This window comes from Sedimentibacter sp. (genome assembly GCF_032080165.1).
In the GTDB taxonomy this organism is placed as follows: domain Bacteria; phylum Bacillota; class Clostridia; order Tissierellales; family Sedimentibacteraceae; genus Sedimentibacter.
Map to the genome: position 1 here is coordinate 1 of NZ_DAMASY010000010.1, position 115343 is coordinate 115343.

Genomic DNA, 115343 nt, shown 5'->3' on the forward strand with positions numbered 1-115343 from the left:
TTCCCTGAAATTTCTCTGACTTTACCAAGGTTGTACGGAAAATAGATTAGTTTTTTTAGAAATATGTATTAATAAAAATAAAGAAGGTGTTATACAATGGATGTTATGGGAAGCATGCTTGATAATATTGAAGTTCCTAAATTTGCTCGCATTAAACAATTTTTTGATACAACTAAGATTGATGATGTTGAGAAACATATTAACTTGCAATTTAAAAGAGAAGACATAAAAAGAACGATAAAAGCAAATCAAACAATAGGTATAACTGTTGGCAGCCGTGGTCTTGCAAATCTCAAAGATATAGTAAAATTTTTATGCAGTAATATCAAAGATTTAGGTGCTACTCCAATTATACTTCCGAGTATGGGGAGCCATGGAGGTGCAATTGCAGAAGGACAGGCAGATTTTATTAGAGGGTTGGGTATCACAGAAGAATACGTAGGAGCAGAAATAAAATCTAGCATGGAAGTTATTAACCTTGGAACTACTGAAACGGGTTTGGAGGTATATTATGATAAGATTGCCAGTGAACTTGATGGAGTTATAGTTTTAGGAAGAATAAAGGCACATACGGATATAGATGGAGAAATAGAAAGCGGTCTTCATAAAATGATAGCTGTAGGCTTGGGAAACCATTTAGGAGCACAGGTAGTACATGCTATGGGGCTAGGAAAAGCAGCACCCAGAATAATATCTGTCGCAAGACATGCATTGAAACATGGAAATATAATATTTGGAGTAGGTCTTTTAGAAAATGCATATGACGAAACCAGTCATATTGAATTTATACCAACAGCGAAAATTGCTGAATCAGAAGCAAAATTATTAATAAGATCCAAGAAACAACTTCCTAAGTTCCTCTTTAACGATATTGATGTTTTAATTGTTGATGAAATAGGAAAAAACATAAGCGGTAACGGTATGGATCCAAACATAATAGGCAGGGGAATGATTGGTTACAAAAATAAAGAAATAAGAATTAATAAAATTGTTACCTTAGATACAACGAAGGAATCAGGATCAAATGCTTTTGGTGTAGGACTTTCAGACGTAACTACAAAAAGAATTTTCGATAAGTTAGAGACAGATGCAATGTATGCAAATGCTGTAACTGCTATAGCTATAATAGGTGCGAGAATTCCAATTGCTATGAGCAGCGATAAACGTGCAATACAGTTAGCTATCAGAGCAGTTTGTTCTGAAGAACCTAAAAACTTAAGAATTGTGAGAATTAAAGATACATTAAGCATGAGTGAAATGTTTGTTTCCGAAAGTTTGCTGAATGAAGTAAAGAACAATGAAAAAATAGAAATATTAAGTGAACTTGAATCCTTTGAATTTGATGAACAAGGAAACTTATTTTAAGCAAAAAAATTAATTAATTCATGACTAAAGGGGCGAGATAAATGAAAGCTGTGATATATGAAGGACATAATGTTCTGACTTATAAGGATGTAGATGATGTATCGCCAAAATATAATGAAGTAAAAATAAAGGTTAGAGCATGTGGTATTTGTGGAAGTGATATACATGGATATTTAGGGATTACAGGTAGAAGAATTCCGCCTGTAATTATGGGACATGAATTTGCCGGTGAAATACTACAGCTTGGAGAAGGTGTAAATGACCTCAAAATAGGCGATAGAGTAGCAGTTTATCCTTTGGATTTTTGTGGTAAATGTGAAATGTGCAAAAAGAGAGATATGCATTTGTGCCTTAACAAAAGAGCATTTGGTGTTTTAGATGTTGACGGTGCGTTTGCTGAGTATATTTGTGTACCATCTAAAGTATGTTTTAAACTTAACGACAATATTTCATATAAGGTCGGAAGCCTTATGGAGCCATTGGCAGTTTCCTACAGGGCGGTAAAGCATCTTGGAGATTTAAGCGGAAAAGATGTTCTTATAATAGGTGCAGGTACAATCGGTCTATTGGCATTAGCTTGTGCAAAAATGCAAAATCCAAATAGAATTTTTGTTTCTGACTTAAGTGATTATCGGTTAAAAATTGCAAAAAATATGGGTGCAGATATAGTTATTAATTCTGCATTAAACGATTTGCAAGAAACTATTATGACTGTAACTAATAATAAGGGTGTTGAATCAGTAGCGGAAGCTGTTGGAATTACCGAAACCGTAAAACAAGGGATAGATGCAATGGCGTTTGGAGGCACGGCTGTTTGGATTGGAATTAGCTCTAAGCATATAGATTTAGAAATGCAACAAGTCGTAACAAGAGAACTAAAAGTTAAAGGTTCATTTTTATACGGATATGATGAATTTAAAGAAGTAGTTGGATATCTTAACGATGGATTATTGAATGTAGAGCCTATTCTAAGTCAGGAAATTGCATTACGAGACTTACCGGAAACCATGGCAAACCTATCTGTAAATCATGGCAATCTAATAAAAGTTACGGTAGTAAATTAAACTTTCTATCTTAGGTAATTGTGTATTAACAATTTGTCATAAAGATGGATGAATGGTTGCAGTTGTGCAAACAATTTATGTAGATGGCGGGTACTTAATAAATTAATATTATTAAAAAATAATTATAGATACGAAGTGTATCTATAATTAATATAAACAAGGAGGTTGTGTTATGAAATTAATGCACACAAAGTTACCAGAATTCATTCGTAAAATGAAGGCTATAGCCGCAACGATGGGTTCTGTTTATAAAGAATGCGATGTTGTAGGTTTGGAAAATTTAAAGACTGCTAAGATGCAATCTAACAGAACAGGAAGAATTGAACGTGCAGTAGAAGATTTAGCTAAAAAGGAAGATGTTTATAAAATTGAAGTCGCTGTTATTCCACGTATTCCTGAGTCTATGCATAGCGCTGTAATCCGTGGTTTTGATAAAGATGGAAACCCTGTTCATGCTATACTTGAAACAATTAATATTCTACATCCTACAGAAGATATTTTGATTCATGATTGTCCGGATATTATAGATAGAAGACCACCGATAGGAAAACACTAATAAATAGAATGGAGGTATAAAATGAGCAAATTGAAATATAAAATTATTCCTGAAGGAATGCTAAAGGATATTTATATTCCTGTAACGGCAGTTTTTATAGATTATGCAGATGTTAAAGCTTGTAATCTTACAATGTATGAAGCATGTGAAAAAATAGCTGCTACAATTCCCGGACCGGCTGGTTTAAACATGTTTGATATGACAGCTACAACAACAAACAGTAATGGTATCATGTTGGACGGTGCGATGGTTTGTATGGCAGCATCTGATTATGGCAAAATTAATAAAGATTTTGGCTATCTTGAAATGGTGGAAATACCATATTCAGAAGAGCTTATAAAAGAAGAACCTCATTTAAAACAATGGAAAAAATTATTCCCTGACAGAAAATTATTTATGGGACCAAATCCTAACACTAAAGCAATTCCGATTCATAATGCAGTACTGACAGGAAGAGCCGGAAATAACAACTCAGGAACTGAAATGATGCATTATATTAATATGGAAGAATTACTTCTTCCTATTTCAGGTCAGGTTGAAATTATGAAAGATGGGAAAGTGGAAATAGGAGGTACCGGCTGGACTATTTCTGTTGGTATAGGAATGGTTGTAGGAGAAGAGTACGGACGCATAGTTCCTAGAAGACAATGGAAATGTGGTAAAACGGCGCATAACTCCGGTGAATATGCTAAATTTTTAAAAAGTCATATTCCTGTAATTGCAGCTGATAAAAGTGAACTAGCAAAATCAATTATTAATTCATTACAATCAGGCGTTATACCGGGCAGGGACATAGGAGCATCTCCATCAGTGTTATCTATAGCCAGACATATGAAGATTAAACCGGATTATGAGAATATCGAAGAAAATGCTTATGCTGAATTAGCTAGTGTTGGATGTACTAAGGAATGGATTAGGGCAGATGTAGAAGAATTAACACCTGAGGAAATAATTGAAAGGTCACATGAAATTATTCCCGGAATTGATAATCCACACAGATTTAATGTCACAGATATAGTACAAGTTAAATATGTAGAAGTATAAATCTTTATACCATGGCGGGAAGAGGATTTCCCGTCATGGTAGTAATGGAGTGATAGTATGCAGGAAGATATTAAAGTTATAGTTCAAGTTGATAAAACGGTGGTTAAAATTACCGGGTTACAGGTTAAAGGATTAAACATTCAACAACTTGAAGAAATATTGAAAAATAAATTAAAAAGCTTAATAAGAATTATTGGTGTGTCAGGGACTTCAATAGATATGGACATTTACGGAATTGAAGAAGAAGACATATTAAGAGAAGAAACCGGCTTAATTAGAGCTATAGCTTTAGCAGATGGTATAACCATATCGGATATAACTTCTTTATCCACTGTAAAAAAAATTCAAAGTGTTGATATAGACTCTATACCAGAATATACGGAGAATGGATGCAAAGGAGAAAGGTGGAATAGCATTTGATTAACAAGGCTGTAATTATCCCAACCGGAGATGAACTTAGGTCAGGTATAGTTTTAGATACTGATAGTCCTATGATAATGCAAGTTTTATTAAGCATTAACAATAAATGCTTAGTAATAAGAAATGAACCAATACCTGACGTTGAAAATATGATAATTGATTGTGTTAAGGACTACATAAATAAGAATGTAGATTTGATTATATTAATAGGCGGTTCAGGCGGAGGGCACAGATATAGTTCAACCCTGTGTAAAGATTATACTCATACCTCGTTGAATTCCATATTAGACAAAAAATATTCAACTGAACTTTATGGGAAAAATGGTCACATGTGGAGTAAGTTAATTTGCGGAGAAGTAAATAAAACTATGATTATTAATGTTCCGGGACCATATCAGGAAGCCCGTGCTGCTATTGAAGCTTTTAAAAAATCTTATGAAGAAAACCGCAGTGACTTGAAGCAAATTAACATAAATATGGCAAATGCAGTAAAGGCTCAATACTTTATATAATTATTATGGGAGTAAAATGAAAAATACAATTGCATATGAATCTTTTTTATTAAAAACACTTACTAAAGATAATTTTAGTATTATTGTGGGGGGATTCTGTCCAAAAGGTAAAAAGCTTGAAACAAGTAACATATATGAAAAGATAAGTGAGTTTATGTTAGGACAGTCGAAGGATGAATATATTATTGATTACACATTGGCTGAAGCAATAAAAAAAATATCTCCGGAATGGGTATCGGTAGTTGGTGCTTCTATATTAATCGACAATATAAAAAATAAAACAGGCGGTATTATAGGAAGTCCATATGAACAAAATGAATCAGCTCAAGAAGAGATTGAGGAGATAATAACGGACATATATTTAACATCATTCTCTGGGGGACCGGGAGCTGCTTTTAAAGGCTCTTATTATGATGGATTAAAACTAAAAAACATATTAATAGAATATAAAAAAGGAAAATATGATATTGATATAGTAATAAATAAACTTAGTGAAATTACAGATTTATATATCCTCGTAGAAGATGGAAGTGGTTATATGAGCCGCGGCGGTATATATGTGTCTGATAACAATGGTAAACACTATAAAACTTTCAATTAAACAATAAGAAATACAAAATTATAAAAAATGAAAGGAGCTAATTAATGAGTAAGAGAAAAACTCAAACAATGGATGGTAACATGGCAGCGGCTTATGCATCCTATGCCTTTACAGATATGGCAGCGATATTTCCTATAACACCTTCCTCGTCAATGGCAGAGCATGTTGATGAATGGGCAGCTGCCGGCGTTAAAAATATATTTGGTAACGAAGTAGTGGTAAAGGAAATGCAATCAGAAGGAGGTGCTGCCGGAGCCTTGCATGGATCCTTACAGGGTGGAGCATTATCAACAACTTATACAGCTTCACAGGGATTGTTATTAATGATACCAAATATGTATAAAATAGCAGGTGAATTATTACCGGCAGTATTCCATGTAAGTGCGCGTTCATTGGCTTCAAATGCACTTAGCATTTTCGGAGACCACCAGGATGTTATGTCAACACGTCAGACGGGTTTTATTATGCTGGCTTCAAGCTGCGTACAGCAATGTATGGACTTGGGTTCTATAGCTCATTTGACAGCAATAAAAACAAGAATTCCCGTTCTTCATTTTTTTGATGGCTTCAGAACATCCCATGAAATGCAAAAAATAGAAATATTAGAATATGATGAATTAGCTAAATTAGTAGATATGGATGCTGTAAAAAGGTTTAGAAATAATTCTTTGAATTCTAATCGACCAGTTCTTCGTGGTACAACACAAAATCCTGATGTCTTCTTTCAAACAAGAGAGGCTATAAATAAATTCTATGAACCTATTCCGGAAGTGATGCAATATTACATGGATGAAATCAATAAACTAACCGGAAGGGATTATAAATTATTTAATTATTACGGTTCTTCAAAGGCAGAAAGTATAATAATTGCTATGGGCTCAGGCTGTGATACTATTAGAGAAACAATTGAATATTTTAATAAGAACGGTTCAGATTACGGATTGTTGGAAGTTCATTTATTCAGACCGTTTTCAATAAAACATATGTTAGAAGCAATACCGGATACGGTAAAGCGTATAGCCGTTTTAGATCGTACAAAAGAACCTGGTGCTTTGGGAGAACCTCTTTTCTTAGATGTTAAGAATGCGTTTTATGGAAAAGAAAATACTCCTTTAATTATCGGCGGTCGTTATGGTCTTGGATCAAAAGAGTTTACACCTGCAAATGTTATGGAAGTTTTCACAAACCTTGAGAATGAGAATCCTGTTGATGGATTTACTGTTGGAATAGTAGATGATGTAACAAATAAATCCCTTGTTCCTTACGACAAAAAATTCAATCCATCTCCTGTAGGTACAATTGCATGTAAATTCTGGGGATTAGGTTCAGACGGGACGGTAAGTGCTAATAAATCAGCTATAAAAATTATAGGTGATAACACTGATAAATATGTACAGGCATATTTTGCATATGATTCTAAAAAATCAGGCGGGGTTACAATTTCCCATTTAAGGTTTGGCGATGATCAAATTCAATCTCCTTATGGAATCAATTCTGCTGATTTTATTGCTTGTCATAATCCTGCCTATGTAAATCAATATGATTTGTTAGATGATTTAAAAGAGGGGGGAGCATTCTTATTAAACTGCGTTTGGGATAAAAAAGAGTTAGAAAAAGAATTGCCTTCTAAAATTAAAAGGAAACTTGCAGATAAAAAAGCTGATTTTTATGTAATAAACGCAGTTGAAATTGCAAGAAAATTAGGACTTGGCAATAGAATTAACATGATTATGCAAGCCGCATTTTTCAAATTATCAAATGTAATGTCCTTAGAAGATTCAATTAAGCTATTAAAAGAGGCGGTAATTGAAAGCTACGGAAGAAAAGGACAAGATGTTATCAATATGAACAATAGTGCAATTGATGCCGGAGTTAATGCAATTGTAAAGGTGGAAGTACCTGATAGTTGGAAAACATCAAAGGATGAAGGAAAAGTGACGGATCATGAATTGCCGGAATTTGTAAAAGAAGTCATGATTCCTATGAATAGACAAAAGGGAGATTCATTACCGGTAAGTGCTTTTAATGGAATAGAAGACGGGACTTATCCAACTGACATAACTCAGTATGAAAAGCGTGGAATAGCTGTGGATGTACCTTATTGGAGTGCAGAAAAATGTATTCAATGTAATCAATGTTCATTTGTTTGTCCGCATTCAGTGTTAAGACCAATGCTGTTATCTGATGAGCAAGTTGAAGCATCACCTGTAGCAATGGAAACAAAGGCTGCTATAGGATATAAAGATAAACAGTTTTATATGGCAATGTCTGCTTTAGATTGTACTGGCTGCGGAAACTGTGCAGATGTTTGTCCTGCTAAGGAAAAAGCACTTGAAATGAGGAATTTGTCAAATAAAAAAGATGAATTAGTAAACATGTGGAATTATGCAAAAGATTTAGACCTTATAGAGGTTACAGATAAACAAAAATCTACAGTTAAGGGAAGCCAATTTGCAATGCCGTATTTTGAATTCTCCGGTGCATGTGCCGGTTGCGGTGAAACGCCATATGCTAAACTGGTAACTCAATTATTTGGGGACAGAATGGTTATTTCAAATGCAGCAGGCTGTACCACAGTCTGGGGAGGTTCAGCTCCATCTATTCCGTTTAAAAAGGATAAAAGAGGATATGGACCAGCTTGGGGATTCTCACTTTTTGAAGATAATGCTGAATATGGTTATGGAATGCATGTAGGTACTTTGACCATAAGAGATTCTGTTCTGAAGAAAGTAAAAATTCTCCTTGAGAATGTAACCGATGAAGAATTAAAAGAAGTAATGAAAGAATGGATAGAGGGTTATGCCATATCGGCGGGAACGCGTGAAAGAGCAGAAAAACTTGCTAATGCTCTCGAAAATCATAAAGAAATACCGGAATATGCAGAAATATATGAAAGGCAAGATGTTTTTGTTAAACAATCTAACTGGATATTTGGCGGTGATGGTTGGGCATATGATATAGGTTACGGTGGATTAGACCATGTACTTGCATCAGGTGAAGACATTAATGTTTTAGTATTTGATACTGAGGTTTATTCAAATACCGGAGGTCAGTCATCAAAATCAACACCAACTGCTGCTATTGCTAAATTTGCAGCCTCTGGTAAAAAGACAAAGAAAAAAGATTTGGGTATGATGGTAATGAGTTATGGCTATGTTTATGTTGCACAAGTAGCAATGGGTGCAAATCAAAACCAAACACTTAAGGCCATTTTAGAAGCAGAGGCATATCCCGGACCTTCTTTAATTATTGCTTATGCACCTTGTGTTAATCATGGAATTAAAAATGGAATGGGTAAAACACAAAATCAGGCAAAGCGTGCAGTTGAGGCCGGATATTGGTCATTATACAGATATAACCCAGTATTGAAAGAACAAGGTAAAAATCCGTTTACTTTGGATAGCGGTGAACCTTCGGCAAGTTTTGAGGAATTTTTATTAAGCGAGGTAAGATATTCTTCTTTATTAAAGCAGTATCCTGAAAAAGCTAAAGAGTTGTTCGCGAAAGCCGAAATTGATGCTAATGAGAGATTAAATAATTATAAGCGTTTAGCAGGCAAATAATTTAAATATTGAAATATTTAAATAGTTAATATATAATTATGTAAAAATTGGCAATGGGGGCAGATTGACATGAAAGCGAGCAATGAAACAACAAGCATAAGCACAAGCGCAAGGGTATATGAAAAGATAAAAGATATGATTTTACATTTAGAAATTCGACCGGGTGAAAAAATACCTGAAGAGAAAATCACTGAAATTGTTAAATGTAGCAGAACTCCTGTTAGAGAGGCTATCAGAAAACTTAGTGAAGAAGGATTAGTTTCAATTTATCCAAATCGATATTCTGAAGTAAAACACTATGAAGAGAATGACATTAAAAAAATTGGAGAACTGAGATTATCTCAAGATATCCTTTCATGCCAATTAGCTATAAGAAACGGTTCTAATTCTGACTTTTCTCAATTAAGGGAAATCGCAGAAAAGTGTAGGGTTAGTGCTGAAAAAGGAGATATTTATGAACGAATTTCTTTGGATTCACAATTTCATCTTAAGATTGCTCAAATAGGCAGAAATGATTTGTTGATTGAAAGCCAAGAGAAGTTATATATGAAAATTCACATTGTTCAAATATCAAAGTATACAAATATTGAAGACAGTATTAATCAAATCGGTACACATAATGAAATAGTCGATGCATTATTTGATCGCGACTATAAAAGGATAAAAATTTTATTGTGTCAACATTTAGAAGACTTTTTTAATATTGATCAAGAAATAATAAATATGTATTTAAATTAAATAAACAAAGGGCAAAGTTGAGGCATTTAGATTATATATATTATTTTTCTCTATTCTCAGGGGAAATTCTTGAGCAATCAGAATACAGGAGGTTATATAATGGCTTTAATGACAGGTGAACAATATATAGAAAGTATAAAAAAGATGAACATGCAAATTTACATGTTCGGTGAAAAAATAGAGAGTGCAGTTGACAATCCTATATTAAGACCTTCTCTTAATTCAGTTAAGGCAACCTATGATTTGGCGCAGATGCCGGAATATGAAGATTTAATGACAGCAACATCATCTTTGACAGGTGAAAAAATAAATCGATTTACACATTTACATCAAAGTTCTGATGATTTAATAAAGAAAGTAAAAATGCAAAGACTGTTAGGACAGAAAACTGCTTCGTGCTTTCAGAGATGCGTAGGAATGGATGCGTTTAATGCTGTTTACAGCACGTCTTATGAAACGGATAAGAAATACGGAACTAAATATTTTGAGAACTTTGTAAAGTATATGAAGTATATTCAACAAAGTGATTTAACTGTTGATGGAGCAATGACTGATCCAAAGGGGGACAGGTCATTGCCACCAAGCAAGCAATCGGATCCGGATATGTATTTGCGTGTAGTTGAAAGAAGAGAAGACGGAGTTGTTGTAAGGGGAGCAAAAGCTCATCAGACAGGTGCGTGCAATTCACATGAAGTTTTAGTAATGCCAACTATCGCATTAAGTCCGGATGATAAGGATTATGCAATTTCTTTTTCTGTTCCAATGGATGCAGAAGGAATCTTTATGATCATCGGAAGGCAATCCTGTGATACAAGAAAATCAGAAGGTTCGGATTTAGATATAGGTAATTGTGAATATGGCGGCATGGAAGCGCTTATTGTTTTTGAAGATGTTTTTGTACCGAATGACAGATTATTTTTAAACGGTGAAACTGAATTTGCTGGTATGATGGTAGAAAGATTTGCAGGATATCATAGACAAAGCTACGGAGGCTGCAAGGTAGGAGTTGGCGATGTTTTAATCGGCGCGGCTGCTTTGATTGCAGATTACAACGGAGCTCAGAAAGCATCTCATGTAAAGGATAAGCTAATTGAAATGACTCATTTAAATGAAACATTGTACAGCTGCGGCATAGCTTGTTCTGCAGAAGGAAACAAGACCGAATCAGGAAACTATATTATTGATTTGTTACTTGCTAATGTGTGTAAGCAAAACATAACGAGATTCCCTTATGAAATAGCAAGATTGGCAGAAGATATCGCAGGTGGTTTAATGGTTACGGCGCCTTCGGAAAAAGATTTGAGAGATCCCAAGTTAGGACCTTATATAGAAAAATATCTAAAAGGCGTTGAAGGTATTTCTGTAGAAGACAGATTAAAGGTTTTAAGATTAATCGAAAACATAACACTTGGAACAGCGGCTGTTGGATACAGAACTGAATCAATGCACGGAGCAGGTTCGCCTCAAGCTCAGAGAATTATGATTTCAAGACAGGGAAATATAAATGAAAAGAAAGAACTGGCTAAAAAAATAGCTAAAATATAAAATAGAAGATTAAAATACAGGGGATTAGCCCCTGTATTAATTTCTTTTTTCAAAATAGCTTTTAGCAACCTGCGGGAACAGTGCGTAAGACAAAACATCCTGCTCTGATTTTGCTAAGTCACCTATTTCAGCTTTTAATTTATCATATTCGTCAGATAATAAATCAGCGGGTCTGACAGTTATAACTTCTTCTTTTCCGATTATTTTTTCTTTTATTTCATCTGCAATAGGCGCTGCCGGCTTACCATAAAGTCCTTTTACATAATTTTTAATTTCAGTTGGAATGATGTTATATCTTGCTCCCGAAATTACGTTGAAAACTGCTTGAGCACCAACCATTTGGCTCATTGGAGTTACTAACGGAGGATATCCTAAGTCCTCTCTGACCTTCGGTACTTCAGCTAAGACAGCATCATATTTATCGCTTGCATTTAATGATTTCATTTGATAAAGCAAATTTGACAGCATTCCGCCTGGTATTTGATACTGTAAAGTATTTGGTTCGGTCATAAGAACCTTGATGTTGTATGTACCGTTATCCTGATATTTTTTTATAACCTCTCTGAAATATTCAGCAATATTGTTTAAGCTATCCACATTCAGCTGCGGGTCATATTCTGTTCCCTGTAATGTAAATGCTAAGGACTCTGTAGCAGGCTGCGATGTACCGGAAGACAGCGGAGAAATTGCAGTATCCACAATGTCAATACCTGCTTCTATTGCTTTTAACATTGCCATTTGCGCTACACCGCTTGTGCAGTGGGTGTGGAATTCTAAAGGAAGGTCGGTAACTCCCTTAATCGCCTTAACTAAATTATAAGCTTCGTAAGGCAACAGTATACCTGACATATCCTTGATACAGATAGAATCAGCACCTTCATTTTCAAAATTTTTTATTAAATCTAAATAGTATTCTGTCGTATGAACCGGGCTTATGGTGTAAGAAATTGCACATTGACAGTGTGCACCTTCTTTTTTTATAACTTCAATTGATTTTTTCAAGTTTCTGATATCGTTTAATGCATCGAATACTCTTACTATATCAATTCCTTCGAACATCGCATTCTTTAAAAATCTTTCAACTATATCATCGGGATAATTCTTATATCCAAGGATGTTCTGACCTCTTGAAAGCATTTGAAGCTTAGTGTTTTTAACAGTTGCTCTTATTTTTCTTAATCTTTCCCACGGATCTTCATTTAAATATCTGAGACAGGTATCGAATGTAGCACCTCCCCAGACCTCCATAGAATGAAATCCTGCTTTATCCATCTCTGATAAAATAGGCAATATTTCGTCTGTAGCTAATCTTGTAGCAATTAATGATTGGTGTCCATCTCTCAAGGACGTTTCGGTAATTTTAATCATAGTACCTCCTCCTTATAATTTATAAAATTATTATTATCTATAAAAAACCTTATATTCTTTTATTTAATTGTAGTTTTACATATTTAACCATATTATGTTAAGCTTTTTCTTGATATTAATAACGTATGTATGATATAATAATTACGGAAAATAATGCACATTATCTTGGTAATTAAACAGTTTGACTCTGAAAGCATTTTAAAATATACTTTTAATTATCAGTATAATATCATGAATATTAATATAAGTACATAATTTAAATAATAAAATTAAAGAAAATACTTATTAATAAAAAATAATTTGGAAATTATAACTAATTAAATAAGGCGGTAATTATGGATCACACAGATTTCAAAATAATTAGCATATTGCAACATGATGGAAGAATATCTATGAAGGAATTAGGCAAAGAAGTATCTTTGAGTCCGCCTGCAGTTGCTGAAAGAGTTAAGAGATTAGAGGATGACGGAGTTATCGAAAGATATAAAGCAGTAATAAATAATGAAAAGGTTGGGAAACCGATATGTGTATTGATTAATGCTTCTATAAAGCCTGAAAAGCAGGAAGGTTTTTTAGAGTTTGCTAAAAAATCGGAGGAAATAGTTGAATGTTACCATGTTACAGGTCCTCACAGCATGATTATGAAAGCTTATTTAAGAGAAATGAATCACTTGGAAGAGCTTGTGGGAAAGGTTCAATTTTTTGGAAATACTGAAACATTCATCATAATGTCCAGCCCTATAGAAGGTAAAGAAATTTAGAATTATTGTGAATACAAGTAAAAGCATAAAAACATTAAGGCTGCTGCTTTATTGTTTTTTTTCATAAATTTTGTCATGAGAATAATAATATATTTGATGTACTCAATTTTTCATAGATTATTTTTTAATTTATGGTATAATGTTGAAGCGATAAATTAAGCTAAGATAAAGTAAGATTTAAACTTAAGAGGTGTAATTAATGCTAAGAATACAGCAAGTCAAGCTTCCGATAGATCATAATCAGGAAGATTTATACATAAAAGCGGCAGAAAGCTTAAAGGTTAAAAAAGAAGAAATAAAATCCTTATCAATATTTCGAAAATCCATAGATGCAAGAAAAAAGGATGAAATTTTATTTATATATGCTTTAGATGTTGAGCTTTATAACGATATTAAAATTTCTAAGAGAAATAATAATGTTACAGTAGTTGAACCATTTATATATGAAGTCGAAGCAACAGGTGAAAAGCTGCTTAATAACAGACCTGTTGTTGTCGGAAGTGGTCCTGCGGGACTTTTTTGCGCTTTACTGCTTGCAGAAGAGGGCTACAATCCGATTATTCTTGAAAGAGGTAAAAAGGTTAAAGAAAGAGTTAAAGATATTGATAAGTTTTGGAAAGACGGTACATTAAACGAAAGATCGAATATACAGTTCGGTGAAGGCGGTGCCGGTACTTTTTCAGACGGAAAGCTTAATACATTAATCAAAGACAGGTCTAAAAGAGGAAAAAAAGTTTTAGAAGAGTTTGTTAATGCAGGTGCTCCTGATGAAATAACATATTTAAATAAGCCTCACATAGGTACAGATTTGCTAAGAAACGTCTTGGTAAACATCAGAAAGAAAATAATAAGCTTGGGCGGAACCTTTAGATTTGAAGAACAGTTGACAGATATTAAAATTAAAGACGACAGAGTATACCGTATTGTAACGGAAAGTGATATAATTGATACGGATGTATTGGTTCTTGCAATAGGACACAGTGCAAGAGATACCTTTGAAATGCTGAATGATAAGGTTGAATTGAAAGCAAAACCGTTTGCCATAGGGGTCAGAATTGAACACCCGCAGAAAATGATAAGTGAATCCCAGTACGGAAATTTGGCAAATCACCCAAATTTAGGTCCTGCTGATTACAAATTTGTTCATAAAAGTAAAAATGGAAGAAGTGTATATACATTTTGTATGTGCCCGGGCGGGGTAGTTACTGCTTCAAGCTCTGAGAATAACCATGTTGTAACAAACGGTATGAGCTTTCATGACAGGGATTTAGAAAACGGAAATGCGGCAATTGTAGTTCAAATTAATCCGGAGGATTTTGGCGGAGAAGGAAATCCGTTAGCAGGAATCGAATTTCAAAGAGAATATGAAAGAAAAGCTTTTGAGTTGGGGGGAAACAATTATCATGCTCCCGTGCAGCTCTTTAAAGATTTTAAGGAAAAACGAGTTTCTGCATCATTCGGTGAAATTTATCCAACCTACAGACCGGGAGCAGCATTCGCCAATCTTTGGGATTGTCTTCCAAACTATGTGTGTGAAAGCTTGGTTGAAGGGATAACCGCATTCGGCAAATGGCTCGAAAACTTTGACAGAGACGATGCAGTTCTGACAGGTGTTGAAACAAGAACATCGTCACCTCTGCGTATAAACAGAGATGATGATTTGCAAAGCAATATAAAAGGCATATATCCCTGCGGAGAGGGTTCAGGCTATGCGGGAGGAATAATGTCTGCGGCAATAGATGGCTTAAAAGTAGCAGAACAAATTATAAAGCTTTACAAACCAATGAACAAAAAGGAATGATACCATGAAAATAGCCGTTATAGGCGGAGGTGCTTCAGGTCTTATTGCAGCAATTGCTGCAGCAAGAAACGGTGCCGAAGTTACAATTTACGAAAAATTGAATAGAGTCGGTAAAAAGATCTTAGCAACGGGTAACGGCAGATGCAATTACACTAATTTAAACATGAGCATTGACAGGTATCACGGGAAAAATGTTAAATTAGCGAAAGCACCAATGGAATTCTTTGATTTAAACGAGACACTCAGATTTTTTGAAAGCTTAGGCGTGCATCCTTATGAAGGTGAATCGGGGAAAATATATCCTAACTCCTTGCAGGCATCAAGCATATTGGATGTTTTAAGGTATGAAGCAGAGAGATTGAAGGTTTCAGAGATTACGGATTGCGAAATAAAAGAATTAAGAAAAAGTAAAGACAAATTCAGTATTATTGGTAATGAAGCCTATTTATCCGACAAGGTAATATTGGCAACAGGAGGTAAAGCAGCTCCGCAGCTTGGAAGTGACGGAAAAGGATATGAAATAGCTAAGTCTCTGGGGCACAAAATAATTGAGCCGTTTCCTGCGTTAGTTCAGCTTAAATTAAAGAGTAAATACCTTAAGAGAATATCAGGAATAAGGTTTGACGGAATCGTAAAAGGAGTAACGGATAATAAATTAATCAGAGAAGATGAAGGAGAAATACTGTTTACCGATTATGGGATTTCAGGACCTCCGGTCCTGCAAATAAGCAGAAGAGTAATTGAAGAACTGAATAAAGGCAATATTGCTTATATATTGGTTGATATGTTTCCCGATACAACAAAGCTTCAGCTTTATGAACTGTTACAAGCAAGATTTATAGATATAGGTTATAAAAGTCTGGAGGAAAGCTTGATCGGATTTATAAATAAAAAATTGATACCCGTAGTATTAATGGAAGCCGGATTTGAGGATTTGAATAAAAATTGCGGAAAATTAAACAAAAAAGAAATTTATAAAATTATAGATATTTTAAAAGAGTGGAAATTTGAGGTCACGGGTCACAATACCTGGCAGCAGGCACAATCAACTGCAGGTGGTATAGATATGTCAGAGGTAAATTCAGGTACTCTTGAATCAAACAAAGTAAAGGGCTTGTATATATGCGGAGAAGTTCTTGATGTGGATGGAGACTGCGGAGGGTTTAATCTGCAATGGGCATGGAGTTCAGGTTATACAGCCGGATATTACAGTTCAATATGAGTATTGAAGAAAGGAATAGATATGAAAAGATTTTTAGAGAAAGTTTTTGGGTCATACAGTGAAAAGGAAGTTAAAAGATTAGAGCCGACAGTTGATAAAATACTATCATTAGAAAGCGAAATTGCTAAATTAAGCGATAACCAGCTTAAGGCAAAGACTGCCGAATTTAAGGAAAGATTAAATAACGGTGAAACAAAGGATGATATATTGCCCGAAGCATTTGCCGTGGTAAGAGAAGCGGCATGGAGAGTTTTAGGACAAAAGCATTACCGGGTACAATTAATAGGCGGTATGGTTCTTCATCAGGGAAGAATTGCTGAAATGAGAACAGGTGAAGGTAAGACATTGGTTTCCACATTGCCTGTATATTTAAATGCCCTTGAGGGTAATGGTGTACATGTAGTTACTGTAAACGACTATTTGGCAAAGCGTGACTGCGAATGGATGGGTAAGGTTCATAATTTCTTAGGTTTATCGGTAGGTTGTATTGTTCACGGTATAACCAAGGAAGAAAGGATAAGAGCATACCGATGTGATATCACTTATGGAACAAATAATGAGTTTGGTTTTGATTATCTAAGAGACAATATGGTAATCAGAAAAGAAGAAATGGTTCAAAGAGATTTGAATTATTGTATCATAGACGAAGTTGACTCAATTTTGATAGATGAGGCAAGAACTCCTTTGATAATTTCAGGAGAAGGAGAAAAATCCACAGATTTGTATGAGTTGGCAAACAGCTTTGTCTTGCCGTTGAAAGGTAAAATACAATCTCCCGAAGAAAAGAAATCAAAAATGGATTATATAATGGGAGATGTGGAAGAGGATGACACGGTTGATTTTATAGTAGATGAAAAAGGTAAAAATGTTACATTAACTGCTCGTGGTATTACTAATGCAGAAAGATTTTTTAACATTGAAAATTTAGCTGACCAGGAAAATATGGAAATTTCACACCATATTAATCAAGCATTAAAAGCCCACAATACGATGAAGAAGGATATTGACTACATTGTTAACGATGGTGAGGTTTTAATTGTTGATGAATTTACCGGACGTATCATGTACGGAAGAAGATATTCTAACGGTTTGCATCAGGCAATTGAGGCAAAGGAAAGAATTGAAGTCAGAAAAGAATCTAAAACATTAGCTACAATTACATTCCAAAACTATTTCAGAATGTATAAAAAGCTTTGTGGTATGACCGGTACTGCAAAGACGGAAGAAGAAGAATTCAGAGAAATATATGGTGTCGATGTTATTGAAATACCAACAAATAAGGAAGTTGTAAGAAATGACCATGAAGATGTTGTTTACAAGGGTGAGATAGGGAAATACTCTGCAGTTATAAATGAAATTGTAGAAAAGCATAAAACAGGTCAACCGATTCTTGTAGGTACAATCTCTATAGAAAAGTCGGAATTGCTAAGTAAGCTTTTGAAAAAAGCGGGAGTTAAGCACGAGGTATTAAATGCCAAGCACCATGCTAAGGAAGCGGAAATAGTGGCACAGGCAGGTCGTTTCGGTGCCGTTACAATTGCAACAAATATGGCAGGTAGAGGTACAGATATTGTGCTTGGCGGTAATCCTGAGTTTCTTACTAAGCACAAAATGAAATCGAAAGGCTTTACCGATGAACTGATTGCACAAGCAGACGGATTTAATGACACTGATGATGAAGAAGTATTAAATGCAAGAAAAGTATATAAGGAATATTTAGAACAATCAAAAAATGAGCTGAAGGATGAGCAGGATAAGGTCAGAGAAGCAGGCGGACTTCATATTATAGGTACTGAACGTCACGAATCAAGACGTATTGACAATCAGCTCAGAGGTCGTGCCGGAAGACAGGGAGACCCGGGCTCAACACGTTTCTATATATCTCTTGAAGATGATTTGATGAGATTATTTGCCGGTGACAAAGTAAAAAACATAATTGAAACATTGAAGATGCCCGAAGATGAGCCATTAGAGGCAGGAATGCTCACAAGAACAATTGAGACGGCACAGGGCAGGGTAGAAGGAAGAAACTTCGAAATAAGAAAGCATGTTCTACAATATGACAATGTCATGAATAAGCAAAGAGAGGTTATCTATTCAGAAAGAAGAAAAGTTCTGTTAGGTGAAAATCTTAAGGAAGATATCCTAAGCATGATTGAACAGCTTATAGACAGAGGTATACAAATGTATACTACAGATGAGAAGTTTACGGACAATTGGGATATTCCGGGATACTCTAAATATATAGCTGAAACCTTCTCAATATTGATAAGCTTTGAAGGAGAGGACAAGGGAAATTTAACTAAGGAAAAATTAAAAGAAAGAGCACAAAGTGCAATAGAAAGACATTACAGAAGACAGGAAGAGGAATTTGGCGAAGATGTATTCAGGGAAGTAGAAAGAATTATTCTTTTAAGAAGCGTTGATACAAAATGGATTGATCATATCGATGCTATGGATCAGTTAAGGCAGGGTATCGGACTTCGTGCTATAGGAAACGAGGACCCGGTCAGAGCATATCAGGTCGAAGGATATGATATGTTTGAAGAAATGACGGCATCCATTCAAGAAGATACAATTAAAATGTTGATGCGAGTAAGACCTCAGGAAAAGATGCAGCGTAAAGAGGTTGCTAAAATTACAGGAACAAGCGGCGGTGATTTAGGCGGTAAGCCGCAACCGATAGTGAACAAGGAAAAAAGAGTAGGCAGGAACGATCCATGCCCGTGCGGAAGCGGCAAGAAATACAAAAAGTGCTGCGGACAGAATGAATAAAGGAGATGATTATTTGATAGATTTATACGAAATTAATGAAAATTTAAAGAAATTTAAAAACATTTTAGCTGAGGTTGGTGGTTCCCTTTGACCTCTCCAAGTTGGAGGAAGAAAATATACTGCTTGAATCAGAAATGCAGGAGCCGGATTTTTGGAACAACCAGGAAAGGGCTCAAAAAGTTTCACAAAAATTAAAGCAAAATACCAATAGAATAAACGAATACAAAAATTTAAGGCAACAGGTTGAAGATTTAGAAATTTTCGTCGATATGATTATAGAAGAAAATGATGAAAGTCATTTGGATGAGCTTAAAGCAATTATGAACGATGTGGCTGAGCTTCTTGATAATGCTCGCATTGTTGCCCTGTTGAGCAATGAATTCGATAAAAACAATGCAATACTATCCATTCATGCCGGCGCGGGAGGAACAGAAGCCCAGGACTGGGCGGATATGCTGTACCGTATGTATACGAGGTGGATTGAAGCTCACGGCTACAATATGACTGAATTAGACATACTTCCCGATACTGAGGCAGGAATTAAAAGCGTAACTTTGTTAGTTGAAGGCGAAAATGCTTACGGGTATTTAAAATCCGAAAAAGGCGTTCATCGATTGGTGAGGATTTCACCTTTTGATGCTGCAAAAAAAAGACATACGTCTTTTGCGTCTGTTGATGTTACACCTGAAATAGAAGATGATGTGGATATAGAAATAAATGAATCGGATATACGTGTTGACACGTACCGTTCCAGCGGTGCGGGAGGTCAGCATGTCAATACCACAGATTCGGCAATTCGTATCACTCATATACCGACAGGTATAGTTGTATCATGTCAAAATCAAAGGTCTCAGCACAGTAACAGAGAAACGGCATTGAAGATGCTTAAATCAAAGCTGTTGGAAATTAAACAATTAGAAAACAAGGAGAAAATCGAGGATATCCAGGGTAAATATAATCAAATTGCATGGGGAAGCCAAATCAGGTCATATGTATTTCATCCCTACAGCATGGTAAAAGACCATCGCACCAATGCGGAAACCGGCAATGTGCAGGCTGTAATGGACGGCAGTTTAGATATGTTTATGAATGAATATTTAAAGATGAAATCAAGAAATCAATAGATGGCGATTGATTAACAGTAGATTAGCAATGGATAGGCAATGGATAGAAAATAAACCCATTGCTTATCAATTGCATATCCGGCGTTTGCCAATTGCCCATCCATTGTAATAGGGGAGAGATAAATGGTAGATATTTTAAAAATTTTATGCGAAGAGTTTAATATTAAACCTATTCAGGTGGAAAACACGGTTAATCTTATTGATGAAGGAAATACAATTCCTTTTATTGCCCGTTATCGTAAAGAGCAGACAGGCTCGTTAGATGATGTGGTGTTAAGAGATTTATATGAAAGATTAACATATTTAAGAAATTTAGAAAGCCGTAAAGAAGAAGTTATCCGATTAATAGAAGAACAGGGAAAGCTTACGGATGAATTAAAGGATGAAATTTTAAGCGCAGATGTTATGCAGCGCGTAGAAGATTTGTACAGACCGTATAAACAGAAAAAATCTACACGAGCTTCTAAGGCGAAGGAAAAAGGACTTGAGCCTCTTGCCGACATCATACTTGCACAAAATGTAACGGAAGGAAGCTTGGAAGAGATTGCTTTATCCTTTGTAGATGAAGAAAAGGGTGTAAAAAATATTAAAGAAGCTTATGAAGGAGCCTGCGACATAATTGCAGAAATGATTTCAGACAATGCTGATTACAGAAAACATATAAGAGAAATTTACATATCAGACGGAACAATTATTTCGGAAGCAGCAGATGAAGAAGAAAAAACTGTTTACGAAATGTACTATAAATTCGAAGAAGCAGTAAATAAAATAGCAAATCACAGAATACTTGCCATAAACAGAGGCGAGAAAGAAAAGAAACTTAAAGTCAAGCTGAATACCCCTGATGAAAAAATAGTTAATTATTTAAAATCAAAAGAAATAAAGAATGAATCGGCAATAACTGCTGATTATTATTGTGCTGCAATTGAAGACGGCTATAAAAGATTGATAGCTCCTTCCATAGATAGAGAAGTAAGAAACATTTTGACTGAAAGAGCAGAAGATGAGGCAATTAAGGTATTTGGTAAAAATACTAAAAATCTGTTGATGGTTCCGCCTGTTAAAGACGTAAGAATACTTGCCATAGATCCCGGCTACAGAACAGGATGTAAGTTAGCTGTATTAGATGGAACAGGTAAATTTTTAGAGGATACAGTTATTTACCCGAGTGAACCAAGAAACGAAGTTGAAAAATCCCAAAAAATAATGACTGAGATGATTAATAAATATGACATAGATGTTATAACCATAGGAAACGGTACTGCTTCAAGAGAAACAGAGCAGGTTGTTGCAGATATGTTGTCTAAAATAGATAAAAATATTACATACACCATAGTTTCAGAAGCAGGAGCGTCCGTATACTCTGCATCAAAATTGGCTCAAGAAGAATATCCTGACCTGGATGTAACCGTAAGAGGTGCTATATCCATAGGCAGAAGATTGCAGGATCCGTTAGCTGAATTAGTTAAAATAGATCCAAAGAGTATAGGGGTCGGTCAATATCAGCATGACGTTAACCAAACAAAATTAAGTCAGGAGCTTGACGGAGTTGTAGAGGACTGCGTAAACAGTGTAGGAGTTGATTTAAATACTGCTTCAACAGCACTGTTACAATATGTATCAGGCATAACAAAGACAATTGCTAAAAACATAGTTAAATACAGAGAAGATAAGGGTAAGTTTACAAACAGAAATGAGCTTATGAAGGTCAAGATGCTTGGAGAAAAAGCATTTGAACAATGTGCCGGCTTTTTAAGAATTTCTGACGGAGAATATTTGCTGGATAAAACAGCTGTTCATCCTGAATCCTATGAAATAGCAGTAAGCTTATTAAATAAATTAGGATACGATATAAATGATTTAAAAAATACTAACTTAAACGATATAAATGAAAGAATAATGAAAATTAAAGTAAAGGAAGACAAAAAAATTCAAATGTCTTCACGTAATAATAGATTAAAGGGGCTTGAAGCACTTTCTCAAATTAACTTTAAAGAAGAAAAGAAGCCTGCAAGAGAAAAAATCAAGGACAGAGTAAAGGTATTGGCAGAAGAACTGAACATCGGGGTTCCTACACTCACGGACATAGTTGAAGAGCTTAAAAAGCCGGGCAGAGATCCGAGAGATGAAATGCCGAAGGTAATTTTCAGAAGCGACGTTATGAAAATGGAAGACATGGAAGTAGGTATGAAGCTAAAAGGAACCGTAAGAAACGTGGTTGACTTTGGCGCTTTTGTAGATATAGGAGTAAAACAGGACGGACTTGTTCACCTTTCAGAAATGAGCGATAAATTTATTAAGAATCCGATGGAAGTTGTCCAGGTAGGAGACGTAGTAGATGTCACAATCATTAAGCTTGATAAGGAAAGACAAAGAATAGGGCTCAGTATGAAAACAAAAAGATAAATCATAGGAGAAATTAATGATTGATACAGTAATATTTGACTTTGACGGTACTTTGGCAGATACAAGCCAAATAGTTATAAATTCCTTTAAACATATATATTCGGTTTTCCGCAATGAGGATTGCGATGAAGATTATGTAATGAGTACGTTTGGAGAGCCTCTGAGATTGACACTGCAAAGAGATTTCGAGGCATATGACTTCGAAGATGTTATTACTTGCTACAGAGAATACCAGGTAGAAAGGTTTAACGATGAGGTGAGACTATACGAAACCGTTAAAGAAACTTTAGATTATCTAAAGGACAAAAATATAAAGATGGGAATTACTACTTCAAGGTTAAGAAATTCAACCTTAGAAGCCGTTAATAATTTTAATATAAAAAAATATTTTGACGCTATCATCACCGCAGACGATGTAAAAAAACATAAGCCGGATAAAGAGCCGTTAATTAAAACAATGGAGCTTTTAAACAGCAAAGCAGAAAATACATTGTATGTGGGTGATTCGAGATTTGATATGGAATGTGCAATTAATTCCAATGTAATACCGGTGTTGTGCGGCTGGCATAAATTATCAGAAGAGCTTAAAAATCAATATAATGTAAAATATGTTCTGAATAAGATGATAGATATAAAAGAAATAATATAAATATTATATAAAAGAACGACTATAAGGCAGTACTTGGTAAAACAGTTTTAAATCAGTTTTGAAAGAATGGCGTAGCGTAAAAAGCTACGCCATTTCGACTTTAAATTTAGGAAGTCTATTCCCACTTAAAAAAACGTAGGGAAATATTTATACATATCACTGCAATTACAATCATCATAATTACCGAAATGAAAACACTATCTATTGGCAGACCAAGTGAAGCGGCTTTGAGAAGTTTTATCCCTTGTGTCAATGGCAATATATCAGCTACTTTTTGAAGTGCAAGGGGCATCATTTCGTAAGGCAGAGTAGCGCCCGAAAAAATAAGCATCGGAAAATACAGCAGGCTGGCAGCGACACTTGCTATTTTCATATTTGGTGCAATTCCTCCTATTAGCAGCCCAATGCTGAACATTGACAGCATAACCAGCAAGTATGCTCCTAAGAATTGAAGCCATGAGCCATGAAACTGATAGCCGAAAAAAATTGCCCCTGTTGCGTACACAAGGATTAGTGAAGCAACCGAGTAAAGTGCGTATATGACAATCTGTACTGCCAAGATAAGGGCTGGACTGGTGGGCGTCACCTTGAACCGCTTTAATATTTTTCTGTTTCGATAATCAGATACAACCAGAGGAAGCCCCATCACACCTCCGGCACAAATGGCAATAGTTGATACTGCACCGAAAGATTGCTCTAAAAAGGTATATTCTGCACCGTTGAAAGCGGGTTTATTTCCGAACACTGCTCCCAAGATAATAACGATAACAACAGGTATACAGATAGCAAAAATAAACATATCCATCCCTCGGAGGGATAACCTGATTTCTGTTTTAAGTAAGTTTCTAAATGCTTTCATCTTCTACCTCCTCATCCGTGTACCAAAGGTATGCGTCTTCAAATTTTTCGTAAGGACTGGTTGCAATAGCTTCCTGTACTGTCCCGCAAAAAGTGCCTTTTCCTTTTTTCAAAATCATGATTTTGTCGCACAGAGCTTCTACTTCGTCCATAAAATGGGAGGTTAATAGAATAGTAATTCCTTTCACCTTTAATTCAGAAAGGCTCTTCCATACATTCCGTCGTGCTTTAGCGTCCAAGCCGGTTGTCAGCTCGTCCAAGAATATGACTTCGGGATTTGGAATAAGTGCCAACACGATGAAAAGCCGTTGCTTTTGACCTCCCGAAAGTTCACTAACCAGACTTTTCAGCTTGTCAGAAAGTCCGAATTGTTTTAGAAGAGTGTCATAATCCAAAGTTGTTTTGTAAAGCGAAGCAGTGACTTCACAAAGTTCAGCTACCCTTATTTTATCTTGGTAATTAGCCTCCTGAAATTGAACGCCAACTCTCTCAAACAAATTTTTTCGCTCTTTTTGCGGATTCATTCCCAAAATGGATACTGTTCCGCTATCTTGTTTTTTCGTTCCTAAAATACATTCAATTGTGGTGCTTTTACCCGCACCATTTGCGCCCAGCAAGCCAAATACTTCTCCACGGCAAATTGAGATATTAACATTCTCTACCGCTTTGACATGGTTGTAAGACTTGCATAGTTTTTTTACTTCAATCGTTGTTTCCATGCGATTAAATCCCTCCTTGTTTTTTCTTTGCGTAAAAAGAATAACATTAGAGCGAAGTTTGGTGTTAAAGTGTAGGGTTTGCTCGAAATTGTTTTTTCATTTTCTCAAGATGAACGAGCATAGTTTCCGCGTTTTGTTCAGCGTAATGCAGTGATGTGAGTAGTTTATCGTATACAGAAATAATATCATCATTTTCCTTTGGTGTGTCAATCACTTGCCGAATGTCGGCTTCGGGATTTCGTGATAGGGTACTCATCATTCGCAGAATTGCTGAAAGAGAGTAATTTGCACACCGCAAGGAACGTATGATTTTCAACCGACGAATATCTTCATCCGTGTAAACACGATAGCCATTTTGCTTTCGCTTTACGGTAAGCAAACCGTTCATTTCCCAATTTCTTAAAGTATCTATAGAGATTTGTAAATGATCAGCCGTTTCTTTTCTGGTTAAAAACAAAGTGTCTTTTTCCTGACTGTTACCCAATAACAGTTTTTCAGTAATTGCTATAGCTTCTTCGGCATTTCTTTGCTCATCTCTAATCTTTTGCAGATAGTGTTCCGCTAAAGAAATTGCCTTTTCAAAATTTCCGAGTGCGGAGGTCTTAATAACAGCAATAGCTTGTTTTCTCAGTCCATTTTGCAGAACTTCAACCTTTAGAGCAATTCTTACAAATTTGATCTGCTCCATATGAAAATCTGTAAAGACACGATAGCCATTTTCTTTACGCTCCGGTTTAGGAATCAGTTCAAGTTCTTCATAAAGCCGTACTGTATTGGGATGGATTCCAATGCTATGTGCAATTTCGGATGTCTTGTAAGTGTTCATTTCATCACCGTCCTTCCATTGTACCACTATAACACCCTGCCAAAGGCTGGTGTTATAGTGGAGGGTTTTAATTGTAACTCATGGAAGCAAAAAGCACAAGCATGTAAGATTATGGGTTACTCTATAAAGCAAACTGAGCTTTTATTTTCTTCGTAACAATGGTATAATGGTGCTCGAGTGGTTATGATACCGGCGGTTTAGTTTCATTTCGGAGGAAATAGAGCTATGATACAATATTTTGCTTTCAGCTTATTTTTTACAGCTATTTTTTTAAAGATATTTATTGACAAGCTGTCTAAGACAAGATTTTTCAAAAGAACAGAAAATGTAGACAGCAATAAGAAGCCTTGTATACAGGAACTGCATAAACATAAGGCTGCAACGCCAACAATGGGCGGTATCGCTATCAATCTGACATTAATTACTGCCACTATAGTTTACAGTATCTCGATAGGCAGAATAATATGGATTAATCTTTTCTTATTGTTGTTCGGTGTGATGGGATTTATAGATGATTATATTAAAGTTAAAAAAGTGAGGGACGGTGTAACCCCGAAAGAAAAGTTATTCGGTCTTATAATTATAGGCATAATTATAACTTTATATTTAATTGTTTCCGGACAGACAGATACTCAAATCATGCTCCCATTCATAAGAGCTTCTATAGAAATCAATAAGTACCTTTATGGTTCCTTGATGGTTTTTCTGATTGTTTTATCAAGCAATAGTGTCAATATTACAGACGGAGTCGACGGGCTTGCGTTGGGCATATGCTCTATAGTTTTTGTCTTCATCGGGATAGTCGCATACCAATTGAGAGATGATAATGTGCTGTTTGGAGCCATAATTATGGAGGGAGCTTGTCTTGGTACCCTGTTTTTTAACAGATATCCTGCCCGAATTTTTATGGGGGACACAGGCTCTCTTCTTTTAGGCGGAGCAATTGCGGTATTTTTGATTGAATTGAACATACCCCTATGGATTATCCTTGTACTTTGTGTTTGCATTTTTGAAATAATCAGCGTGATAATACAGTTATTTTCATTACAGTACTTTAATAAGAGAGTTTTTAAGATAGCGCCTTTCCATCATCATCTGGAAAAAAACGGCTGGAAGGAAGTCGCTATTACATTTACATTTTGCATTATAACCTTTGCAGCATGTATCATTGCATATATGAGCTTGGGGATATGATACGATGAATATACAATGAAATTATGTTACAGGAGGTATTACATGATAAAAGCGGGAATTATTGGTGCAACCGGATATGCCGGACAGGAATTAGTTAGGCTGCTGTACGGTCATCCCGAAGTAAAAATAATTAAAGCCATATCGGGAACCCATATCGATAACAAATATTCTTATGTATACCGGAATTTTACCGGATTTAGTCAAGATAGCTGTTTAGCTCTTGATTATGAAACTATTGCCGACGGTATTGATGTGCTGTTCACATCTCTGCCCTATGGTGTTTTGATGGAGAAACTTAATGACGATATATTAAACAATGTAAAAGTTATTGACCTCGGAGCAGATTATCGTTTAATGAACAGTATGGAGTATAAACAGTATTATGGCAAAGATCATAAATCTATCCACCTTTCTTCCCGGTTTACCTATGGACTATGCGAGTGGAATGAAAATGAGATACAAGATGCGGAAAACATTGCTAATCCCGGATGCTTTGCAACAGCAATCCAGCTTGCATTGCTGCCGCTTATTAAAGAAAGAATAATTTCGACCGAGGTGACGGTTGACGGAAAATGTGCGTTGTCAGGCTCAGGCAGAACCCTTACGCTTGGAACTCACTTTGTGGAGGCGAACGAATCAGTTAAGCCTTACAAAATTACAAATCACCCCCACAAAATAGAAGCTCAAAAAGCAATTGAGTATTTTACCCATGAGCAAGTAAAGATAACCTTTGTGCCTCATATTGTTCCTATGCAGAGGGGTATCCTTGTTACCTGCTATACCAAGCCTGCAATGAAAATTGACCATGATTTTATTAGAAATATATACGAAAAGTATTATCATTACAAGCAGTTCGTTCAAATACTGGACCGCGGCATGTATGTAGAGACAAAATGGGTCAGAAATTCAAACATGTGCCATATAAATTTTGAGGTGGATGAGCAGGACAATTCATTAATCGTATTTGCAGCAATTGATAATTTAATAAAAGGAGCAGCGGGACAGGCTGTACAAAATCTGAATATAATGAATGGGTTCCCTCAAAATATGGCAATTAATTATGTGCCCGCTTGTATTTAGACGCTATTCACAACTCAACCAATTTTTTAGTTGGGGGATGATAAGTTGTTAACAAATTTTAATCAATTAGGTATGTTTTTAGAATTTGTTCATGGTATAATAAAATTGCAAAAAATTTAAGAAAGGGTGTTTTTATGGAAGTAAAGAATTTAGTTATTGAAAAAGATAAAGGAGTTTGTACGGTTAAATTAAACAGCCCGGAGACGCTTAATTCGTTAAATGCTGACATGCTTAATGAGCTTGAATACGCATTCGACCAAATCAGTAATGATGACGAAGTATCGGCTGTGATTTTAACAGGAGAAGGCAAGGCATTTGTTGCCGGAGCGGATATTGCTTATATGAGTAACCTAAGCCCTTCAGAGGCAAAGAAATTTTCAGAGGACGGCTCAAGATTGTTCAGAAAAATTGAAACAATGAACAAGGCAGTAATTGCAGCTGTAAATGGGTTTGCGTTAGGCGGGGGATGTGAGCTGTCTATGGCCTGCGATATTAGAATTGCTTCTGAAAAAGCTAAATTTGGACAGCCGGAAGTAGGACTCGGAATTATACCGGGATTCTCGGGAACACAAAGATTAGCAAGATTAGTTGGTTTAGGAAGAGCAAAAGAACTGATATTTACAGGGCTGCATATCAATGCAGATGAGGCATACAGAATAGGGCTTGTTAATAAAGTCACAGATAAGGACAGCTTAATGGAAGAAGCTTATAAAATGGCTGAAAAAATTATATCAAATTCAAGAGTTGCCGTAAGATATGCAAAAGAGGCTATGAACAGAGGTGTTGAAACGGACATAGATACAGGGATTGCTTATGAATCCAATGTATTTGGCTTGTGCTTTGCTTCTGAAGATCAACAAGAAGGCATGACCGCATTTTTGGAGAAAAGAAAACCGAAATTTGAATAATATATGACTTGATATTTTATATACAATTTAGTATAATTTATTTGTTTGTGTGAATTATTTTTTTAACACATAAGGTTAAAAAAATAACAAACAGAGGGAGAAGGACAAAAAATTTAAGGGAGTGAAATAATGAATTTTCAATTAAGTAAGGAACATGAAATGGCAAGACAGCTTTTTAGAGAATTCGCTGTCAACGAGGTAGAACCGTTAGCTCAGGAAATTGACGAAGAGGAAAGATTTCCTGTTGAAACAGTTGAAAAGATGCAAAAATACGGTTTTATGGGTATTCCGTTTCCAAAGGAATACGGTGGACAAGGCTGCGATAATTTAACCTATGTTATGGCAGTAGAAGAATTATCAAAGGTTTGCGGTACTACGGGAGTTATACTATCTGCACATACATCATTGTGCGGAGCTCCGATATATGAATTTGGTACAGAGGAGCAAAAGAAAAAATACTTACCTATGCTTACTTCAAATTCAATAGGAGCTTTCGGCTTAACCGAGGCCGGAGCAGGTACAGATGCTGCTGGACAACAAACAAAGGCGGTTTTAAACGGAGACCACTATGTATTAAACGGCAGTAAAATTTTTATAACCAACGGATCCTATGCGGATGTTTATATAGTAATGGCAATGACTGACAAATCATTAGGAACAAAAGGTATATCAGCGTTCATAGTAGAAAAGGACTTCCCGGGTTTTTCAATAGGAAAGAAAGAGTTAAAAATGGGTATCAGAGGCTCGGCTACTTGTGAATTGATATTTGAAGATTGTATAGTGCCAAAAGAAAACTTGATTGGCAAAGAAGGTCATGGCTTTAAAATAGCCATGAAAACTCTTGACGGCGGCAGAATAGGCATTGCTGCTCAAGCTCTTGGAATCGCACAGGGTGCTATCGATCAAACTGTCAAATATGTACAGGAAAGAAAACAGTTTGGAAGAACTATTTCTAAATTCCAAAACACTCAATTCCAGTTAGCGGAAATGCAGACCGCAGTTGACGCAGCAAGATTATTGGTATACAGAGCTGCTTTAAGTAAGGATGCGGGTCAACCATACGGAGTACATGCAGCTATGGCTAAATTGTTTGCTTCTCAAACAGCAATGGAAGTTACAACGAAAGCTGTTCAATTGCACGGTGGATATGGATACACAAGAGATTATCCTGTTGAAAGAATGATGAGAGATGCTAAGATAACTGAAATCTATGAAGGAACTTCAGAGGTTCAAAGAATGGTTATCAGTGCCAGCATGTTAAAATAGGGAGGTAGTAAAGTGAATATAGTAGTATGTATTAAACAAGTGCCTGATACAACAGAAGTAAGATTGGATCCTAAGACAGGCACACTTATCAGAGAGGGCGTTCCAAGCATTATTAATCCTGATGATAAAGCAGGTTTAGAAGCAGCACTGAGATTGAAGGATGAAATGGGAGCACACGTAACTGTTGTATCCATGGGACCTCCACAGGCAGATTTAGCTCTCAGAGAAGCATTGGCAATGGGTGCAGATGAAGCAATACTTGTAACTGACAGAGCCTTTGGCGGTGCGGATACATGGGCAACTTCATCTACATTGGCGGCAGCCTTAAATAATTTGAAGTATGATTTAATAATTACGGGAAGACAGGCGATTGACGGTGATACTGCTCAGGTTGGTCCGCAAATTGCAGAACATTTAAAACTTCCAAACATCAGCTATGCAGAAGATATTAAAATTGAAGGCGATTCTATAATCGTTAAAAGACAATACGAGGACAGATATCATTTAATCAAGGCGAAGCTGCCGGTATTGATAACAGCTTTATCAGAATTGAATGAACCTCGTTATATGAGTCCGGGCGGGATATTCGATGCTTTCAGAGCAAAGAAGGTGGCTGTTTGGACACTGAAGGATTTAACTGTTGATACAAATAACATTGGACTTAAAGGTTCTCCTACAAAGGTTAAGAAGTCATTTACCAAAGGTGCAAAATCGGCAGGTAAGCTATTCAACCTTGAACCACAGGAATCAGCTGAATTGATAGTTGATAAAATGAAAGAAAAGTTTATTATTTAGTAGGAGGCGGACAATGAAAAATTCAGAATATAGAGGTGTATTTGTATTTGCGGAGCAAAGGGACCGCAAAGTACAAAAAGTTGCTCTTGAATTGATAGGCAAGGGTAAAGAATTAGCAAAAGAATTGCAAACTACCGTAACAGCAGTCTTATTAGGAAAAGATATGGAAGATGAAGCTAAAAGATTGTGTTACAGCGGTGCTGATAATGTTATATATGTAAATGATGAAATGCTTGATGTATACATGACTGAACCATATGTATATACACTTAATAAAATTATAATGGATAAGAAACCGGAAATAGTACTATTCGGTGCAACTGCAATCGGAAGAGATTTAGCTCCGAGAGTATCTGCAAGGGTGCATACCGGTTTAACAGCTGACTGTACCGGCTTAACAATTGAAGCCGATGATGAAGAAGCGGATAAATTGAATCTTATGATGACACGACCTGCTTTTGGCGGCAATATAATGGCTACAATCGCATGCCCGAATCATAGACCTCAAATGGCTACAGTAAGACCGGGAGTTATGCAGGCAGCTAAATATTCAGAACAAAACCCTGTAAATATTGAAGAATTCAAAATCAATATACCAAAAGAGTGCAAAAATGTTGAGATATTAGATGTAACTAAAATAATTCAACAAAGAATGAATATAGAAGATGCAAAAGTGTTAGTATCAGGCGGCAGGGGAATGCATGGACCGGAAAACTATCCTATTCTTGAAGAGTTAGCTGATTTGCTTGGCGGAACAATTTCTGCTTCAAGAGCAGCTGTTGATGCCGGATGGGTTCCAAAAGACAGACAGGTTGGACAAACAGGAAAGACGGTTAGACCAAACCTATATATTGCCTGCGGAATATCCGGAGCAATTCAGCATTTGGCAGGTATGGAAGAATCTGATTTCATCATTGCTATTAACAAGGATGAAACAGCTCCTATATTTGATGTTGCTGATGTAGGTATAGTAGGAGATATATTCAAAGTAGTTCCTCTTTTAATAGAAGAATTAAAAAAAGAAAAAGCCAACGCTAATAAGTAAAGAAGCCATAGACGACCCAAATCTCTGTTGGTGTCGGTCACTTATCCTGAGTAACAGGGATAGGGAAAGCGACTGCGAAGGATTTAATCAAAAAACTAATATAAAATCGGTGGATAGCTTAGCTACCCACCGATTTTTATATAGCCCTAACCCAATTTTTCAGAGTCCTTTTTCTGAAAAATAGTGGTAGGTCTTATACAAGGAATGCCAAATCTGTACGAACGATAGAGAGCGAACAGATTTGATGCATTCTACTGTTATATTTTGTTTCTTATTTCATTCCGCCGCCGCTCATTTGTCTTTGAGCCATTTCAACTAATCTCTTAGTCATGTATCCACCTACATAACCATTTTGTCTAGCTGTAAGATTTCCTTTATCTACTTGTTCATAGTTTGTTAATCCTAATTCATTAGCTATTTCAGTTTTCATCTGATTCAATGCTTGTTTTGCTTCCGGAACAACGATGTTGTTGCTTCCACTATTGTTGTTTGATGCCATTTTGTTTCTCCTTTCTTGAGATAAATATTATTTTGTCACTTAATTTAATCATGTATACACACCTTGGGCCCAATCAACCTGTGTACAAATATGTAAGCTACAGGTCAATTTAAATTACAAGATTAAATTTTCGAAAGTTATAATGATTAACTTTCTAACCTTATTATTAACCGCGTTTTCTTTATAATACATGGCAAATAATTCAACTTAAGGTAAAGAATTGCCATGTATACTAAATTTAAAAAATATGTATACTAATTTCTTAAATTGTGTTAAAATAAAAAATGAGTAACGAATTTGAAAAAAATTCATAACTTAATAATATGATTTCATAAAAACAGATTATTATTATGAAGAAAGGAGGACAATAAAAGGGAAATAAAGAAAATTATTATAGCGCCTGAACTTAATAAGTTGACGAGGACAGAGTTATCGAAAATTCGGCGGACACTCTGCGGTGCAGCTTCATCGATATGGTTTTTGCAAATACTTCCGGCGACGGTTGTGACAAAAGAAAACCAATAGCTTAAACATCTTACCAAAATAATATTATTCTATATTGTTTCCCAATCAAATTAAAAAAATTTTTACGGCATCCTAAGCATTAGCTAAGGAGAAGTTATCGTGTTATCAGAGTAATCATGAGTGAAGTCATGGGTTTCCTTGTTTTTGTGCTAAATCATATTAATCAGAGAATTTGCTTGACAAATTTCAAGTATTGTTTTGTATGTAAAAAAAATTAGATTGGAGAAAGAAATATGTGTGGAATAGTCGGATATATAGGATTTGAAGACGTAAAAGAAATAATTTTAGGCGGTTTAGAAAAATTAGAATACAGAGGTTATGACTCTGCAGGAATCGCCATAGCTAACAACAATGTCGTAAATGTAATTAAAGAAAAAGGAAGAATCAATGAGCTAAGACAAAATATAGATAAAAATGTAATCGGAAATTTAGGTATCGGCCATACGAGGTGGGCAACTCACGGTGTTCCGAACCGTGTTAATTCTCATCCTCATCAAAGCGGCTCTAAAAGGTTCACATTAGTACACAACGGCATCATAGAAAATGAAGATGAATTAAGACAAAAATATTTAAATGGAACAACATTTACGAGCGATACTGATACAGAGGTTATAGTACAGCTTATCGAAAAATTTGTAAATGACGGAGAAGAAGTTGAACTTGCCATAAGACATACTATGAGCAAACTAAAAGGTTCCTATGCACTTGCGATTATAGATAACGAAGATATGAACACTTTGTATGCCGCAAAAAACAAAACTCCATTATTGGCAGGCAAGGGAAATGGTTTTAATATGCTTGGCAGTGATGCAATGGCTATGATTAACTATACAAATATGTTCTATGAAATAGAGGATAAAGAATTTTTAAAAATCACAAAGGACAGCATAGATATTTATTCTATTTACGGGAACAAGATTTCGAGAGAACCTTACAAAGCAGATATTGATGCATCAGATACAGAAAAAGGGTCATATCCTCATTACATGATGAAAGAAATTGAAGAACAGCCATTTGTCATAAGAAAAATTATGTCGGAATACTCCGATGAAGACGGAAATATGTTCATTGAACGGCAAATTGTCGAAGAGGTCAGAAGCTGTGATAAGCTATATATAATTGCCTGCGGCACAAGCTATCACGCAGGTCTTATAGGAAAGCAGTTTTTTGAAAAAATATCAGGAAAACCGACAGAGGTAGTTATAGCAAGTGAATTTATTTATAACATGCCTCTATTGACTAAAAAACCTCTTTTTATGTTCATATCACAAAGCGGTGAAACTGCAGACTGCAGGGCTGTACTGGTAAAGGTTAAAGAAATGGGCTATAAGACATTGACATTAACCAATGTAAAGGGTTCAACCTTATCCAGAGAAGCCGATAACACATTACTTCTGTATGCAGGTCCTGAAATAGCAGTTTGCTCAACAAAGGCATATACAGCTCAAATTGCCGTATTATCAATACTTGCTGCTTTGGTGAATAACAATAAAAATATTAATGTATTTAAAGAATTAAGCAAAATTGCTTATATAATGGAAACTCTTTGCGATGATAAAGAAAAATACAAAGAGTTAGCCAATAAATATTTAGTAAACTCAAGGAACTGTTTCTATATAGGAAGAGGCATGGATTACTTTTTGTGCTTGGAGGCGTCCTTGAAATTAAAAGAAATTTCCTACATTCAGACCGAAGGTTTTGCAGCAGGAGAATTAAAGCATGGAACCATTGCCTTAATTGAAAAAAATACTCCTGTTATAGCGATTATAACTCAGGAAAACATCAATTTAAATACGAGGAGCAACATTAAGGAAGTAAAAGCGAGGGGCGCTGCAACAATGGTTATATCAATGCGTAAAATCAGTCAGGAAACGGATCAAATCATCATAGACGATGTGAATGAACTGTTATCGCCTTTAGCAGCAATAATTCCTGCCCAATACCTTGCATACTATGCGGCATTATTTAAAGGATGCGACATCGATAAACCCCGTAACCTCGCAAAATCAGTGACAGTGGAATAAGGGATAAAATAGAGTACTGTGAGTTGTAGTCCAAAATAAAGTTGTAAAATGTGCAATAAAGTTGCAAACTGAGAAATGCATAATTATTAATCAAATAAAACATCAGTGTTCATCCTTTTGGGATAAGCACTGATGTTTTTTCTTCTCTTAAAAAGTTTAGTGTTCCGTGATAATATATCCTCACGCTTGTCGTCAAACAACTTTCTCCCCCTTAAGCTACTCTATTACAAGATCGGATTTGAATTTGGAACTAAAGTTTCTTCTTTGTCTGGATCGATCCTTTCTTTCGTACTGATTTAGGTATATCAGATTCATTAAAATCGTGTTATTCTTTAAAACAAGAAATATAAGATACTTTGCCGGTTTCTTCGTTAAAGAAAATCTCTGCATATGTTTTATACATTCTTAAATAAACAACTGAAGGGGGAGAGGATTCTGAATTATCATAATAAGGTGTTCCTAATTTGCTTATAACAGATTCATAATCATCATCTTCATTTATGTCTAAATATACAATAACATCATCATAATAGAAAACATGATCAGCCGTACTGTTTTTAAACTGATAATTTTGCTCACTCATTCTTTCTGCTGAATCTTTCTCAGAGATTTCTATTGCATCATTATTTTCTTGATTTTCTTTCTGATTACATCCCAATAATATAAGTGACATTAAATATAAAATAATGAATATTTTTCTTTTTCCCATTTTTGGATCCTTTATATTTATTATAATTATTTTTGTACATATATTTTATTTTATTGCTTAAACTTATTTTTTAGAATCTTAATTCATAATATAGAAATACTTCTCCTTCAGATTATACACACTAAAATCATCGAAAACAACAGAAGCTGGCTAATTATTTCATTAAAAGATCATATGAAAGACAGTTCATTGATAGTTTTGAAGAATAAAACAATAAAGTGTATTTTTATTGCTGCATTTGTAATCGGACTTTTCTTATTATCTATTGAAACATATACCTACTAAGTACTTTATATGTACTGGTGTCATTAACGACATAAAAAGTTGTTTCCTACGAATATCCTTTTCTCGTGTTTTCATTATTTCTATCAAATATGAATGAAATCTAATTTACAATAATAGAAAAATGAAGTAGAATAAATTAACAATTTACAGCAAAATTGCATGGAGTAAAACATGAAAAATAATATATCGAAAATAAATTATAATCTAAAAAATATATTCTTAATGATTTTTATAATGTCTATGTGCACTGTAGCATCTTTAGGCTTCAGGCATTTAAATATGTCCGAAACAAATATAGTAATGATATATTTGCTTGGAATCCTATTGTATTCTTACATGGCTGAAGGTTATTTATACAGCTTTGCGGCATCAATCTTCGCAGTCCTGCTTTACAACTTCTTTTTTACCGAACCTTACTATACCCTGCAGGTATATAATCCTGATTATCCGATCATATTTCTTGTAATGTTTGTTGTAGGTTCTTTAACAAGTATGCTGACAATCCGGGTCAAAATTGAAAGGCAGATGGTTATTGACAGAGAAAAGAACATTTCATCTTTATATAATATAACAAAATTGCTTCTCAATGTAAGAAGTGTGGGTGAATTGGCTGAACTCTCAGCTGCTGAACTTTCAGAGCTTTTTAATGCAAGCATTCTTGTGAGATTTTTTGATTCATCGGGTAAGGAATTGCTTAAGGTTACCAAAGGAGAAGATATTTTCAAAGAGGATATTGAACAGACAGCTTCTACGGAAGCATATGAATCAGGAAATTCATGCGGAAGAGATACAGCATTGTTTTCCGCAGCAAAGTCATATTATTCGCCTGTTTTAAGCTTAAACGGATCATTAGGTGTTATTGGAGTTTCACCAAAAAATACTGAATCACTTACTGATACTCAGCACACATTAATAGATGTTATTTCAAGACAAATTGCAGTGGTTTTAGAGCGTGAAAGAATTTATGAAAAGCAGCAGAGAGCTCAGCTGGAAATACAGAAGGAACGCATGAGAGCAGATATACTAAGATCAATATCTCATGATTTTCGCACTCCGCTTGCAGGTATAATGGGTATGTCAAGCACTGCTTTAGACAATTATGAAATATTAGACGATGATTTAAAGAGAAATTTTCTTCAAAATATATACGAGGATGCAGACTGGTTAAATGAATTAGTAGAAAACATCTTGCAGACAACACAATTCGAGGAAGGCAGAATCAAGCTTAATATTAAAGAGGAAGCTGCTGAAGAAATAATAACCGAAGCAGTTATTCATGTCAGAAAACATGCAAAAAATAATAAAATATATGTTAAGATACCTGATGAAATAATTTTTGCTAAAGTTGATGGTGTTTTAATCAGGCAAGTCTTGGTGAATCTGCTGAACAATGCAATAAATTATTCAAATGCCGGCAGTGAAATTACAGTATCATTATTTCGTAAGGATAACAAGGTTATTTTTGAAGTAAGCGATAATGGTACCGGAATTTCCGAAGAGGAAATTCCTCATATATTTGAGCGTTATTATAAAAGAAAAGGAAAAAACAATACTAACAGAAAGGGTATGGGTCTGGGTCTTTCTTTGTGCAAATCAATAATTGAAGCACATAACGGCAAGATCAGCATCAGAAATAACAAGCCTACCGGTACAATTGTCAGTTTCTATGTTTTTTCAGGAGAGGAGAGCATTTAATGGATACACTTATTTTAATAGTAGACGATGATAATTCTATCCGTAAATTTCTGCGTGTTTCAATTGAAACTCAAGGATATAAATGCATTGATACGGATAACGGATCAAATGCACTGATGCTGGCTGTTTCACATAATCCTGATGTTATGATTTTAGACCTCGGACTGCCGGATATGGATGGGCTTGAAGTAATAAAAAAACTGCGCACAATATCACAGATTCCGATAATTATTATATCCGCCCGCGGGCGTGATCGGGAAAAAGTCGAAGCACTTGACGCCGGAGCTGACGATTATTTAACAAAGCCATTCAGCGTTACTGAGCTCCTTGCACGTATACGTGTAATACTTCGTCATAAATCAAACAATGATATGTCAACTGATTCAGAAAGTGAGCAATTTGAAATCAATAATTTAATCATAGACACCGATAAGCACAGAGTATGGTGCAATGACGAAGAAATACGGCTTACCCCTAACGAATACAAGGTTTTAGTGCTGCTGGCCAAAAATCATGGTAAAGTTCTGACCCACAGATATATTACCGAGAACATATGGGGAAGCACCGGTAATTATGAGACACAGTCCTTACGGGTATGCATGGGTAATCTGAGGAGAAAATTAGGCGAAGATCCTGCACAGCCTAAATATATAATTACCGAAATCGGTGTTGGATACAGATTATTGGATGAATAACATAATATGTCCTGACGGCTATGCTGTCAGGACTTTTTTATCGGAAAATTATATCAGTCAGAAAAATCCTTACACAAAACTTATATCTAAAGTTTTATCCTTTAATTATTAAAGGAGGAATAAGATATGATTAAATTAAAGAGCGAAAAATTTAAAAAATTAATAAATGAAGCTACAGAAAAACTTCGTAATGATAGTTTTGATGAATCTTATAAAATTATAAAAAACGCACTGTGCGAAAATCCTGATGCACCGGAACCTCATAATCTTCTGGGTTTATGGTATGAAAAGAACAGAAACTATGACCTGGCGCGAAAACATTACAGAGCCGCTTATGCACTGGATCCAACTTATAAATCCGCAACAGTAAACTTAGAACGAGTTTGCACAATGTTTTCAGGCAGACAAATTCCATTGGATTTTGGTGAAAACCTTGAGGATTCAAATATAGATTCAAAAAATATTATCGATAAGGAGGCGACGGTTAATGTTCGAAAAAGATAAAAATTCAAATAATAACAGAAGACTATATATAGTTGCAGGCGGAAGCAGATTGGGCGCTAATGTTGCTTCTTTGCTTTCTAAACACAATAAAGAAGTTGTTGTTATAGATTTAAATCCGAGTGCATTCAAAAAGCTGCACCCTGATTACAGCGGTTATTCAATAGCAGGTGATGCTGCCGATATCAGCGCGCTTGAAGGTGCCGGAATTGAAAATTCACTTGCAGTGATTGCTGCAACTGATGATGATAATACCAACATAATGGTTACACAAATAGCTAAAAAAGTTTTTAATGTGCCGATTGTTATTGCTCGTTTGTATTCAACAGAGCTGGAGGATATTGCAAGTGAAAATGGAGTACGAGTTGTATATCCGTATAAGTTGTCAATTGAATCGATTGAGAACTTCCTAAATGAAAGAGGGTGTCTGAAATGAAGATTGTAATAGTCGGAAATGGTGTAAAGGTTAATTTTCTTGCTGATTCACTTATTAAAAAGGGGCATCAGCTTGTAATAATAAATAATAATCAAGATGAATGCGAAAGATTGTCAGAATTTAAAGATATAATGGTTATTTATGGAGAAGGCTCCAAAAAGTTTATTTTAGAGGATGCAAACATATATGGCTTCGACCTGATGATAGCAGTAAAGTCAAATGACCCTGATAATTTGGTAATTTGTTTACTTGCTAAAAAAGTATTTGGTATTCCACGTGCTTTTGCCACAGTAAGCAATCCGAGAAATGTTGAAGTTTTTAAAAAACTTGGAATAAATACTGCAGTCAGTGCGACCTATGTTCTCTCAAATATAATTGAACAGATGGCTTTTGCAGATCAAGTAATTAATTTCATGCCTTTAGAAAATGAAAATCTACAGCTTTTGGAGGTGTTGGTTGAAAATATCAGCGATGTTTGCGGAAAGCAGATTATGGACCTTGGACTTCCTAATGATACAATCATAGGATGTATATTGAGAGGAAATAACACTATTGTTCCAAATGGCAGGACTGAAATACACGAAGGAGATAAGCTGATGATATTTACTAGCGCGTCATCTTATGCTTCTACGTTGTCTAAATTGACTGGAGGTGCAAGACGGTGAACAAGAAATATGAAGCCATATATATGTTGAAATATATTGGTGTAATGCTTATGTTTGTCGCTGGTATCATATTACTGCCTATAGTAGTGCTGCCGTTTTATACGGATGAAATAAGATTTATGGTTAGCTTTTTAGTTCCGGCTGGTATTGCAGGAATTTCAGGGTTTTTATTAAATAAGATCAACGTGCCGGAAGATTACAGACTCACAACCGGAAATGCTGCAACAGTAGTTGTTGGCATTTGGATTCTGGCAACATTTTTTTCATCACTTCCGTTTATTATGTCAGGAATGTTGAACTTTACTCAAGCTTACTTTGAAGCAATGAGCGGATGGACAACTACTGGGCTTTCAGTAGTTGATGTTACAAAAGCTCCAAAAATATTTTTAATATTCCGCTCAATGATTCAATTTTTCGGAGGCGTGGGGATAGTTCTCATTGTTGTATCAGCATTATCTGAAAGCTTTGGAATGACTTTGTTTTCTTCTGAAGGACATAACAATAAGCTGCTTCCTAACTTAGCAAAGACAGCAAGACTTATAATTAAAATATATTCAGGATATTTTGTAGCAGGAACACTTCTGTATGTAATTTTTGGCATGCCGATTTTTGATGCTGTCAACCATTCAATGGCAGCATTGTCAACGGGGGGGTTTTCAACTAAAGCTTCAAGTATCGGAGCATATGAAAGCTTTGCAATTGAGCTTGTTACAATTATCCTTATGATTCTTGGTTCAACGAATTTTTATGCTAACATGTTACTTGTCAAGGGGAAATTCCGTGAATTTTTCAAGCTTGGCGAATCAAGATTGGTTTTATTTTTCACAGCAGCTGTTGTGCCGCTTATAGCCTTTGTGTCGTTATCTGTCTTGTATGGCAATTTTGCCGATTCTCTGAGAATAAGTCTTTTTAATGTGGTATCTGCATTGACAACTACCGGCTTTTCAACAGTCAGCTATAATGATTGGCCGGACTTCTCTTATCTTGTGATGATTGTACTGATGATTATCGGCGGCGGAATAGGTTCAACGGCAGGAGGAATCAAATTAGAAAGATTTTATATAATTTCTAAGCAAATCAGCTGGTCAATAAGACGCAAGTTTATGCCTGAACGAATGGTCAATAAACCTGTTATTTACAAAGCTGAAGGTAAAGCATTAATAACTCCTGATGTTTATAACGAATCATCCAATTATGTATTGATATATATAGCTATTCTAATAGTAGGAATAAGCATTCTGACACTTTGCGGATATGCTCTTAAGGAAGCATTGTTTGAATTTGCATCAGCCCTCGGTACAGTTGGCTTATCAATAGGTGTAACAAGTATAAATACACCTCCGGTAGCATTATGGACCATGATCTTCGGTATGCTTCTTGGCCGACTTGAAATATTTGTTATATTCTATGCTATTATAAATATAACAAAAAAGATATTAAGATTGAAAATATGAATCTTACCCTAAATAAATATAGAAAAATGATATTTGGACTATATCTCCTTAATTTCTTATACCTATATCCTTAAAAAAAGAGGGTATATCAAAAACAGTATTCAATAATTATTATCGAATGCTGTTTTTAAATTTCATATGAACTAATATTTCCACCTAACTCCTTATAATTTATTTTTCAAGTATAGTCGTAAGGTGTAAAAGTATAATAATTCGTTTATTGGTTAATATATAAATAGTATTTTATAAGGAGTTAAAGATATAAAATGATAAAAGTTTTAGAAAAAACTAAAAATAGATTAGATACTGATAAAGTCTTTTACAGAATTTTCTTAAGTAAAATTTTCAATGTTCCATTTTTACTTAAGTTTTGGGATGGAGAGGAAGAAAAATATGGAGAAGGAGATAGTAAATTTAAAATAATTATAAACAGTCCTATCTCCAAAACAGATATAATTAAGAATCCATCAATGGCATTAGGCGAGGCTTATATGGCAAATGCGATAGAAATTGATGGTGATTTGGGAAAAATTATAGAATGTATTTATAATAATGATAAGAATATCTTAAAAGGTATCAACACTAATAACATTATTAAAAATAATATTAATGATAGTAAGGATAATGTACATTATCATTACGATATAGGAAATGAATTTTACAGCCTTTGGTTAGATGATTCAATGACTTATTCATGTGGTTATTTTATGACTGATGAAGATTCATTAAATGAAGCTCAAAAAAATAAAGTTAATTACATATTAAAAAAGTTAAATTTACATAGAGATCAGACACTGCTTGATATAGGATGCGGATGGGGAGAATTGATAATTTCTGCTTCTAAAAAATATCATGTAAAATCAATGGGCATTACACTAAGCGTTGAACAATTTAATAAAGTTAAGGAAAGAATCAAAAAAGAAGGGTTAGAGGGTCTTGCAGAAGTTGAACTTCTGGATTACAGAGAACTAAAAAATAAAAAATTTGACAGAATAGTAAGTGTAGGAATGATAGAACATGTCGGTAAAGATAATCTGCAAGAATACTTTTCTAAAGTAAATAACTTATTGACTGAAGGAGGATTATCTTTACTACATTGTATAACAGGAATAAGCGGTGGTGGTGTTAACTCATGGATAAATAAATATATATTCCCGGGAGGATATATTCCGACAGTCAAAGAATTAATTGCTTATATGTCGGATATGCAATTAAGTTTATTAGATGCAGAGAGCCTTAGACGGCATTATGGCAGAACATTGGAGCATTGGGCATATAATTTTGAAAAAGCAATACCAGAAATAAAGAAAAGCTATGATGATAAATTTATTAGGATGTGGAGATTATATTTAAACGCATGTGCTGGATCCTTTAACTCAGGTAATATAGATATTCATCAATTCTTGTTTTCTAAAAGTATTAATAATGAAATACCATGGACAAGAGAATATTTGTATAAATAAACCAACAGAATAAATAATAATTTGATTATAAAAGTAGCTCTTGAAATAATATTACTATTTATCAAGAGTTGTTTTTATATAAATTTTGGGAGATTACTCAAAAAAACAGAGCATGCATTTTTAACATACTCTGTTTTTAAACTTTAATTTTATTATCTTAACTTAATGACATTGAGGCTTGGCTTTGTTTTTTTGGAAATCTACTACTTTGCTTTTTATAAAAATTAAGATATTATTTATTCATTGAAAACTTCAGACTAAAATAGTTTTCATCCGTATTTGACGGAAACATTAAATGGGATTGTGTTTCTCTATAGCCGGAATACTCAATATCACACATGAAGGTGATTCCTGCCTCTGCAAAATTATAGTCCTTAAAAATATTATTATCGATTTTGTCTGCTATCCGATTCGGGATTTTTGAAAATAATCTCATTTCATTCTGTGCACACGCAAATGCAAGAGATGACAGAAACATCTGTTTGTCATATGGAGTAATGAAGCTTTCTTCATTCTCTGTTTCAATTGCAAATGAAACTCCTGTCAAATATCCGTTTTCCATTGTAAAATGATACTCAGGTTTTTCATTAAGACCAATATATATTACGGAACCATCAGTTTTTTTCTTTTCCCATTTCCCCGTTTCATTCATATATTCATCACCTAAATCGATGTCGAAAAGATTAGCATAATAATTGTAGTTCTCGGCAAATTCTGCTACGGTCAAATCACCTTTGTTTGGAGGAAGCAGCTGTGCAGACATTATCGTAAACAAAACAGCGAATGATGCTATGGATGCAACGATATAAAATAAGCCTCGATACCATTTAGTGTCCTTGATGGTGTAAGATATTGATTCATCCCACGGCTGAATTTCATTCTCTCTGCACAGTGTGTAGCTTTTCAAAAGGCGAATAATGTTATAGATTGGTATGTTATATCCCATGCCGGTACCTATTACTCTCAATGTTCGGTCTAAACCCTCGTTATAGAAAAGATGTTCCCCATCAGGATTTTCTATCCTGAGTCCAAAGATAAACTTCCCGGGTGTAGTGCCAAATAAACGGAGAAATAACGGCTCTAAAAACAACATCATAATAAATACTATGAAAGTATCGAGTAAGGTCTCAGAACCGCTTCTTGCTGCCACGTTTACATGAAATATAAATGCAAGAAAAACTGACCAAAGTATATTGTACATAGAGATGTCAAACGACCTCGCTAAAAATCTGCGCCATGGATAAAATACCTGCGAAAAATATGTGCTATCTGTTTCTTTTATCATAATATTACTCACCCTCTATCATTTATTGTATTAATGATAAACTATAAAGCCTGTTCATAGTCAAATGTTTTTTTAATTATATCATAATATTTGAGGAATTTAATTCTTTAAGTGACTTTTATAAGAAAGATTACTGAAAAATTATGGAAACGACGGGCAAAAGCAGCGGAACGACAAATGTGAGAATCATTCCTGTTAATAATGTAACTAAACTTAAGTTTATGCCTACGAATTTTGTTATTGGTGCAAGCATCGTATCCATATTTCCAGATGCACCTCCTGCAATTGGTGCTCCCGGGCTTATTTTTATTAACAAAGGCATCGTAAGTATAGTAAAGAATTCACGCATTACATTTACTATAAATCCGTATGTTCCTATTTCTATACCGTATTGCTGTGTCATATAGGCACCTGTTAAACTATAAAAACTCATACCTGCTGCTGACGTTGTCGAAATGTATAATGGTAATTTTAATATAAGACCTGAGCTTATGCCTCCGATTAAGCTTCCCAATAAAATAGCAATTGGTATTAAAATAACTTTGAATCCGATAAGTTTAAAATAAAAGAATATTTCCTTATTATTTCCTTGAGAAATTCCTACACAAATATACAAAACTATTAATGCTACAGTAAAAAATGAATCTGTAAATGAGCTCGATAGTACGGATCTTAGGAATATTCCTGCTGCAAGGCCTGAAATTATACTGGCAGGCATTATCCATACAAGATTACTTTTCTTTTTATCCTTTTCATCATTTTTATCATTAAATAATTCATTTTGTTTATTTTGGTCATTTAATTGTATATTACTTTCTTTTAAAACACTTACGATTTTATCCAAAGGAAGTACTGTCTTTTCCACGATAAATGTTAAAAGAACACTAAATGCAATGGCCGCTGTTGCAATAATTACGCAATTTATACCTATCTTTATAAAATTGTCCACTATTGATTTATCAAGTCCTATACCAAAACCAATTACCAGCATTAATAATGTTAAAGCAAATGTTGATACTTTATCGGAATATATGAAGAACTTTTCATTTTTCACAATTAACCCTAAAATTATCCCAATACTTAAGCAAACAAATGGTATCATAAATTTTATCCTTCCGGAAATATATAGTTGTTAAATTATACTATGTGAACGGTAAGAAATCAATCATTATAGTAGGGTTATCAATTATTTCCGTTGTATTTATTGAAAACAAGTGGTATAGTATTTAGGTAGTATTATGTAATAAATTGGAGGATAATATAGAATAAATGGTATTTTCAAGTTTAGTTTTTTTATATTTGTTTTTCCCTATAAATTTATTTTTTTATTTTATGAGCAAAAATAATACCTATAAAAACATTGTTTTATTAGGTTTCTCTTTGTTTTTTTATGCCTGGGGTGAACCGTTTTTTATTTTCGCATTACTATTTAGCGGAATCGTCAATTATTCTTTTGCATTACTGATAGATAAGTATAAAGGTACATTTAAGAGTAAGCTTTTTTTGTATCTGGCCATAATAATTGATTTATCAATGATTGGTATATTTAAGTATTATAATTTCTTTGTCAGCAATATAAATTTTGTTTTAAATACAAATATAGGTTTCAGCTCTATCGGGTTGCCGATTGGTATATCCTTTTATACATTCCAAATAATTTCATATGTTATAGACGTATACAGAGGAGATGTGCCTGCTCAAAAGAAATTTTATAAGCTGCTTTTATATATGTCACTTTATCACCAACTGATTGCAGGACCGATAGTAAGATATATTGATGTGGCTAATGAAATAGATAACAGAGTTATAATTCCGAGTAATTTCAGTTATGGAATCAACAGATTTATAATCGGTTTATTAAAGAAGGTAATAATCGCGAATATGGCAGGGCAGGTCGCAACTGCGTTTTTGGACAGCAATTTAAATGAAATATCAGTTTTAGGCGCCTGGCTTGGAATAATAATGTATACGATTCAAATTTATTTTGATTTTTCCGGCTATTCGGATATGGCTATAGGACTCGGCAGAATGTTTGGTTTTACTTATAAAGAAAACTTTAATTATCCATATATTGCAAAAAGTGTACAAGATTTCTGGAGAAGATGGCATATTTCCTTAAGCTCGTTTTTCAGAGATTATGTCTATATTCCTCTTGGAGGTAACAGAAAAAACTTTGTTCGTAATGTTATGATAGTTTGGATGTTAACCGGATTATGGCATGGAGCAAGCTGGAACTTTATTATATGGGGCTTGTATTACGGCATTTTCTTATTGTTGGAAAGAAAAATTTTATCTAAAGTATTAGATAAAATTCCGTCTGTATTATCACATATTTATTTAATGCTTATAGTTATAATAGGCTGGGTATTTTTCTATTTTATTGATATTAAAGAAGGATTACAGTTTATCGGTATATTGTTTGGTTATGGTAATAATCCTTTATACGACATTAAATTTGAAGTTGAATTTTTCAATAATGTAATATTTTTAATATTTGCAGCTTTTTCAAGCACACCTGTGTTTAAGGTTATATATACAAAATTAAATGAACTAATAGTTATAAACAATTATAGACCGTCTAAATTGACAGTAGTAGTATTCAATGCTGTAATTTTAATCATTAGTACCATACTGTTAGTCGGACAAACTTATAATCCGTTTTTATACTTTAGATTTTAAGTGAGGCAGCAAGATGAATAAAAAAAATCAATTGTCGTTTTTAAACATCTTTATATTTATATCTTTAATTTATATAATTGCAATTTTGAACATGCTGACTCCTAAGAATAAAACAGTTTCAGAGGTTGAAAACAGATCTTTGACACAGAAACCTGTTTTTAGTGTGGAAAATATATTGTCCGGGAAATATTCCAGAGATTTTGAAAGTTTTTTTACCGACCATTTCTTTAACAGAGAAAAGTTAGTTAAGATAAGTAAAGAAATAACGTCTTTAAAAGGTGTAAAAAGGGAAGAAGAAGCATTTTTGGTTGATTTTGCCGGTCAAAATGTAGGAGGCAACGAAGACACTGAAGATAATAGTGAAAAAACCGAAGATAATAATACTGAGGGAAATACAAAAGGAAATCTGTTAATTTTAAATGATACCGTTATGGAATTGTATAAATTTAAAGAAGATAAAGCCAAGCTGTACGCAGACATGATTAATACGGTCAGCAGCAGTTTAGGCGAAGAAGTTCAAGTTTATTCTCTGTTGGCACCTATCCGGATAGAATTTTTAAATAACGAAAAATATAAGAATTTATCTGACTCACAGCATGATGCCATAGAGTTTGTCAATAATAATTTTTCAAAGAATATAGCTGCAGTTGATGCTTATACACCCATTAAGGAACATATTGATGAATATGTTTATTACAGAACAGATCATCACTGGACATCTCTTGGAGCATATTATGCATATACCGGTTTCGCCAAGCAAGCTGGACATGAAGTTGTATCTTTAGACAGCTATAAAGAAGGTGAGGCTCCGGGATTCCTCGGTCATATTTCAACGGTAAATCCGTCTGAAAAAGTAAACAATAATCCCGATAATGTAATTTATTACAATCCACCGGTTAAAACTGATATGAAAGTTTTTTATTATGACAAGGAAACAGGTGAAAAGAAATCATATAATGGTAAAGTAATCAATAAAACATATGTTGATTTAGATCAAAAATACGGTGTTTTTTTAGGCGGTGATTTTCCTCTCGGCGTTATCAAAACTAATGCGAAATCAGATAGAAAAATCATGGTTATAAAGGATTCCTACGGTAATGCTTTCATTCCGTTTTTAACGCCTCACTACAGGGAAATATACGTAGTTGACCCAAGACATTATAAAGAAAGTATAGTTGACTTAGTTAAGGATAATAATATTGGAGAAGTAATGTTTTTAAATTATATTCTGACAACAAACTTTGACAGCTTTATGAACAGTGTTTTGAATTTAGTAAAATAAAATTAAGATATCTCCCGCTGCCTATGGAAACGGGGGCTATTATTCATAATATCTTCATTATTATGTTTTATAATAAAGCAAAAGCCATTATTGTGAAAAGGAGTGGTATCGTGTTTAAATTTATTAAAAACTGGCTGGATAGGTTAGCTAAGGAGAATGAAAAAAGCTTTGGCAGCGGCAGGTTGGACTGTTGTGATTTAAACAAACCTAAAAATACACAAGATGTTAACAATGCAAATAAAAAGCCCTAAGTAATTTCTTGGAATTACTTAGGGTTTTTTGTAGGTAAAATTTTTATTTAATAATGTGGGACATGAGTTAATTTTACAAAATAATTGTGAAGAAATAATGAAGCATTGCAGTATACAAAAAGCTGTATCTACATAATATCTTCATAATCAACTAATATAATAAGCAAGAAATTAATATGATTAAACATGGTGATTAGGGAAAGTAGATTTTGTGGACCAGACAGAGAGGAGCCTATAGCTGAGAAGGCTCTATGTATAAGCTTAGTCGAAGTGCCCCTATGAATGTTAGGCCGAATAACAGTAGGCTGCTACGGGTCTCCCGTTATTGAGATACAACATGTTAGTGTTGGATATGAGATAGGCAAGATTATTATATTGTCTAAACAGAGTGGGACCGCGGAATTATACTTCTGCTTCTGAGTTTTCAGAGGCAGGAGTTTTTTGTTTTTCATATTATTAAGGAGGTGATTAAAAAATCAATAATCTTTTGCTATATAAAATAATAAATATAATAATAACAAATAAAAAATAATAAAAGGAGAATAAGATGAGTACAAATATTTCAGTTATAATTAATATAATATTAATGTCGGCAATTATTTTTGGCATTGCGTTTCTAAAGAAAAAGAGAGTTTCTTTTACAGTAAGGGTTCTTTTGTCAATGGCGCTGGGCATTGTTTTTGGTGCGGTATTGCAATTATATCATGGGGCATCATCCGAAGTAGTAAAACAATCAAATACATGGTTTTCAATTGTTGGAACAGGCTACGTAAGGTTATTGAGAATGATAGTTATACCACTTATATTCATATCTATAACTTCAGCGATTATAAACCAGAATTCTAAAAACTTAGGCAAAATGGCAACTCAAATTATTGCAATTTTACTAATAACAACGGCCATATCAGCCTTAGTAGGCGCAAGTACTGCAAATATGTTTAAGCTTAATGCCGAAGGCCTTGAAATAGGAGAAAAAGAACAAAAGGCTGTAGAGAATACAGAAATTCGTTTTGAAGATTTTAAATCGAGGCCGATACAGGATCAGATAGTAGAAATAATACCTACTAATCCGTTTTATTCAATGACAGGACAGGGAAGCTCTTCAACATTATCAGTAGTTGTTTTTGCAGCTTTTATCGGAATAGCGGCCATAGGTATAAGAAAATCCAAGCCGGAATCCGCACAAAGCTTTGCGAAATTTATTAATATGCTTCATGATGTGGTAATGCGTATGGTGACCATGATTTTGAGATTAACACCCTATGGAGTGTTGGCACTTATGACAAAAATGGTTTCAACAAGTAATTTTAATGAAATTTTAAAACTTATAAATTTTGTAATTGCTTCTTATGTGGCATTGGCAATAGTATTTATAATTCATTTATTGATAATAGCTATGTTTAAATTAAATCCGATAACTTATGTAATAAAAGCCGCAACACCATTGATGTTTGCTTTTACCTCGCGATCATCAGCAGGAACCCTGCCTCTTAATGTAGATGCACAGGTTGAAAAGTTAGGTGTATCTCAAGGGCATGCCAATTTAGCTGCTTCATTAGGAACAAGTATCGGACAAAACGGATGTGCAGGAGTTTACCCGGCTATGCTTGCTGTGATGATTGCACCAATGGTCGGAATTAATCCTTTGGCACCTGCTTTTTTAATTAAATTAATTATAGTAACCGCCTTATCATCATTTGGTATCGCCGGGGTAGGAGGCGGAGCAACCTTTGCTGCATTGACTGTTTTGTCAGCTATGGGCTTACCGGTTGGCTTGGCAGGACTGCTAATCGCGATAGAACCTCTTATTGATATGGCAAGAACTATGGTTAATGTTAGTGATTCAATGGTTGCAGGAATTGTCTCAAGTAAGCTTATGGGTGAATTAAATACTGATGTATATAACAGTAAAATTCAGTACTAAGAAAATGTATAATATCCACTTCCTATGAAGTTATTATTCATAGGAAGTTTTTTATTTTGCATTTAATTGCAGATAATATTTTGATTTTGGATAAAAACAGAAAAATTATATGAAAAGTATAAACAGTTAGAAAAATTAAAATCTGAAGAATTAATATTTTTAGCATTTCCCGTTATTGATATTAATTTTTTTTCGTGCTAAAATTATATGTATAAATTTTATTTAAGGGGAATTTATAATGAAAATTAAAATAATTACGGACTCATGTTGTGATTTATCCTATGATTATATTAAAGAAAATGATTTAGAAGTAATACCATTTCCATATTCAATTGACGGAAATGAATATGTAGACGATTTCGGAAAATCATTAAGCTATCAGGATTTTTATAATGAGCTTAGAAACGGACGTCTGCCTTCTACCTCTCAAATTACTGTATATACCTTTGAGAAGATATTTAAGCATTATGTTTTAGAAGGATATTCAGTGATATATTTAGGTTTTTCCTCAGAATTGAGCCAGACTTTTAATAATTCAATAACTGCACGAAATATTATTCAAGAAGAAATACCCGAAGCTGATATAACATTGATTGATACAAAGAGTGCATCTGTTGGTCTTGGTGCAATTGTATTTTATGCCAATGAGTTATTAAAGCAAGGTATGACAAAGAATGAAATAATAAATTGGGTTGAAGAAAATAAACTTAAGTCAAATCACTGGTTTATAATTGATAGCTTGGACCATCTGAAAAGAGGCGGAAGAATATCGGCAGCAAGTGCAGCCGTAGGAACGATATTGGATGTAAAACCTATTCTGAACCTTGATGATGAAGGTAAGTTAAGCGTTGTACAAAAAGTCAGAGGCAGAAAAAAATCAATAAAAGCTTTGCTGGAGGAGCTTCAACGCATAAAAGAACCACAGGAACAGGTTGTGTTCATAAATCATGGTGATTGCCTGAAGGAAGCGGAACAGCTAAGGGATTTAGTTTTAAAAGAAGTTAATGTTAAAGATGTTGTTATTAACTACGTTGGTCCAATAATCGGCTCTCATACGGGACCTAATATGATTTGTTTGGTTTTTATGGGTGAAAAAAGGTAAATACATAGGGGATTAAAAGAACTAATATCACAGGTTGCTGAAAACACCCGCCTTCCGGAGCCTTGCACCTATATTAAGGAGTACTAATATTAAGCTTAAATGTAATATCATTGAGCTTAATGAATATTATTGGAAAGGAGCTCAATATGATAACTGAATTTCAACGTATTATATCAAATTACAATAATATTGTTTTTTTTGGAGGAGCGGGAGTTTCAACAGAAAGTGGCATTCCCGATTTTAGAAGTGTCGATGGTTTATATAATGAAAAATATAAATATCCTCCGGAAACAATAATTTCACATAGTTTTTTTATGAGACAACCTAAAGAGTTTTACGATTTTTATTTAAACAAAATGATATTTTTGAACGCAAAACCAAATATGGCACATATTAAACTTGCGCAAATGGAATCAATGGGTAAACTTAAAGCTGTCATTACTCAAAACATTGATGGGTTACATCAAGCCGCCGGAAGTAAAAATGTTTTAGAATTACATGGATCGGTTCATAGAAATTATTGTATGAAATGCTGTAAGTTTTATAATGTAGATTACATCGTAAATAATGAAGATGTTCCTACGTGTACATGCAGCGGAATTATTAAGCCGGATGTAGTGTTGTACGAAGAAGGTCTGGATGAAGAAGTAATAGAAAAAGCTATAAGCTATATAAGAAGTGCAGATGTTCTTATTATCGGAGGAACATCACTTATTGTTTATCCTGCTGCCGGACTTATCAATTATTTCAACGGCAATAAATTAGTATTGGTTAATAAATCTTCCACATCAATGGACAGCAGAGCTGATTTGGTCATAAATGATAGCATTGGTAAGGTTTTTGAAAATATAAAGCTTTAGAAATGGAGTATAATTATGAACATAATAATCAGAGAAAGAGTTATTGATGATGTTAATGGGTTTTGTGAGTTCTTAAAAAAGTTAGAACGTGAAACTAAGTTTATATTTTTTGAATGCGGAGAAAGAAAAATAAATAAAAATATAGTAAAACAAAACATAGAAAAAATAATAAAAAATGGTGATATATGTTATGTTGCTGCAGATGACACTAAGATAATAGGTTATGTTATTGCAGTAAAAGGTCATTCATCAGGTAATCATCATATAGCAACAATTTTATCAGGCTTACTAAATGAATATAGTAATCAAGGAATTGGATATTCGTTATATCAAAATATTATTAAATGGGCAAATGAATGCAATATAAAGAAGCTTGAATTATCAGTAATTACTGATAATAAAATAGCGATCTATTTATATAGAAAATTTGGATTCGAGATTGAAGGAACAAGAAAAATGGCTGCATTAATTGACGGCAAATACTATGATGAATATTATATGGCGAAAATACTGTAAATGGTGGTGAGATGTAATGATTGATAATACAGAAAAAATCTTAAATTCATTAATTAAAAATATTTCTATTTTAAATGAAATACAATCAATAGGTATCAGCGGTAGTAAAACTTCATTGCCAAAAGCAGGTGAAGGTGATATTGATATTTTTATATATTGTGATAAAATACCCGGCACTGATAGCAGACAAGCTATATTAAATCAATTAGGAAACAATATAGAAGATGGAAAAGTAAATATTTTTGCCGGAGGTAATTGGGGAGTAGGAGACTTTTTGCTTATTAACGGAGTTGAAACCTGGTTAATGTATTTTACAGTAAGTGAAACATTAGCCAATGTAGAATCTACACTCAAAGGAGATTTACCTGACAAATTAGACAACTACTATTATCCAATCGGACGAAACGCAATGTTAAAAAACATTACAATTTTATATGATAAAACTAATTTTTTAAAGTCTATAAAAGAAAGATTAACTGATTACCCTGATGAATTATCAAATATTATTACTAAACGTAATATTGTTGAGCTTGATGATACCGAAGATTTGGAACGAGCAGTAAACAGAAAGGATGTACTTTTTTATCACTTTGCATTAGATATTGGAATTGATAATTTTTTACAAGCATTATTCGCGCTAAATAAAACATATTTTCCAAGCAGAAAAAGGACTGTTGATTTTATAGAAAATTTCAATACTAAACCGGAAAATTGCATTGAAAGGTTACTAAAGGTTATAAAGTTAGGTGGTTTCCCTGAAGGTTTAGATGAGTCCTATAAAATGTGGCGCGATTTATGTGATGAACTTAAAAATCTGACAAATTAATCATATACAGTTTACATAAAAAAGATAAATTTGAGCTCAAATTTATCTTTTTTATTGCGCTTAAAGTTATGCTACAATTCCTCTGTTGCTGTCGAAATTTTCGTATTCTTTATTATCCATAATTTTAATTATTCTTTCAACCATTTCATATACATCCTCAAAGGAAGTATAAAATGCAATCGGTGCAAGCCTGATGATATTAGGGAATCTGAAATCGGGGATTATTTTGTTTTCTTTCATAGCTTTTGTGATTCTTATTGCATCATCATGCTCTAAAGCGACGTGTCCGCCTCTTTTTTCATCAATTGTAGGATTGGAGCAGCTAAAACCGTATTTTTTTAATTTTATATCTATTAAATACATCAAATAAGCCGTTAACATTAAGGATTTTTTTCTTATATTATTGATTCCGGCTTCTTCAAACATTTTCAAGCTTCCTTCAATAGGAGCCATGCTTAGAATCGGCTGAGTTCCTGTTTGCCAGCCGCCTGCGTATTTCGCGTGTTCAAACTCTTGTTTTAAATCAAATTGAGTTTCCTTGTTATTGCCCTGCCATCCTGCAAGTCCGGGCTCTATGTCAAAATGCTTTCTATTGATATATAAACCGGCAATTGCTCCCGGTCCGCCGCTCAGATATTTATAAGTGCACCAAACGGCGAAGTCACAGTCAATATTTTTAAAATCGTGCGGTACGCTGCCGATTGAATGACATAAGTCAAAGCCGATATAAATTCCTTTTTCGTGAGCAGCCTTAGTCAGTTTTTTCATATCAATCAGCTGAGAGCTTCTGTACAATGCGGAAGGCAACAGAATTAAACATACATCATCTGTCATAGCTTCAATTATATCATCCTCATATATAAATTTATCATCCCTGCTTTTAACTACCTTTAAGCATTCGTCGGGGTTATAACCGTGAAGCTTAATCTGGCTGTAAACAGCATATTTATCCGTAGGGAAATTTATATCATCCAAGATTATTTTGTTTCTTTTTTCTGTAGGATGATAAAAGGTTGCAATCGCCTTGTGTATGTTTATTGTTGTACTTGCGCATACGGTAACTTCTTCCGCATCGGCATTAATTAAAGGAGCCATCATTGCACCAAGCCTGTCTTGATATAAAAAGTAATTTGCCTTCTGATCTGTCCAAATGTCAATCCCCAAGGCTTTCCAGTCTTCTAATGCCTTATAAACATATTTTTCAGCATCCTTTGAACACAATCCTAATGAGTTGCCGTCCATATAGATTACATCTTTTTGAATATAAAATCTTTCCTTAAACCTTTTGAGTTCATCATTGAAATCCATTTGTTTGGCAAAATCTAAACCATCATTGAAATTATACATAACGCACCACCCTTTTATATAACATTAAAATCAGTTTACAATGTTATACTAATAATATCAAGTAATTTAGAATAAGAAGGAAATATTGTTAATTTATATAAATCGTGTTAAACTAAAACAAGTAGTTTACAGGAGGTAAAAAATGTTAGAAGTTATTAAAAACAGACGGTCAACAAGAAAATTCAAGGATGAAAAATTACCAAAGGAAATTATAGTGGAAATACTCAAAGCAGGTTTGCTGGCACCTACATCTAAAAATAAAAAGCCTGTGGAATTTATAGTAGTAGAAGACAAAGAAACTATCAACAAATTAAAGGAATGCAAAAACAAAGGCGGAAATGGTCTTGATACGGCATCCTGCGCTATAGTTGTTGCATGTGATTGTGAGGAGAGCGATGTATGGGTGGAAGATGCATCCATAGCGGCTTCATATATGCAGCTGCAAGTAGAAAAACTTGGATTAGGTTCAGTCTGGATACAAATCAGAAAGAGATTTAATGATAACGGGGATGCTGAAAATCAAGTGCGAAACATTTTAAACATTCCTCATTATTACGGAATTGTATGCGTTCTGGCAGTCGGATACAAAGCTGAATATATCAGGAAATATGAAGACAACGAAATCGATGTTTCAAAGGTGCATTATGAAAAATTCTAATTTTATTAAGAACACTTTTATAGTACCGCATCCTCCCTTAATTATTCCGAAAATAGGGAGAGGACAGGAAATTAAAATTGAAAAAACAATAAAGGCATATGACGAGATAGCTAAAAAGATAGCTGAATTAAGACCGGATACAATTGTTGTGACTACGCCGCATTCAATCATGTACTCTGACTACATACATATATCGCCGGGAAAAGGTGCTAAAGGTGATTTCGGAGAATTTGGAGAGCCGGGTGTAAAATTTGAGGCAGATTATGATACCGAATTTGTCCATAAGCTATCAGAGCTTGCCGAACAAAAGGATATACCTGCGGGAACCTTAGGGGAAAGAAAAAAATCCTTAGATCACGGAACAATGATACCTTTATATTTTGTAAATAAGCATTATACCGACTATAAATTAGTACGTATTGGTATTTCAGGTCTGTCATTTATAGAACATTACAATTTCGGCAGGTGCATTGCCGGCGCAGCAGAAAAATTAAACAGGAAGGTTGTTTTTATTGCCAGCGGTGATTTGTCTCATATGCTTAAGGATGAAGGACCATATGGATATACGGATGAGGGTCCCGCATTTGATAAAGAAGTTACAGAAGCAATGAAAAGCGGCGATTTTATGAGTTTTCTCACCTTTAATGAAGAATTTTGCGAAGCTGCCGCCGAATGCGGACTTCGTTCCTTCATCATGATGGCAGGAGCTTTAGACGGTAAAGAAGTTTATTCGCAAGTTTTGTCATACGAAGGACCTTACGGTGTCGGATATGCTGTTGCATCCTTTGAAGTAACAGGAGAAAATGAAATGAGGTGCTTTGGCAGGCTTTATAAAATAGAAGAGGAAAATCGACTAAATCGGTTAAGGGAAAATGAAGACGAATATGTTCGTTTAGCAAGAAAGACGCTTGAAAGATATGTGCTTCACCATAATAAGATTGAAAAGTCGGATAATTTGCCTGCAGAAATGCTTAATAATAAAGCGGGTGTATTCGTTTCCTTGAAGATGAACGGACAGCTGAGAGGATGTATAGGAACCGTTTCCGCTGCAACTGAATGCATTGCAGATGAAATAATACAAAATGCCATCAGTGCGGGTCTGGAGGATCCTCGTTTTAATCCGGTTACTAAGAAAGATTTAAATAAAATCCAATATTCGGTTGATGTTTTAAAGGAAGCAGAGCCAATCGAATCTATAAGTGAGCTTGATATAAAAAAATACGGGGTAATAGTTAAAAACGGAAGAAGAAGCGGTTTGCTTTTACCTAATCTTGAAGGTATAGACACTCCTGAAGAGCAGGTAAGCATCGCTTTAAAAAAGGCAGGAATTGACCCGGATGAAAATTATAATATGGAAAGATTCGAAGTTGTAAGACATATTTGAAAAGTGCAGAGGTTATATGACCTCTTTTTTTTGTTAAAAAATGTTTAATAACTTTAATTAGGGTATAATAATATCATGTCAACAATTTTGAATTTTCGTCAGAAGGGAGATTTATATATGTCAGATTTATTTAGTTTAAAAGGTAAGGTTGCTCTTGTAACAGGAGCTTCATCAGGATTAGGTGTTCAATTTGCAACAGCACTTGCAAGAGATGGTGCAGATGTTGCTATAGTAGCAAGAAGAGTGGAAAGGCTGAATGATGTAAAGTCTGAGCTGGAGAAATTAGGAGTTAGGGCTCTGCCCGTTCAATGCGACGTAACGGATGTGGAGCAGGTGAAGAAGGCTGTGTCAGAGGTTAAGGAGCACTTTGGAAGAATTGATATACTTGTTAATAATGCCGGAGTAGGATTTGCAGAGCCTGCTGAACTGCAGACCGACGAACAATGGAATAAAATGATCGGTCTCAATCTGAACGCTGTATACTTTGTTGCAAGAGAAGTGGGAAAGGTAATGGTGGAGCAGAAATACGGCAAAATAATAAACATAGGTTCAATACACAGCACGGTTGCAATGAATTCTTTCCCGTTATCTGCATACATGACAGCAAAGGGCGGTGTTATGGCCATGAGCAAGGCTTTGGCAGTAGAGTGGGCTAAATACAACATTACAGTAAATACAATAGGACCTTCATATTTTGAGAGTGAGATGACATCGGCAATTGTATCCGACCCTTCATTCGAACCGGTATTAAAAGCTTATTGCCCGATGGGACGAGTAGGTAAAAGAGGAGAGCTTGACGGAGCAGTAGTGTACTTTGCTTCAGATGCCTCAAGCTTTACGACAGGACAATATCTTGCGGTAGATGGCGGCTGGACGGCTATTTAATATCATACAGAAGCACTTAAGCTTATATCTTAAGTGCTTTTTCACTCAATAGTTTTTCCTTATTAGGTCTTGTATCATCCGATAAAAAATCTGCCCAATCATAATCAAATTTATCAATATTTTCCTGCCAATACAGCAAACGGTCGTAATAATAATTTATTTTTTCCTTTACAGGTGTAGAATAGTTTATTTTTCCATGCTTTAAAACTATCGAAGTCAATTCATACATAGGTAATCCAATGGCATGCGTTTCAACATGTACGGTAGCTCCGGCATGACCTATCGCATGACACAAGGCGCCATATTCACTATCATCAATTTCTTTGGCAACTGCATGTGAATCTAAAATAGCTCGTTTTGCTGCAGCCATTTTAACTGTTCCTTTTGACCATAGATCACAAAGTTTCAAACAAGCTCTTGGTCTTTGCTCATCAGGATATTTTGATTCAAATTGATTAAGTGTCATTTTTGCACAATCTAATGCCAACATAACAAGAGTTCTGTGTCTTTGTAATTGAATTAATTTCAGCAGCTCTTGTAAGCATTGACTATCACGAGAAAACAATATTTTATTTCTTCTTTTAATTTTAATTTCAACATCAGAAAACATAATATCAGCACCTCCAAGCACATTTATTATTTAATTGTAGCGTATTTACACCTTAAAAGCAAATTATAGAGATTAAAACTGATAATTTAATGACATTAATAATATTTGTGCTATAATATATAGTATAAACAATAATCCATTAATGGAGAATATCTAATTAAGGAGAGTGTCATGTCATATTCAAGTGAGGACGCAGTTTTAGAATTAAAACAAGAATTGCGTTATCTAAAGCTACTGTCAAAACAATTCCCTACAATTGCTTCTGCATGTACAGAAATAATTAATTTACAGGCAATCTTAAATCTTCCTAAAAGCACTGAGCATTTTTTATCAGATATTCATGGAGAGTACGAATCATTTAACCATGTTCTGAGAAACGGCTCGGGAAATATAAAACGTAAAATTACTGAAGTTTTCGGAGATATAATGAGTGAAAAAGAAATTAAATCACTTGCAACGCTCATCTATTATCCGGAGCAAAAATTAGAAATCATTCATAAACAGGAAGAAAACATTGAGGAATGGTACAAGATTACTATTTACCGCCTTATTGAAGTCAGCAGAAAAGCAGCATTTAAATATACCAGGATGAAGGTAAGAAAGGCACTGCCTGCAGAATTTGCGTATATTATAGAAGAATTAATGCACAAGGGACCTGAAGAGTATGACAAGGAAGAATATTACAGCGAAATTATTAATTCAATTATAAGGGTTAGCAGAGCAGATGAATTTATAATTGCTATGTCAAAGCTTATTCAAAGATTGGTTATAGACAGATTACATATTGTAGGAGATATATTCGACAGAGGACCCGGTGCGGAAAAGGTAATGGAAACACTTTTGAATTATCATTCTGTGGATATTCAATGGGGAAATCATGATGTACTGTGGATGGCAGCTGCCGCCGGAAGCGAAGCAAGCATTGCCACCGCAATCAGAATTTGCACAAGATATGCAAATTTAGATACGATTGAGGATGGATACGGCATTAATATGCTGCCTCTTGCAACCTTTGCTTTAGAGTTTTACGGTGATGACGAGTGCGTTCAGTTTAAACCAAAATTAGAAAACGGCATAGTTTGTACCGACAATGATTTAAAACTTATATCTAAAATGCATAAGGCAATTTCTATTATACAATTTAAATTAGAAGGAGAAATTATTAAAAGAAGGATACACTTCTGCATGGAAGACAGGTTGTTACTTGAAAAAATTAACTATGATGAGGGTACAATTGAGTTAAATGGTAAGATATATGAGTTAAATGATAAGAATTTCCCGACTATTGATCCTATGAACCCATATCAATTGATTAAAGAGGAAAAGGAATTAATTGATAAGTTAAAGTTTTCATTTTTAAACAGTGAAAAACTTCAGAAGCATATCAGATTTTTATTATCAAACGGAAGTATGTATTTAAAATTTAATTCAAATCTTTTGTACCATGGATGCATCCCGGTTAATGAGGATGGAACATTCAAGAAAGTTAAAATCGGATCTTCAGGAAAATCATATAGCGGAAAAGCGTATTTTGACCGACTTGATACTTTGGTTAGGGAAGGATATTTCCATGAAAATAATCCTGAAGCAAAATTATATGGGATGGATATAACCTGGTACTTGTGGACCGGTCCTGATTCTCCATTGTTCGGCAAGGATAAAATGACTACTTTCGAAAGATATTTTATTGATGCTAAGGAAACTCATAAAGAAAAGAAAAGTCATTATTTCAAATTAGAAGACAGTGAGAAAATGTGCCGAATAATATTTGAAGAATTCGGATTGAATCCTGATACATCACATATTATAAACGGTCATGTGCCTGTAAGAAGCAAAAGTGGTGAAAGTCCTATAAAAGCAAACGGAAAGCTGATAGTTATAGATGGTGGCTTTTCAAAGGCTTATCAAGGTACAACGGGTATAGCGGGATACACATTGACATACAATTCTTACGGCTTGTTGTTGGTTTCTCATGATCCTTTTGAATCCACACAGAAAGCCATCGAAGAAGAAAAGGATATTCATTCAACAACAATGGTTCTTGAAAAAGAATTAGAAAGAAAAAGAGTAAGAGATACAGATAACGGTAAGGAAATAATTGAACAAATAAAAGATTTAGAAATGCTTTTAGACGCATATAGAATCGGTTTAATTAAAGAACAGTAAGTTATATTGATGCGAAACAGCTGTTCTCAGATTTAATATTGCAATCATAAAGACATTACGTCAATCATACCATTTATAAAAGGTTGGTGATGAAATGTCTTCTTTTTATTCAAGTATAGTGCAAAACTTTTTAATAAGCTTCGGTGTTGTAATAGGTGCCAGTTTGTTCTCGGGAATTGGTGCTATAATAACCAATCATCCTCCTTATAAAATTATGATGCAGGTTGCAAGCTCAATTAAAATCTGGGCAATAGCAGCATCCTTAGGAGGCACATTCTCATCTTTCACGGTTATAGAAAAAGGTATTTTTGATGGTGAAATAAAAACATTGGCAAAACAAGCCCTTTATATATTGATATCTTTGTCGGGAGCAAACATTGGATATGAATTTATAAGATTGCTGCAAAGGTGTGGTTGTATATGGGGAAGGTAAGCAATATAGGGTATAGGTTCTTTATATGCTTTTTAACGGGCATGTTATGGGGTGTAATAATCGGGGCATTAGGAATCAGCACAATTATAAGCTATAGGATGGATACTTTTTATGAAAAAATTGCCTATCTTGAAAATACAATAATTGATAAGGATGAAAAGTTAGAGAAATTAGAAAAGTCAATTAATCAATCAAGCATTGTTTTGAAGGATATTATTATTGATTTGGATTTTTCAAGCTTCAGCAAGGAACAAATCGATCAGATAGACAGTATTTCCATAGAGAAAACAATCAAGGAAAAATTCACATCATTATTGGGAAAAGAAGTAAAGAATCTGGACGCAGATATATTGATGCAAGTAGTAGATAAAAGGATTTTAAAATTTGATGCAGTAGAGTATCAGCTGACAGTAAGCAAATTAGTATTATCAGATGTATTAAAATTATGGGTTAATGTTTCTGTAACGGAAGTACATTACCCCTATTAAGCTTGTGTTTTTATTGCAATTTATTAAATAATAAAAGCAATTTCAATTTTAATTTTAATTTTAAGTGTCATGTAAATAATAAAAGCTTTGGAAAATTTAAATCAGTATCAAAAAAATCGTTTAGGTTAAAATATAAGTAACATAAAAAATAAATCAGCAAGAAAAGCAATTTCAACACCACATAAGTAACATGAGGCAACAACACATATCATTGCTGATTAGGGAGATTTATATGACAGACAATAAAATGAAAAGCACAAAAAACAATAAAAAAGAAGATGGAAAATTTCGATCAAAACATATCAAGCATGATCCACAGGCGGAAAGTGCAAGAGCTGTGTTTGGGTTAAAAGATGATAATTATCAAAATAAAATTGACCACACAGGTCGTTGAAAACGCCCGCCTGCTTCATTAATGAATTATTATAAATCAAAGGAACGACAAGTTGTCGTTCCTTGATTGCGCTTACAGTATAAGCGACTGACACCAAATTAGAAATTTGGGTCATCTGCTTATATTGACGAAAAAGCAATTGAAGTTTATAATTAAACTATGATATTTCTTAAATCAGGAGAGATTTATGGATTTTTTTAAAGCTTTAAAACAATTGGACAATGAAAAGGAAAATAAAATAATTACATATTTAACCGGAGAAAATACGGGTTCAAAGGCAATATTTGCAGATAATAAAATTGTCTTTACCAATAATTATAATATTGATTGGAACAGCTTATTATCATTATTGCCGTCAAACAAAAAAAGTCAGATAATAGTTAATGGTGAACAAAAAATTTTTGTTGAATTTATCAGACAAAATTATAATGTTGTTATATGCGGAGCCGGTCATATTTCCATGCCTGTTATAAAAATGTGCAAGCTTCTTGATTTACCGTCTACAGTAATAGATGATAGATTGATGTTTATAAACAATGCAAAAGAGGCAGGGGCTGATACAGTAATGTATGAACCATTTGAAGATGCCCTTGATAAAATACAAGGAGATAGCGGTACATTTTTTATAATAGTAACCAGGGGTCACAGATATGACCAAATATGCCTTGAAAAAATTATAAAAAAAGAAAATGCATACATAGGAATGATAGGCAGTAAGCTCAGAGTTTCAAAAGTATTGGATTATTTAGAGGAAAAAGGAATATCAAGAGACGATTTGAATAAAGTCTATACACCTATCGGCTTAAGAATTGGTGCTGAAACACCGGCTGAAATTGCAGTTTCAATTATGGCAGAGGTTATACAGGTAAAAAATAAAAGATCAGGAAAAACTGTATATGATGATGAGATTCTTAATACAATATTAAATGAATTGTATTACAATATTCCTAAAGCAACAGCAACAATAGTGTCAAGAAAGGGCTCCTCGCCACGAGAAGTGGGAACAAAAATGGTAATATTTAAGGACGGTACAGCAATTGGAACTATTGGCGGCGGTTGTGTAGAAGCTGATGTCAGACAAAAGGCATTAAGAGTTATTGATAATCAAGAAAGTCAATTAATAAAGGTTGATATGACAGGAGTTGACGCTGAAGAAGATGGAATGGTATGCGGTGGAATAATTGAAGTTTTTATAGAACCGATAACTAATTCGTCATCCTGAACAAAGCGAAATATATTACCATTATAAAGGAAAAACAGTTACAGCAGTAGGACTTTCGGGATGTGTTATGTACAGCAAGCGAACTGTATTTCCCAATTGCGGCTTTGGCAGCCATTCTTAAATTGGAGGAAGATATTAATGGAGGAGTTTTATTATAATTCTAATGACGGTAAAACTAAGATACGAGCTTTAAGGTGGGTTCCGGAAACAGAAGTAAAAGCTGTTCTTCAAATTTCTCATGGTATGCTTGAACATATGGAGAGATATGATGAATTTGCAAGCTACATGGCTGATAATGGTGTATTGGTTGTCGGTAATGATCATTTAGGACATGGCAGCTCTGTCAATAATGAAGAGGATAGGGGATTCTTTAGTGATTCAGACGGATACAACATGTTGATTGAGGACATGCATAGTTTAATGATAAACACTAAAGTGAAATATCCGGATATTCCATATTGTTTGCTTGGACATAGTATGGGTTCGTTTTTAACAAGGTATTTTATTACTGTTTACGGAGATGAAATTGATGGTGCAATAATAATGGGAACCGGTCATCAAGCAAAGGGATTAATTAACTTCGGTCTTTTTTTAACTAAATTCATGGCAAAAATCAAGGGATGGAATTATAGAAGCAAATATGTGAATCATCTTGTGTTAGGTGCAAACAATGATAAATTTAAACCTTCAAGAACAAAATGCGATTGGTTGACAAGGGATGAGAAAATCGTAGATGAATATTTGGCGGATAAAAGAATTACGTTTATATTTACTTTAAACGGATTTTATAACCTGTTTAAGATTATGATCGAAATGAATGAAAAAGAGAAATTAAGCAATATACCTAAAGAAATTCCTGTGTTGTTTATATCCGGAAAGAACGACCCTGTAGGGGGTTTTGGAAAAGGTGTTAATAAATCTTATGATATGTTTAAAGCTTTGGAAATGAAAAATGTATCGATTAAATTATTTGAAGAAGACAGGCATGAAATTCTAAATGAATTAGATAGAGAACAGGTATATGAAGATATATTGAGATGGATTGAGCTAATTCAAAATAATAATGTACAACAGATTATTTATCATTTTGAATAATAGGAGAAAATTCGCTTAATTCAGAATAATTTTGTTTTTTGTGAAATAAAATTCATATTATGTGATAAATGCTTCTAATTTGATATTGTAATTCTAATATTATTGCTGCATAATATTGGGTTATAGAGTAATTGAAAGGAAAATGTATGTTAACAAAGAAGAATATAAAAAACGGTGATGAACTATCCACACTTGGATTTGGATGTATGAGGCTGCCATCAGATGAAGATGCGGCAATAAAGCTGATAAGGGATGCAATAGAAAAAGGTGTGAATTATTTTGATACTGCATACATTTATAAGGCCGGAAGAAATGAAGTGGTGCTTGGAAAGGCACTGTCCGGTGGTTATAGGGAGAAGGTTAAAATAGCAACTAAGCTTCCTCCTTATATGGTAAACAGTTTGGATGCGGCAAAAAAAATATTTGCAATACAATTAGCAAGATTGCAAACAAGCTATATTGACTATTATTTGATACATATGCTGACTGATAAGCCTATGTTCGACAAAATGGTAAGTTTAGGTGTGATGGAATGGCTGGAGGAAGAAAAGGAAAAAGGAACCGTAAAAAATATTGGATTTTCTTTTCATGGCAGCAAACAAGATTTTGAGTTGATTGTTAAAGCATATCCTTGGGAATTCTGTCAAATACAATACAATTATTTAGATGAAAATAATCAGGCGACAAAGTCCGGTTTGATTTTAGCACATACAATGGGTATTCCGGTAATTATTATGGAGCCGTTAAGAGGCGGCAGATTAGTAAATAATTTACCTAATAAGGTTGTAGAAAGCTTTAATAGCTATGATAAAAAAAGATCAGCTGCCGAATGGGCATTGAGATGGATTTGGAATCATAAAGAAGTAAATGTGATTTTATCAGGAATGAACAGCTTTGAGCAATTAAATGAAAATGTCCGGATAGCAAATGATGCAAAGCCTGATTCATTAACTGTAGAAGAACTTAGAATTTTTGATGAAGTTAAAGATATTATGATAAATAGAACCAAAGTTCCGTGTACAAGCTGCGGTTATTGCATGCCTTGTCCTTACGGTGTTAACATACCCGGATGCTTTTCAAGTTTAAATGATAAGTATTTGCTGCAAGATAAGCATTCAAGATGGAAATATATTCAGACATTAGGCGGTTTTTCAGCCGAACCTGCATTTGCATCTAATTGTAAAGAGTGCGGTAAATGTGAAAAACATTGCCCGCAAAATATTGAAATAAGGAAACAATTAAAAACAGTAAAAAAAGAAATGGAAGGAACATTCTTTAAGCCTGTTATAACAATTGTAAGAAAATTTTTAAGGATTAAATAGAAAATAGGGAAGTACTTCAATTAGAAGAACTTCCCTTAGGTTGCTGAGATCCTTCGCTTCGCTCAGGATAAGCGACCAACACCAAATCAGAGATTTGGGTCGTCTGCTTAATTTGTGAACATTTGTGTCCAGTATGGAGTTCCGTTGGAATTTGTAACATAGCCTACACCTATTTTACCAAAGTTAGGTGATAAGATGTTAGCTCTGTGACCTTCTGAATTCATCCATGCTGTTACTACTGTTTCAGGAGTTCTTTGTCCTGATGCAATATTTTCGCCCCATGCGGACCAGTTAATTCCATTGTTTCTTAACATATCACCGGCACTGCCGTATCTTGGAGATTGGTGAGCAAAATAGTTATTGTCAGCCATATCTTTTGATTTTAATCTTGCAACATTAGAAATAGATTCATCAAATGTAAGAGGTTGTAATCCATTCTTTTGTCTTTCTACATTTACTAATTGAGCAACTCTTTCTTCGAAGCTTACGCTTGAAGGGGCCGGTGCACTTGTAGTTGCCGCATTTTGCTGTGGTTGTGCATAGTCAGCTTCTGCTTGCTGTGTTGTCTGAACCGCTTGTGGTTCATTATAAGATTTTGCAGGTTGAGTATAATTTGTATTAAATGAATTAAAGAAATTATAAAAACCATTAAAGTTATTAAATCCCGTATTCATATCTGCTGCAAAAGCAGTTGTTGAAGATAATGCTAATATAGTTCCTAAAGCTAAAGCTAAAATTTTGTTTTTCATAAAATATATTCTCCTTTTAATTTAAGTTTTTTAAAATTACCCCTTACGTTAACGAAAGTAGCTTTATATCTCATTCGCGTTTCGTTATGAATAAATTATAGCATGTACGTTTATTAAATGTAACCATCAATTATTTGCTGTGCTGGAAAATGTGACATAATTATTACACGATTATGAAATAAAATTAATATATTACAAGTTTATTACAAAAACAAACCTGTGAGGGGTTGATTGAAATCATTTAAATTCAGCCATGTTTTTCCTGTATCTTGCAGGCACGAATTGAAATTGGAGATTATAATTTACTCTTTCTTTAATGGCTAATTCGGTGAAATATTGCTTCCATAAACTTTGTATCATTTTTTCGTTTTGAGATGTTTCAATATCATTTATGTTGAGATTTTCTTTTATTTCCCAGAAATCATCTGCATATATCAAACCCTTTTTTCTTTTTTCATCATATATAATGAATTTTTCGTATTTATACCTATCCGCGAAATGATCCGCCAATAGTAAGACAATATCGTTGTCAGGCGAAAATTTAGAATATAAAAATCCTCCTGCATCAGAAAATCGGAGTATGCCTAAAAACCTGTGAACCTCCTTTGCCACCCTTAAATAAGCTTCATTAAGAGGCAGGACCCTTTCGTGGGTATAGAAATTCATTGTTTGATTCCCGTATTTAAATGCGAATATAAGAAAATCAAGAATAGTATTTTCTTTATATTCCAAATTAGATAAATAACAATAAAACACATAAATGTATGCATCATTTGAAATTTTATTGATTATTGCATCTGACACAGTTTTAGCTTTTTCAATATCCGTATCAACAGGCAAATAACTATTAAGTATTGTTTGCTGGTATTCTGATAATAAATATATGCCATCAGCATTTTCTTTTTTATAATGATAATAAATGCAAGTAAGCAGACCTTCAAAGGTGCCGTCATATAAATAATCCATACTTACCTCTATATGAATTCAAAAATTGAAAGTTGTTTTTGTGCCTCTTTCAATCTCAATTCTTCTTTAATTAAATTTGGCTCCATATTTATGTTGCTGTAATATTTTCCTTTAACTGTAATAAAATATTTAGCCCTTTTTAATACTGTTTTCATTTTCTTTAAAGAGTCATATGATAATTCGGCATTTTTTCTTTCTCTGATAATTCTTTGTGCACTTGTAACACCAAGTCCGGGAATTCTCAATAGCTCCTCATATGATGCCTTGTTGATTTCTATTGGAAATTTATCTATATTACGCAGTGCATACATCATTTTAGGATCAAACTCTAAATCAAGATTATGTTCTGTTTCGGTAAAGAGCTCATTGCTGTGAAAATAATAAAATCGCATCAGCCAATCCGCCTGATACAATCTATGCTCCCTCAATAATGGCGGCATGGTGCTGACGGCAGGTAGATTCGGTGAAGAAATAACAGGTATATATGCTGAGAAAAAAACTCTCTTCATCTTATAGCTGTCATATAAACCCTGCGATGCGCTTAATATAGTCTTGTCACTGTCAGGGGTTGCTCCTATAATCATTTGGGTTGATTGACCTCCCGGAGTAAAACGGGGAGTATTGTTAAAATGTTTTTTGTCTTCGATAGTTCTTGTTATTTCGTTAGTTATTAAAGACATAGGTTTCACTATATTTTCAATTCTTTTTTGGGGTGCTAAAAGACGCAGGCTTTTCTTAGTAGGAAGCTCAATGTTCACACTCATTCTATCTGCAAGCATTCCGGTTTTTTGAATGAGCAGATTATTTGCACCGGGAATTACTTTTACATGGACATAGCCCCAAAAATTATATTTATACCTTAAGAGCTCCAATACTCTAAGAATATTTTCCATAGTATTATCCGGACTTTTTTCTATTGCCGAGCTTAAAAATAAACCTTCTATGTAATTCCTTCTGTAAAATTGTATGGTTAATTCAGCAATCTCCTCCGGTGTAAAAGTTGCCCTTTTTATTTGATTAGTTACTCTGTTTAAGCAATAATTGCAATCGTAGATGCAATCATTAGTCAGTAAAATTTTCAACAGTGAAATACATCTGCCGTCGGAAGACCATGCATGACAAATTCCTGCAGCAGAAGCATTGCCGATTCCGCCAACACTGTTATTTTTTCTTTCAACGCCGCTTGAAACACATGATACATCGTATTTTGCGGCATCAGATAAAATTCTTAATTTTTCGAATATACTATCGTTCATAATTCACCACAACTATTAAAATCTTAGTTATATTTTAACAGATGGCCTTTATCTTGTCAAACAAATGTTCGAAAAATTTGCGTAATTTTTTGGTTTTAGATTTTTACTAATTAGCAGCAATTACTATTATTTTGTCGTATTATTGTTTTAAATGTAATTTAATGGGTATTTTCAAATTATAAATAGGTAGTTGGGAGTGGGGTCCTTTGAAGAATAAAAACCATGAAGAATCAAGTTTATTTAATAAATTAAACAATTTTATAAAAAGCAACGGTGCCTTATCCATCGTGTTAAGGTATGGTATTTTTGGTGTTCTGTGGATTTTGTTATCTGACCTTTTTTTATATATTTTAGCAGGTGATTTAGAACAATACAGAAGCATTCAAACCTTTAAGGGATGGATATATGTAGCTTTAACCATGATTATTATTTATATTTTGATAAATAGCAGAGAAAAAAGAATTAAGAATGCAATAAATGAATCTGATGAAGCAACAAAAGAATTAGAATACATTGCTTATCATGATACATTGACAAGTCTTCCCAATCGGGCGATGTTTTATAATAAGGTTACAAGCATGACTGATAGTTCTGAATCGGAATTTGCTGTTACATTTATTGATATAGATAATTTTAAGTATATTAATGACACATTGGGTCATTATGTTGGGGATGAATTTTTAAAATTCATAGGAAATAAAATTTCAAAAGAATTATCGTATCCTGATATGGTTGCACGTATTGGCGGTGATGAATTTGCATTATTGATTATAAATTACGAAACGAAAGAGGGGGTGTTAAAAAAATTAGAGAATTTAATAATCGGCTTGGGTGAAACATGGAACTACGAAGGCAGGGATTTTTTCATCTCTGTCAGTATTGGAGTAGCTTTTTATCCGGAAGATGGTCAAAACTTTGATACGCTGTTGAAACACTCAGATGTTGCTATGTATAATGCTAAAACAGAGGGCAAAAATAAAATATCATTTTATGAAAAAAATATCCACGAAAAATCAAACAAGCTTATCCATATGTCCAACAAAATTCAAAGGGGATTAACTAATAAAGAATTTATACTTGTTTACCAACCGCAAATTGAACTTCATACGGGAAAAATAGCAGGTATGGAAGCACTTATCAGATGGAATCACCTTGATGAAGGTTTCATTCCTCCTGATGAGTTTATTCGTGTGGCTGAAATAACTGGACAGATTTATGAACTGGAGAACCGAATAATTAAGAATATTTTAGCACAAAAAAAAGAATGGGAAGAGCGTGGTTTCAAGGATTTGGAGTTATCATTCAACCTTTCGAGCAAATCACTTATAAGAGATTCAAATTTCAGGCAAATTGAAGATTTATTATCTGATTACACCTTGGATTATACAAATATCGTAATTGAAATAACAGAGACGGCTGTAATTTCTAATATAGATTTAGCAGTCGAAAGATTAAACATTTTGAGAGAAAAAGGATTCAAAATTGCCTTGGATGATTTTGGCACGGGTTACTCGTCTTTGACTTATTTGATGATGCTGCCGATAGACATCATCAAACTTGATAAAAGCTATGTAAGTATGAAAAATATGGGGGATAAGGATGTTAACATTATTAAATTCGTCGTTTCTTTGGCTCATGAGTTAGGATTTAAGGTTGTAGCAGAAGGAATAGAAACGAAAGAACAGCTTGAATATTTAATAAACATAGGATGTGAGTATGGTCAGGGATATTTCCTGGGAAAGCCTATGACTGCTGATGATGTAAATGCGTTGTTATAGGTAGCTGTTATGATATTTTGTTGGACCTTGGAATGGGTTCTTTTTTTTGAAACAATATGAACTAAATGAAACGCTTTGAAACGATATAAAACAAAATATAAGTATTCTGATAATTCTCAATTTAGATACAAAATATATTAAAGCAGTTAAAATAGATATTGTTGGCTTTGTTAAAAAATTATTTTAAAATGCATTTTATTTTTTGGCATGGAATTTGCTTTATACAAAGCGTACAGTCTTCGTACATAAGATTTTATAAAAGCGCATTTATAAAAAAATCAATTCTTAAGTTATTTTATCGGAGGAAAAAATGGGAGAGTTTAAAGTTAGAAAAATTGGCTTTATAGTTGGAATTATTGTTATGATTGCAATTTTAATTATGCCTACGCCGGAAGGTTTGACTGAAATAGGTCAAAAAGTATTAGCAGTTTCATCTCTTATGATTATATTTTGGATGACTGAAGCAATTTCGATACCTGCAACAGCACTTTTGCCGATACTGTTATTCCCGTTGATTGGAATCACAGGCGCGAAAGGGCAAAACGATATTCAATTATTCAGACATTATGCATATCAAACGGTTTTCTTAGTGTTAGGGGTTGGATTTTTAGCAACAGCAATGGTTAAATGGGGATTGCACAGAAGAATTTCTCTTTGGATTGTTATGAAGGTTGGTAAAAAACCAAAGATGATAGTTTTAGGCTTCATATTGGCAACAGCTTTTATTTCAATGTGGATGTCAAACACAACCGGAACCGCTATGATGCTGCCGGTTGCGATGTCAATTATAGCTACTATGGATAAACAAGTATCCGTCGGATTTAAAAAAGCGATGGTTTTAGCAATTCCGTTTGCAGCAACACTGGGCGGATTGGGAACATTAATCGGTACAACTACAACTCCGACGGGAACAAGTATTATTTCGGAAACAATCGGTATTCAGCTTGGATTTAATGAATGGTTTATGATTGGATTACCATTTGTGATTATAATGTTACCTATTTGTTGGATTTGGCTGGTTAAATTTTACAAGGTGGATAAACTGGATGAAATAAATGTTGATGTTATTAAAGAAGAATATAAATCTTTAGGCGAAATGAATAAAGGGGAGAAAGTTACTGCAGTAATATTTGCGGGAGCTGTATTGCTATGGGTTACAAGCGGCTTGTGGAAAAGCTTAGTACCATTTGCCACAGACGAAACAATAGCCATAGCAGTAGCGATTGCATTCCTTGTTGTACCTGTAGACTATAAAAAAGGTGAATATGTTTTAAGCGGAAAGGAAGCTTTTAAAGATGCACCGTGGGAAACAATGATTCTTTTAGGCGGTTCTATGGTAATGGGTAACGCTATAACCGATGCAGGCGTTGCTCAATGGATTGCAGGATCATTAGGCGGTCTGGCAGGTATGTCACCAATAGTAATTATTATTGTAATAGGTGTTGTAACAGCATTTATAACTGAGGTAACAACAAATGCGGTTGTGGTTGCATCATTCTTGCCGGTATTACCCGGTGTTGCACAAGCTATAGGAATGGAACCACTGCAATTGATGTTAGTATGTATGGTTGCAGCAAACTTTGCATTCATGCTTCCTCCTGCAACACCTCCAAATGCGATAGCATACAGCACTGGTGCATTTGAAATTTCCGACTTAATGAAAGCCGGTTTAGGCTTAAAGCTCTTATGCTTAATTGTATTCCCGCTTATAATGTATTTTATAACATTCGGTTTATTTGGCATAGGATCATAAAATTAAGAAATATTTGAATTGATAGGATAGGAGAAAAAATGAAAAAAGGTATATTAGACGGTATAGTAGTTCTTGACCTTACAAGAGTTTTGGCAGGTCCTTACTGCGGGATGTTATTAGCAGATATGGGTGCTACGGTGTACAAAATAGAACAACCCCAGAAAGGTGATGACAGCAGGGCTTTCGGACCTTTTATAAATGGTGAAAGCGCATATTATATGAATTTAAACAGAAATAAATTAGGAGTTACTTTAAACTTAAAAACTCCTGAAGGAAAAGAAGTTTTTAAAGAAATGATAAAAAAAGCTGATGTTGTTATTGAAAACTACAGACCAGGTACAATGGAGAAGCTTGGATTAGGTTATGAAACGTTAAAAGAAATTAATCCCGGAATTGTTTATGGTTGTGTATCGGGCTTTGGACACTATGGACCATACAGTCAGAGGGCAGGTTATGATATAATAGGACAGGCTATGGGCGGCTTAATGAGTACAACAGGATGGCCGGGAGGTCAGCCTACAAGAACGGGTACGGCAATGGGAGACGTTTTAGGCGGTCTTGGTTGTACAATAGGTGTTCTTGCAGCCGTTATAAATAAAATAAAAACAGGCGAGGGACAAAAAGTAGATGTTGCATTAGTTGATTCTGTTGTTTCTTCATTAGAAATTATAACTCAGATTTATCTTGCTACAGGCAGAATTCCCGAAAAAATAGGAAACAGGTACGAATCAGCATATCCATACGATTCTTTCAATGCAAAAGACGGAGATGTAATTATAGGATGCGGAAATGATAAGCTATATAAGCTTTTAGTTGACGTTATGCAGCAACCTGAGTTATTAACAGATGAAAGGTTTGCAACTAATGCTCAAAGAGTAAAAAATCATGCTGAATTAAAACCGTTAATTGAAGCATGGACAATTCAATACGGTGTTGATGAAATAGTTGACAGTTTACTAAAAGTAGGAGTTCCTTCATGTCCGATAAATACAATTGACAGGGTAGTAAAAGACCCGCATATTGCGGTAGCGAGAGAAATGTTTGTTGAAGTAGACCATCCTGTTGCCGGAAAAACAACGCTTACAGGTGACCATATTAAATTCAGTGATAAAAAAGCTGAGATAAGAACTCCCGCACCAATATTGGGTCAGCATAATTTTAATGTATATGAAAATTTTATTGGTTTAAGTAAAGAATTAATAAAAGAATATATTGAAAAAGGTGTATTCTAATTTAAAAAGGGAGTATATTATGAATAAGATTAAAATAGTAGAAGTTGGACCAAGGGACGGGTTCCAAAATCTTAAAGATTATATACCTGTTGAACAAAAATTAAAGGTTATAGAAGATTTAATAGAAGCAGGGGTTAAGCACATACAGCATACATCCTTCGTTAGTCCGAAAGCTATACCTCAATTGAAGGATTCAGGTGAATTGACGAAAATGCTGTTAGAAAAATATCCTGATTTTGATTTCTTTGCATTGGTTCCAAATCTTTACGGAGCAAGAAGTGCATATGAATTAGGACTTAGAAAGGTTTCGTACGTTGTTTCGCTAAGCGTAAGCCACAATAAAGCAAATATCAACAGAACACATGATGAATCATTTGCTGAATTGAAAACAATAATGGGCACTTACAAGGATTTAAGCGTGTGTGTGGATGTTGCAACGGTATTCGGGTGTCCTTTTGAAGGGAAATATTCAACAGATGCAGTGTTAAAATTCTTAGATAGAGTAGCAAATATGGGTGTTAAAGAAATGTCCTTGGCTGATACTATAGGAGTAGCAAATCCAAGACAGGTAAGAGAAATTGTTTCAGCTGCAGTAAAGGAATTTCCGCAAATTGAATTCCAGGCTCATATCCATGACACAAGGAATATGGGTATGGTGAATACCTTGGCTGCCATAGAATCAGGTATAATCAAAGTTCAATCAACATTAGGAGGATTGGGCGGCTGTCCGTTTGCACCGGGTGCTTCAGGCAATACTGCAACTGAGGATTTGGTATATATGCTGAATGACATGGGCTATGATACAGGAATAGATGTTGATAAATTAATTGAAGCTGCAAGGTATGAAAAAAGTATAATAAACGGAAATTTTAGCGGGCATTTGGTTAATATTCAAAATAATCAGCAATGCATTAATTAAAGACGTATAGGATGTCGGGGACGAACCTTTGAGTTGAATGCTTTTTTCAACATAAGGTACGTCCCCTGCTTTCACTTACTTATTTTATTGGACTTAATAAATTAATTATAATATAATTAGCTTAGGCCGCTGAAAAAGCCCCCCTGCGACCTTGCCGCTGCGCCGGTCAATCCTCACGTATGTCTGAATACGCTGCGGTTGCCCGTCTTTCGGCGCCTTGCGGGATGAGCTTTTTCAACAGTCTATCAGATTATGAAAGGATGTTCGTTTTGACTACATCAAAAAAAGTTAAATATATCTGTAAAAAGGTTACGGAAATATCGTTGATAGCTCCTACGGAACAGTTAGCTAAGCGAACTTTAAAAGTTATTAAGCAAAGAAATGAAGATATAAATGTCTTTGTTCCGATTGCAAAGGAAGATGCTTTAAGTGATGCTTTAAATATTGCAGGAAATTTAGTAAATAACGGTGCGAAGATATTAATAAGCAGGAAAGGGACAGCTGTTGCAATAAATGAAGCAAAACTGAATGTATCTGTTGTGGCAATTAATGTTTTACTATCTGATTATATTGACTCAATTGAAATAGCTAAAAAGGCAAATGGGTTAGTAGCTTTCTTTACTTATGACGTAATGATTGATGATGTAAAGAGTATTTGCAGAATGCTGAATATATCGGCAAAGTTTTATACGTTTAAAACAGACAAGGATTGTGAAATTCAGGTAAAAAAAGCATTGCAGGATGGAGCTGTTTTAGGCATAGGCGGAGTTATGACACAAAAATATGCTGATATTTATAAATTAGAGCATATTACAATTGAAAATTCAGAAGTATCAATAAATAATGCCATAGATACAGCAAAGCAAATTCTGCAAATTCAGAAAGAAGAATTACAAAAGCAGAACGATTTAAAAATACAGCTTGAAAGATATAAAGCAGTCCTTAATTTTACTCATGATGCTATTATAGCTATTGATGAAAACGGCACTGTTGATGTTATAAATCATATTGCAGAAAAAATTATAAAGGTAAGTCCCGGATACGCATTAGGCAAGAATATCAACCAAATTATCAGAAATACAAATATGATTAATGCATTATGTACAAAGGAAAAAGAATTAAATCAATTAATGGATATGAACGGAACCTTGGTTTCGACCAATAGAATTCCAATCATAGTAAATGATAGAGTTAAAGGGGTGGTGGCAACCTTTCAGGATGTTAAGGTTATTCAGGAAAGTGAAAATAAAATCAGAAGAAGCTTAAATGAAAAGGGGCTATATGCCAAGTACAGCTTTAAAGATATTAAAGGAGAATCAAGTATATTAAAGAATACTATATCAATAGCAAAAAGCTATGCCTCTTCCGATTCTACGATACTAATCAGAGGAGAAACGGGGACCGGTAAAGAGTTGTTTGCTCAAAGCATTCATAATTCAAGCAGTCGATGTGATGGACCCTTTGTAGCGATAAACTGTGCTTCCTTGTCTTCTAATTTATTGGAATCTGAACTTTTCGGTTATGTGGAAGGTGCTTTTACCGGTGCGGTAAAGGGCGGAAGAATAGGATTATTTGAACTTGCTCACAAAGGAACAATATTTTTAGATGAGATAGGTGAAATTCCGATAGAAATTCAGGCGCAGTTATTAAGAGTTCTGCAGGAAAAAGAAATAAGAAAAGTCGGATCAACAGTTAGATTACCTATTGATGTAAGGGTTATAACAGCTACCAACAGGGATTTAATTGCAGCAGTTAAGTCAAAAACATTCAGAGAAGATCTATACTATAGAATAGGGGTGCTGAATTTATTTATTCCGCCTTTGAGAGAAAGAAAAGGAGATATTATCCTTTTAAGCAGATTTTTCTTTGAAAGAAATTTAGGAAAAGATTATATAAATTATTTAGACAGATTTTATGAAATAATGAAAAAAATAGAAAATTATCAATGGTATGGAAATATAAGAGAATTGCAAAATTTTGTCGAAAGAATTTGTGTCATGCTTCGGCATCAGGGAACCTTATATGATTTTGACCTGCTTATTGAAGATTTTCTGCATAATAACAATCAAATTAAATCGGAAGAAGAAAATGGAATACATGCGGTCCAATCTGATAAAAATCTTGAAAATTGGGAAGTAGACAGAATATTAAATGCCTTAAAGAATAATGAATTATCAATACAAAAGGCAGCGGATGAATTAGGCATAAGCAGATCGACTCTTTGGAGAAAAATGAAAAAATATAATTTGTAGATTTTAGGGACCTTGAAGTTGAGGAAACTTTCAACCGCAAGGTCCTGTAATTATTTTCACTTACAGCATAAGTGACTGACAGCAAATCAGAGATTTGGGTCATCTGCTTAATATTTATTTTTATTTTTTATAATTTTTCTGGCATTTTTCATTCCACCGACACTTTTAAACATTTCGTTAAGTTTCTTTTGTTCTATTTGTTTAGAATTTAAATTATCATATCCCAATTCTTTATTAAGTTTAAAATAGCTTGCTAACCTGTCTTCCGGCAAAAGTCCGTTTTCGACAGCTTTTTTTACAGCACAGCCCGGTTCCTTAGTATGTGTGCAATCATTAAATTTACATTCTGCGGATAGTTCATCAATATCCGCAAATGTTTTTGAAAGGTCAGCTCCTTCTAAGCCAAGTTCTCTCATGCCCGGTGTATCTATAACAACTCCGCCTGAAGGCAATAAAATCAGCTCTCTTGAAGTTGTGGTATGCCTGCCTCTGTCATCGTTTCTTAAACCCTTGGTTTCAAATATTTCTTCACCTATAAGCTTGTTGATGAGGGTTGTTTTTCCAACACCCGACGAACCGATAAAGGCAATTGTTTTGCCTGATCCGATATATTTTTTTACTGACAGAATATCATCCTTTAAGCTTGAGGTTACAATTATATCAACACCCAATGCGATATCTTCAAGTTCTTCCATTACATCGTCATAATTATCGCATAAGTCAGCTTTTGTAAGAACAATGACCGGTGTTGCGCCACTATCCCAGCCGACACCAAGATATCTTTCTAATCTTCTGATATTAAAATCATTGTTAAGCGACATACAAATAAAGACAGTATCTATATTTGAAGCAACAATTTGTTCATTATTGGAAGTACCTGCAGCTTTTCTGATAAAAGCGCTTTTCCTTGTTAAGACATGATTTATTATCGCATTGCCACCTTCGTTTTCGTCAAACATTACAAAATCACCAACAGCGGGATAATCTGATACACTTACGGCATTGTAGCGAAATTTTCCTGAAACCTGAGATCTTAATTCACCTTTTTCGGAAATTAATTTATATAAACCTTTGTCTTGTGAAACTATTCTTCCTATACTTTGATTTTCATATAAAGTTGACTCATTGACAAATCTTTCGTTGAGTCCGTAGTCTTTCATATTAATTTTGTTCAATTATTATCCTCCTGAAATTACGTACTTGTTATTGGAGGCTATTATTCACCTCCGGGGTTAACGCACTATCCATTAATTTATTGTAATTCATAATACAACACTCCTTTCGGTAAATATGCTAATAAGACGATTGTCTTTATGCACAATTATTCTACAATATTATAAATATAAATTCAATTTAAATTTTCTGTTAAAGCTATGATTATATTTGAAAAAATATTCAATATATTAATTTTTATCAATCAAAAAGGATTCCTTGTTAAGAACTATATTAAGCATATGTAACATATGTCATAAACGAACAATGCTATTATTGTGTTAAAATAGTTTAAAATTCAACAATATTGTAAAAATGTATAATCAGTTTAAGTACAATTAATTATACTTTCTTCAAATGATATCCATAAATCTGTTACATAATTAACATAGACAAAAACTAATAATATTACTATAATAGATATGGTAACACAAATTATTGGTCATAAGTAATGTTTTGCAATTATCTTTTCATGAATCCAATAAGTATGTTTGCAATAAAAGCTTGGGTATTCCTCTCAAGCTTTTATTGTGTTATAATATATAAAAATTCATAGGAGTATAAGTTGAGTACAGAAAATTATAAGTTTTTTCAGAATAATAAATGTGAATACTTTCCATGCCATAAAACAAATGACGAAGAAAATTTCAATTGCCTTTTTTGTTACTGCCCATTATATATGCTAAAGGATGAATGCGGAGGAAATTATATTAAAAATCACGGAATAAAGGATTGCTCAAATTGCTTAGTTCCTCACTCATCCGGCAGCTATGAAAGAATAATGGCTAAGATGAAGGAGGTAATTAAAAGAGGAAGCGACTTTTAATGACGTAAAATAACAACAAATGTAAGGGATATGCCGCATAAAAAGACACTTGCAGAAACTTATTTTTCGGACCTAATTTTCCGTTATGAAAGTATACGATAGGCAACGCAAGAAGTGAAAACTGTTGAAGTATATATGCACCAAAATTTGTCACGGCCATAATTAGTCCGATTACTGAAAATCTTTTTAATTTTGTATATTTTTTTGTATAGTAAAATGATAATATATAAATGATTCCTATTATATTGTAATCTACGGCTAATATTATTGCTAAGATGCATGATATAGGTATAATAGCATATTTTACGTATTTTAAATTGATGCTTTTATTATCTATTATGTAAATAGTCATAAGACCTAAAAATAATGTAAAAAATATGTTCTGATGAATGAAACCTACTTCATTAAAAAATGCTAAGTCGAAAGGAATTTCAGAAATAAAAGCAAATATTAATAATCTTAAAGCATATTTCTTAACGTTGGAGGTATGAAAATAACCTTCAACCAATAAAAAACAATAAATAGGAAAGCTTAATCTTCCTATTATTCTGTAAATTTCGGTTCCGCTATGGAAGATAGCACCGTAATGATCAATAATCATTGTTGAAAGAGCAATAATTTTTAAAATTAATACATTCATGATTTACTCCGGTTAAGATTTGTAATATTTTGTATTCATTATATAATGGAAATTACATATCTTCAAGTATTTCATAGTAAGAGCGATTAAAATAATAATATAATTGAGAGGTTTATATGTTAAAAGAATTTGAAGGCAAGCTGCCTATAATAAGCGAGAAATCATACGTAGCTGAGGGAGCACAGTTAGTAGGTAATGTCATAATGGAAGAATACAGCAGTGTGTGGCATAATGTGGTTGCAAGAGGCGATATTAATAAAATTCACATAGGTAAATATACAAACATTCAGGATAACTCTGTATTGCATGTTGAGGATAAGGATGATGTTTTTATTGGTGATTACGTTACGGTTGGTCATGGTGCCATACTCCATGGATGTGAGGTAGGAGATCACTGTTTAATCGGCATGGGAGCTATTGTTTTAAGCGGAGCAAAAATAGGAAGAGGCAGTATAATTGCGGCAGGTGCATTAGTAAAAGAAAATGATACGATACCACCATTCTCTTTGGTTGTGGGAATGCCGGGCAAGGTAGTAAAGCAGCTTTCTGAAGATGTCAGCAAAATGCATGCGCAAGCAGTCAAATATAAGACCCTGTGGACACAACGCTACGGTATTTTACCGGATGCCGGCGGCGAAATATATAATAACGAAGAAATAGTATAATTTTTAATGAATTTAGCTTTTTCAGGCAATACTAACAGCAATAGTATTGACAGGAGGCAAATTTGCAGGAATTATTTTTAAAAACAGAAGAAGGATTAATCCCTTTAGATGAAAAAATTATTAAAAAATACAATTTAAAAGCAGGAAGAATTTCACCGTTCAGTAGATTTTGGATAGTAGATAAAAGCGGAAATATAGCGAAGGATTCATTAACGGATTTATATGAGGGAACATCCAGTCCAACTCCGGAAGAGATGCCGAAGGGAGAAGGGTTAGAGGATGATGAAATTGTAGAATTTGAAGAAACCGGTGCGATATTTTCTCAATCGGAAATTATTGATTTCTCGAGAGGGGTGGACTCTGAGTTTTAAAAATTCAGGTCACTGAAAATAAACGCCTGGTTCGTTGCAATTAAGCCGGAGATTATCAAGTTAGAGCGCATATGCGCTCTTTTTTATGCTCTATCCCCATTTGTTGCATTCCCCTGCGATGCTCTATGCAATTTAAAATATTTTTAAAATATATATTGACAATTGAATGTCTACTCAACTATAATTAATTTAACAGTTGAACAATTATTCAACTGAATGAAAGGAGGTTAATATGGTAAGAGAAGATATTATTTGTGATTGTGATGTATTGCACTCTGATGTAGTGGAAGAAGTGAGAAAGAGAATGCCGAATGAAGATGATCTATATGATTTGGCGGATTTTTTTAAGGTTTTAGGCGACAGCACAAGAGTTAGAATCATATGGGCATTGGATGAAAATGAAATGTGCGTGTGTGATATAGCAGTTTTGTTAAATATGACAAAATCGGCAATATCTCATCAGCTTAAGTCACTTCGACAGGCGAATTTAGTTAAGTTCAGAAAAGAAGGCAAGGTCGTATATTACTCACTGAAGGACGATCACGTAAAAGCTATATTTGAAACAGGTATGGAACATATTAAAGAATAAATTAAGTTTATATAAATTGGGAGGACGTTATGAAAAAGAAATTTATACTTGAAGGATTAGATTGCGCAAATTGTGCAGCAAAAATTGAAAATGACATAAATAAGCTTACCGGAGTAGTGAGTGCATCAATTAATTTAATGACAACAAAATTAATTATCGAAGCAGAAGATGATAAAATGCAAGGTGTAATAGAAACTGCTAAGAAGATTGTAAATAAATACGAACCTGACGTAATATTCAGAATTGCATAAGAGGGAAACATGAAAAAATTAATTTATAGGTTAATAATAAGTGCTCTGTTTTTTGTATCCGGCTTCATCGCAGAAGGTGAAGTGCTGAAATGGATATTATTTTTAATCAGTTATGTTTTAGCAGGTGGAGACGTTGTAAAAAGAGCAATCCGAAATATTTTAAGGGGAGATGTGTTTGACGAAAATTTCTTGATGGCAATTGCTTCATTTGGAGCTTTTTTGATAAATGAAGCACCGGAAGGTGTGGCTGTTATGCTGTTTTATCAGGTAGGGGAAGCATTCCAATCTTATGCTGTCGGAGAATCAAGAAAATCCATCACTAATTTAATGAACATTCGCCCTGATTATGCAAATGTAAAGGTTGGAGAAGAGTTAGTTAAAAAAGATCCTGATGATGTTAAGATTGGTGACAATATCGTTATTAAGCCGGGGGAAAAAGTACCCCTTGACGGTAAAGTAATAGAAGGAGCATCATTGTTAGACACATCTGCACTTACAGGTGAATCAGTTCCAAGAGAAATCATTGCAGGAAGTGATATTTTAAGCGGATGCATCAATATTAACGGTTTAATAACCGTAGAGGTAACAAAGGAATTTGAAGAATCAACAGTAAGCAAAATTCTTGATTTAGTTGAGAATGCAAGCAGCAAAAAATCAAAGTCAGAACAATTTATAACTAAGTTTGCAAGGTATTATACCCCTATTGTCGTAATAATTGCTGCAATTCTTGCAATTGTTCCCCCTTTGATTATAGAAGGAGAAGTGTTTAAAGATTGGATATACAGGAGCTTATCTTTCTTGGTTGTTTCCTGCCCTTGTGCATTAGTTATTTCAGTTCCTTTAAGCTTTTTCGGAGGAATTGGAGGAAGCTCTAAAAAAGGTATTTTAGTAAAGGGAAGCAATTACTTAGAAGCATTAGCGCAGGCAGAAACTATCGTCTTTGACAAAACAGGCACCTTAACGAAAGGTGTATTTAATGTCCGGGAAGTAAATGCAAAGAATATAAGTAAGGATGAACTGCTGAAATATGCTGCTTATGCGGAGAATTATTCGAATCACCCTATCTCTTTGTCATTAAAGCGCGCGTATAATAAAGAAATAGTAAATGATATAATTAAAGAAGTGGAAGAAATACCAGGACATGGTGTTTCTGCTGTTATAGATGGCAAAAAGGTCCTCGCAGGCAATGAAAAATTAATGGTTAAAGAAAACATTAGTTTTTCAAAAAATGATATAAGCGGAACAGTTGTACATGTGGCTATTGACGGTAGTTATGCAGGATATATATTAATAGCAGATGAAGTGAAGGAAGATTCTGCATCAGCAATTAAAAAGCTGAAGGAATTGAAAATAAAACAAACAGTTATGCTTACCGGCGACAATAAGCAAATAGGAGAAGAAACAGCTAAAGAGCTTGGAATAGATAAAGTATATGCCGAGCTGCTGCCGGGGGACAAAGTAGAAAAACTTGAAGAAATAATTTCTAATAAAACCCATCAAGGAAGAGTTGCATACGTTGGTGACGGTATAAATGATGCTCCGGTATTGGCAAGAGCCGATATAGGCATAGCCATGGGCGGATTAGGGACAGATGCTGCTATAGAAGCTGCAGATATAGTTATAATGACAGACGAGCCATCTAAAATAGCAACAGCAATAAATATTTCAAAAAAGACGTTGAGAATTGCTACTCAAAATATTGTGCTTGCAATAGGTGTTAAAGCATTTATTCTGTTATTGAGTGCAATCGGTTATGCTTCAATGTGGGCTGCAGTATTCGCAGATGTAGGCGTTACCTTTATAGCTGTATTAAATTCTTTCAGAGCATTAAATGTAAAAAGTGTTTAATTGGTATTTAATTTTGGGAGCCATACAAAAGTTATTTGAACAATTATATAATTATTGATATAATATCATTGATATATGAGATTAACTATTGTGGAGGAAATATGGAGTTAAAAAACTTTAAAGAATTAATTGCTAAGGTCCAGAATAATGATACAAAAAAAAGAGTTGCCGTAGCTGCAGCACACGATGAACATACCTTAGAAGCAGTATTTAAAGCTGTAAATGATAAATTGGTTGAGCCTGTTTTAATAGGCGATAAGGGAAAAATTGTAGAAATACTTAATAATCTTTCTGTTAATTTTGATGAGAATGAAATAGTTCATACATCAGATGATACGGAAGCCGCAGAGAAAACAGTTGAATTAATAAATGAAGGCAAAGCCGATTTTATTATGAAAGGAAAGCTTCAAACCGCAGACTTGTTAAAAGCTGTTGTAAATAAAGAAAAAGGGTTAAGAACTGGAAGCGTAATGTCTCATGTAGCAATTTTGGAAATTCCTGCTTATCATAAACTTATAGCCGTTACTGACGGCGGGATGATGATGTATCCTAATCTTGAAGAAAAGAAACAAATTATTGAAAATGTAGTTAATGTATTTTTAGCAATGGGATATGAATCACCCAAGGTAGCAGTTTTAACCGCAGTAGAAACAGTTAATCCTAAAATGCCTGAGGCAGTAGACGCAGATAATCTCAAAAGAATGAATCAGAACGGCGAGATTAAAAATTGTATCGTTGAAGGTCCAATATCCGTTGATTTAACATTTAATAAAGAATCAGCTAAAATAAAAGGATATGAAAGTCCTGTAACGGGAGAAGCCGATATATTAATTGCCCCGAATATTACAACAGGTAACATAATGAGCAAGGCATTGCTGGAATTTGCTGACGGTACGATGGCAGGAATGATAGTTGGTGCAAAGGTGCCGATAGTTTTAACATCAAGGGGAGCAACATCCGAAGAAAAATACTTGTCCCTGGTTTTATCCGCATCAGCCGTTAAATAATATTTTATTTAATCACATAAATAGTAACCTTCCAAATATAAATTATAGTAACAGATATTTGCTATGCTATATTGGGGGGATTATTGTGAAGGAAGATTATGAAAAGATAAGTGAAACAGTTAAAAGGTTAAAGGATGAATATAATTTTATAGGACCTCTTCATTTTACTGATTTTTCAAACTTAAATTCTATTATCAGTATTGGGTATCTTTGCAGCAGATCCTTATGCTATGCAAATAACATCGAGTTCGAAGATGTTTTAGATGAAGAGGAAGTTAATAATATTTCTGATAAGGTTAAGAGATGTACACGGTTTTATTTTGTTGAGAAGAATAATTTTGATGTTATGAATCGACTGAATATACCCGTGTATCTTTTGTTTAATGAAGATATAATTTATAATGACTTAGCCGTTTTTTTAAATGGAGATGCAGACTTTGAAAATATGGAGTTATTAATTGATGAACCTGTTCCGATAATTAACCTTAAAAATATAATTTTCAGATGTAAAGCAGATTACAAAAGGGCATGCAATTTATTCGGCAAAAATAAATTGTATGAAGTTAAACCTGAAATGTTTTATCATGACAAAAATTATATTAAGGATTACAATATCGTATATGATAATTTGCTTCATAATGATGTATTTATATTGCATTTCAGTTCGAATATGCCTGTTAAAAATGACCTGAACCATGAATACAGATTATATGATTTAAATGATAATTTGTTAAGGTTTGCAAGGGTAAAATTTTTTGAATCCGTCAGTACGGATTTTAACGTTGAAATAAACAATCTGCCTGATTTCCCCATTAAATTTAAATTTTGGTTCTATGGTATTTTAAGTATAGAAGAAATTATAGGATAAAAAATGTCATCATGAAAAAGATGACATTTTTTATATTGGAGGTTTTTATTTTTCTATCACATTCGGTCAGGATAAGCGACCGGCACCAAATCGAAGTCGATTATTTTAACATACCCATCATGATTTTTTCGCCGGTGATAGGTAAATTTCTGATATTAACCTTTGTTGCATTATAAACAGCATTTGCTATTGCCGGAGGGGGAGTGTTGATTACTAATTCTCCTATTGATTTAGCTCCAAAAGGACCTGTTGGTTCATAGCTTGACTCAAAATCAATTCTGATATTTCCGACATCCAGCCTTGAAGGTATTTTGTATTGCATGAACGAATTATTCAGCATTCTGCCGTTTCTGTCATAAATTATATCTTCATACATTGCCATTCCCATACCCTGTACGATTCCACCCTCAGCCTGAACTCTTGCAAGGTTAGGATTTATGACTGTTCCGCAGTCAATAACCCCGACATAATCTATTATATTCACTTTGCCTGTCAGTTTATCAACCTCAATTTCTACCAGGCCTGCCATAAAAGGAGGAGGAGAGACAGGTGAATAATGAGATTCGGCAGCCGACAAATAATTATTGGAGCCCACATAGTTGTCATTTGCTAACTCTATTAATGAAATACTTTCGTTATTTTTAGTATTGTAAACTGATTTTCCGTCAAATTCTGCATCCTCAACAGAACAACCTAATTTTTTTGCTCCTGCAGACATTATTTTATTTTTAAGGGATTCACATGCTTTAACAACAGCCATACCTGTAATATAAGTGGTGCTTGAAGCGTATGAGCCGGTGTCGTATGGAGAAAGGTCAGTATCGACACCGTGAACAATGATGTTATCATATTCGCAGTCCATGCAATCGGCAGCCATCTGAGCAAGTATTGTATCACAGCCTGTACCCATATCGGTGGCACCAATCATTAAGGTGTAGAAACCGTCATCATTCAATCTTATTTCAACCGCACCGACATCTACAGAAGAAATTCCCGAGCCCTGCATAGCTACGGCACATCCTACAGAACGAACCTTATTGTTACCAATATCTCTGCAGGGATATTTTTCATCCCATTTTATCATTTCCTTCGCTTTTTCTAAGCATTTATCCAAGGTGCAGCTCTTTAATTCTTCATTATAATAGGTAGGCAATGTTTTACCAACATTATTTTCTGTAAGCATGTTATTCATCCTTAAAACCGTAGGATCCATATTCAGCTTAGCAGCCAGTTCGTTCACGGCAGATTCTAAAGCAAAGAATCCCTGTGTGGCACCGTAACCTCTGTAGGCACCCGCTCCCATGGTATTGGAATAAACAACATCAAAATCAAATTTATATGCATTTGCATTATATATTGTCATTGCTTTATGACCCGACAATCCTACGGTAGTAGGTCCGTGGTCACCGTAAGCACCTGCATTCCATAATGAATACATGTGTATTGCTTTAATAATTCCGTTTTCATCTGCACCGAGACGTATTTTTATTTCTGCTTCGTGACGGGGACTTCCGTTAGTGAAGCTTTCCTTGCGGGAATAAATCATTTTTGCCGGTTTTTTTGTTATCCATGTAACAATAGCAGGAAACAACTCACTTACTACTGATTGTTTTGCTCCGAAACCGCCGCCGATTCTTGGTTTAATAACACGTATTTGTGATTTAGGAATCTGCAGGGCATTAGAGAGTATACGTCTGACATGGAACGGAATCTGAGTGGAGCTTATAACATTCAACCTTCCGTAAGCATCAATACTCGTATAGGTTCTGAAGGTTTCCATCATAGTTTGATTGTTAGCTTTTGTGTGATATGTCTCCTCTATTACATGGGCACAATTTTTCAGTTCCTCTTCAATATTGCCTATATTCATGCTTTCGGAGGAGCACAAATTTCTTTTGTTATCGGTTCCAACCTCTACCAAGCTCAGAAAATCCTCTTCAGGGTGAACCAAGATTTCATTGTCTTTTGCTTTTCTAAAGTCAAGAAGCGGCTCAAGAAGATTGTATTTTACTTTAATTAATGATAGCGCTTTATCAACCGATTTTTCATCTAATCCGGCAACTATGGCCACAGGATCGCCCACACATCTTAACCTTTTATCAAGTATTAACCTGTCATAGGGGCTTGGCTCAGGATAGGATTGACCTGCGGTAGTAAATCTTGATTTTGGAACATCCTCATAGGTTAAAACACATTCTATACCCGAAATCTTTTTTGCTCTCTCTGTATTTATTTCTTCTATAAGAGCATGTGCATGAGGACTTCTGAGCAGCTTTACAACCAAGCTGCTGCCTTGTGTAACATCATCAGTATAGACAGGCTTTCCTGTTACCAATGACATTGCGTCTTTTTTTCTTACCGGCTTATTTACATACCTCATGTTAAGCTCCTTTCTTAATATCTAAATATTTTTTTACCGCTCTTAATTGACCCATATATCCGGTGCAGCGGCACAGATTGCCTTCAAGGTAATTTTTTATTTCATCCTCCGTAGGATTTTTCAATTCGTTTTTCATAGCTATTACGTTCATTATAAATCCGGGGCTGCAAAAACCACATTGTTCAGCACCTTCATCCGCTAAAAATTCTCCGAAATCAGCTGCCTCTTCCTGTATTCCTTCTATTGTAGTGACTTTAAGGCCATTTGCCCTGACTGCCAATGTTGAACATGATAAAATTGTCTTACCTTGCAATAGTACGGTACAGAGTCCGCAGTTCGAGGTTTCGCAGCCGCGCTTTACACTAAGACATCCCTTTGATCTTAAAAAGTCAAGGAGCATCGTATCAGGCGATATATCATCTACATACTCTTTATCATTTATCCATAATTTAATCTGCATAATATCCTCCGTTCAAAATTTCGTCAATGTTTCTTTTTATAAGTGCATCAGCAAGTATTTGTCTGTATTCTTTGCTGCTCCGGATGTTTGTCCCAAAAGAAATATTATCGATAACATTTGATACTGCGTTATCTATATTATCTTTTTTATAATTGTCATTTAAACTAAATGTACTTAGCTTACCTTTCATAGGTCTTGCACCGACAACTACAAACCATTCATTTTTCTTTTTTGCAACTGCACAGGTAAGAACAGGAAAATCGGTTGCGCTGATTCTGTGGCTGTTGCAGGCAGGCATTCTTTCGTCTTTATTTATAATAATTTTTACTAAAATATCATTGTTAAGCGGCATGTTGACATATTCATTTAAAGGAATGATACCTCCTTTAAATAATTCAACATAGCTGTCTAAGGGTAGAAGTGCCGTTAATATGTCTGAAAAACCAAAACGTGAATAAATACTTCCGCCTATTGTGGCAAGGTTTCTCATTTGAACTCCAACAATGTGTTTTACTGATTTTTCAAAAATATTATTAAATGATTTATTAAGATTTTCGTGGGTTTCCAAATCTCTTAATGTGCACATGCATCCTATTTTAAAACTTTCGTCATCTTCCTCTATTTTATTGAGATTTAAAGCAGATAAATCAATAGCAGTCTGGATTTTTTTTCTTCCCATCCTGAGCCACAGCATTCCGCCGATTATAACATTCCGCTTGCTTTTATTTAATTCATATGCTTCTTCTAAGCTTTCAGCAACAACATATTTATCTATGGTAAACATATTAAACCCCTTTCGATTTTTAATATACTATATTTTAATTAAACTCATAGATATTGTATCTCAAAAATCAACAACAATCAATAGAAATATTTGAAAATTATTCGTAATAGTACGAATGAATCAAAAAAGATAACCCGGACGGGTTACCTTTTAAGATGATTAGTGAATTGAATTTTTACTTTGATTCATTGATAAAGCATTGTTTAAAGTTTTGTTATTGGCCATATTTCTTACTACCGGAGTAACTGCAACTGCTGCAGCTGCTAAACCTACTCCAACCCAAATTTTGTTTGTCATTTTCAAATTAATCACCTCGAGTTTATTTTTTGCAGAAAGCTTTTTTATATCCTTAAAAATTATTTCCAATAAAAACGGGGCAATATCCCAATTTATCCTAATTTTAATTCAAAAAATCCGATGCTTTTTTTAAAGCATAATTAGCTTCTTTAATCATATTGTTTATTATTTCTTCACAGCTGTCTAAAGCTTTGATAACCGATAAGCTTTGTCCTGCCTGAACAAGACCCCATTCAACATTTCCGTCAATAGGAGCCTTTCTGCTTGTTCCCGCAATTAAGTCATGCAATTGCTCATAGGGCGCATGTTCCTTTTCTAATTCTATGTATTTTTCTGTCATTTTGTTTTTTATGCCTCTCACAGAATGACCACGCAGATATCCTGTAATCTCCGTATCGGTATCACCTGCCTCAACGATTTTCTTTTTAGCATTTATATGAGCGGTGCATTCTTTGGAAGCATAAAATCTTGTACCTGCTTGAATTCCTGATGCACCCATTATCAATGCAGCTGCTAATCCTCTTCCGTCTGCAAAACCTCCTGCAGCAATCACAGGTATATTAATTTCAGGTACAACCTGTGTCATTAAAGATAATGTTGTAAGCTTCCCAATATGTCCTCCTGCTTCCATACCTTCAATAATCAGAGCATCCGCGCCTTTCGCTTCAACACGTTTAGCTAATTTTAAATTAGGAACAACAGGAATCGCTATAATTTTAGCTTCTTTTAATTTTTCAAAGTAGGGCACCGGATTACCTGCACCCAACGTTACGAAAGCAACTTTTTCTTTGCAGATTAAATCAATCTTTTCATCTTTATCATTATCCATAAGTACTATATTTAATCCAAAAGGTTTATCAGTCAATGATTTTGCCAAATCTATCTGCTCTTTAATCCAGGATAAATCTCTGCCGCCTGTAGCAATAACTCCTGCACCGCCTGCATTTGAAACTGCTGCAGCTAAGTTCGCATCTGATACCCAAGCCATTGCACCTTGAATGATAGGATATTTAATTTTTAAAAGTTTTGTTAATTTCGTATTCATACTTCCTCCATCAATTCGCAACAAATTCCTGACCGCGAACATCCATTACCGTAAGCTCTGAAAGTCTTATGGCGATAAATTCCTCTCCGTTTTCCTCTACCATTTCAATTTTACCTACTGCCTCAACCCAATCATTTTTTTCAGGAAGATCTCCGTCGTACAATATTTCAAATCCTGCTGTTCCATCGTATCCACAACATCCGGGACCGTATCGGATAACGAATTTATATTCGTCATTAGTTACCGGATTTGTAACTTCGGTGTAAATTCCTTCCCATTTTATTGTTTTGTCCATATAATCTTCAGGGTTAAGATAAATATCATTGGTCTGTGCAATAAATAGCTTTTCCCTTATTGTAATCACACCATCATCGGAATTTTTCATGGAGTCTAACAATGCATTATCCATTATATGCTCAACGGCGGTTTTATAATCATCTGAATTATTTTCAATATTTTGTTCGTTAACTGGCGGCTCTGCATCAATTGCTTTATTATCGCTGCAGCCCGTAAATATAAAAATGGTAATAAGTGTTAACAATATTATTTTCATTTTGAGTTCACCCCGATTTTTCTTATTGCTACTAAACAAGAAGCTGCAATAAATGCCAGCAGGTTTACTGCTACAACACTTGCTCCAGCAGGTATGTTGTATTGAAAAGAAATGACAATGCCTATGAAAAAGCATATAACCGATAATATGGCGGAGGTTATTATTACACCCTTAAAGCTTCCGAATATTCTCATTGATGTCAATGAAGGAAATATAATCAAGCTGGATATAAGCAATGCACCCATGAGCCTCATTCCTATAACAATTGTAAGAGCGGTTAACAGTGCCACAAGCATATTGTATCTTCCCGCCTTAATGCCGGTTGCCTTTGCAAAGTTTTCATCAAATGTAATCGCAAATATTTTGTTGTAAAATATGCCGTATAGAATCAATACGATAATTGATAATACTACACTTAGATACACGTCACTCTTTTGCATTGCAAGAATGCTTCCGAACATGTAGTTGCACACGTCCGTATTCATACCTGTGGTAAGTGACGTAACAATTACACCTATTGCCAAAGAACTGCTTGAAATCAATGCAATTGCGGCATCGCCTTTAATTTTGCTGCTTTCGCTGATTCTCAAAAGAAAAAAAGCAGCAAGTACCACAATGGGTATTGAAACCTGAAGAGGTGCCAGATTAAATGCCATTGCTATTGACAAGGATCCGAATCCTACATGAGACAGCCCGTCACCGATCATGGAGTACCTTTTTAATACCAGGCTTACTCCCAATATGGATGCGCAAAGGGAAACTAAAATCCCTACCAGCAATGCACGAGTAATAAAAGTATATGACAGCAGCTCAGCAATAATATTAATCATTTTCATTACCCCCAATCATTCGTTTGTAAACAGCAGTTTCCTTGTATTCCGTAACAGGTCCGAAGAACAAAGAAGATGTATTCATGTGTAAAATTATATTGGAGTATTTTACAGCGCTTAAGATATCGTGGGAAATCATGATTATTGTAACGCCATAATCTTTGTTCAATTTTTCTATAAGCTGATACAGCTCTGAGGTTACAAGAGGGTCAAGCCCTGCAACAGGTTCATCCAGTAACAAAAGCTTTTCTGTAGCGCAGAGGGCTCTTGCGAGAAGAATCCTTTGCTGCTGACCTCCCGATAAATCACGGTAGGATGTTTTGGACAAACTGCTTATTCCAAGCTTTTCCATATTTTCAACGACTTTTAGTTTATCTTTTCTGCCGTAAAAAGGTTTCAATCCTCTTGAACTGAGACAACCAGATAAAACAACTTCATATACGGAAGCTGGAAAATCAAATTTTACCGGATTTTGTTGAGGAAGATATCCGATTTGAGTTTGTTTGATTCCATTAAATGAAATCTCCCCTGAGGAGGGGCTCTTAAGTCCTAAGAGCCCTTTCATCAATGTACTTTTTCCTGAGCCGTTTTCGCCTACGATAGATAAATAATCACCTTCATTAACACAAAAACTTACATCTTTCACTGCTTGATGCCTATCATAATAAAAATTCAAATTTTCACATCTAATCAATGTTGTCATCAATAAAGTCCTTTCCTTAAATTTTCTGCATTTTGTTTCATTAAATCTAAATAAGTTACACCTTTATTGAAATCGTCCTTCGATACATTGTGGCATGAATGAAACAAAAGCATTTCGGCTCCGGTATCTTCACTGATACTTCTTGAAACCTTAGGATCTGTAAGCTCTTCATAATATATTACGGAGATTTTATTCTCCTTCATTTCATCTATTATTTTAGCAATATCGTGAGCACTTGGTTCCGTTTCCGACGAACAATTGTCATAGGCAGACATATATTCCAATCCGTATTCCTCTGTGAAATAATAAAGAGCAAATCTTCCTCCGAAATAGATTTTATTATGCTTGCCGTTTTGTACTATTTCAGAAAACTCAGCATTTAATTCATCCAACTGTTTTTTATAATTTTCTGCATTTTCTTTGTAATAAGATGCATTTTCAGGATCTATATAACAAAGTGAAGCAGCAATATTATCAACCATTTTCTTTGCCATAACCGGGCTGGTCCATATATGAGGATCATATTCGTGGCTATGACCGTGTTCTTCATCTTCGAGGTCTTCATCCTCATGTTCATGGTCTTCATCCTCATGTTCATGGTCTTCATCCTCATGTTCATGATTTTCATCTTCGTGTTCATGATCCTCGTCTTCATGATCGTGATCATGCTCTTCTTTAACAAGAGTTATACCGCTTGAAACATCCAAGATATTCAGTTTTTCACTTTCGATGCTTTGAATTATTTTATCTGCCCATGGCTCCATATATTTTCCGGTATAAATAAACATGTCAGCTTTATTTATTGTGATAATATCACCGGGTGTAGGCTCATAAGAGTGACTTTCCGCTCCCGGAGGAAGCAACAGAGCAATATCTGCCTTGTCTCCTGCAACTTGACGCGCAAAATCATATTGCGGGAAAAGTGTAGTTACTATTTTTATTTTCTCATTATCTATTTCATTATCATTTAAATCCGAAGCCTTTTGATTTTGAGTGCATCCAAATAGGGCTATAACCAAAAGCATAACCAAAATGACTGTTAACATTTTTTTCATTGTAAACCTCCAAATTATTTTTTTAGTTTTGTAAATAATTCGGCGATTTAATTATCAAGTCTTACCTTCAAATTTACTAATGTGGTATGTATATTGATTGAGTATAAGAAAAGAATGTTGCACAATAAAATTAAAATGTAGTTAAGAGAGGCTGCATAAAATGACTTAACTGACATACCTATATATTTTAAAATCTTATGTACAAAATTAAGATTTTCACATGTTGAGCACACATGTTCTGTGCAGCTATGAGATGCATGTAAATTAATATAGATTACAGAAAAGAGGAAAGCTGTAATTATGCATATAGTCAATAAGCTTGCAATAATTTTTTTAATCGATTGCTTTTCCATAGCGCCCTCCATAACTGTAATTTAATATGTATCCACATTTTACTATATTTTTTATATAAAATCAATCTTGTTATTTTAAAATCAATCTCGTTATTTACTGCTCTTTATGTTTTAATTTTACTAAGTTGGGTATTTAATCTATAAATATTTATAAGGAGAATGTAATATGACAGTAAAATGGAACGGAACTAATTTACTTAAAACTATAGCAGAAAATGAAGCGGGAGCAACCAAATTTTATAGAGCAATAGCTGAAGAGGCAAGAATTGGTGAAAAGTTTTTTGAGCTTTTGGCACAAGATGAAGAAAAACATGAAAAAATTTACAATGCATTGTTAAAAAGGTTTGAGAAAAACATTGAAATTGAACTTGAAGAAAGCGATGCCAAGTATATGGACTTGTTAATTGAAGCTAATAATCCTTTTGATAATGAACTGATTGAAAAGGCAAAGAAGATTTGGGACAGAAGACAAATATTCGAAATCGCTGAGCAAGCTGAAAGAGATGCAGTATTATTTGTATCAGAATTGCAAAGATTATACCCTGATATGGCTGCTGAGGAAATGGCAATTATATTAAAGGAAGAAAAGTCACATTTGCAAAAAGTTCTTGAAAGAAAAAGAGAAAGCCAACCTATGTTTGGAAGGGGAATGTAAGCGTAAAAAAATCTGGGGATTATACCCAGATTTTTATTCCGTATTCTTTTTATTATTGGTTCTCTTTCTATGTTTTACGCATTCATTCAGCAAATATTCGATTTGTCCGTTGATGGAGCGAAAATCATCCTCAGCCCAAGCGGCAAGCTCCTCCCAGAGTGCAGGTGATAATCTGAGAAGTAATTGCTTCTTTTCTTTATCTTTTTTATCCAAAACGATAACCCTAATATAGAGATCCCGAATTTACTATTGGCTGGGCATCTTTGTTTCCACATAGAACAACCAATAGATTACTTACCATTGCCGCCTTTCTTTCTTCATCAAGCTGGACGATATCATTTTGATTAAGTTTATCAAGAGCCATTTCAACCATACCTACTGCTCCTTCAACAATCATTTGTCTTGCATCAATTATAGCTGATGCTTGTTGCCTCTGCAGCATTGCCGCAGCAATTTCAGGAGCGTATGACAGGTGCGTTATTCTTGCTTCAATTATTTCTAAACCGGCAATTTCTACCTTTAATTGTATTTCATCCTGAAGCTTTTTAGAAATTTCCTGGCTGCTTCCTCTAAGAGTTTTTTCGTTGTCATCACCAAAAGTGTCATATGGATATAACCTTACTATGTTTCTCAAAGCTGAATCGCATTGGATGGATAAAAATTCAGTGTAATTATCTACGTTAAAAACTGCCTTTGCAGTGTTAACAACCTTCCAAACAACTACTATACCAATAATTATAGGATTGCCCAATGCATCATTTATCTTTTGTTTATCATTGTTTAAAGTCATTGCTTTTAACGAGATTTTTTTATTCGGAAGTTGTACATTCACATCCTTTATATTTTTATCACGTATAGATGCATCAACTGAAATTGCAGCAGTATTTGCCTTTGGTGAGCCGTTATTTACTGCAGATACGAAGGGATTAACGAAATAAAATCCTTCACCCTTCAATGTTCCGTAATATTTGCCAAATAAGGTTAGAACAAGTGCTTCGTTGGGTTTTAAAATTTTAAGACCACCGAAAATTATAGGTCCTGCTAAAAAGGCATACAATGCTCCGATAATTAAAAAAGTTATACCGATAAAAGTCGTTTTTTCAGGTCTGTTTAAATAGATAATACTAAAAATAAGTAAAGCAATTGCAGCTATCATAAGTACTATATTAGATATTAATACTATCATTCCGTTTTCTGATTTTGGAATTATTTCTTCATTATGAAGAGCTTGTTTGTTTAATTCTGACATATTAACCACCTCATTTATGATTATGATATTAATTTGATATCATATTTATATTATATTCATATTATTTACATTTGTCAACTGTTTGAAAAATTATATTGACAAAATTGATAATTTAATGGTATTCTATATTTAGATATTTAGATAAACATCTAAATGAAAAAAGGACGGTGATTCATAAATGAGTTTTCAAGACAGTTTTAAGGCATTGTCAGATCCAACGAGGCGTCAAATTATTGAATTATTGAGAGATGGAAAATTAACGGCAGGTGAAATAGTTGATAAATTTCAGATGACGGGAGCATCTATTTCTCACCACTTATCTATATTAAAGAATGCGGGCTTGGTTACAGATGATAAACAAGGGAAGTATATTTATTATGAGCTCAATTTATCTGTGGTAGAAGAAATTTTGTCATGGCTTGTTTCATTAAAGGAGGAAAAATAAATGAATAAAATATTTAATCAAGATAATTTTAAATTATGGATAGTATTTGTTGTATCACTTTTAATAGCGATTATTTCATATGGCTACTTACCGGATATGATACCTATTCATTTTGATGTAGCCGGAAATGTAGACAATTATGCAAGTAGAATCAGTATTTTTTTAACACCCGCAATTAATTTAATGATGATTATTTTGGCAGAAGTTGTAAAGAATATTGATCCTAAGAAAAGTGCATATAAAAAATTTAATAAGCAATATTATTTAACATTCTTTTTAGTTTCGTTGTTAATGCTGGTGATTGAATTATATACCATAGCATTCAGTTTGAACATGAAAATATTTAATATCAATGCTATTATGCCATTAGGGGTTGGTCTATTATTTACTGTAATAGGTAATATGATGCCTAAGTTTAAACAAAATTTCTATGCAGGCATACGTACGAGCTGGACTATTTCAGACAGTGATGTTTGGTATAAAACCCACAGGCTGGGAGGAAAGCTATGGTTTATAGGCGGTATATTGATGATGGTTTCAGCTATACTGCCGGCACAGCTTAAAGCGGTATTGTTTTTTACGGTTGTCGCTGTATTAGTAATAGTTCCTTTAGTTTATTCATATGTAATTTATAAAAACAAACATAAATAAGACGAAATTTATCAACCTAAAGTCATGTAAAATTTACATGGCTTTAATTTTTATTATTCTATTTTATATAAAAATCTGATAGAATATCTATTAAAGAACAAATGATTGGAGAAATATTTTGAAAACAAGCGAAAAAATATACAGAGAAGATTCATATCTGACATCCATGGAAGCAGAGGTTGTCAGCTGTATTCAAAAAGGTGACTATTATGAAGTGATTTTAGACAAAACCATATTTTATCCTCATATGTCCGGCGGGCAGCCGAAGGACAAAGGGACAATAAATGGAATAGAGGTATTCGATGTACAGGAACAAGGCGAAGAAATAATACATATGCTTCATGAGCCCTTGAACGGAAGGGTTTCACTTTCCATAGATTATGAAACGAGATTCGACTACATGCAGCAGCATTCAGGGCAGCATATACTATCATATTCCTTTGCAAAGCTTTGTGACGGCAAGACAGTGGGATTTCACTTAAGTGATACCTATACAACTATAGATATCGACAAAGTGTTGACAGAGGACATGATTGTGGAAGCTGAATTATTAAGCAATAAAATAATTTACGAAAATAAACCTATAACAGCTGATATATACAATTATGAAGAAACACAAAAATTAAATTTGAGAAAGCTGCCTCCTGAATTAGATAATTTAAGAATAATATCTGTTGAAGGCTATGATTCGGTTGCCTGCGGAGGAACTCATGTTAAAAATACAGGTGAAGTAGGCATGATAAAAGTAGTAAAAACTGAAAAATATAAAGCAGGAACAAGAGTAGAGTTCTTATGCGGAAATAGGGGCTTGAATGATTATATAAATAAGAATCACGAGTTAACGAAGCTATCATCCATGCTTACCTGCAGAACGGATATGCTTTTAGATAATATAGAAAAATTATTGGCAGAAAATAAAATGATTAAAAAGGATTACAACATATTAGCAAATGAGCTTAATGAATACAAGGCAGAAGAATTAAAAAATAATGCTGCAATAAAAGATAATATTAAATTTATTTTTGCTAAATATAATAGTGATATAAAAGATTTAAGATATATCTGTTCTAAAATAACCGAAGACGAAAATTATGTGTCCATATTGGTTTCAGAAAAAGATAACACCTGTAATTTAGTTATGGGTCAGTCAAAAAACTTAAAACTTGATTTAAAAGAAGTATTTGAAAAATGCAAAGGCATAATTAACGCCAAGGGTGGAGGAAACAACTACTTACTGCAGGGGCAGGGAACTGCTTTAAAAGGTGAAGAATGCATAGAATCAGCTAAAAGCATCCTTTTTAACTGACAAAAGTGTCCAGGTGTCGCGGGGACGTGTCGCGGGGACGGGGTTGCTGACATGTCGCGGGGACGGGGTTGCTGACATAAAATTTAATAATAAAAAATGGAGGTTACAATGATAGTATCTACAACACCAACTTTAGAAGGAAAAAGAATTATAGAGTACAGAGGTATAGTATTTGGAGAGGTAGTTTCGGGAGTAGATTTTGTAAAGGATTTTGCTGCGGGACTTACTAACTTTTTCGGAGGAAGGTCAAATTCCTACGAAGGAGAACTTATAGAGGGCAGAGAAAATGCTATCGAAGAAATGAAAAACAGGGCGATGCAGATGGGTGCCAATGCAGTTGTAGGAGTAGACGTAGACTACGAAGTATTGGGAAGTGCCAACAACATGCTGATGATTATTGCATCCGGAACAGCAGTTGTGGTTGAATAAAATATAAAAATATGCTATAATTGTGTTAAAGAAGGGTGGGATTAAATTATGTCTGAAATTCAAGATAAAAAATACATAACAATAAATGAATTTTATAAAATTGATTTTAAAGATGGATTCATTTATGAACTGATTGATGGCATAGTTTGTATGTCAAAACCAAATATTGAACATCAAAGAATTTCAGGTAAAATAATTAGAAAATTTGGAGATTATTTTGATAGTACAAAATGTGAACCATTACAGGAAATTGAGGTAAAACTGAAGGAAGATATTCTTGTTCCTGATATTTCAGTAATTTGTGAAGATTCTAATTTTTCGGAACAAAGATATAATGGTGCTCCAACGATTGTTTTAGAAATATTAAGCCCCTCAACAACTCATACGGACTTATTCACGAAGCTTTATAAATATGAGGTATCCGGAGTTAATGAATATTGGATAATTTCTCCTAAAGGGAAAACTGTTACAATACACAACTTTAAGGAAAGAAATGTAACAGTATATGATGAAACAGAAATAGCTAAGTCTGAATTATTCGATGGATTAGAATTAAAATTAACAGATGTATTTTGATTAACATTAGCTCGTTTATGACGGGCTTTTTTTGCACTTACAATATAAGCGACAGACACTAAATCAGAGATTTGGGTCATCTGCTTAATGAATAAAATTAATTTACGTTGGAAATAAATTACAATATGAAATGAGAAAATGCTTATTAGCAGAGGTCAATCCAATAGATTTGTTGAGTCTTACCTTCATAAATATTTTCACAAGTTAATATACCGCCGCAACTAATTGCAGTTTTCAATGTAAATTAGTAGAATTAAAGTATTAAAATGATAATTGATGGGTGGATTATGAATATTTATTTATTAAGACATGGACAAACTAATATTAACAGAGACGGAATATTTCAGGGAGATATTGACAGAGAACTAAATGAATTTGGAAAAAAACAAGCTGAATTATTAGGTAAGAGAATACAGAAATATCATATAGATATTATATATTCGAGTGATTTAGGACGAGTTATTGAAACATCTAAAATAATAAATACTTATACCAACACAGAGATTATTCTTAAAGAAGAGTTAAGAGAAATTAATATGGGTACATGGGATATATTGTCTATGGAAGAAAGGTATATAAACAACGAAGCTTATGCAACAGAGTGGCATAAGCATTTGGCAGATTTGTCTTATCCGAACGGAGAATGCGGTAAGGATGTCAGTAAAAGAGTAATGAAAGTAATTGACGACATAAAAAAGCGACAATATAAGAACGTTGCTATAGTTACTTCCGGGGGAACGATTTCAATACTGTTATGTGAAATTTTAGGGTTGGAGCAGTACAAGAGATTTGGCATGCAGATTGATAATTGCAGCATTAGCGTTGTAAATTATGATATCAAAAATAATAAACAAATTGTGAAGTGTATTAATGATACCGGACATTTAGAGGATTTGATTTTGAGGTGATTGTAAATAGAAATAAAAGATATACTGCAATTAAAAAAAATCCCGTATATTCCGTTGTATATATTTGCTGAGTTTACTAAGCAATAATTGAATACTGCATTAAAATAAGTTTTTTAATATATTTAGAAAGGAAGATTTAATTGGAAAAAATAGAGATTCGAGATAGAAAAAGAGAAGATGTTAATGAATTCTGTGAGTTTTTATCTAAGCTTGATAATGAAGCGGAATACATGCTTGTTGAAAAGGGCGAAAGAAATATCAATAAAGATGTAATTTTAAACAATATTAAAGCCATTATAAATAACGGAGATATTTGTTATATTGCAAAAGATGAAAGAAATATAGTTGGTTATGCTATTGCTGTAAGAGAGAAATTTATCAGGACAAAACATGTTGCTACCATTGTTATAGGTATACTTGAGGATTATTGCGGCAAGGGTATAGGCTCTTTATTTTTTCAGAATATATTTGACCGGGCAATTGAAAATAATATAAAAAGGTTAGAATTAACGGTAATAAGAGATAACATAAGAGCAGTGAACTTATATAAAAAATTCGGATTTAAGGTAGAAGGTATAAGAGAAAAGTCAACATTTATGAATGGGAAATATTACGACGAACTGTATATGGCAAAAATATTAGAGTAAAAAAGTTGCAACGCAACTTTTTTACTCTAATACTATATGGTCTATTTTTTTTACCTTTTTATCACTTTCAAGATATCCACCTACGTACCCGTTCTGTCTTGAGGTAAGATTACCGCGGTTCTCGGTTTGCGGATTTGCAATGGCTAACTCTCTTGCATATTCTGCCTTCATTTGGTCCAATGCAATTTTAGCTTCTTGGGATGGAACTATTCTTTTTTTGTTTTCTGACATATTATCACTTCCTTTTATGGGATATTATTTGATAATTTAAATAATTAATTCAAAAAAGATAATATTAAGCTTAAATTAATATTTAAGTAAGATAATATTTAATACTGCTTAAATTTATTGCTTATGATATAATAAAAAAGAAATTTAGAGTTAATAGACAGGATGTGATAGATTGAAAGAAATTTTGCCCTTTATGAAAAAATATTTATTCTATGCAATATTATGCCCGATTTTAATGATTTTGGAAGTGTTAGCAGATATTATAATTCCATATCTGATGTCAAGGATAGTGGACGTTGGAATTGTTAACAATGATATAAATTACATAGTAAGAATTGGATTAATAATGATTTCGGCAGCAGTTTTCGGTATTGTATTAGGCGTTATAAGCTCTCATTTTGGAGCTAAAGCAGGTTTTGGTTTTGCAGCTGAAGTAAGAAAGGAACTGTTTAAAAAGGTTCAAGGCTTTTCTTTTGCTAACTTAGATAAATTCTCCGTATCATCACTTATAACACGATTGACAAATGACTGTAACACCTTAGGACAGGTAGTTATGATGAGTTTACGAATGGCGGTAAGAGCTCCGTTTATGATGATTTTTGCGCTTATTATGGCGCTGAGAATAAATGCGCCATTGGCTAAGGTTTTTATGGTTGCAATACCGGTTACCGTAATTTTGCTGACTGTGATTTTGTCAAAGGCAAGACCTTTATTTTTACAAATGCAAACCCGGGTAGACAAAGTTAACGGAATTATTCAAGAAAATCTTGTAGGAATCAGAGTGGTTAAATCCTTTAACAGACAGAAGTTTGAAGAAGCAAAGTTTAAAGACAGAAATGATGCATTAAGAAACACTGCATTAAAAGCGGTATCCATAATTATTTTCTTTATGCCTGCATTAACAATAATTATTTACTCAACTATAATTTCGGTATTATGGTTTGGAGGAAAACAAATAGTTGCAGGAAATATGGGAAGCGGTGATTTAATATCCTTCATAACATATATTACTCAAATATTAATGTCGTTGATGATGCTGTCATTCTTTTTCATGCAGCTGATGAGGGGAGCAGCTTCAGTAAACAGAATAGTTGAAGTACTTAATACAAATTCGGAAATTATTGAGATTGAAAATCCTGTTTCGGAAGTTTCGGATGGTTCAATCAGTTTTAATAATGTAAGTTTTAAATATCCAAGCAGTGCGGAAAAAACCTTACAGGATATTAATTTGAATATAAAGTCAGGAGAAGTAATCGGAATCATCGGTTCTACCGGCTCTTCCAAGTCTACATTGGTTCAGCTAATCCCCAGATTATATGATGTGACAGAGGGAGAAGTTAAGATAAGCGGTGTTGATGTAAGAAATTACGATATAAAAACACTGAGAGACAATATTGCATTTGTGCTTCAAAAAAATGTATTGTTTTCCGGAACTATCAGGGAAAATATGCAGTGGGGAAATGAAAGTGCCTCTGACGAACAAATTATAAATGCATTGAAGCAATCCCAGGCATGGGAGTTTGTTTCTAAGTACAATGACGGATTAGACCACAAGGTTGAACAAGGCGGAGATAATTTTTCAGGAGGTCAAAAACAAAGATTGACTATTGCAAGGGCATTGTTAAAAGCTCCTAAAATAATTATACTGGATGATTCTACGAGTGCTGTTGATGTGGCAACAGACGCTAAAATCCAAAGAAGCTTTAAAGCTGAGCTTGGTAATGTTACGACAATCATAATAGCCCAGCGAATTTCATCTATACAGCATGCCGACAGAATTGTAGTTATGAATGAAGGAAAAGTAGAATCAATTGGAAAACACGATGCGTTAATGAAAACTTCTATGATATATAAAGAAATATATGAATCACAGCTGAAAGGAGTGGTAGGTCTATGAGAGCAATGAAGAGTTCATCCGGTAAAGCTGCAGGCAAGCTTAGACCAACCGATCCTAAAAAAACACTAATTAGATTGTTCAGTTATTTTAAATATAATAAATTATTGTTTTTTACGGGAATTTTATTTATTATACTTGGTTCAGCGGCTGAAATAGCTATAAATGGTATGCTAAGCCCTGTTATTGATACTTTGATCGGCGATTTTGTAATGGCTAAATTTCTGATGTATATAGCTATTATGATTTTATTGGCTATAGCTATAGCGGTATCTCAATATGTTGGAAATCTGTCTATGGCTAAGTTAGCTCAAAAAACCGTGCACAGAATACGTGAAGAAATGTTCTCAAAAATGGAACAGCTTCCTGTTTCCTTCTTTGACAAACACACTCACGGTGATTTAATGTCGACATTTACAAATGACGTTGATATGCTTAATCAGTCATTGGAGCAAAGCTCTTCACAAATCATTATGTCATTTATAACTGTTGTGGGTACTTTTATAATGATGATGATTTTAAGTCCTCTGATGACAATGGTTGTTGTTGCAATGCTTGGAGTAATGTTTTTGGCAATCAGAATAATAGGTCAAAAATCATCAAGTAATTTCCGTTATCAACAGGCAAGCCTGGGCGGAATGAATGGATATATAGAAGAAATAATGACCGGTCAGAAAGTGGTTAAGGTATTTAACTATGAGGAGCATGTTATAAATAATTTTAATCAAAGGAATGAGGATTTAAGAATTGCAGGTACTCGTGCATCTGCTTACGGTGTAATGATGATGCCTATTATGGGAAATCTGTCATTTGTATTGTATGCGATTATATCAATGCTCGGAGCATACATGGTAATACTTAACAGGTTCAGCGTTGGAAATATTGCATCATTTTTACAATATACAAGGACGATTTCAAGACCTATTACCATGGTATCAAATCAACTGAACACCCTGTTTGCTGCTTTGGCAGGAGCTGAAAGAATATTCAATGTATTGGATGAAATACCTGAAATAGATGCGGGGGATGTAAGATTACATGCAGATTGTGATGGAGACAATAATCTTTGTTGGATTGTTCCGAATGAGGACGGTGAATCTGAAAAGCTACCTTTAAAAGGGTATATAACATTTAAAAATGTCGACTTTGGATACATACATGATAAAAAGATTTTGAAAAATATTAATTTATATGCTAAGCCTGGTCAGAAAATTGCTTTTGTAGGTTCTACCGGGGCAGGTAAGACTACAATTACTAATTTAATAAACAGGTTTTATGAAATTAGTGACGGAGAAATTCTTTATGACGGCATAGATATAAAAAGAATTAATAAATTTGATTTGAGAAGTACAATGAGTATAGTATTGCAGGATGTTCATTTGTTTGAAGGAACTGTTGCAGATAATATACGATACGGCAGGTTAGATGCGACTGACGAAGAGGTAAAAGCAGCTGCCAAGCTTGCAAATGCTCATTATTTTATAAAGAATCTGCCTGATGGTTATAATACTGTGCTTACTGCCGACGGTCAGAATTTATCGCAGGGAGAAAGACAGCTTCTTTCAATAGCAAGAGCAGCAGTAGCCGACCCTACAATATTGATATTGGACGAAGCAACATCATCAGTTGATACAAGGACTGAAAGATTAATTTCTGAGGGAATGGATAAATTAATGGAAGGAAGAACAACCTTTGTTATAGCCCACAGGTTGTCAACTGTTCGTGACTCGAATGCGATTATGGTGCTGGAGCATGGCGAAATAATCGAAAGAGGAGATCACGATGATTTGATGAAACAAAAAGGCAGATATTACGAGCTTAATATGGGTGATGTTGAGTTAGAGTAGAGTTATACAAGGAGGACGCAAATGCGAATATTGCACACTTCGGACTGGCATTTGGGCAAGAGCTTGGAAGGCATCAGCAGAATGGACGAGCAGGAAAGCTTTTTAAATGACTTTATAGAAATAGTAAAAGAAAACAATATAGATATGGTTATAATAGCCGGAGACGTTTATGACAGTGCAAACCCTCCTGCAAGAGCTGAAAAGATGTTTTACGACACATTGAAAAAACTTTCGGCTGACGGAGAAAGGCTCACTTTGGTAATAGCGGGAAATCATGACAGCCCTGAGCGATTAGTTGCGGCAGGACCTCTTGCCAGAGATCACGGAATTATAATGCTTGGCACACCAAAATCTGTAGCCGATACAGGCGAATACGGCAAACATCGCGTGATTGATGCGGGTGAAGGTTATGTGGAGATAGAAATCAACGGAGAAAGAGCAGTTATAATTACTGTTCCGTATCCAAGTGAAAAAAGGTTAAACGAAGTGCTTTACGCTGCAATGGATAATGAAGAAGAAAGAGTAAAGTCATATGGTGACAGAATAAAGCTTTTATTTTCTTCGCTCAGCGAAAAATACAGGGATGACACTATAAACATAGCAGTGTCACATTTGTTTGCAATGGGAAGCGAAGAAGCCGGCTCTGAGAGAAATGCACAGCTTGGAGGAAGCATAATTGTTGATGGCAGCTGCTTCCCGGAAAAAGCCCAGTACATTGCATTAGGTCATATACATAAGCCTCAGATTGTGCCGGGAACAAACAAAAAAGCAAGATATGCCGGTTCACCGATTCATTACAATAAGAAAGAAATAAGCTTTAAAAAGAAGTGCTATGTCCTAAATGTGCATGCAGGAAAAGAATGCAATATAGAGGAATTAGAATTTAAAATCTATAAGCCAATTGAAATTTGGAAATGCGAAAGCATTGAAAAGGCAATAGATATGTGTGAGGAAAACAAGGACAAGAATTGTTGGGTCTACCTTGAAATTACTACTGACAGATATTTGAGAGAAGATGAAATAAAAATAATGAAGGGGATAAAGAAAGATATCCTTGAAATTACTCCTAAGATAACAGGAGTCGAAATTGAAGAAATTGAGCTTAATACAGAAAAATCATTTGAAGAAATATTCAGGGATTTTTATATCAAGGAAAGAAATGTTGAGCCGGATGACGAGGTAGTAGACATATTGTTATCAATATTAAATGAGGAGGAATCCGAAAATGAAACCGCTTAATCTTAAGATAAAAGGACTTAACAGTTTTATCGAATTACAGGAGGTTAATTTTGAAAGATTAACCGAAAGAGGATTATTCGGTATTTTCGGACCTACCGGCAGTGGCAAATCGACCATACTTGACGGTATCATACTTAGCTTATACGGTTGTGTACCAAGAGACAGCTCCAATTTTATGAACATTAACTGCGATACTATGAATGTTTGCTTTGAATTCCAGATAACCGAAAAGGATGCAAAACGCTATAGAGTTGAAAGAGAATTTAAAAGAGATAAATCAGGAAGTATAAAGACGAGGACAGCAAAAATTGTTGACATTACTTCAGATGAAACCGTCTTAGAGGACAGAGTAAGACAGGTAGACCACAAATGCAGGGAAATTATCGGCTTGGAGGTAGACGATTTTACGAGGACGGTGGTTCTTCCCCAGGGTAATTTCAGTGAGTTTTTGAAGCTTCAAGGCAAGGAAAGAAGGGACATGCTTGAGAGGCTGTTTAATCTTCAAAAATACGGTGATCGGCTTTCTAACAAACTTTCTTTAAACATTGGCAGGGAAGTACAAAAATTGAACGTCTTGGAGGGAGAATTAAAGGGCTATGAGAATGTAAGCACCGAAATTTTAGGAAATACAGAAAAGCTGCTTAAGGAAACAAAAATACAAATTGAAAAACTTTCTGCGGAATTGATATCAGTTGAAAAAGAATATAACGAAGGCAAGGAAGTATGGGATTTACAAAAAGAACTGATATCGATTGATGAGAAGGAAAAATCCTTAAAAGAACAGGAAAATGAAATTAAAGAGCTAAACAGCAAGGTCATTAAAGGCGAAAGCTCACTTAAGGTTAAGCCATATATTGAATCTTATGAAAATACACTTAAACAAATTGAAGAAGTTTCTAAAACAGTATCAGAACTGAAAGAAAAAGCAGTATTAATCGAAAATCATAAAAGCAGTATTGAAAAATTATTTGTTGAAGCAAAGAATAAAAAAGATACAAACTTACCTGCTCTTAAGGTAAAGGAGCAGAAAATTCTTGATGCAATAGAAGAAAAAGGTGTCTTAAAAAATTTAATTACAGAAAAACTTCAGCTTGAAGAATCTAAAAATAAAACAGAAGAAGAAATAAAAGATATTAATAACAAAATATTAAGAAGTGAAAATAATATTTTAATTTTAAATGACAATATCAGCTGTAAGGAAAATAAATTCGAGCAGCTGAAGGTTGCCGAAGAATTTAAAGATAAAGTTAATATTGGTTTTCTACTTATAAATTCGTATGACAATTTAATCGGTCAAATAAATAAAATAAGTAAAGAAATAAAAGAAATAAATAAGATGCTTAATGAGGAAGTAGCTTTAAGCGAAATATGTTCAAAGGAATTAAACGATAATGACACATCCTTACAAAGCAATGAAGCATTATTAAATAATTTGATTGAAAATTGCCCCGGAGATCAAAATACGTTATTAAAATTAAAAGAAAACTTAGACAACGCAAAAAATAAATGGGAAAAGCATAATGAATTCAGTGAATTAATCAATAAAGCTAAAAATAACGCTGAAGTATTGAAAATTGAATTAAAAACAAAGGAAGAAGAAGCTTTTGATCTAAATGAAGAAATAGCTTTATTAAAGGATGTATTAAAAAAACATGAAACGGAAAATCTTGCTCACAGATTGAGAGAAGAGCTTTCTGAAGGAGAAATATGTCCTGTGTGCGGCTCAACGAATCATCACCATGAAAATATTAAATCAGTAAAATCAGATTTTGATGTCGAAGCATACAGGAACAGCTTAAATGATAAAGAAGAAAAAACCAAGAAATTATCAGCAGAAATAATCAAAGTACAAACTAATTTGCATACAGAAGAAAATACTGTAAAACAAAATGAAGCTAAATTAGATGAGTTAGGTGAAGATTATAAAAAAATATCTTTAGTTGATTTGAAAAATGATTTCCAAAGACAAATCGTAGAAGTTAATAAGTACAATGACGATAAATCAAAGCTTGAGAAAAGCATAAAAGCTTTGTCGGAAGAAAAAAGCGAATTGCTTTTAAAGTACAATAAAATAATAAGCTCCCTGTCTCATAATAAAAGTCAGCTAAAAAAGCTTACAGACGAACTTAATCTTAAAAATAGTGAAGTCAAGGAAAAGGAAAAAGAGCTGAATAAAGTTAAAGCCGAGCTTCGAGTTGATGATTTTGTAAAAGCCAAAGAAGAAATTAACAACAAGGAAAATGAACGAAGCCTGCTTGAAAAGGAAATAAAGAAGCATCGGGAGAGCTTAAAAAGGGAGCTTGAATTAAAGGATAAATCAGTAAATAAATCGAATGAACTTAAAATACTTTTAAAAGAAATGTATACAACAATTAACGAGAAAAATAAAAGTATCAATGAAAAGAAGGAAAGTATAAAAAATAAGTCCGATAATATTGAGGATTTAGAAGGTGCAAAGGAACAGATATTTAATTTGATTAATCAGATAACAGAAGAATATGAAAATCTTGAGAAAAGCAAAATAGATGCTGAAAAACAGTTTAATGATTGCAACAATGAAATAATGTCAGCACAAGGAAGACATATAAGCTTAAAGGAAAGATGCGAAAATGATAGCAGCTTGCTTAAAAATGTCTTGGAGGAAGAAGGATTAATAGATGCTGAAGAAGCCAAAATTAACTATATTTCAAAAATAGATTTAGCGAATTTTAAAAAGCAAATTGATGATTATCTTAATTCCTTAGCACAAATAAGGGGTGCATCTATAAACTTGAAAAATAAGCTTAAGGGTAGAACTCTAACGGAAGAGCAGTGGGACAATATTCAAAATATAAAAATCGGAAAAGCTGCAATTTTAGATAACTTAAAAGAAAAAAGAGTAACACTCGAAGCTGAAGCTAAAAAAGCGGCTGAAGAATTAGTTTACAAAAAAAAGATGGAAAAAAGCAAAAATGATTTATCCCACAGATTAGGTCTTTTAAGGGATTTAGAGAAATTATTCAGAGGAAAAAAGTTCGTTGAATTTGTAGCTGCCAATCAGCTTAAATACGTATCTATAGAAGCGGGAAAGAGATTAAAAGAAATTACCGGCGGGACATACGGCTTAGAGGTTGATCAGGACAGTAAGTTTCTTATCAGGGATTATAAGAATGGTGGAGCTCAGAGAGATGCGTCAACACTTTCGGGAGGAGAAACCTTCGTTGCATCATTAGCTCTTGCACTTGCTCTTTCTTCTCAAATTCAGTTAAAGGGCACGGCACCTCTTGAACTGTTTTTCTTAGATGAGGGCTTTGGAACACTTGATGACAATCTGTTAGAAGTGGTTATGGATTCACTCGAAAAAATCCATAACGATAAACTTTCCGTGGGTATCATCAGTCACGTTGAATCTATTAAGGACAGAGTGCCTCTGAAGCTTATTGTAACTCCTGCCGAAGCAGGCATGGGTGGAAGTAAGGTAAAAATAGAAATTAATTAGACTGCTTAAAAAAAAATCGTATTTAGTCATATATATTGCTTATTAAATATATATTTATATAAGGACAAAATTTTATATATGATTAGGGGGATTTTAATGAGAAGGTTTAAAACCAAGTTATTCAATAAGCTATCCGGTAAATTATTAAAACCTTTAAACAAAGAAGAATCGATAAATAATATATTAACTATAGGATTATTTGTTTTCATAATAATAACAACATTTTGGATAATAGACATAATATTTGGTCTTCTAAGCGATTCAATGAATTTGAATGAAATAAAATATGTACTTTTATTGATAAGAGATTATGTAATATGGTTTGTTTTAGCTTTATTATACATATTTATTGCAAAGAAAAAACAATTTAATAACGAATCAGTTTACGGGTTAACGGCTTTAGGTTCAATATATACGGGAATTAAGCTGTATATGGCTGAATTAGGTTACTTTTGGCTATTCCTTGTAGAGTGGGTTGTAATAACAATAGCAATATATAATATAGTGAGAATTGTATTTAAACATCTTGCAAAGCCTGTTATTGAATAAGATTCACAGTAAATTGTCATAAAGGTGGTAGGCTGTCGAAAAAGATTTTTCAGCAGTCCTATCATCTTTATGATTGTTAATCTGTGCACTCGAAAGAGTGCTTTATTGTGTTTAAGTATCGCTTATTTGGATATAATTATAAAAAGAGGAGGGATACACATGAAAAGGTTATTGGTTCCGGTTGATGGTTCTAATGCATCAATTGCTGCTGTAAAAAAGGCTATTGAGATAGCAAGAAATAATAACTCGTATATAAAACTAATATCTGTGGTAAAATCATCAGAAAATAAAAAGAAAGACAGAAATGAAAATTTATGGAGTGCAGTAGATGGCTCAATAATAATCAATGAAGAATTAGAAAAGAAATTGGAAAACAATTATGTTGAAAGTTCTGAAAAGCTTTTAAGCCAGATAATATCACGCCTTGATTTTAACGGGATTAGAGTAGAAACAGAGGTGTTGGTAGGAGAACCGTATTTAAAAATAGTAGAGCAGGCTAAAAACGGTAATTTTGATCTTATAGTCATGGGAAACAGAGGATTTTCTAAAATTAAAAGAATATTTGTCGGCTCTGTTACTCAAAGAGTAATAGCAGAAGCTACAAGCCCTGTCTTAGTAATAAGAAGTGCTTTTGAACCATAAATCTTAAACAATCTGCCCCACCTAAAATGATCTGATCCAAAAAGGTTAGACATATTTAATTAAGCGACTAATAGGGATTGAATCCTAACATTGTATAGGAATCAGTCCCTATTAGTTTTCCCTTAATTCTGCGATTCAGAACAGCAGCCGCATCCGGAACTGCCGTGTGACTCTTCCCACAGTTTGTCTGCAAACGGTGCCCATCCCATTGCCGCACGGAAGCATTTGGTGCTTAAATCCCTGACATTTTCGGGACTTTGCATATCCGTGGATATTGCTCCCGATTTTTCAACTATTTCGGTAAGACACCCGGGGTTATCCAAAAGCGGACAAGGCTTAAGCAGGTTGCTGTTGAAGGGTTGATTTTGCCTATACTGCATAAATAAAGGATTTTTATATGCCTGAAGTAAAGTGCTTTCGTGAATATTTGTGTCGGAATAATGTATGAAGGCACAAGGTTCAATGTCCCCATTGGCGTTAATGTGCAGGTAGCATTTGCCTCCCGCTATACATCCGTTCACATACTCCCCGTCATTCCAGAAATCCAGTGTGAATATTGGTTTGGTATTTCTGAATCTCCTTACCTGATGATACATGTATTCACGCTGCTCCGCCGTTGCCAGTAACTCCGTAGCAGCATCGTTTCCAACCGGAATATAGGTGAAAAACCATGCAAATTTAGCGCCCTTTTCAATCATGTCGTCAATATATTTTTCACTGCCTATTACATCAGCATTTTGACTCGTATAGCAGCAGGAAATACCAAAAGGTAAATTTTTGTTTTTCAATATTTCCATTGCCCTGGTCACTGCCTTGTAGGCTCCCTTGCCTCGCCGGAAATCCGTTTCTTCCTCAAAGCCTTCAACGCTAATGGCAGGAACGAAATTTTTAACCATAAGTATATCATCGGCAAACTTCTCATCAATTAATGTGGCATTTGTGAAGGCCAGAAAGGCACAATCACTGTGTTTTTCACAAAGCTTGATTATATCATCCTTACGGACAAGAGGCTCTCCGCCGGAATAAATATACATATAGGTTCCCAATTTTTTACCCTGCTTTATAATATTGTCCAACGTATCAAAATCCATATTCATCCTGTGACCGTAATCGGCGGCCCAGCAACCTATGCATTTCAAATTGCACGCGGATGTGGGGTCCATTAAAATTGCCCAGGGAATGTTGCAGTCATTCTCAGCTCTTGCTTTTTCCTGACGCCTTCCTCCGATGATTGTAGCGTTAATTATGAAATTTTCAAACATTTTCTTTCTCACATCGGAATCAATATCAGTATACAGGTCTTTTACAAACTTATACCAGTTACTATCCTTGTCCCTTAGCACCGTTTTAACGGTATCCATCTGCTTGCTCACAACACCGTACTTATCAAATTTCTCAACCCAGTCTAATATTTTTGGAATATTATTGTCAGGGTCGGTATCTAAATATGTAAGAACCTTTTTCAAACCGTATGACTGCAAATTTTCAATTATGCTCATTTCGCTCATATATAACTCCTCCCTTTAAACAACAATGGCGATATCTGATATAAATATATTACCGGTTTATGAAACTTACACTATACAATATATTTATTTGTCTAAATTTAAGACATTACAAAAATATTGTCTGATTTTTTGACATTTTTAAACTTTGTCTATTTGTAAAAAAACAAAAAAGCTATATTATATTATTTGAGGAATATATACTGCAATAATTGGAGATAGAGAAATGGAGAATTATAAACTGATTCATACGATAATTAAGACTGCCGTTGAAAACGGAATACGATATATTGAAGACAACCCTAAGCTGGGTTTAAGAAATCTGTTAGATTTGGGAGAATATTTTGCATCGGGCAGATTCCAGAAATATTTTTTCAATTTGGCTCATGAAATACTAAATAATGAAGACAGCTGCTACTACGATATTATAGAAAATTTGGTTAAGAACACTAATCACAGGAATTTGACCGTCTGCGGAATTAATATAGGCTACAACAGTTTTACGCACGGTGCCAATATTATAAGAGAACATGAAAAAAAATTCGGCTTCAATATACCCTGGTCAATCGTATTTAATTTTGAGGGAAGAAGCGAAGACAGCCTTACAGGTTCGGAAGTTTCAAATATTATAAATTCCGGAAGAAACATCGGAATATACAGCTACATGATTTTCCTGGGAAAAAATAATATATCCGATTCGCTATACAGCATTTTTGAAAAGAATGATGACTGTGCCTTTATAATATTCATAGATCCTTGCGTCATAAATGAGGAAACGGCTGAAAAAATAAGCAGTATCCCCAATATTTGCATTTTTGCTTTAATAGATGATTATAACGAATCAAGCGGTAGCGTTGCGGAAAAATTTGATTTTCTGAGAAAATACAAATGTCTTCACGGCGGATATTATTGCTACGATGACAGCAATGCAGGAAATATTGCAAACGGTACGATAACTGGCACATTACTGTCGTTGAATTTAAATTTTGTTATTTATGTAAAAAGACCCGGCTGCAGTGACGTGATTGCTAAAAACGTCTACGATTATATTTACAAAACAAGGACAAAAATTAATTCTCCCGTATTCCCGATGGATTTTTACGGAGACATTGAATACATTGACAAAATTATTTCTGATGAACCATGTTTTTTGAGCATCGGCAGCTGCGGTCAGATAGGTGTTCCAAATATTTCCGATGAAACCGGTCACAATATTCGAAGTGCTTCACTTGAAGATATTTTAGCAACCACTATGCCGGAGGTAAAATATCTTTAACCGTTTTCAAGCAATGTTTTAGCCACGCATTCCGTGGCATTTTTTAGTAGTTCTACAAACTGTTCGGGAGGAATTACGGCTCCCTCCAGAAGCCACCTTGAAATTGAAACCCTTATGGCATCAGCATAGAATGTTGCATAAAAGTCTACATTCCTGTTATTTTTAAATACATCATTTAGATGTACAGTTAAAATAGGATGCAGGACCTCGATAAAGTACTCGGAAAATGAATTTTGACCTGTCACTTGAAAGGCATTTCTGTAAAAGGTTTTGTTCTTGTAAAAAAATTCACAGGTTCTTTCTAAAATCTCCCATGATGATATGGGCAAATCCTTAATGGTTACTATGAATTCGGTATAATAAATCCAGTTGACCAAATCGTATTTGTCCCTGAAGTGGTAGTAGAAACTTTGCCTGTTCATATTGCATATTTCAACAATATCTGTTATATTAATTTTTTTCAACGGGCGCTCTTCCATCAGTTTCTTTATGGATTCTGCCAAAGCTTTTTTGGTAATTTGAGAATCAGACATGTTACCATTCCTTTTATAGAATCAATTTTAATAAAACACCAATCAGGTTCATTTTATCATAAAGTTCATACTATTTAAAGAGAAAATTCCTAAACCTTTTATGAATGCTAATAAAATTTATTTAAGCTTGTATTCCCTTCTTAACGTTTTTTTTATAACTTAATATTGAAAAATATGGAATAATATGATACAATATACTAAATTTTGATAATTATTAATAATTTCAAATGGAGGTAAAATAATGACAAAGAATGCATTGCTAACTCGACAAACGTATACAGTAAATAACAAATATGACTTTGATGAAAATTCATACAAAAGTTTATTTTTAGATTTACCGATCGGATATGCATTTTTTGAAATTATTTATGATGAAAACAATAAACCTCATAATTATAAATTCATAGAAGTTAATTCAATATTTGAAGAGAAGACGGGATTAAAATCAAGCGAATTAATAGGTAAAAATATATCTGTTTTCTTTGAATGTATCGACAATAAAAAAACAGAGCAGCTCATGCTGCATGCGGGCAGGGCAATATACAAGGGGAAGCAGCAGGAATTTGAAATATATAATAAACATGTTAACAAGTGGTATAAAATTCATTTAAAATCACCTAACAGCAAAGTTCTGGTAACTTATCTAATCGATATAACAAAAGAAAAACTTCATATGATTGAGTTGGAAAACTCAAGAAGAAGAATGGAAAATATAATAGAGGCGACTGATATTGGTACCTGGGAGCTGAATATGCAGACAGGTGAGCGTATTTACAATGAAAGATGGGCAAGCATTTTGGGATATACTCTTGAAGAGTTATCTCCAATTAATGAGGACACGTGGAGAAGCTTGGTTCACCCCGACGATTTACAACAAGAGCTGGACAAGGATGTATCGCTTTACAATAAAGAAATAGAGTGTTATGATGATGAATATCGTATGAGACATAAAGATGGTCACTGGGTTTGGATACAAGACAGAGGCAAGGTAATATCATGGACAGAAGATGGCAATCCGTTATTGCTCAGCGGTACCCACACTGACATAACCGCCAAAAGAAACAGGCAGGAAGAGGTTCTTTACTTAAGCTATCGTGATCAGCTGACAGGGTTTTATAACAGAAGGTATCTTGACGAAAATCTTAAAGAAATTGATGTTAAAAAGAATCTTCCAATATCAGTTATCTTAGCTGATGTGAACGGTTTAAAACTTACAAATGATTCATTTGGCCACTCAGTCGGTGATGATTTATTGAAAAAAGCCACCGATGTAATAAGATCCGGCTGCAGAAGCACAGATAAGTTGGTGCGGATAGGTGGTGACGAATTTTTAATAATCTTACCTAACACCGAATCATGGAAGGCAGTTGAAATTATTAAAAATATAAATTCCTTAGCTTTAAAAGAAAAGGTCAGGGGAATTGATGTTTCAATTTCTTTTGGATATAAAACCAAAAGAAGAATTGAAGAAAATTTCAATGACGTATTTAAATCTGCCGAAGCTAACATGTACAGACACAAGCTATATGAAAGTTCCTGCATAAGAAACAAAACAATTGAAATTATAATGAATACATTGTATGAAAAAAGCAACAGAGAGATGCTCCACTCTAAGAGAGTCGGTGAAATCTGCGAAGAAATTGCATTAAAACTTAATTTTGATAGAGAAAAAGCCATACAAATTAAGTTAGCGGGAATAATGCATGACATAGGCAAAATGGGAATTGATGAAAATATTCTGAATAAACCTCAAAGA

General features: G+C 34.1%; 107 protein-coding genes (1 of these 107 running past the window's edge). 78 read left to right on the forward strand and 29 right to left on the reverse strand.

Annotation, left to right across the window (positions count from 1 at the left end; translation table 11 throughout):
• The first annotated feature begins 96 nt into the window (after positions 1-96).
• The 10 genes from RT412_RS12985 (at position 97) to RT412_RS13030 (ending at position 11408) form a co-directional block, all read left to right on the forward strand.
• Positions 97-1365: a lactate racemase domain-containing protein gene (locus RT412_RS12985; RefSeq protein WP_313344178.1), complete on the forward strand. Its 1269-nt coding sequence runs from the start codon at positions 97-99 to the stop codon at positions 1363-1365.
• 41 nt (positions 1366-1406) lie between these two features.
• Complete coding sequence (locus RT412_RS12990) at positions 1407-2429, forward strand: alcohol dehydrogenase catalytic domain-containing protein (RefSeq protein ID WP_313344175.1); 1023 nt, start codon at positions 1407-1409, stop codon at positions 2427-2429.
• Positions 2430-2601: 172 nt separating this feature from the next.
• Positions 2602-2985 (forward strand): hypothetical protein, encoded by a 384-nt coding sequence (locus RT412_RS12995; RefSeq protein WP_313344172.1) that lies wholly within the window; start codon positions 2602-2604, stop codon positions 2983-2985.
• Positions 2986-3006: 21 nt separating this feature from the next.
• Positions 3007-4029: a hypothetical protein gene (locus RT412_RS13000; protein ID WP_313344170.1), complete on the forward strand. Its 1023-nt coding sequence runs from the start codon at positions 3007-3009 to the stop codon at positions 4027-4029.
• Between the two features lie 57 nt (positions 4030-4086).
• Positions 4087-4449 carry a hypothetical protein gene (locus RT412_RS13005; RefSeq protein ID WP_313344168.1) on the forward strand — a complete coding sequence of 121 codons (363 nt, stop codon included), beginning with the start codon at positions 4087-4089 and terminating at the stop codon, positions 4447-4449.
• Complete coding sequence (locus RT412_RS13010) at positions 4446-4961, forward strand: molybdopterin-binding protein (protein ID WP_313344165.1); 516 nt, start codon at positions 4446-4448, stop codon at positions 4959-4961. The genes RT412_RS13005 and RT412_RS13010 overlap by 4 nt, the downstream gene beginning before the upstream one ends.
• A 16-nt stretch (positions 4962-4977) precedes the next feature.
• Positions 4978-5562, forward strand: coding sequence for a hypothetical protein (locus RT412_RS13015; RefSeq protein WP_313344162.1), 585 nt, complete (start codon positions 4978-4980; stop codon positions 5560-5562).
• A 44-nt stretch (positions 5563-5606) separates the two neighbouring features.
• The gene (gene nifJ / locus RT412_RS13020; RefSeq protein ID WP_313344160.1) at positions 5607-9125 is read left to right on the forward strand and encodes a pyruvate:ferredoxin (flavodoxin) oxidoreductase; all 3519 of its coding nucleotides are present in this window, start codon (positions 5607-5609) and stop codon (positions 9123-9125) included.
• A 69-nt stretch (positions 9126-9194) separates the two neighbouring features.
• A complete protein-coding gene (locus tag RT412_RS13025; protein ID WP_313344158.1) occupies positions 9195-9863 on the forward strand; it encodes a GntR family transcriptional regulator in 669 nt (222 codons plus the stop codon).
• Between the two features lie 99 nt (positions 9864-9962).
• Positions 9963-11408 (forward strand): 4-hydroxyphenylacetate 3-hydroxylase family protein, encoded by a 1446-nt coding sequence (locus tag RT412_RS13030; RefSeq protein ID WP_313344155.1) that lies wholly within the window; start codon positions 9963-9965, stop codon positions 11406-11408.
• 36 nt (positions 11409-11444) lie between these two features.
• Here RT412_RS13030 and RT412_RS13035 read toward each other — a convergent pair whose 3' ends face one another.
• Positions 11445-12776 (reverse strand): oxaloacetate decarboxylase subunit alpha, encoded by a 1332-nt coding sequence (locus tag RT412_RS13035; protein WP_313344152.1) that lies wholly within the window; start codon positions 12774-12776, stop codon positions 11445-11447.
• Positions 12777-13111: 335 nt separating this feature from the next.
• Between RT412_RS13035 and RT412_RS13040 the strand changes: the two genes are divergently transcribed.
• The 7 genes from RT412_RS13040 to RT412_RS13070 all read left to right on the forward strand — a co-directional run bounded on the left by RT412_RS13040 (position 13112) and on the right by RT412_RS13070 (position 23514).
• Positions 13112-13537 carry an Lrp/AsnC family transcriptional regulator gene (locus RT412_RS13040; RefSeq protein WP_313344149.1) on the forward strand — a complete coding sequence of 142 codons (426 nt, stop codon included), beginning with the start codon at positions 13112-13114 and terminating at the stop codon, positions 13535-13537.
• 199 nt (positions 13538-13736) lie between these two features.
• Positions 13737-15338 (forward strand): FAD-dependent protein, encoded by a 1602-nt coding sequence (locus tag RT412_RS13045; protein ID WP_313344146.1) that lies wholly within the window; start codon positions 13737-13739, stop codon positions 15336-15338.
• A 4-nt stretch (positions 15339-15342) separates the two neighbouring features.
• On the forward strand, positions 15343-16560 hold the full coding sequence (locus RT412_RS13050) for an NAD(P)/FAD-dependent oxidoreductase (RefSeq protein WP_313344143.1): 1218 nt from the start codon (positions 15343-15345) through the stop codon (positions 16558-16560).
• A gap of 21 nt (positions 16561-16581) precedes the next feature.
• Complete coding sequence (gene secA, locus RT412_RS13055; RefSeq protein WP_313344140.1) at positions 16582-19335, forward strand: preprotein translocase subunit SecA; 2754 nt, start codon at positions 16582-16584, stop codon at positions 19333-19335.
• A 13-nt stretch (positions 19336-19348) separates the two neighbouring features.
• Positions 19349-20459, forward strand: a protein-coding gene (gene prfB, locus RT412_RS13060; protein WP_313344185.1) for a peptide chain release factor 2 whose coding sequence is annotated in 2 segments (ribosomal slippage) — positions 19349-19423 and positions 19425-20459 — 1110 coding nt in all. Because the reading frame shifts where the segments join, the coding sequence is not laid out codon by codon here.
• A 123-nt stretch (positions 20460-20582) separates the two neighbouring features.
• On the forward strand, positions 20583-22865 hold the full coding sequence (locus tag RT412_RS13065; RefSeq protein WP_313344138.1) for a Tex family protein: 2283 nt from the start codon (positions 20583-20585) through the stop codon (positions 22863-22865).
• 16 nt (positions 22866-22881) lie between these two features.
• Positions 22882-23514 carry an HAD-IA family hydrolase gene (locus RT412_RS13070; protein WP_313344136.1) on the forward strand — a complete coding sequence of 211 codons (633 nt, stop codon included), beginning with the start codon at positions 22882-22884 and terminating at the stop codon, positions 23512-23514.
• A gap of 115 nt (positions 23515-23629) precedes the next feature.
• On the opposite strand, the gene RT412_RS13075 is transcribed toward RT412_RS13070, so the two are convergent.
• The 3 genes from RT412_RS13075 to RT412_RS13085 all read right to left on the reverse strand — a co-directional run bounded on the left by RT412_RS13075 (position 23630) and on the right by RT412_RS13085 (position 25917).
• Positions 23630-24373, reverse strand: a complete 744-nt coding sequence (locus RT412_RS13075) for an ABC transporter permease (RefSeq protein WP_313344134.1) — start codon at positions 24371-24373, stop codon at positions 23630-23632.
• Positions 24360-25091 (reverse strand): ABC transporter ATP-binding protein, encoded by a 732-nt coding sequence (locus RT412_RS13080; protein WP_313344132.1) that lies wholly within the window; start codon positions 25089-25091, stop codon positions 24360-24362. Before RT412_RS13080 ends, RT412_RS13075 begins: the two co-directional genes overlap by 14 nt.
• A 64-nt stretch (positions 25092-25155) precedes the next feature.
• On the reverse strand, positions 25156-25917 hold the full coding sequence (locus RT412_RS13085; protein WP_313344130.1) for a MerR family transcriptional regulator: 762 nt from the start codon (positions 25915-25917) through the stop codon (positions 25156-25158).
• A 225-nt stretch (positions 25918-26142) separates the two neighbouring features.
• Here RT412_RS13085 and mraY point away from each other — a divergent pair, with 225 nt between their 5' ends.
• The 6 genes from mraY to RT412_RS13115 all read left to right on the forward strand — a co-directional run bounded on the left by mraY (position 26143) and on the right by RT412_RS13115 (position 32205).
• Entirely contained in the window at positions 26143-27111 is a 969-nt protein-coding gene (gene mraY / locus RT412_RS13090) for a phospho-N-acetylmuramoyl-pentapeptide-transferase (RefSeq protein ID WP_313344128.1), read from the forward strand.
• Between the two features lie 42 nt (positions 27112-27153).
• Positions 27154-28191 (forward strand): N-acetyl-gamma-glutamyl-phosphate reductase, encoded by a 1038-nt coding sequence (argC, locus tag RT412_RS13095; protein ID WP_313344125.1) that lies wholly within the window; start codon positions 27154-27156, stop codon positions 28189-28191.
• Between the two features lie 134 nt (positions 28192-28325).
• Complete coding sequence (locus RT412_RS13100; protein ID WP_313344123.1) at positions 28326-29099, forward strand: short-chain-enoyl-CoA hydratase; 774 nt, start codon at positions 28326-28328, stop codon at positions 29097-29099.
• A 129-nt stretch (positions 29100-29228) separates the two neighbouring features.
• On the forward strand, positions 29229-30365 hold the full coding sequence (locus RT412_RS13105; RefSeq protein ID WP_313344120.1) for an acyl-CoA dehydrogenase: 1137 nt from the start codon (positions 29229-29231) through the stop codon (positions 30363-30365).
• A gap of 12 nt (positions 30366-30377) precedes the next feature.
• Positions 30378-31160 carry an electron transfer flavoprotein subunit beta/FixA family protein gene (locus RT412_RS13110; RefSeq protein WP_313344118.1) on the forward strand — a complete coding sequence of 261 codons (783 nt, stop codon included), beginning with the start codon at positions 30378-30380 and terminating at the stop codon, positions 31158-31160.
• A gap of 13 nt (positions 31161-31173) precedes the next feature.
• Entirely contained in the window at positions 31174-32205 is a 1032-nt protein-coding gene (locus RT412_RS13115) for an electron transfer flavoprotein subunit alpha/FixB family protein (RefSeq protein WP_313344116.1), read from the forward strand.
• A gap of 271 nt (positions 32206-32476) precedes the next feature.
• Here the strand turns inward: RT412_RS13115 and RT412_RS13120 are convergent, their stop codons facing one another.
• The gene (locus RT412_RS13120) at positions 32477-32704 is read right to left on the reverse strand and encodes an alpha/beta-type small acid-soluble spore protein (protein ID WP_313344113.1); all 228 of its coding nucleotides are present in this window, start codon (positions 32702-32704) and stop codon (positions 32477-32479) included.
• Positions 32705-33462: 758 nt separating this feature from the next.
• On the opposite strand from RT412_RS13120, the gene glmS reads away from it, so the two are divergent.
• Positions 33463-35253, forward strand: a complete 1791-nt coding sequence (glmS, locus tag RT412_RS13125; RefSeq protein ID WP_313344110.1) for a glutamine--fructose-6-phosphate transaminase (isomerizing) — start codon at positions 33463-33465, stop codon at positions 35251-35253.
• A 325-nt stretch (positions 35254-35578) separates the two neighbouring features.
• On the opposite strand, the gene RT412_RS13130 is transcribed toward glmS, so the two are convergent.
• A complete protein-coding gene (locus tag RT412_RS13130; protein ID WP_313370349.1) occupies positions 35579-35962 on the reverse strand; it encodes a hypothetical protein in 384 nt (127 codons plus the stop codon).
• Between the two features lie 456 nt (positions 35963-36418).
• On the opposite strand from RT412_RS13130, the gene RT412_RS13135 reads away from it, so the two are divergent.
• From RT412_RS13135 to RT412_RS13165, 7 genes are all read left to right on the forward strand, one after another.
• Positions 36419-37942 carry an ATP-binding protein gene (locus RT412_RS13135; RefSeq protein WP_313344105.1) on the forward strand — a complete coding sequence of 508 codons (1524 nt, stop codon included), beginning with the start codon at positions 36419-36421 and terminating at the stop codon, positions 37940-37942.
• On the forward strand, positions 37942-38637 hold the full coding sequence (locus RT412_RS13140) for a response regulator transcription factor (protein WP_313344103.1): 696 nt from the start codon (positions 37942-37944) through the stop codon (positions 38635-38637). The genes RT412_RS13135 and RT412_RS13140 overlap by 1 nt, the downstream gene beginning before the upstream one ends.
• Positions 38638-38763: 126 nt before the next feature.
• On the forward strand, positions 38764-39141 hold the full coding sequence (locus RT412_RS13145) for a tetratricopeptide repeat protein (RefSeq protein ID WP_313344100.1): 378 nt from the start codon (positions 38764-38766) through the stop codon (positions 39139-39141).
• Positions 39125-39574: a TrkA family potassium uptake protein gene (locus RT412_RS13150; protein ID WP_313344098.1), complete on the forward strand. Its 450-nt coding sequence runs from the start codon at positions 39125-39127 to the stop codon at positions 39572-39574. Before RT412_RS13145 ends, RT412_RS13150 begins: the two co-directional genes overlap by 17 nt.
• A complete protein-coding gene (locus RT412_RS13155) occupies positions 39571-40239 on the forward strand; it encodes an NAD-binding protein (RefSeq protein WP_313344095.1) in 669 nt (222 codons plus the stop codon). The genes RT412_RS13150 and RT412_RS13155 overlap by 4 nt, the downstream gene beginning before the upstream one ends.
• Positions 40236-41693 (forward strand): TrkH family potassium uptake protein, encoded by a 1458-nt coding sequence (locus RT412_RS13160; RefSeq protein WP_313344092.1) that lies wholly within the window; start codon positions 40236-40238, stop codon positions 41691-41693. Before RT412_RS13155 ends, RT412_RS13160 begins: the two co-directional genes overlap by 4 nt.
• A 266-nt stretch (positions 41694-41959) precedes the next feature.
• Positions 41960-43156, forward strand: coding sequence for a cyclopropane-fatty-acyl-phospholipid synthase family protein (locus tag RT412_RS13165; RefSeq protein WP_313344086.1), 1197 nt, complete (start codon positions 41960-41962; stop codon positions 43154-43156).
• Between the two features lie 232 nt (positions 43157-43388).
• Here the strand turns inward: RT412_RS13165 and RT412_RS13170 are convergent, their stop codons facing one another.
• Both RT412_RS13170 and RT412_RS13175 read right to left on the reverse strand, forming a co-directional pair.
• Complete coding sequence (locus RT412_RS13170; RefSeq protein ID WP_313344083.1) at positions 43389-44441, reverse strand: RDD family protein; 1053 nt, start codon at positions 44439-44441, stop codon at positions 43389-43391.
• A 130-nt stretch (positions 44442-44571) separates the two neighbouring features.
• Positions 44572-45543 carry a lysine exporter LysO family protein gene (locus RT412_RS13175; RefSeq protein ID WP_313344080.1) on the reverse strand — a complete coding sequence of 324 codons (972 nt, stop codon included), beginning with the start codon at positions 45541-45543 and terminating at the stop codon, positions 44572-44574.
• A 167-nt stretch (positions 45544-45710) separates the two neighbouring features.
• Between RT412_RS13175 and RT412_RS13180 the strand changes: the two genes are divergently transcribed.
• From RT412_RS13180 to RT412_RS13215, 8 genes are all read left to right on the forward strand, one after another.
• Positions 45711-47120 carry an MBOAT family O-acyltransferase gene (locus RT412_RS13180; RefSeq protein ID WP_313413301.1) on the forward strand — a complete coding sequence of 470 codons (1410 nt, stop codon included), beginning with the start codon at positions 45711-45713 and terminating at the stop codon, positions 47118-47120.
• Positions 47121-47133: 13 nt separating this feature from the next.
• Positions 47134-48402, forward strand: coding sequence for a DHHW family protein (locus RT412_RS13185; RefSeq protein WP_313344074.1), 1269 nt, complete (start codon positions 47134-47136; stop codon positions 48400-48402).
• Positions 48403-48512: 110 nt separating this feature from the next.
• Entirely contained in the window at positions 48513-48653 is a 141-nt protein-coding gene (locus tag RT412_RS13190) for an LDCC motif putative metal-binding protein (protein WP_313344072.1), read from the forward strand.
• Between the two features lie 547 nt (positions 48654-49200).
• The gene (locus RT412_RS13195; RefSeq protein ID WP_313344070.1) at positions 49201-50577 is read left to right on the forward strand and encodes a cation:dicarboxylate symporter family transporter; all 1377 of its coding nucleotides are present in this window, start codon (positions 49201-49203) and stop codon (positions 50575-50577) included.
• A 238-nt stretch (positions 50578-50815) separates the two neighbouring features.
• A complete protein-coding gene (locus RT412_RS13200; protein ID WP_313344068.1) occupies positions 50816-51679 on the forward strand; it encodes a DegV family protein in 864 nt (287 codons plus the stop codon).
• 146 nt (positions 51680-51825) lie between these two features.
• Complete coding sequence (locus RT412_RS13205; RefSeq protein ID WP_313344066.1) at positions 51826-52539, forward strand: NAD-dependent protein deacylase; 714 nt, start codon at positions 51826-51828, stop codon at positions 52537-52539.
• Positions 52540-52554: 15 nt separating this feature from the next.
• Positions 52555-53055: a GNAT family N-acetyltransferase gene (locus RT412_RS13210; protein ID WP_313344063.1), complete on the forward strand. Its 501-nt coding sequence runs from the start codon at positions 52555-52557 to the stop codon at positions 53053-53055.
• 16 nt (positions 53056-53071) lie between these two features.
• Entirely contained in the window at positions 53072-53881 is an 810-nt protein-coding gene (locus RT412_RS13215; protein WP_313344060.1) for a DUF4037 domain-containing protein, read from the forward strand.
• A 66-nt stretch (positions 53882-53947) separates the two neighbouring features.
• Here RT412_RS13215 and kynU read toward each other — a convergent pair whose 3' ends face one another.
• Complete coding sequence (gene kynU / locus RT412_RS13220; protein WP_313344058.1) at positions 53948-55228, reverse strand: kynureninase; 1281 nt, start codon at positions 55226-55228, stop codon at positions 53948-53950.
• A gap of 142 nt (positions 55229-55370) precedes the next feature.
• Between kynU and RT412_RS13225 the strand changes: the two genes are divergently transcribed.
• The 3 genes from RT412_RS13225 to RT412_RS13235 all read left to right on the forward strand — a co-directional run bounded on the left by RT412_RS13225 (position 55371) and on the right by RT412_RS13235 (position 58155).
• Positions 55371-55886 carry a nitroreductase family protein gene (locus tag RT412_RS13225; RefSeq protein ID WP_313344055.1) on the forward strand — a complete coding sequence of 172 codons (516 nt, stop codon included), beginning with the start codon at positions 55371-55373 and terminating at the stop codon, positions 55884-55886.
• A complete protein-coding gene (amrA, locus tag RT412_RS13230; RefSeq protein ID WP_313344052.1) occupies positions 55873-57270 on the forward strand; it encodes an AmmeMemoRadiSam system protein A in 1398 nt (465 codons plus the stop codon). Before RT412_RS13225 ends, amrA begins: the two co-directional genes overlap by 14 nt.
• 117 nt (positions 57271-57387) lie before the next feature.
• Positions 57388-58155 carry an SDR family oxidoreductase gene (locus RT412_RS13235; protein ID WP_313344050.1) on the forward strand — a complete coding sequence of 256 codons (768 nt, stop codon included), beginning with the start codon at positions 57388-57390 and terminating at the stop codon, positions 58153-58155.
• A gap of 22 nt (positions 58156-58177) precedes the next feature.
• Here the strand turns inward: RT412_RS13235 and RT412_RS13240 are convergent, their stop codons facing one another.
• A complete protein-coding gene (locus RT412_RS13240) occupies positions 58178-58765 on the reverse strand; it encodes a putative immunity protein (RefSeq protein WP_313344047.1) in 588 nt (195 codons plus the stop codon).
• Positions 58766-58936: 171 nt separating this feature from the next.
• On the opposite strand from RT412_RS13240, the gene RT412_RS13245 reads away from it, so the two are divergent.
• The 7 genes from RT412_RS13245 (at position 58937) to RT412_RS13275 (ending at position 65885) form a co-directional block, all read left to right on the forward strand.
• A complete protein-coding gene (locus tag RT412_RS13245) occupies positions 58937-60931 on the forward strand; it encodes a fructose-1,6-bisphosphatase (protein WP_313344045.1) in 1995 nt (664 codons plus the stop codon).
• Positions 60932-61025: 94 nt separating this feature from the next.
• Complete coding sequence (locus RT412_RS13250; RefSeq protein ID WP_313344043.1) at positions 61026-61364, forward strand: YtrH family sporulation protein; 339 nt, start codon at positions 61026-61028, stop codon at positions 61362-61364.
• Entirely contained in the window at positions 61352-61852 is a 501-nt protein-coding gene (locus tag RT412_RS13255; protein WP_313344040.1) for a hypothetical protein, read from the forward strand. Before RT412_RS13250 ends, RT412_RS13255 begins: the two co-directional genes overlap by 13 nt.
• Before the next feature lie 232 nt (positions 61853-62084).
• The gene (locus RT412_RS13260) at positions 62085-62246 is read left to right on the forward strand and encodes a CPC_1213 family protein (protein WP_313344037.1); all 162 of its coding nucleotides are present in this window, start codon (positions 62085-62087) and stop codon (positions 62244-62246) included.
• 187 nt (positions 62247-62433) lie between these two features.
• Positions 62434-63468: an XdhC/CoxI family protein gene (locus RT412_RS13265; protein WP_313344034.1), complete on the forward strand. Its 1035-nt coding sequence runs from the start codon at positions 62434-62436 to the stop codon at positions 63466-63468.
• Positions 63469-63606: 138 nt separating this feature from the next.
• Positions 63607-64563, forward strand: a complete 957-nt coding sequence (locus RT412_RS13270) for an alpha/beta hydrolase (RefSeq protein ID WP_313344031.1) — start codon at positions 63607-63609, stop codon at positions 64561-64563.
• Between the two features lie 146 nt (positions 64564-64709).
• A complete protein-coding gene (locus tag RT412_RS13275) occupies positions 64710-65885 on the forward strand; it encodes an aldo/keto reductase (RefSeq protein WP_313344028.1) in 1176 nt (391 codons plus the stop codon).
• A 107-nt stretch (positions 65886-65992) separates the two neighbouring features.
• Here the strand turns inward: RT412_RS13275 and RT412_RS13280 are convergent, their stop codons facing one another.
• The 3 genes from RT412_RS13280 to RT412_RS13290 all read right to left on the reverse strand — a co-directional run bounded on the left by RT412_RS13280 (position 65993) and on the right by RT412_RS13290 (position 68856).
• A complete protein-coding gene (locus RT412_RS13280; protein WP_313344025.1) occupies positions 65993-66634 on the reverse strand; it encodes a CAP domain-containing protein in 642 nt (213 codons plus the stop codon).
• Between the two features lie 237 nt (positions 66635-66871).
• A complete protein-coding gene (locus RT412_RS13285; protein ID WP_313344023.1) occupies positions 66872-67600 on the reverse strand; it encodes a TIGR03915 family putative DNA repair protein in 729 nt (242 codons plus the stop codon).
• Positions 67601-67608: 8 nt separating this feature from the next.
• Entirely contained in the window at positions 67609-68856 is a 1248-nt protein-coding gene (locus RT412_RS13290; RefSeq protein ID WP_313344021.1) for a putative DNA modification/repair radical SAM protein, read from the reverse strand.
• Between the two features lie 206 nt (positions 68857-69062).
• Here RT412_RS13290 and RT412_RS13295 point away from each other — a divergent pair, with 206 nt between their 5' ends.
• The 5 genes from RT412_RS13295 (at position 69063) to RT412_RS13315 (ending at position 76790) form a co-directional block, all read left to right on the forward strand.
• Positions 69063-70634, forward strand: a complete 1572-nt coding sequence (locus RT412_RS13295) for a bifunctional diguanylate cyclase/phosphodiesterase (protein WP_313344018.1) — start codon at positions 69063-69065, stop codon at positions 70632-70634.
• Positions 70635-70944: 310 nt separating this feature from the next.
• Complete coding sequence (locus RT412_RS13300) at positions 70945-72387, forward strand: DASS family sodium-coupled anion symporter (RefSeq protein ID WP_313344015.1); 1443 nt, start codon at positions 70945-70947, stop codon at positions 72385-72387.
• 38 nt (positions 72388-72425) lie between these two features.
• The gene (locus RT412_RS13305) at positions 72426-73619 is read left to right on the forward strand and encodes a CoA transferase (protein WP_313344012.1); all 1194 of its coding nucleotides are present in this window, start codon (positions 72426-72428) and stop codon (positions 73617-73619) included.
• Positions 73620-73638: 19 nt separating this feature from the next.
• On the forward strand, positions 73639-74538 hold the full coding sequence (locus tag RT412_RS13310; protein ID WP_313344009.1) for a hydroxymethylglutaryl-CoA lyase: 900 nt from the start codon (positions 73639-73641) through the stop codon (positions 74536-74538).
• Between the two features lie 269 nt (positions 74539-74807).
• Complete coding sequence (locus RT412_RS13315; protein WP_313344006.1) at positions 74808-76790, forward strand: sigma 54-interacting transcriptional regulator; 1983 nt, start codon at positions 74808-74810, stop codon at positions 76788-76790.
• 107 nt (positions 76791-76897) lie between these two features.
• On the opposite strand, the gene rsgA is transcribed toward RT412_RS13315, so the two are convergent.
• Complete coding sequence (gene rsgA, locus RT412_RS13320; protein ID WP_313344003.1) at positions 76898-77965, reverse strand: ribosome small subunit-dependent GTPase A; 1068 nt, start codon at positions 77963-77965, stop codon at positions 76898-76900.
• 602 nt (positions 77966-78567) lie between these two features.
• Here rsgA and RT412_RS13325 point away from each other — a divergent pair.
• Positions 78568-78828: a cysteine-rich small domain-containing protein gene (locus RT412_RS13325; protein ID WP_179236569.1), complete on the forward strand. Its 261-nt coding sequence runs from the start codon at positions 78568-78570 to the stop codon at positions 78826-78828.
• Here the strand turns inward: RT412_RS13325 and RT412_RS13330 are convergent.
• Entirely contained in the window at positions 78806-79468 is a 663-nt protein-coding gene (locus RT412_RS13330; RefSeq protein ID WP_313344000.1) for a TraX family protein, read from the reverse strand. The genes RT412_RS13325 and RT412_RS13330 overlap by 23 nt on opposite strands.
• Positions 79469-79584: 116 nt before the next feature.
• Here RT412_RS13330 and RT412_RS13335 point away from each other — a divergent pair, with 116 nt between their 5' ends.
• From RT412_RS13335 to RT412_RS13365, 7 genes are all read left to right on the forward strand, one after another.
• On the forward strand, positions 79585-80133 hold the full coding sequence (locus RT412_RS13335; protein ID WP_313343997.1) for a gamma carbonic anhydrase family protein: 549 nt from the start codon (positions 79585-79587) through the stop codon (positions 80131-80133).
• Between the two features lie 62 nt (positions 80134-80195).
• A complete protein-coding gene (locus tag RT412_RS13340) occupies positions 80196-80504 on the forward strand; it encodes a hypothetical protein (RefSeq protein WP_313343994.1) in 309 nt (102 codons plus the stop codon).
• A gap of 232 nt (positions 80505-80736) precedes the next feature.
• Complete coding sequence (locus RT412_RS13345; RefSeq protein ID WP_313343991.1) at positions 80737-81093, forward strand: metalloregulator ArsR/SmtB family transcription factor; 357 nt, start codon at positions 80737-80739, stop codon at positions 81091-81093.
• 29 nt (positions 81094-81122) lie between these two features.
• A complete protein-coding gene (locus RT412_RS13350; protein WP_313343988.1) occupies positions 81123-81344 on the forward strand; it encodes a cation transporter in 222 nt (73 codons plus the stop codon).
• A gap of 9 nt (positions 81345-81353) precedes the next feature.
• Complete coding sequence (locus RT412_RS13355; RefSeq protein WP_313343986.1) at positions 81354-83192, forward strand: heavy metal translocating P-type ATPase; 1839 nt, start codon at positions 81354-81356, stop codon at positions 83190-83192.
• 101 nt (positions 83193-83293) lie between these two features.
• Positions 83294-84199, forward strand: coding sequence for a bifunctional enoyl-CoA hydratase/phosphate acetyltransferase (locus RT412_RS13360; protein WP_313343984.1), 906 nt, complete (start codon positions 83294-83296; stop codon positions 84197-84199).
• Positions 84200-84284: 85 nt separating this feature from the next.
• On the forward strand, positions 84285-85067 hold the full coding sequence (locus tag RT412_RS13365) for a DarT ssDNA thymidine ADP-ribosyltransferase family protein (RefSeq protein WP_313343982.1): 783 nt from the start codon (positions 84285-84287) through the stop codon (positions 85065-85067).
• 100 nt (positions 85068-85167) lie between these two features.
• Here the strand turns inward: RT412_RS13365 and RT412_RS13370 are convergent, their stop codons facing one another.
• From RT412_RS13370 to RT412_RS13410, 9 genes are all read right to left on the reverse strand, one after another.
• Complete coding sequence (locus RT412_RS13370; protein ID WP_313343980.1) at positions 85168-87447, reverse strand: molybdopterin cofactor-binding domain-containing protein; 2280 nt, start codon at positions 87445-87447, stop codon at positions 85168-85170.
• 1 nt (position 87448) lies between these two features.
• Positions 87449-87907 (reverse strand): 2Fe-2S iron-sulfur cluster-binding protein, encoded by a 459-nt coding sequence (locus RT412_RS13375; protein WP_313343977.1) that lies wholly within the window; start codon positions 87905-87907, stop codon positions 87449-87451.
• Entirely contained in the window at positions 87897-88691 is a 795-nt protein-coding gene (locus RT412_RS13380) for an FAD binding domain-containing protein (RefSeq protein WP_313343974.1), read from the reverse strand. The genes RT412_RS13375 and RT412_RS13380 overlap by 11 nt, the downstream gene beginning before the upstream one ends.
• A gap of 159 nt (positions 88692-88850) precedes the next feature.
• Positions 88851-88988 carry a hypothetical protein gene (locus RT412_RS13385; RefSeq protein ID WP_313343971.1) on the reverse strand — a complete coding sequence of 46 codons (138 nt, stop codon included), beginning with the start codon at positions 88986-88988 and terminating at the stop codon, positions 88851-88853.
• A gap of 103 nt (positions 88989-89091) precedes the next feature.
• The gene (locus RT412_RS13390; RefSeq protein WP_313343968.1) at positions 89092-90033 is read right to left on the reverse strand and encodes a nitronate monooxygenase; all 942 of its coding nucleotides are present in this window, start codon (positions 90031-90033) and stop codon (positions 89092-89094) included.
• 10 nt (positions 90034-90043) lie between these two features.
• Positions 90044-90586, reverse strand: a complete 543-nt coding sequence (locus tag RT412_RS13395) for a hypothetical protein (RefSeq protein WP_313343966.1) — start codon at positions 90584-90586, stop codon at positions 90044-90046.
• Positions 90583-91416, reverse strand: coding sequence for a metal ABC transporter permease (locus RT412_RS13400; protein WP_313343963.1), 834 nt, complete (start codon positions 91414-91416; stop codon positions 90583-90585). The genes RT412_RS13395 and RT412_RS13400 overlap by 4 nt, the downstream gene beginning before the upstream one ends.
• Positions 91409-92119: a metal ABC transporter ATP-binding protein gene (locus tag RT412_RS13405; protein ID WP_313343960.1), complete on the reverse strand. Its 711-nt coding sequence runs from the start codon at positions 92117-92119 to the stop codon at positions 91409-91411. The genes RT412_RS13400 and RT412_RS13405 overlap by 8 nt, the downstream gene beginning before the upstream one ends.
• Positions 92119-93174 carry a metal ABC transporter substrate-binding protein gene (locus RT412_RS13410; protein WP_313343957.1) on the reverse strand — a complete coding sequence of 352 codons (1056 nt, stop codon included), beginning with the start codon at positions 93172-93174 and terminating at the stop codon, positions 92119-92121. The genes RT412_RS13405 and RT412_RS13410 overlap by 1 nt, the downstream gene beginning before the upstream one ends.
• A gap of 519 nt (positions 93175-93693) precedes the next feature.
• Here RT412_RS13410 and RT412_RS13415 point away from each other — a divergent pair.
• Positions 93694-94182: a ferritin family protein gene (locus RT412_RS13415; protein ID WP_313343955.1), complete on the forward strand. Its 489-nt coding sequence runs from the start codon at positions 93694-93696 to the stop codon at positions 94180-94182.
• Positions 94183-94215: 33 nt separating this feature from the next.
• Here RT412_RS13415 and RT412_RS13420 read toward each other — a convergent pair whose 3' ends face one another.
• Both RT412_RS13420 and RT412_RS13425 read right to left on the reverse strand, forming a co-directional pair.
• Complete coding sequence (locus RT412_RS13420; RefSeq protein ID WP_313343952.1) at positions 94216-94395, reverse strand: Arc family DNA-binding protein; 180 nt, start codon at positions 94393-94395, stop codon at positions 94216-94218.
• Positions 94396-94405: 10 nt separating this feature from the next.
• A complete protein-coding gene (locus tag RT412_RS13425) occupies positions 94406-95431 on the reverse strand; it encodes an SPFH domain-containing protein (protein ID WP_313343949.1) in 1026 nt (341 codons plus the stop codon).
• Between the two features lie 178 nt (positions 95432-95609).
• Here RT412_RS13425 and RT412_RS13430 point away from each other — a divergent pair, with 178 nt between their 5' ends.
• The 7 genes from RT412_RS13430 to RT412_RS13460 all read left to right on the forward strand — a co-directional run bounded on the left by RT412_RS13430 (position 95610) and on the right by RT412_RS13460 (position 100393).
• On the forward strand, positions 95610-95876 hold the full coding sequence (locus RT412_RS13430; RefSeq protein ID WP_313343946.1) for an autorepressor SdpR family transcription factor: 267 nt from the start codon (positions 95610-95612) through the stop codon (positions 95874-95876).
• A complete protein-coding gene (locus tag RT412_RS13435) occupies positions 95877-96527 on the forward strand; it encodes an SdpI family protein (RefSeq protein WP_313343943.1) in 651 nt (216 codons plus the stop codon).
• 118 nt (positions 96528-96645) lie between these two features.
• Positions 96646-97833, forward strand: coding sequence for a DHHA1 domain-containing protein (locus RT412_RS13440; RefSeq protein ID WP_313343940.1), 1188 nt, complete (start codon positions 96646-96648; stop codon positions 97831-97833).
• A 108-nt stretch (positions 97834-97941) separates the two neighbouring features.
• Positions 97942-98262 carry a putative heavy metal-binding protein gene (locus RT412_RS13445; RefSeq protein WP_313343937.1) on the forward strand — a complete coding sequence of 107 codons (321 nt, stop codon included), beginning with the start codon at positions 97942-97944 and terminating at the stop codon, positions 98260-98262.
• Between the two features lie 48 nt (positions 98263-98310).
• A complete protein-coding gene (locus tag RT412_RS13450; protein WP_313343934.1) occupies positions 98311-98838 on the forward strand; it encodes a Uma2 family endonuclease in 528 nt (175 codons plus the stop codon).
• Between the two features lie 287 nt (positions 98839-99125).
• Positions 99126-99746 (forward strand): histidine phosphatase family protein, encoded by a 621-nt coding sequence (locus RT412_RS13455; protein ID WP_313343931.1) that lies wholly within the window; start codon positions 99126-99128, stop codon positions 99744-99746.
• A 140-nt stretch (positions 99747-99886) separates the two neighbouring features.
• Positions 99887-100393, forward strand: coding sequence for a GNAT family N-acetyltransferase (locus tag RT412_RS13460; protein WP_313343928.1), 507 nt, complete (start codon positions 99887-99889; stop codon positions 100391-100393).
• Positions 100394-100414: 21 nt separating this feature from the next.
• Here RT412_RS13460 and RT412_RS13465 read toward each other — a convergent pair whose 3' ends face one another.
• A complete protein-coding gene (locus RT412_RS13465; protein WP_313343925.1) occupies positions 100415-100624 on the reverse strand; it encodes an alpha/beta-type small acid-soluble spore protein in 210 nt (69 codons plus the stop codon).
• Positions 100625-100796: 172 nt separating this feature from the next.
• Here RT412_RS13465 and RT412_RS13470 point away from each other — a divergent pair, with 172 nt between their 5' ends.
• The 6 genes from RT412_RS13470 to RT412_RS13495 all read left to right on the forward strand — a co-directional run bounded on the left by RT412_RS13470 (position 100797) and on the right by RT412_RS13495 (position 110273).
• On the forward strand, positions 100797-102521 hold the full coding sequence (locus RT412_RS13470) for an ABC transporter ATP-binding protein (protein WP_313413305.1): 1725 nt from the start codon (positions 100797-100799) through the stop codon (positions 102519-102521).
• Positions 102518-104365 (forward strand): ABC transporter ATP-binding protein, encoded by a 1848-nt coding sequence (locus tag RT412_RS13475; protein WP_313343920.1) that lies wholly within the window; start codon positions 102518-102520, stop codon positions 104363-104365. Before RT412_RS13470 ends, RT412_RS13475 begins: the two co-directional genes overlap by 4 nt.
• A gap of 21 nt (positions 104366-104386) precedes the next feature.
• Entirely contained in the window at positions 104387-105604 is a 1218-nt protein-coding gene (locus RT412_RS13480; protein ID WP_313343918.1) for an exonuclease SbcCD subunit D, read from the forward strand.
• On the forward strand, positions 105591-109082 hold the full coding sequence (locus RT412_RS13485; protein WP_313343916.1) for an AAA family ATPase: 3492 nt from the start codon (positions 105591-105593) through the stop codon (positions 109080-109082). The genes RT412_RS13480 and RT412_RS13485 overlap by 14 nt, the downstream gene beginning before the upstream one ends.
• A gap of 96 nt (positions 109083-109178) precedes the next feature.
• Positions 109179-109631 carry a hypothetical protein gene (locus RT412_RS13490; RefSeq protein WP_313370055.1) on the forward strand — a complete coding sequence of 151 codons (453 nt, stop codon included), beginning with the start codon at positions 109179-109181 and terminating at the stop codon, positions 109629-109631.
• 159 nt (positions 109632-109790) lie between these two features.
• Positions 109791-110273, forward strand: coding sequence for a universal stress protein (locus tag RT412_RS13495; protein ID WP_313343910.1), 483 nt, complete (start codon positions 109791-109793; stop codon positions 110271-110273).
• 122 nt (positions 110274-110395) lie between these two features.
• On the opposite strand, the gene RT412_RS13500 is transcribed toward RT412_RS13495, so the two are convergent.
• Positions 110396-111772, reverse strand: coding sequence for a radical SAM protein (locus RT412_RS13500; protein ID WP_313344183.1), 1377 nt, complete (start codon positions 111770-111772; stop codon positions 110396-110398).
• A gap of 232 nt (positions 111773-112004) precedes the next feature.
• Here RT412_RS13500 and RT412_RS13505 point away from each other — a divergent pair, with 232 nt between their 5' ends.
• Complete coding sequence (locus RT412_RS13505) at positions 112005-113054, forward strand: hypothetical protein (protein ID WP_313343907.1); 1050 nt, start codon at positions 112005-112007, stop codon at positions 113052-113054.
• On the opposite strand, the gene RT412_RS13510 is transcribed toward RT412_RS13505, so the two are convergent.
• Positions 113051-113587 (reverse strand): TetR/AcrR family transcriptional regulator C-terminal domain-containing protein, encoded by a 537-nt coding sequence (locus RT412_RS13510; RefSeq protein WP_313343904.1) that lies wholly within the window; start codon positions 113585-113587, stop codon positions 113051-113053. The two genes, RT412_RS13505 and RT412_RS13510, sit on opposite strands and share 4 nt — an antisense overlap.
• 241 nt (positions 113588-113828) lie before the next feature.
• Here RT412_RS13510 and RT412_RS13515 point away from each other — a divergent pair, with 241 nt between their 5' ends.
• Positions 113829-115343, forward strand: the 5' portion of a protein-coding gene (locus tag RT412_RS13515; protein ID WP_313343902.1) for an HD domain-containing phosphohydrolase. Its footprint extends 354 nt past the window's final position; 1515 of the gene's 1869 nt are visible here — the first part of the coding sequence; it begins with the start codon at positions 113829-113831; its stop codon lies off the right edge, out of view.

What these genes read in the sequence shown, in the direction of transcription:
- RT412_RS13120 (WP_313344113.1), bottom strand. Translation starts at nt 32,704, where the DNA reads ATGGCATCAAACAACAATAGTGGAAGCAACAACATCGTTGTTCCGGAA.
- RT412_RS13150 (WP_313344098.1), top strand. Translation starts at nt 39,125, where the DNA reads ATGTTCGAAAAAGATAAAAATTCAAATAATAACAGAAGACTATATATA.
- RT412_RS13140 (WP_313344103.1), top strand. Translation starts at nt 37,942, where the DNA reads ATGGATACACTTATTTTAATAGTAGACGATGATAATTCTATCCGTAAA.
- RT412_RS13080 (WP_313344132.1), bottom strand. Translation starts at nt 25,091, where the DNA reads ATGGAAACAACGATTGAAGTAAAAAAACTATGCAAGTCTTACAACCAT.
- RT412_RS13330 (WP_313344000.1), bottom strand. Translation starts at nt 79,468, where the DNA reads ATGAATGTATTAATTTTAAAAATTATTGCTCTTTCAACAATGATTATT.
- RT412_RS13050 (WP_313344143.1), top strand. Translation starts at nt 15,343, where the DNA reads ATGAAAATAGCCGTTATAGGCGGAGGTGCTTCAGGTCTTATTGCAGCA.
- RT412_RS13425 (WP_313343949.1), bottom strand. Translation starts at nt 95,431, where the DNA reads ATGTCAGAATTAAACAAACAAGCTCTTCATAATGAAGAAATAATTCCA.
- RT412_RS13065 (WP_313344138.1), top strand. Translation starts at nt 20,583, where the DNA reads ATGGTAGATATTTTAAAAATTTTATGCGAAGAGTTTAATATTAAACCT.
- RT412_RS13170 (WP_313344083.1), bottom strand. Translation starts at nt 44,441, where the DNA reads ATGATAAAAGAAACAGATAGCACATATTTTTCGCAGGTATTTTATCCA.
- RT412_RS13275 (WP_313344028.1), top strand. Translation starts at nt 64,710, where the DNA reads ATGTTAACAAAGAAGAATATAAAAAACGGTGATGAACTATCCACACTT.
- RT412_RS13400 (WP_313343963.1), bottom strand. Translation starts at nt 91,416, where the DNA reads ATGATTAATATTATTGCTGAGCTGCTGTCATATACTTTTATTACTCGT.
- RT412_RS13245 (WP_313344045.1), top strand. Translation starts at nt 58,937, where the DNA reads ATGTCATATTCAAGTGAGGACGCAGTTTTAGAATTAAAACAAGAATTG.
- RT412_RS13430 (WP_313343946.1), top strand. Translation starts at nt 95,610, where the DNA reads ATGAGTTTTCAAGACAGTTTTAAGGCATTGTCAGATCCAACGAGGCGT.
- RT412_RS13015 (WP_313344162.1), top strand. Translation starts at nt 4,978, where the DNA reads ATGAAAAATACAATTGCATATGAATCTTTTTTATTAAAAACACTTACT.
- RT412_RS13305 (WP_313344012.1), top strand. Translation starts at nt 72,426, where the DNA reads ATGAAAAAAGGTATATTAGACGGTATAGTAGTTCTTGACCTTACAAGA.
- RT412_RS13335 (WP_313343997.1), top strand. Translation starts at nt 79,585, where the DNA reads ATGTTAAAAGAATTTGAAGGCAAGCTGCCTATAATAAGCGAGAAATCA.
- RT412_RS13135 (WP_313344105.1), top strand. Translation starts at nt 36,419, where the DNA reads ATGAAAAATAATATATCGAAAATAAATTATAATCTAAAAAATATATTC.
- RT412_RS13300 (WP_313344015.1), top strand. Translation starts at nt 70,945, where the DNA reads ATGGGAGAGTTTAAAGTTAGAAAAATTGGCTTTATAGTTGGAATTATT.
- argC (WP_313344125.1), top strand. Translation starts at nt 27,154, where the DNA reads ATGATAAAAGCGGGAATTATTGGTGCAACCGGATATGCCGGACAGGAA.
- RT412_RS13040 (WP_313344149.1), top strand. Translation starts at nt 13,112, where the DNA reads ATGGATCACACAGATTTCAAAATAATTAGCATATTGCAACATGATGGA.
- RT412_RS13435 (WP_313343943.1), top strand. Translation starts at nt 95,877, where the DNA reads ATGAATAAAATATTTAATCAAGATAATTTTAAATTATGGATAGTATTT.
- RT412_RS12985 (WP_313344178.1), top strand. Translation starts at nt 97, where the DNA reads ATGGATGTTATGGGAAGCATGCTTGATAATATTGAAGTTCCTAAATTT.
- RT412_RS13210 (WP_313344063.1), top strand. Translation starts at nt 52,555, where the DNA reads ATGAACATAATAATCAGAGAAAGAGTTATTGATGATGTTAATGGGTTT.
- RT412_RS13005 (WP_313344168.1), top strand. Translation starts at nt 4,087, where the DNA reads ATGCAGGAAGATATTAAAGTTATAGTTCAAGTTGATAAAACGGTGGTT.
- RT412_RS12990 (WP_313344175.1), top strand. Translation starts at nt 1,407, where the DNA reads ATGAAAGCTGTGATATATGAAGGACATAATGTTCTGACTTATAAGGAT.
- RT412_RS13200 (WP_313344068.1), top strand. Translation starts at nt 50,816, where the DNA reads ATGAAAATTAAAATAATTACGGACTCATGTTGTGATTTATCCTATGAT.
- RT412_RS13350 (WP_313343988.1), top strand. Translation starts at nt 81,123, where the DNA reads ATGAAAAAGAAATTTATACTTGAAGGATTAGATTGCGCAAATTGTGCA.
- RT412_RS13165 (WP_313344086.1), top strand. Translation starts at nt 41,960, where the DNA reads ATGATAAAAGTTTTAGAAAAAACTAAAAATAGATTAGATACTGATAAA.
- RT412_RS13250 (WP_313344043.1), top strand. Translation starts at nt 61,026, where the DNA reads ATGTCTTCTTTTTATTCAAGTATAGTGCAAAACTTTTTAATAAGCTTC.
- RT412_RS13025 (WP_313344158.1), top strand. Translation starts at nt 9,195, where the DNA reads ATGAAAGCGAGCAATGAAACAACAAGCATAAGCACAAGCGCAAGGGTA.
- RT412_RS13155 (WP_313344095.1), top strand. Translation starts at nt 39,571, where the DNA reads ATGAAGATTGTAATAGTCGGAAATGGTGTAAAGGTTAATTTTCTTGCT.
- RT412_RS13075 (WP_313344134.1), bottom strand. Translation starts at nt 24,373, where the DNA reads ATGAAAGCATTTAGAAACTTACTTAAAACAGAAATCAGGTTATCCCTC.
- RT412_RS13255 (WP_313344040.1), top strand. Translation starts at nt 61,352, where the DNA reads ATGGGGAAGGTAAGCAATATAGGGTATAGGTTCTTTATATGCTTTTTA.
- RT412_RS13270 (WP_313344031.1), top strand. Translation starts at nt 63,607, where the DNA reads ATGGAGGAGTTTTATTATAATTCTAATGACGGTAAAACTAAGATACGA.
- RT412_RS13000 (WP_313344170.1), top strand. Translation starts at nt 3,007, where the DNA reads ATGAGCAAATTGAAATATAAAATTATTCCTGAAGGAATGCTAAAGGAT.
- RT412_RS13035 (WP_313344152.1), bottom strand. Translation starts at nt 12,776, where the DNA reads ATGATTAAAATTACCGAAACGTCCTTGAGAGATGGACACCAATCATTA.
- glmS (WP_313344110.1), top strand. Translation starts at nt 33,463, where the DNA reads ATGTGTGGAATAGTCGGATATATAGGATTTGAAGACGTAAAAGAAATA.
- amrA (WP_313344052.1), top strand. Translation starts at nt 55,873, where the DNA reads ATGAAAAATTCTAATTTTATTAAGAACACTTTTATAGTACCGCATCCT.
- RT412_RS13490 (WP_313370055.1), top strand. Translation starts at nt 109,179, where the DNA reads ATGAGAAGGTTTAAAACCAAGTTATTCAATAAGCTATCCGGTAAATTA.
- RT412_RS13510 (WP_313343904.1), bottom strand. Translation starts at nt 113,587, where the DNA reads ATGTCTGATTCTCAAATTACCAAAAAAGCTTTGGCAGAATCCATAAAG.
- RT412_RS13175 (WP_313344080.1), bottom strand. Translation starts at nt 45,543, where the DNA reads ATGATACCATTTGTTTGCTTAAGTATTGGGATAATTTTAGGGTTAATT.
- RT412_RS13465 (WP_313343925.1), bottom strand. Translation starts at nt 100,624, where the DNA reads ATGTCAGAAAACAAAAAAAGAATAGTTCCATCCCAAGAAGCTAAAATT.
- RT412_RS13215 (WP_313344060.1), top strand. Translation starts at nt 53,072, where the DNA reads ATGATTGATAATACAGAAAAAATCTTAAATTCATTAATTAAAAATATT.
- RT412_RS13185 (WP_313344074.1), top strand. Translation starts at nt 47,134, where the DNA reads ATGAATAAAAAAAATCAATTGTCGTTTTTAAACATCTTTATATTTATA.
- RT412_RS13475 (WP_313343920.1), top strand. Translation starts at nt 102,518, where the DNA reads ATGAGAGCAATGAAGAGTTCATCCGGTAAAGCTGCAGGCAAGCTTAGA.
- RT412_RS13495 (WP_313343910.1), top strand. Translation starts at nt 109,791, where the DNA reads ATGAAAAGGTTATTGGTTCCGGTTGATGGTTCTAATGCATCAATTGCT.
- RT412_RS13450 (WP_313343934.1), top strand. Translation starts at nt 98,311, where the DNA reads ATGTCTGAAATTCAAGATAAAAAATACATAACAATAAATGAATTTTAT.
- RT412_RS13310 (WP_313344009.1), top strand. Translation starts at nt 73,639, where the DNA reads ATGAATAAGATTAAAATAGTAGAAGTTGGACCAAGGGACGGGTTCCAA.
- RT412_RS13260 (WP_313344037.1), top strand. Translation starts at nt 62,085, where the DNA reads ATGACAGACAATAAAATGAAAAGCACAAAAAACAATAAAAAAGAAGAT.
- RT412_RS13115 (WP_313344116.1), top strand. Translation starts at nt 31,174, where the DNA reads ATGAAAAATTCAGAATATAGAGGTGTATTTGTATTTGCGGAGCAAAGG.
- RT412_RS13195 (WP_313344070.1), top strand. Translation starts at nt 49,201, where the DNA reads ATGAGTACAAATATTTCAGTTATAATTAATATAATATTAATGTCGGCA.
- RT412_RS12995 (WP_313344172.1), top strand. Translation starts at nt 2,602, where the DNA reads ATGAAATTAATGCACACAAAGTTACCAGAATTCATTCGTAAAATGAAG.
- RT412_RS13265 (WP_313344034.1), top strand. Translation starts at nt 62,434, where the DNA reads ATGGATTTTTTTAAAGCTTTAAAACAATTGGACAATGAAAAGGAAAAT.
- RT412_RS13130 (WP_313370349.1), bottom strand. Translation starts at nt 35,962, where the DNA reads ATGGGAAAAAGAAAAATATTCATTATTTTATATTTAATGTCACTTATA.
- RT412_RS13500 (WP_313344183.1), bottom strand. Translation starts at nt 111,772, where the DNA reads ATGAGCATAATTGAAAATTTGCAGTCATACGGTTTGAAAAAGGTTCTT.
- RT412_RS13395 (WP_313343966.1), bottom strand. Translation starts at nt 90,586, where the DNA reads ATGAAAATAATATTGTTAACACTTATTACCATTTTTATATTTACGGGC.
- RT412_RS13480 (WP_313343918.1), top strand. Translation starts at nt 104,387, where the DNA reads ATGCGAATATTGCACACTTCGGACTGGCATTTGGGCAAGAGCTTGGAA.
- RT412_RS13100 (WP_313344123.1), top strand. Translation starts at nt 28,326, where the DNA reads ATGGAAGTAAAGAATTTAGTTATTGAAAAAGATAAAGGAGTTTGTACG.
- RT412_RS13085 (WP_313344130.1), bottom strand. Translation starts at nt 25,917, where the DNA reads ATGAACACTTACAAGACATCCGAAATTGCACATAGCATTGGAATCCAT.
- secA (WP_313344140.1), top strand. Translation starts at nt 16,582, where the DNA reads ATGAAAAGATTTTTAGAGAAAGTTTTTGGGTCATACAGTGAAAAGGAA.
- RT412_RS13385 (WP_313343971.1), bottom strand. Translation starts at nt 88,988, where the DNA reads ATGACAAACAAAATTTGGGTTGGAGTAGGTTTAGCAGCTGCAGCAGTT.
- RT412_RS13445 (WP_313343937.1), top strand. Translation starts at nt 97,942, where the DNA reads ATGATAGTATCTACAACACCAACTTTAGAAGGAAAAAGAATTATAGAG.
- RT412_RS13345 (WP_313343991.1), top strand. Translation starts at nt 80,737, where the DNA reads ATGGTAAGAGAAGATATTATTTGTGATTGTGATGTATTGCACTCTGAT.
- RT412_RS13225 (WP_313344055.1), top strand. Translation starts at nt 55,371, where the DNA reads ATGTTAGAAGTTATTAAAAACAGACGGTCAACAAGAAAATTCAAGGAT.
- RT412_RS13070 (WP_313344136.1), top strand. Translation starts at nt 22,882, where the DNA reads ATGATTGATACAGTAATATTTGACTTTGACGGTACTTTGGCAGATACA.
- RT412_RS13390 (WP_313343968.1), bottom strand. Translation starts at nt 90,033, where the DNA reads ATGAATACGAAATTAACAAAACTTTTAAAAATTAAATATCCTATCATT.
- RT412_RS13235 (WP_313344050.1), top strand. Translation starts at nt 57,388, where the DNA reads ATGTCAGATTTATTTAGTTTAAAAGGTAAGGTTGCTCTTGTAACAGGA.
- RT412_RS13285 (WP_313344023.1), bottom strand. Translation starts at nt 67,600, where the DNA reads ATGGATTATTTATATGACGGCACCTTTGAAGGTCTGCTTACTTGCATT.
- kynU (WP_313344058.1), bottom strand. Translation starts at nt 55,228, where the DNA reads ATGTATAATTTCAATGATGGTTTAGATTTTGCCAAACAAATGGATTTC.
- RT412_RS13180 (WP_313413301.1), top strand. Translation starts at nt 45,711, where the DNA reads ATGGTATTTTCAAGTTTAGTTTTTTTATATTTGTTTTTCCCTATAAAT.
- RT412_RS13280 (WP_313344025.1), bottom strand. Translation starts at nt 66,634, where the DNA reads ATGAAAAACAAAATTTTAGCTTTAGCTTTAGGAACTATATTAGCATTA.
- RT412_RS13455 (WP_313343931.1), top strand. Translation starts at nt 99,126, where the DNA reads ATGAATATTTATTTATTAAGACATGGACAAACTAATATTAACAGAGAC.
- RT412_RS13380 (WP_313343974.1), bottom strand. Translation starts at nt 88,691, where the DNA reads ATGTTTACCATAGATAAATATGTTGTTGCTGAAAGCTTAGAAGAAGCA.
- RT412_RS13485 (WP_313343916.1), top strand. Translation starts at nt 105,591, where the DNA reads ATGAAACCGCTTAATCTTAAGATAAAAGGACTTAACAGTTTTATCGAA.
- mraY (WP_313344128.1), top strand. Translation starts at nt 26,143, where the DNA reads ATGATACAATATTTTGCTTTCAGCTTATTTTTTACAGCTATTTTTTTA.
- RT412_RS13240 (WP_313344047.1), bottom strand. Translation starts at nt 58,765, where the DNA reads ATGTTTTCTGATGTTGAAATTAAAATTAAAAGAAGAAATAAAATATTG.
- RT412_RS13205 (WP_313344066.1), top strand. Translation starts at nt 51,826, where the DNA reads ATGATAACTGAATTTCAACGTATTATATCAAATTACAATAATATTGTT.
- RT412_RS13145 (WP_313344100.1), top strand. Translation starts at nt 38,764, where the DNA reads ATGATTAAATTAAAGAGCGAAAAATTTAAAAAATTAATAAATGAAGCT.
- RT412_RS13105 (WP_313344120.1), top strand. Translation starts at nt 29,229, where the DNA reads ATGAATTTTCAATTAAGTAAGGAACATGAAATGGCAAGACAGCTTTTT.
- RT412_RS13290 (WP_313344021.1), bottom strand. Translation starts at nt 68,856, where the DNA reads ATGAACGATAGTATATTCGAAAAATTAAGAATTTTATCTGATGCCGCA.
- RT412_RS13045 (WP_313344146.1), top strand. Translation starts at nt 13,737, where the DNA reads ATGCTAAGAATACAGCAAGTCAAGCTTCCGATAGATCATAATCAGGAA.
- RT412_RS13415 (WP_313343955.1), top strand. Translation starts at nt 93,694, where the DNA reads ATGACAGTAAAATGGAACGGAACTAATTTACTTAAAACTATAGCAGAA.
- RT412_RS13355 (WP_313343986.1), top strand. Translation starts at nt 81,354, where the DNA reads ATGAAAAAATTAATTTATAGGTTAATAATAAGTGCTCTGTTTTTTGTA.
- RT412_RS13405 (WP_313343960.1), bottom strand. Translation starts at nt 92,119, where the DNA reads ATGACAACATTGATTAGATGTGAAAATTTGAATTTTTATTATGATAGG.
- RT412_RS13375 (WP_313343977.1), bottom strand. Translation starts at nt 87,907, where the DNA reads ATGCAGATTAAATTATGGATAAATGATAAAGAGTATGTAGATGATATA.
- RT412_RS13505 (WP_313343907.1), top strand. Translation starts at nt 112,005, where the DNA reads ATGGAGAATTATAAACTGATTCATACGATAATTAAGACTGCCGTTGAA.
- RT412_RS13410 (WP_313343957.1), bottom strand. Translation starts at nt 93,174, where the DNA reads ATGAAAAAAATGTTAACAGTCATTTTGGTTATGCTTTTGGTTATAGCC.
- RT412_RS13370 (WP_313343980.1), bottom strand. Translation starts at nt 87,447, where the DNA reads ATGAGGTATGTAAATAAGCCGGTAAGAAAAAAAGACGCAATGTCATTG.
- nifJ (WP_313344160.1), top strand. Translation starts at nt 5,607, where the DNA reads ATGAGTAAGAGAAAAACTCAAACAATGGATGGTAACATGGCAGCGGCT.
- RT412_RS13360 (WP_313343984.1), top strand. Translation starts at nt 83,294, where the DNA reads ATGGAGTTAAAAAACTTTAAAGAATTAATTGCTAAGGTCCAGAATAAT.
- RT412_RS13030 (WP_313344155.1), top strand. Translation starts at nt 9,963, where the DNA reads ATGGCTTTAATGACAGGTGAACAATATATAGAAAGTATAAAAAAGATG.